At 70.9% G+C, this 113,178-nt stretch carries 93 protein-coding genes and 1 pseudogene; 39 read left to right on the forward strand and 55 right to left on the reverse strand.

The window, feature by feature from the left end; genetic code table 11:
• Positions 1 to 282 precede the first annotated feature (282 nt).
• Positions 283 to 1,428 (reverse strand): fatty acid desaturase family protein, encoded by a 1,146-nt coding sequence (locus tag ACIBBB_RS17625; RefSeq protein WP_398982835.1) that lies wholly within the window; start codon positions 1,426 to 1,428, stop codon positions 283 to 285.
• A 439-nt stretch (positions 1,429 to 1,867) separates the two neighbouring features.
• Here ACIBBB_RS17625 and ACIBBB_RS17630 point away from each other — a divergent pair, with 439 nt between their 5' ends.
• The 4 genes from ACIBBB_RS17630 to paaI all read left to right on the forward strand — a co-directional run bounded on the left by ACIBBB_RS17630 (position 1,868) and on the right by paaI (position 6,290).
• Positions 1,868 to 2,605, forward strand: a complete 738-nt coding sequence (locus tag ACIBBB_RS17630) for a TetR/AcrR family transcriptional regulator (RefSeq protein WP_398982837.1) — start codon at positions 1,868 to 1,870, stop codon at positions 2,603 to 2,605.
• Positions 2,606 to 2,654: 49 nt separating this feature from the next.
• Positions 2,655 to 4,217 carry an MDR family MFS transporter gene (locus ACIBBB_RS17635; protein WP_398983383.1) on the forward strand — a complete coding sequence of 521 codons (1,563 nt, stop codon included), beginning with the start codon at positions 2,655 to 2,657 and terminating at the stop codon, positions 4,215 to 4,217.
• 195 nt (positions 4,218 to 4,412) lie between these two features.
• Positions 4,413 to 5,789, forward strand: a complete 1,377-nt coding sequence (locus tag ACIBBB_RS17640; RefSeq protein ID WP_398982839.1) for a cytochrome P450 — start codon at positions 4,413 to 4,415, stop codon at positions 5,787 to 5,789.
• Positions 5,790 to 5,858: 69 nt separating this feature from the next.
• On the forward strand, positions 5,859 to 6,290 hold the full coding sequence (paaI, locus tag ACIBBB_RS17645; RefSeq protein WP_398982841.1) for a hydroxyphenylacetyl-CoA thioesterase PaaI: 432 nt from the start codon (positions 5,859 to 5,861) through the stop codon (positions 6,288 to 6,290).
• 97 nt (positions 6,291 to 6,387) lie between these two features.
• Here the strand turns inward: paaI and ACIBBB_RS17650 are convergent, their stop codons facing one another.
• From ACIBBB_RS17650 to ACIBBB_RS17665, 4 genes are all read right to left on the reverse strand, one after another.
• Positions 6,388 to 9,894 carry a phosphodiester glycosidase family protein gene (locus tag ACIBBB_RS17650; protein WP_398982843.1) on the reverse strand — a complete coding sequence of 1,169 codons (3,507 nt, stop codon included), beginning with the start codon at positions 9,892 to 9,894 and terminating at the stop codon, positions 6,388 to 6,390.
• A gap of 262 nt (positions 9,895 to 10,156) precedes the next feature.
• Positions 10,157 to 11,884 carry a SpoIIE family protein phosphatase gene (locus tag ACIBBB_RS17655; RefSeq protein ID WP_398982845.1) on the reverse strand — a complete coding sequence of 576 codons (1,728 nt, stop codon included), beginning with the start codon at positions 11,882 to 11,884 and terminating at the stop codon, positions 10,157 to 10,159.
• 148 nt (positions 11,885 to 12,032) lie between these two features.
• Positions 12,033 to 12,749 carry a TetR family transcriptional regulator gene (locus ACIBBB_RS17660; protein ID WP_398982847.1) on the reverse strand — a complete coding sequence of 239 codons (717 nt, stop codon included), beginning with the start codon at positions 12,747 to 12,749 and terminating at the stop codon, positions 12,033 to 12,035.
• Positions 12,746 to 14,290: an MFS transporter gene (locus tag ACIBBB_RS17665; RefSeq protein WP_398982849.1), complete on the reverse strand. Its 1,545-nt coding sequence runs from the start codon at positions 14,288 to 14,290 to the stop codon at positions 12,746 to 12,748. Before ACIBBB_RS17665 ends, ACIBBB_RS17660 begins: the two co-directional genes overlap by 4 nt.
• A gap of 221 nt (positions 14,291 to 14,511) precedes the next feature.
• Here ACIBBB_RS17665 and ACIBBB_RS17670 point away from each other — a divergent pair, with 221 nt between their 5' ends.
• On the forward strand, positions 14,512 to 14,784 hold the full coding sequence (locus ACIBBB_RS17670; protein WP_398982851.1) for a chaplin: 273 nt from the start codon (positions 14,512 to 14,514) through the stop codon (positions 14,782 to 14,784).
• Positions 14,785 to 14,943: 159 nt separating this feature from the next.
• Here the strand turns inward: ACIBBB_RS17670 and ACIBBB_RS17675 are convergent, their stop codons facing one another.
• From ACIBBB_RS17675 to ACIBBB_RS17695, 5 genes are all read right to left on the reverse strand, one after another.
• Positions 14,944 to 15,810, reverse strand: a complete 867-nt coding sequence (locus ACIBBB_RS17675) for a tyrosinase family protein (RefSeq protein WP_398982853.1) — start codon at positions 15,808 to 15,810, stop codon at positions 14,944 to 14,946.
• A 21-nt stretch (positions 15,811 to 15,831) separates the two neighbouring features.
• Entirely contained in the window at positions 15,832 to 16,389 is a 558-nt protein-coding gene (locus ACIBBB_RS17680) for a tyrosinase family oxidase copper chaperone (protein ID WP_398982855.1), read from the reverse strand.
• Between the two features lie 161 nt (positions 16,390 to 16,550).
• A complete protein-coding gene (locus ACIBBB_RS17685; RefSeq protein WP_398983385.1) occupies positions 16,551 to 17,402 on the reverse strand; it encodes a glycoside hydrolase family 19 protein in 852 nt (283 codons plus the stop codon).
• 327 nt (positions 17,403 to 17,729) lie between these two features.
• The gene (locus ACIBBB_RS17690) at positions 17,730 to 18,185 is read right to left on the reverse strand and encodes a GNAT family N-acetyltransferase (protein WP_398982857.1); all 456 of its coding nucleotides are present in this window, start codon (positions 18,183 to 18,185) and stop codon (positions 17,730 to 17,732) included.
• Between the two features lie 28 nt (positions 18,186 to 18,213).
• Positions 18,214 to 19,008 (reverse strand): SDR family NAD(P)-dependent oxidoreductase, encoded by a 795-nt coding sequence (locus ACIBBB_RS17695; RefSeq protein WP_398982859.1) that lies wholly within the window; start codon positions 19,006 to 19,008, stop codon positions 18,214 to 18,216.
• 199 nt (positions 19,009 to 19,207) lie between these two features.
• On the opposite strand from ACIBBB_RS17695, the gene ACIBBB_RS17700 reads away from it, so the two are divergent.
• The gene (locus ACIBBB_RS17700) at positions 19,208 to 20,197 is read left to right on the forward strand and encodes a fibronectin type III domain-containing protein (protein ID WP_398982861.1); all 990 of its coding nucleotides are present in this window, start codon (positions 19,208 to 19,210) and stop codon (positions 20,195 to 20,197) included.
• A 20-nt stretch (positions 20,198 to 20,217) separates the two neighbouring features.
• Here the strand turns inward: ACIBBB_RS17700 and ACIBBB_RS17705 are convergent, their stop codons facing one another.
• Together ACIBBB_RS17705 and ACIBBB_RS17710 are read right to left on the reverse strand one after the other, a co-directional pair.
• Positions 20,218 to 21,237, reverse strand: a complete 1,020-nt coding sequence (locus ACIBBB_RS17705) for a DUF6397 family protein (RefSeq protein ID WP_398982863.1) — start codon at positions 21,235 to 21,237, stop codon at positions 20,218 to 20,220.
• Between the two features lie 136 nt (positions 21,238 to 21,373).
• Complete coding sequence (locus ACIBBB_RS17710) at positions 21,374 to 21,793, reverse strand: roadblock/LC7 domain-containing protein (RefSeq protein WP_398982865.1); 420 nt, start codon at positions 21,791 to 21,793, stop codon at positions 21,374 to 21,376.
• A 574-nt stretch (positions 21,794 to 22,367) separates the two neighbouring features.
• On the opposite strand from ACIBBB_RS17710, the gene ACIBBB_RS17715 reads away from it, so the two are divergent.
• Positions 22,368 to 24,338 (forward strand): ABC transporter ATP-binding protein, encoded by a 1,971-nt coding sequence (locus ACIBBB_RS17715; protein ID WP_398982867.1) that lies wholly within the window; start codon positions 22,368 to 22,370, stop codon positions 24,336 to 24,338.
• 91 nt (positions 24,339 to 24,429) lie between these two features.
• Here the strand turns inward: ACIBBB_RS17715 and ACIBBB_RS17720 are convergent, their stop codons facing one another.
• Positions 24,430 to 25,224: a SigB/SigF/SigG family RNA polymerase sigma factor gene (locus tag ACIBBB_RS17720; protein ID WP_398982869.1), complete on the reverse strand. Its 795-nt coding sequence runs from the start codon at positions 25,222 to 25,224 to the stop codon at positions 24,430 to 24,432.
• A gap of 249 nt (positions 25,225 to 25,473) precedes the next feature.
• On the reverse strand, positions 25,474 to 26,883 hold the full coding sequence (locus tag ACIBBB_RS17725) for an NADP-dependent succinic semialdehyde dehydrogenase (protein WP_398982871.1): 1,410 nt from the start codon (positions 26,881 to 26,883) through the stop codon (positions 25,474 to 25,476).
• Between the two features lie 162 nt (positions 26,884 to 27,045).
• Between ACIBBB_RS17725 and ACIBBB_RS17730 the strand changes: the two genes are divergently transcribed.
• The 3 genes from ACIBBB_RS17730 to ACIBBB_RS17740 all read left to right on the forward strand — a co-directional run bounded on the left by ACIBBB_RS17730 (position 27,046) and on the right by ACIBBB_RS17740 (position 29,112).
• Entirely contained in the window at positions 27,046 to 27,645 is a 600-nt protein-coding gene (locus ACIBBB_RS17730; RefSeq protein WP_398982873.1) for a methyltransferase domain-containing protein, read from the forward strand.
• Positions 27,646 to 27,772: 127 nt separating this feature from the next.
• A complete protein-coding gene (locus tag ACIBBB_RS17735) occupies positions 27,773 to 28,078 on the forward strand; it encodes a hypothetical protein (RefSeq protein WP_398982875.1) in 306 nt (101 codons plus the stop codon).
• A 116-nt stretch (positions 28,079 to 28,194) separates the two neighbouring features.
• The gene (locus tag ACIBBB_RS17740) at positions 28,195 to 29,112 is read left to right on the forward strand and encodes a hypothetical protein (RefSeq protein WP_398982877.1); all 918 of its coding nucleotides are present in this window, start codon (positions 28,195 to 28,197) and stop codon (positions 29,110 to 29,112) included.
• A 93-nt stretch (positions 29,113 to 29,205) separates the two neighbouring features.
• Here the strand turns inward: ACIBBB_RS17740 and ACIBBB_RS17745 are convergent, their stop codons facing one another.
• Positions 29,206 to 29,388 carry a hypothetical protein gene (locus ACIBBB_RS17745; protein WP_189107215.1) on the reverse strand — a complete coding sequence of 61 codons (183 nt, stop codon included), beginning with the start codon at positions 29,386 to 29,388 and terminating at the stop codon, positions 29,206 to 29,208.
• Positions 29,389 to 29,513: 125 nt separating this feature from the next.
• Positions 29,514 to 30,593: a fatty acid desaturase family protein gene (locus ACIBBB_RS17750; protein WP_398982879.1), complete on the reverse strand. Its 1,080-nt coding sequence runs from the start codon at positions 30,591 to 30,593 to the stop codon at positions 29,514 to 29,516.
• Between the two features lie 212 nt (positions 30,594 to 30,805).
• Here ACIBBB_RS17750 and ACIBBB_RS17755 point away from each other — a divergent pair, with 212 nt between their 5' ends.
• The 5 genes from ACIBBB_RS17755 to ACIBBB_RS17775 all read left to right on the forward strand — a co-directional run bounded on the left by ACIBBB_RS17755 (position 30,806) and on the right by ACIBBB_RS17775 (position 40,212).
• Positions 30,806 to 33,853 carry a DEAD/DEAH box helicase gene (locus ACIBBB_RS17755; RefSeq protein WP_398982881.1) on the forward strand — a complete coding sequence of 1,016 codons (3,048 nt, stop codon included), beginning with the start codon at positions 30,806 to 30,808 and terminating at the stop codon, positions 33,851 to 33,853.
• Positions 33,850 to 35,184 carry an SWF or SNF family helicase gene (locus ACIBBB_RS17760; protein ID WP_398982883.1) on the forward strand — a complete coding sequence of 445 codons (1,335 nt, stop codon included), beginning with the start codon at positions 33,850 to 33,852 and terminating at the stop codon, positions 35,182 to 35,184. The genes ACIBBB_RS17755 and ACIBBB_RS17760 overlap by 4 nt, the downstream gene beginning before the upstream one ends.
• A 279-nt stretch (positions 35,185 to 35,463) precedes the next feature.
• Positions 35,464 to 36,933: an aldehyde dehydrogenase family protein gene (locus ACIBBB_RS17765; RefSeq protein ID WP_398982885.1), complete on the forward strand. Its 1,470-nt coding sequence runs from the start codon at positions 35,464 to 35,466 to the stop codon at positions 36,931 to 36,933.
• Positions 36,930 to 38,600, forward strand: a complete 1,671-nt coding sequence (locus ACIBBB_RS17770; RefSeq protein WP_398982887.1) for an APC family permease — start codon at positions 36,930 to 36,932, stop codon at positions 38,598 to 38,600. The genes ACIBBB_RS17765 and ACIBBB_RS17770 overlap by 4 nt, the downstream gene beginning before the upstream one ends.
• Before the next feature lie 40 nt (positions 38,601 to 38,640).
• Positions 38,641 to 40,212: a GMC family oxidoreductase gene (locus ACIBBB_RS17775; protein ID WP_398982889.1), complete on the forward strand. Its 1,572-nt coding sequence runs from the start codon at positions 38,641 to 38,643 to the stop codon at positions 40,210 to 40,212.
• 119 nt (positions 40,213 to 40,331) lie between these two features.
• Here the strand turns inward: ACIBBB_RS17775 and ACIBBB_RS17780 are convergent, their stop codons facing one another.
• The 4 genes and pseudogenes from ACIBBB_RS17780 to ACIBBB_RS17795 form a co-directional block, all read right to left on the reverse strand.
• Positions 40,332 to 41,480, reverse strand: a complete 1,149-nt coding sequence (locus ACIBBB_RS17780) for an ROK family transcriptional regulator (RefSeq protein WP_398983387.1) — start codon at positions 41,478 to 41,480, stop codon at positions 40,332 to 40,334.
• A 172-nt stretch (positions 41,481 to 41,652) separates the two neighbouring features.
• Positions 41,653 to 44,793 (reverse strand): alpha-mannosidase, encoded by a 3,141-nt coding sequence (locus tag ACIBBB_RS17785; protein WP_398982891.1) that lies wholly within the window; start codon positions 44,791 to 44,793, stop codon positions 41,653 to 41,655.
• On the reverse strand, positions 44,786 to 46,777 hold the full coding sequence (locus ACIBBB_RS17790) for a DUF2264 domain-containing protein (RefSeq protein ID WP_398982893.1): 1,992 nt from the start codon (positions 46,775 to 46,777) through the stop codon (positions 44,786 to 44,788). The genes ACIBBB_RS17785 and ACIBBB_RS17790 overlap by 8 nt, the downstream gene beginning before the upstream one ends.
• Before the next feature lie 185 nt (positions 46,778 to 46,962).
• Positions 46,963 to 47,411: pseudogene (locus ACIBBB_RS17795) on the reverse strand (alpha-mannosidase); the annotation flags it as partial.
• A gap of 827 nt (positions 47,412 to 48,238) precedes the next feature.
• Here ACIBBB_RS17795 and ACIBBB_RS17800 point away from each other — a divergent pair.
• Positions 48,239 to 50,014, forward strand: a complete 1,776-nt coding sequence (locus ACIBBB_RS17800; RefSeq protein WP_398982895.1) for a hypothetical protein — start codon at positions 48,239 to 48,241, stop codon at positions 50,012 to 50,014.
• A gap of 73 nt (positions 50,015 to 50,087) precedes the next feature.
• Here ACIBBB_RS17800 and ACIBBB_RS17805 read toward each other — a convergent pair whose 3' ends face one another.
• Entirely contained in the window at positions 50,088 to 50,573 is a 486-nt protein-coding gene (locus ACIBBB_RS17805) for a carboxymuconolactone decarboxylase family protein (RefSeq protein ID WP_398982897.1), read from the reverse strand.
• Between the two features lie 196 nt (positions 50,574 to 50,769).
• Between ACIBBB_RS17805 and ACIBBB_RS17810 the strand changes: the two genes are divergently transcribed.
• Entirely contained in the window at positions 50,770 to 51,696 is a 927-nt protein-coding gene (locus ACIBBB_RS17810; RefSeq protein WP_398982899.1) for an RNA polymerase sigma-70 factor, read from the forward strand.
• A 9-nt stretch (positions 51,697 to 51,705) separates the two neighbouring features.
• Here the strand turns inward: ACIBBB_RS17810 and ACIBBB_RS17815 are convergent, their stop codons facing one another.
• Entirely contained in the window at positions 51,706 to 52,602 is an 897-nt protein-coding gene (locus tag ACIBBB_RS17815; RefSeq protein ID WP_398982901.1) for a GNAT family N-acetyltransferase, read from the reverse strand.
• Positions 52,603 to 53,216: 614 nt separating this feature from the next.
• Between ACIBBB_RS17815 and ACIBBB_RS17820 the strand changes: the two genes are divergently transcribed.
• The 6 genes from ACIBBB_RS17820 to ACIBBB_RS17845 all read left to right on the forward strand — a co-directional run bounded on the left by ACIBBB_RS17820 (position 53,217) and on the right by ACIBBB_RS17845 (position 59,030).
• Positions 53,217 to 55,028, forward strand: a complete 1,812-nt coding sequence (locus ACIBBB_RS17820; protein WP_398982903.1) for an AMP-binding protein — start codon at positions 53,217 to 53,219, stop codon at positions 55,026 to 55,028.
• Complete coding sequence (locus ACIBBB_RS17825) at positions 55,025 to 56,164, forward strand: beta-ketoacyl-[acyl-carrier-protein] synthase family protein (RefSeq protein ID WP_398982905.1); 1,140 nt, start codon at positions 55,025 to 55,027, stop codon at positions 56,162 to 56,164. The genes ACIBBB_RS17820 and ACIBBB_RS17825 overlap by 4 nt, the downstream gene beginning before the upstream one ends.
• Positions 56,161 to 57,177: a beta-ketoacyl synthase N-terminal-like domain-containing protein gene (locus ACIBBB_RS17830; RefSeq protein WP_398982907.1), complete on the forward strand. Its 1,017-nt coding sequence runs from the start codon at positions 56,161 to 56,163 to the stop codon at positions 57,175 to 57,177. The genes ACIBBB_RS17825 and ACIBBB_RS17830 overlap by 4 nt, the downstream gene beginning before the upstream one ends.
• A gap of 14 nt (positions 57,178 to 57,191) precedes the next feature.
• Complete coding sequence (locus ACIBBB_RS17835) at positions 57,192 to 57,449, forward strand: acyl carrier protein (protein WP_398982909.1); 258 nt, start codon at positions 57,192 to 57,194, stop codon at positions 57,447 to 57,449.
• The gene (gene fabG, locus ACIBBB_RS17840) at positions 57,446 to 58,186 is read left to right on the forward strand and encodes a 3-oxoacyl-ACP reductase FabG (protein WP_398982911.1); all 741 of its coding nucleotides are present in this window, start codon (positions 57,446 to 57,448) and stop codon (positions 58,184 to 58,186) included. Before ACIBBB_RS17835 ends, fabG begins: the two co-directional genes overlap by 4 nt.
• A 118-nt stretch (positions 58,187 to 58,304) precedes the next feature.
• Positions 58,305 to 59,030: a thioesterase II family protein gene (locus tag ACIBBB_RS17845; protein WP_398982913.1), complete on the forward strand. Its 726-nt coding sequence runs from the start codon at positions 58,305 to 58,307 to the stop codon at positions 59,028 to 59,030.
• Positions 59,031 to 59,099: 69 nt separating this feature from the next.
• Here ACIBBB_RS17845 and ACIBBB_RS17850 read toward each other — a convergent pair whose 3' ends face one another.
• Positions 59,100 to 60,356, reverse strand: coding sequence for an LAETG motif-containing sortase-dependent surface protein (locus ACIBBB_RS17850; RefSeq protein WP_398982915.1), 1,257 nt, complete (start codon positions 60,354 to 60,356; stop codon positions 59,100 to 59,102).
• 163 nt (positions 60,357 to 60,519) lie between these two features.
• Positions 60,520 to 61,074 (reverse strand): EF-hand domain-containing protein, encoded by a 555-nt coding sequence (locus ACIBBB_RS17855; protein ID WP_398982917.1) that lies wholly within the window; start codon positions 61,072 to 61,074, stop codon positions 60,520 to 60,522.
• 243 nt (positions 61,075 to 61,317) lie between these two features.
• Here ACIBBB_RS17855 and ACIBBB_RS17860 point away from each other — a divergent pair, with 243 nt between their 5' ends.
• On the forward strand, positions 61,318 to 62,280 hold the full coding sequence (locus ACIBBB_RS17860; protein WP_398982919.1) for an alpha/beta hydrolase family protein: 963 nt from the start codon (positions 61,318 to 61,320) through the stop codon (positions 62,278 to 62,280).
• A 15-nt stretch (positions 62,281 to 62,295) separates the two neighbouring features.
• Here the strand turns inward: ACIBBB_RS17860 and ACIBBB_RS17865 are convergent, their stop codons facing one another.
• The 6 genes from ACIBBB_RS17865 to ACIBBB_RS17890 form a co-directional block, all read right to left on the reverse strand.
• The gene (locus ACIBBB_RS17865; protein ID WP_398982921.1) at positions 62,296 to 63,201 is read right to left on the reverse strand and encodes a geranyl diphosphate 2-C-methyltransferase; all 906 of its coding nucleotides are present in this window, start codon (positions 63,199 to 63,201) and stop codon (positions 62,296 to 62,298) included.
• 5 nt (positions 63,202 to 63,206) lie between these two features.
• On the reverse strand, positions 63,207 to 64,523 hold the full coding sequence (locus ACIBBB_RS17870; RefSeq protein WP_398982923.1) for a family 2 encapsulin nanocompartment cargo protein terpene cyclase: 1,317 nt from the start codon (positions 64,521 to 64,523) through the stop codon (positions 63,207 to 63,209).
• Between the two features lie 327 nt (positions 64,524 to 64,850).
• On the reverse strand, positions 64,851 to 66,263 hold the full coding sequence (locus tag ACIBBB_RS17875; protein WP_398982925.1) for a family 2B encapsulin nanocompartment shell protein: 1,413 nt from the start codon (positions 66,261 to 66,263) through the stop codon (positions 64,851 to 64,853).
• A gap of 235 nt (positions 66,264 to 66,498) precedes the next feature.
• The gene (locus tag ACIBBB_RS17880; RefSeq protein ID WP_398982927.1) at positions 66,499 to 67,095 is read right to left on the reverse strand and encodes an HD domain-containing protein; all 597 of its coding nucleotides are present in this window, start codon (positions 67,093 to 67,095) and stop codon (positions 66,499 to 66,501) included.
• Between the two features lie 173 nt (positions 67,096 to 67,268).
• On the reverse strand, positions 67,269 to 67,868 hold the full coding sequence (locus ACIBBB_RS17885) for a dihydrofolate reductase family protein (protein ID WP_398983389.1): 600 nt from the start codon (positions 67,866 to 67,868) through the stop codon (positions 67,269 to 67,271).
• Positions 67,869 to 67,908: 40 nt separating this feature from the next.
• Positions 67,909 to 68,724, reverse strand: a complete 816-nt coding sequence (locus ACIBBB_RS17890) for a metalloregulator ArsR/SmtB family transcription factor (RefSeq protein WP_398982929.1) — start codon at positions 68,722 to 68,724, stop codon at positions 67,909 to 67,911.
• Positions 68,725 to 68,917: 193 nt separating this feature from the next.
• Here ACIBBB_RS17890 and ACIBBB_RS17895 point away from each other — a divergent pair, with 193 nt between their 5' ends.
• Positions 68,918 to 69,238: a WhiB family transcriptional regulator gene (locus tag ACIBBB_RS17895; RefSeq protein ID WP_398982931.1), complete on the forward strand. Its 321-nt coding sequence runs from the start codon at positions 68,918 to 68,920 to the stop codon at positions 69,236 to 69,238.
• Here the strand turns inward: ACIBBB_RS17895 and ACIBBB_RS17900 are convergent.
• Positions 69,235 to 72,216: a tetratricopeptide repeat protein gene (locus ACIBBB_RS17900; RefSeq protein ID WP_398982933.1), complete on the reverse strand. Its 2,982-nt coding sequence runs from the start codon at positions 72,214 to 72,216 to the stop codon at positions 69,235 to 69,237. The two genes, ACIBBB_RS17895 and ACIBBB_RS17900, sit on opposite strands and share 4 nt — an antisense overlap.
• Complete coding sequence (locus ACIBBB_RS17905; protein WP_398982935.1) at positions 72,213 to 72,701, reverse strand: hypothetical protein; 489 nt, start codon at positions 72,699 to 72,701, stop codon at positions 72,213 to 72,215. The genes ACIBBB_RS17900 and ACIBBB_RS17905 overlap by 4 nt, the downstream gene beginning before the upstream one ends.
• A 115-nt stretch (positions 72,702 to 72,816) precedes the next feature.
• Here ACIBBB_RS17905 and ACIBBB_RS17910 point away from each other — a divergent pair, with 115 nt between their 5' ends.
• Positions 72,817 to 74,274, forward strand: a complete 1,458-nt coding sequence (locus tag ACIBBB_RS17910; RefSeq protein WP_398982937.1) for a hypothetical protein — start codon at positions 72,817 to 72,819, stop codon at positions 74,272 to 74,274.
• Positions 74,275 to 74,345: 71 nt separating this feature from the next.
• Here ACIBBB_RS17910 and ACIBBB_RS17915 read toward each other — a convergent pair whose 3' ends face one another.
• Positions 74,346 to 75,197 (reverse strand): oxidoreductase, encoded by an 852-nt coding sequence (locus ACIBBB_RS17915; RefSeq protein ID WP_398982939.1) that lies wholly within the window; start codon positions 75,195 to 75,197, stop codon positions 74,346 to 74,348.
• 100 nt (positions 75,198 to 75,297) lie between these two features.
• Between ACIBBB_RS17915 and ACIBBB_RS17920 the strand changes: the two genes are divergently transcribed.
• On the forward strand, positions 75,298 to 75,900 hold the full coding sequence (locus tag ACIBBB_RS17920; RefSeq protein WP_398982941.1) for a TetR family transcriptional regulator: 603 nt from the start codon (positions 75,298 to 75,300) through the stop codon (positions 75,898 to 75,900).
• 86 nt (positions 75,901 to 75,986) lie between these two features.
• Here ACIBBB_RS17920 and ACIBBB_RS17925 read toward each other — a convergent pair whose 3' ends face one another.
• The 5 genes from ACIBBB_RS17925 to ACIBBB_RS17945 all read right to left on the reverse strand — a co-directional run bounded on the left by ACIBBB_RS17925 (position 75,987) and on the right by ACIBBB_RS17945 (position 81,103).
• Positions 75,987 to 77,162 (reverse strand): glycerate kinase, encoded by a 1,176-nt coding sequence (locus ACIBBB_RS17925; protein WP_398982943.1) that lies wholly within the window; start codon positions 77,160 to 77,162, stop codon positions 75,987 to 75,989.
• The gene (locus ACIBBB_RS17930; RefSeq protein WP_398982945.1) at positions 77,159 to 78,595 is read right to left on the reverse strand and encodes an SLC13 family permease; all 1,437 of its coding nucleotides are present in this window, start codon (positions 78,593 to 78,595) and stop codon (positions 77,159 to 77,161) included. Before ACIBBB_RS17930 ends, ACIBBB_RS17925 begins: the two co-directional genes overlap by 4 nt.
• Before the next feature lie 126 nt (positions 78,596 to 78,721).
• Positions 78,722 to 79,381: a response regulator transcription factor gene (locus ACIBBB_RS17935; RefSeq protein ID WP_398982947.1), complete on the reverse strand. Its 660-nt coding sequence runs from the start codon at positions 79,379 to 79,381 to the stop codon at positions 78,722 to 78,724.
• On the reverse strand, positions 79,378 to 80,820 hold the full coding sequence (locus ACIBBB_RS17940) for a sensor histidine kinase (RefSeq protein ID WP_398982949.1): 1,443 nt from the start codon (positions 80,818 to 80,820) through the stop codon (positions 79,378 to 79,380). Before ACIBBB_RS17940 ends, ACIBBB_RS17935 begins: the two co-directional genes overlap by 4 nt.
• On the reverse strand, positions 80,792 to 81,103 hold the full coding sequence (locus ACIBBB_RS17945) for a small hydrophilic protein (RefSeq protein WP_398982951.1): 312 nt from the start codon (positions 81,101 to 81,103) through the stop codon (positions 80,792 to 80,794). The genes ACIBBB_RS17940 and ACIBBB_RS17945 overlap by 29 nt, the downstream gene beginning before the upstream one ends.
• Positions 81,104 to 81,304: 201 nt before the next feature.
• Here ACIBBB_RS17945 and ACIBBB_RS17950 point away from each other — a divergent pair, with 201 nt between their 5' ends.
• Positions 81,305 to 81,601, forward strand: coding sequence for a CDGSH iron-sulfur domain-containing protein (locus ACIBBB_RS17950; protein ID WP_398982953.1), 297 nt, complete (start codon positions 81,305 to 81,307; stop codon positions 81,599 to 81,601).
• Positions 81,585 to 82,607 carry an iron-containing redox enzyme family protein gene (locus tag ACIBBB_RS17955; RefSeq protein WP_398982955.1) on the forward strand — a complete coding sequence of 341 codons (1,023 nt, stop codon included), beginning with the start codon at positions 81,585 to 81,587 and terminating at the stop codon, positions 82,605 to 82,607. The genes ACIBBB_RS17950 and ACIBBB_RS17955 overlap by 17 nt, the downstream gene beginning before the upstream one ends.
• Positions 82,608 to 82,621: 14 nt before the next feature.
• On the opposite strand, the gene ACIBBB_RS17960 is transcribed toward ACIBBB_RS17955, so the two are convergent.
• Positions 82,622 to 83,698: an LLM class flavin-dependent oxidoreductase gene (locus ACIBBB_RS17960; RefSeq protein WP_398982957.1), complete on the reverse strand. Its 1,077-nt coding sequence runs from the start codon at positions 83,696 to 83,698 to the stop codon at positions 82,622 to 82,624.
• Between the two features lie 281 nt (positions 83,699 to 83,979).
• Positions 83,980 to 84,255 carry a putative leader peptide gene (locus ACIBBB_RS17965; RefSeq protein ID WP_398982959.1) on the reverse strand — a complete coding sequence of 92 codons (276 nt, stop codon included), beginning with the start codon at positions 84,253 to 84,255 and terminating at the stop codon, positions 83,980 to 83,982.
• On the opposite strand from ACIBBB_RS17965, the gene ACIBBB_RS17970 reads away from it, so the two are divergent.
• The 3 genes from ACIBBB_RS17970 to ACIBBB_RS17980 all read left to right on the forward strand — a co-directional run bounded on the left by ACIBBB_RS17970 (position 84,245) and on the right by ACIBBB_RS17980 (position 87,353).
• Positions 84,245 to 86,032 (forward strand): serine/threonine protein kinase, encoded by a 1,788-nt coding sequence (locus ACIBBB_RS17970; RefSeq protein ID WP_398982961.1) that lies wholly within the window; start codon positions 84,245 to 84,247, stop codon positions 86,030 to 86,032. The genes ACIBBB_RS17965 and ACIBBB_RS17970 overlap by 11 nt on opposite strands.
• 206 nt (positions 86,033 to 86,238) lie before the next feature.
• Positions 86,239 to 86,976 carry a YoaK family protein gene (locus tag ACIBBB_RS17975; RefSeq protein WP_398982963.1) on the forward strand — a complete coding sequence of 246 codons (738 nt, stop codon included), beginning with the start codon at positions 86,239 to 86,241 and terminating at the stop codon, positions 86,974 to 86,976.
• Positions 86,973 to 87,353: a hypothetical protein gene (locus tag ACIBBB_RS17980; RefSeq protein ID WP_398982965.1), complete on the forward strand. Its 381-nt coding sequence runs from the start codon at positions 86,973 to 86,975 to the stop codon at positions 87,351 to 87,353. Before ACIBBB_RS17975 ends, ACIBBB_RS17980 begins: the two co-directional genes overlap by 4 nt.
• 95 nt (positions 87,354 to 87,448) lie before the next feature.
• Here the strand turns inward: ACIBBB_RS17980 and ACIBBB_RS17985 are convergent, their stop codons facing one another.
• Positions 87,449 to 88,906 (reverse strand): MFS transporter, encoded by a 1,458-nt coding sequence (locus tag ACIBBB_RS17985; RefSeq protein ID WP_398982967.1) that lies wholly within the window; start codon positions 88,904 to 88,906, stop codon positions 87,449 to 87,451.
• A gap of 169 nt (positions 88,907 to 89,075) precedes the next feature.
• Between ACIBBB_RS17985 and ACIBBB_RS17990 the strand changes: the two genes are divergently transcribed.
• The 3 genes from ACIBBB_RS17990 to ACIBBB_RS18000 all read left to right on the forward strand — a co-directional run bounded on the left by ACIBBB_RS17990 (position 89,076) and on the right by ACIBBB_RS18000 (position 90,930).
• The gene (locus tag ACIBBB_RS17990; RefSeq protein ID WP_398982969.1) at positions 89,076 to 89,531 is read left to right on the forward strand and encodes a MarR family winged helix-turn-helix transcriptional regulator; all 456 of its coding nucleotides are present in this window, start codon (positions 89,076 to 89,078) and stop codon (positions 89,529 to 89,531) included.
• Positions 89,532 to 89,806: 275 nt separating this feature from the next.
• The gene (locus ACIBBB_RS17995) at positions 89,807 to 90,184 is read left to right on the forward strand and encodes a DUF2255 family protein (RefSeq protein WP_398982971.1); all 378 of its coding nucleotides are present in this window, start codon (positions 89,807 to 89,809) and stop codon (positions 90,182 to 90,184) included.
• An 80-nt stretch (positions 90,185 to 90,264) separates the two neighbouring features.
• Positions 90,265 to 90,930 (forward strand): SDR family NAD(P)-dependent oxidoreductase, encoded by a 666-nt coding sequence (locus tag ACIBBB_RS18000; protein WP_398982973.1) that lies wholly within the window; start codon positions 90,265 to 90,267, stop codon positions 90,928 to 90,930.
• 52 nt (positions 90,931 to 90,982) lie between these two features.
• Here ACIBBB_RS18000 and ACIBBB_RS18005 read toward each other — a convergent pair whose 3' ends face one another.
• Entirely contained in the window at positions 90,983 to 91,663 is a 681-nt protein-coding gene (locus ACIBBB_RS18005; RefSeq protein WP_398982975.1) for an SDR family oxidoreductase, read from the reverse strand.
• Between the two features lie 139 nt (positions 91,664 to 91,802).
• Here ACIBBB_RS18005 and ACIBBB_RS18010 point away from each other — a divergent pair, with 139 nt between their 5' ends.
• Positions 91,803 to 92,366 (forward strand): TetR family transcriptional regulator, encoded by a 564-nt coding sequence (locus ACIBBB_RS18010; protein ID WP_398982977.1) that lies wholly within the window; start codon positions 91,803 to 91,805, stop codon positions 92,364 to 92,366.
• 77 nt (positions 92,367 to 92,443) lie between these two features.
• Here ACIBBB_RS18010 and ACIBBB_RS18015 read toward each other — a convergent pair whose 3' ends face one another.
• The 10 genes from ACIBBB_RS18015 to ACIBBB_RS18060 all read right to left on the reverse strand — a co-directional run bounded on the left by ACIBBB_RS18015 (position 92,444) and on the right by ACIBBB_RS18060 (position 106,079).
• The gene (locus tag ACIBBB_RS18015) at positions 92,444 to 94,567 is read right to left on the reverse strand and encodes an exo-alpha-sialidase (RefSeq protein ID WP_398982979.1); all 2,124 of its coding nucleotides are present in this window, start codon (positions 94,565 to 94,567) and stop codon (positions 92,444 to 92,446) included.
• Positions 94,568 to 94,763: 196 nt separating this feature from the next.
• Entirely contained in the window at positions 94,764 to 95,771 is a 1,008-nt protein-coding gene (locus ACIBBB_RS18020) for a dihydrodipicolinate synthase family protein (protein ID WP_398982981.1), read from the reverse strand.
• Positions 95,771 to 97,384: an FAD-dependent oxidoreductase gene (locus tag ACIBBB_RS18025; protein WP_398982983.1), complete on the reverse strand. Its 1,614-nt coding sequence runs from the start codon at positions 97,382 to 97,384 to the stop codon at positions 95,771 to 95,773. Before ACIBBB_RS18025 ends, ACIBBB_RS18020 begins: the two co-directional genes overlap by 1 nt.
• On the reverse strand, positions 97,381 to 99,669 hold the full coding sequence (locus ACIBBB_RS18030; RefSeq protein ID WP_398982985.1) for an MGH1-like glycoside hydrolase domain-containing protein: 2,289 nt from the start codon (positions 99,667 to 99,669) through the stop codon (positions 97,381 to 97,383). Before ACIBBB_RS18030 ends, ACIBBB_RS18025 begins: the two co-directional genes overlap by 4 nt.
• Positions 99,666 to 100,544 carry an ATP-binding cassette domain-containing protein gene (locus ACIBBB_RS18035; RefSeq protein ID WP_398982987.1) on the reverse strand — a complete coding sequence of 293 codons (879 nt, stop codon included), beginning with the start codon at positions 100,542 to 100,544 and terminating at the stop codon, positions 99,666 to 99,668. The genes ACIBBB_RS18030 and ACIBBB_RS18035 overlap by 4 nt, the downstream gene beginning before the upstream one ends.
• Positions 100,541 to 101,572, reverse strand: coding sequence for an ABC transporter ATP-binding protein (locus ACIBBB_RS18040; RefSeq protein ID WP_398982990.1), 1,032 nt, complete (start codon positions 101,570 to 101,572; stop codon positions 100,541 to 100,543). The genes ACIBBB_RS18035 and ACIBBB_RS18040 overlap by 4 nt, the downstream gene beginning before the upstream one ends.
• Positions 101,569 to 103,116 (reverse strand): ABC transporter substrate-binding protein, encoded by a 1,548-nt coding sequence (locus tag ACIBBB_RS18045; RefSeq protein WP_398982992.1) that lies wholly within the window; start codon positions 103,114 to 103,116, stop codon positions 101,569 to 101,571. Before ACIBBB_RS18045 ends, ACIBBB_RS18040 begins: the two co-directional genes overlap by 4 nt.
• A 37-nt stretch (positions 103,117 to 103,153) precedes the next feature.
• A complete protein-coding gene (locus ACIBBB_RS18050) occupies positions 103,154 to 104,032 on the reverse strand; it encodes an ABC transporter permease (RefSeq protein WP_398982994.1) in 879 nt (292 codons plus the stop codon).
• Complete coding sequence (locus ACIBBB_RS18055; RefSeq protein ID WP_398982996.1) at positions 104,032 to 104,958, reverse strand: ABC transporter permease; 927 nt, start codon at positions 104,956 to 104,958, stop codon at positions 104,032 to 104,034. Before ACIBBB_RS18055 ends, ACIBBB_RS18050 begins: the two co-directional genes overlap by 1 nt.
• Positions 104,955 to 106,079, reverse strand: a complete 1,125-nt coding sequence (locus ACIBBB_RS18060) for a LacI family DNA-binding transcriptional regulator (protein ID WP_398982998.1) — start codon at positions 106,077 to 106,079, stop codon at positions 104,955 to 104,957. Before ACIBBB_RS18060 ends, ACIBBB_RS18055 begins: the two co-directional genes overlap by 4 nt.
• A 245-nt stretch (positions 106,080 to 106,324) precedes the next feature.
• Between ACIBBB_RS18060 and ACIBBB_RS18065 the strand changes: the two genes are divergently transcribed.
• From ACIBBB_RS18065 to ACIBBB_RS18075, 3 genes are all read left to right on the forward strand, one after another.
• Positions 106,325 to 107,233: a phytanoyl-CoA dioxygenase family protein gene (locus ACIBBB_RS18065; RefSeq protein ID WP_398983000.1), complete on the forward strand. Its 909-nt coding sequence runs from the start codon at positions 106,325 to 106,327 to the stop codon at positions 107,231 to 107,233.
• 4 nt (positions 107,234 to 107,237) lie between these two features.
• On the forward strand, positions 107,238 to 108,149 hold the full coding sequence (locus ACIBBB_RS18070) for an AraC family transcriptional regulator (protein ID WP_398983002.1): 912 nt from the start codon (positions 107,238 to 107,240) through the stop codon (positions 108,147 to 108,149).
• A 125-nt stretch (positions 108,150 to 108,274) separates the two neighbouring features.
• Positions 108,275 to 108,715, forward strand: coding sequence for a nuclear transport factor 2 family protein (locus tag ACIBBB_RS18075; RefSeq protein ID WP_398983004.1), 441 nt, complete (start codon positions 108,275 to 108,277; stop codon positions 108,713 to 108,715).
• A 438-nt stretch (positions 108,716 to 109,153) separates the two neighbouring features.
• On the opposite strand, the gene ACIBBB_RS18080 is transcribed toward ACIBBB_RS18075, so the two are convergent.
• From ACIBBB_RS18080 to ACIBBB_RS18090, 3 genes are all read right to left on the reverse strand, one after another.
• Entirely contained in the window at positions 109,154 to 109,933 is a 780-nt protein-coding gene (locus ACIBBB_RS18080; protein ID WP_398983006.1) for a class I SAM-dependent methyltransferase, read from the reverse strand.
• Positions 109,934 to 109,956: 23 nt separating this feature from the next.
• Positions 109,957 to 112,329, reverse strand: coding sequence for an APC family permease (locus tag ACIBBB_RS18085; protein WP_398983008.1), 2,373 nt, complete (start codon positions 112,327 to 112,329; stop codon positions 109,957 to 109,959).
• Between the two features lie 125 nt (positions 112,330 to 112,454).
• Entirely contained in the window at positions 112,455 to 112,874 is a 420-nt protein-coding gene (locus ACIBBB_RS18090; RefSeq protein ID WP_398983010.1) for a hypothetical protein, read from the reverse strand.
• Between the last annotated feature and the right edge of the window lie 304 nt (positions 112,875 to 113,178).

The raw sequence follows: 113,178 nt of genomic DNA on the forward strand, positions 1-113,178 counted from the left end.
GCCCCCCGGCCGCCCCCCCCCGGGGGGGGGGGGGCCGGGCCCCCCCCCCCCCCGGGCCGGCGGGGGCCCGGGGGGGGGGGGCCGCCCGCCCCCGCCCCCCCCCCCCCCCCCCCCCCCCACTGCTGGATCCGGACATCAATTCGTTCGGACTGATCACCCTGCCCGAGGAGAAGCGGGCCTCGTACCGCGTACGCGCCTTCGTCTACGGCGAGCAGTCCAACGTCGTTCATCTCAGGACAGGTTCGGACCCGACGGCCTGAACGTCGCGCCCGCGGAGACGCCCTAGGCGTCGACCTTGACGTCTTCCCTCGCGTCCGGCTCCCGGCCGGTCCCGCCGGTCGCCGCCGCCCTGATCGGGGCGCCCGCGTCGTGCAGGCTGCGCAGGGCCTGGCTGTACGAGGTGATCAGGCTGGTCTCCAGATAGCTGACGCCCAGTTCCTCACAGTGCTGCCGGACGATCGGCTGCGCCTGGCGCAGCTGCGGGGACGGCATGTTCGGGAACAGGTGGTGCTCGATCTGGTAGTTGAGCCCGCCGAGGGCGATGTCGGTGAACCAACCGCCGCGCACATTGCGGGAGGTGAGAACCTGGCGCCGCAGGAAGTCCGGGCGGTCGTCGCCGGACAGAGTGGGCATTCCCTTGTGGTTGGGCGCGAAGACCGAGCCCAGGTAGAGACCGAACAGGCACTGGTGGACGGCGAGGAAGGCGATCGCCTTGCCCGGCGGCAGCACCACGAACAGCGCGCCGAGGTAGACCGCGAAGTGCGTGAAGAGCAGGATGCCCTCCGAAGTCCGCTGCTTCAGCGAGCGGTTGGCCAGCGCGCGAACACCGGCGACATGCAGGTTGAAGCCCTCAAGAGTGAGGAGCGGGAAGAACAGGAAGGCCTGCGAACGGCCGATGAAGCGGGGAAGCCCCTTGGCTTCCTTGGCCTGCCCCTGGGTCCATACGAGGATGTCGGGGACCACGTCCGGGTCCAACTCCTCGTGGTTGGGGTTGGCATGGTGCCTGGAGTGCTTGTCCTGCCACCAGCCGTAACCCATGCCGATGGCCAGATTCCCGGCGATCTTGCCGGCGCGCACACTGGCCTTGCGCAGCCGGAAGACCTGACGGTGGCCCACATCGTGGGCGACGAGGGCGACTTGGCCGAAGACCACGGCGAGGAAGGCGGCGACGGCGAGCGTCCACCAGCTGTCACCGACGAGCGCGAAGGCGACCCAGCCGCCGGCGAACAGGGCGGTGACGATGCCCAGGCGCAGGGTGTAGTACCAAGGGCGGCGTCGCATCAGACCGGCCGCCATGATCTTCTTGGAGAGGCGGGCGAAATCGCTGCCCGTCTCCCTGCACGCCTGATTCGCGGCCTCACCCGCGAAATCGGCGCCTGGTTCCAATACCGCGGAATCCTCCACGGTACTGACGGTGTTGACTGACATGCGGCCACGCCTTTCGAATGTGTCACGACCGTGTGCCGGTGTATGACGGCTCGGCAGGCAGGGTGGCCGGTGAGGAACACAAGCCCAGGGGGACGTCGCTGCCGGTCGTGGACGGGTGGGCAACTGCGGCACACAGCCCGATGGCCGTATGCGGGGTCGGAAATGGACCACTCCGGCGACGCGACAACTGGGTATGGCCGCTGCGAATGCCGCTGACGTCCTCACCGAGGACCAGTGCTGCTGCCCACACTCTGGGGCAGCGGGTAGTCAGGGGCTGGGGTCTCCTCTGGGTAAGTGTAGCCTGCGCGCGAATTGTGCTTCTTACACCGCACGAACAAGTGACCGCAAACAGTTTCTGAACTGCGCGGATCCGGCTGTGCCGAATCCCCCGCGCCGGTTGGCGGGTAATAATTTTGCAGGGCCTGCACATTTGCATACCATGCAAAGTGTGACGACCAAGGGTGCCCGGACAGGTCTCCGGGAGCGCAAGAAGCAGGCCACGCGCGCGGCGCTGGCCGAGGCAGCCGTACGCCTCGCCGCCGAGCACGGGGCGGAGAACGTCACCGTCGAGGCCATCAGCGACGCCGCCGGTGTCTCCCCGCGGACGTTCTTCAACTACTTCGACAGCCACGACGACGCGTTCGTCATGGCCGACCCCGACGTCGGGGGGCGGATCCGGCGTGCGATCCGGGACGCCCCCGCCGAGCTGCCTCCCCTCGAAGCGGTACGTGAGGCCATGGCCGGCGAACTGGCCGACGTCGAGCGCCAGCACGAGGTGTGGAGCCTGCGCGCCAAGGTCCTGCGGAAGTCCCCGCATCTGCTCGCCCGGGGCCTCGGCCTGCACATGGCCGAGGAACGCGACCTGGCCCGGACGATCGCCCGCCGGCTCGGCCCTCGCGCCGGTACGGAAGCCGCTGCCGAGGCCGGCACCGAGGCCGACCCGGGCGACGGAGCCAAGCTCTGTGACGACGCCGACATCGAGCTGTACCCCCGGCTGCTCGCCGCCGTCGCCGGCACGGCCGTACGCGTCGCCATCGAGCACTGGTACGCCCACTCCCCGCCGATGACGTTCCCCGACATCTTCCGGGACGTCTTCACGCACCTGTCCTCCGGGCTGCCCCAGCCGCCCGGACAGACCGACGACCGTCCGTCCGACGGCCGTTCCACGGAATCGTAAGAAGGCCACCTTGACCGCAATCGAGGCGCCCGACCAGGCGCCCACCTCCATGACCAACCGGCAGATACTCCAGGCCATGTCGGGGTTGATGGCCGGCATGTTCGTCGCCATCCTGGCGGGCACCGTGGTGGCCAACGCGCTTCCGCGCATCATCGCCGACCTGGGCGCCAGCCAGTCCGCGTACACCTGGGTCGTCACCTCCGAACTGCTCGCGATGACCGCGACGGTGCCTCTGTGGGGCAAGCTCTCCGACCTCTACAACAAGAAGCTGCTGCTCCAGCTCTCGCTCGGCATGTTCGTCGTCGGCTCGCTGCTGGCCGGCTTCTCGCAGGGCGTCGAGCTGCTGATCTTCAGCCGGGTGATGCAGGGCATCGGCGCCGGTGGTCTGACCGCGCTCGCGCAGGTCGTGATGGCGGCCGTGATCCCGCCGCGCCGGCTGGGCAAGTACGCGGGCATGTTCGGCGCGGTGTTCGCCGTCGGCACCGTCGCGGGGCCGCTGGTCGGTGGCGTCATGGTCGACACGTCGTGGCTCGGCTGGCGCTGGTGCTTCTTCATCGGTGTGCCGTTCGCGCTGCTGGCGATCGCGCTGCTCCAGCGCACGCTCCACCTGCCCACCGTCCGCAGGGACGTGAAGATCGACTACCTGGGCGCGTTCCTGATCGTCGCCGGTGTCTCGGCGATCCTCATCTGGACCTCCCTGGCGGGCAACCAGTTCGACTGGGCGTCCTGGCAGACGGCCGCGCTGACCGGCGGTGGTCTGCTGCTGCTGGTCGCCGCGGTCTATGTGGAGGCGCGGGTGCCGGAGCCGGTCATCCCGCTCACCATCTTCCGCAACCGCACCGTCACGCTGACCACGATCGCGAGCCTGCTCGTCGGTGTCGCGATGTTCGGCGGCACCGTCTTCCTGTCGCAGTACTTCCAGATCGCGCTCGGCAAGTCGCCCACCGTGGCGGGGCTGATGGGTCTGCCGATGATCCTGGGTCTGCTCGTGTCGTCCACCGTCGCGGGCCAGATGATCAGCGCCACCGGCAAGTGGAAGGTGTATCTGATCGCGGGCGGCATCACCATGACCGCCGGGCTGGCCATGCTGTCGACCATCGACGCCAACACCGGCTTCGGGCTGCTCAGCCTCTACATGACCGTCCTCGGTGTCGGGGTCGGTCTGCTCATGCAGAATCTGGTCCTCGCGGCCCAGAATGACGTCCCCGCCTCCGAGTTGGGCGCCGCCACCTCCGTCCTGTCGTTCTTCCGCAGCATGGGCGGCACGATCGGCACCAGCGTCCTGGGCGCGATTCTCGCCAACCGGGTGGCCTCGGAACTGGCCAAGAGTCTGGGCACGGAGGGGACGGCGTCCGGCGGATCGAGCGAAGCCGTGCCGGACATGACGAAACTCCCCGAGCCGATGCGGGAGATCGTGGAGAACGCGTACGGGCTGGCGACGGCGGACCTGTTCCTGGTGGCCGCCCCGTTCGCCGCGCTCGCGCTGGTGGTCGTGGTGTTCATCAAGGAGAAGCCGCTGAAGACGACCAGCGGTATGGAACGGCTCGCCGAGGAGGCGAAGCAGGCAGTGGCGGACGGCGACAAGCCGTCGTCACCGACGCCCGTGAGCTGAGCCGACGGGACTGTCCGAGGGCAGCCGTTCCGCTCGCCGCCGTCCGGTGGTGAGCGGAACGGCTGCCCTCGCTCGCGTTCCGGCCCGGGATCGGGCGACCACGGGCCGAATGTGGTCTGGCGCCGGCCGCGCGTGGCGGCTTGGCTGGCAACCGTACGGACATCAGTACGCCTCCCCCAGCGCCAAGGACCTCAGATGAGTACCGGTACGTCTTCCCCGACCGGCCATGACACGCCCGCACCGCGTCTTCCCGCCACGCCGGTGCCCGGCCCCAGGCAGCTGCCGCTGATCGGCAACCTGCCGGCCTTCTCGCGCGACCCGCTCGGCTTCTTCGCCAGGCTGCGCGGCCACGGCGATGTCGTCTCCTGGCGGCTCGGTCCGCAGCGCGCGCTGTTCCTTTCGCAGCCCGAGCACATCGGGGAACTGCTCGCCGGGGTCGAGACGAACTACCGCCATCCCGAACTCGGCTGGGCGTTCAAGCTGGTGCTCGGCGAGGGTGTCGTCACCTCCGAGGGCGCCGCGTGGCGGCGTAAGCGCGCCCTGGTCCAGCCGGTGGTCCGGCCCCGCCAGGTGCGGGCCTACGCGGAGACCATGGTCGACTGCGCGTCCTCGCTGGCCGACACCTGGGAACCGGGTGGCCACATCGACGTACGGCGGGACATGCTGGGCCTGACACAGCGCATCGCGGTGCGGACCCTCTTCGGCACGGACACCGCGGGCCGCGAAGGCACCATCGGTCCGGCCATGGACATCGCGCAGGCGGCCATCGGCGACGAGTTCCGGGGGCTCACGCTCTTCCTGCCGCCGTGGGTACCGACGCCGGGACGGCAGCGGCTCAAGAAGGCCGTCGCGGTCATCGACAGCGAGGTGAACCGGGTGACCGAGGAGCGGCACCGGAGCGGCGCGGACCGCGACGACCTCCTGAGCAGGCTGCTCGCCGCCCGCGACGAACAGGGCGGCCGGCTGACCGACAAGGAGATCCGGGACGAGGCCGTCACGCTGTACATCGGCGGCCACGAGACGACCGGTACGACGCTGACGTGGGCCTGGTACCTGCTCTCGCGCAATCCGGAGGCGCGGCAGCGTCTCGCCGACGAGCTGGCCACCGTCCTGGACGGCCGTACGCCCGGCTACGACGACTTCAAGGAGCTGCGCTGGACGGAGCAGATCATCAGGGAAACGCTGCGGCTCTACCCGCCCGTGTGGCTGATGACGGGCATCGCGAAGGAGGGGTCGACGCTGGGCGGGCGGCCGGTCCCGGAGGGGACCGTGCTCTGGGCGAGCCAGTGGAGCGCGCAGCGCGACGCGCGGTGGTTCGCCGAGCCGGACGCGTTCCGGCCCGAGCGGTGGGACGAGGGGGCGGCGCCGGTGCCGGACCACGCGTGGTTCCCGTTCGGGGGCGGCGCCAGGGCCTGTCTCGGCGCGCGCTTCGCGACGGTCGAGGCCGTGCTGGTGCTGGCCACGCTCGCGCAGCGGTTCCGTCTGGACCTGGACCCGGGTGAGATCCCGCCCAGGACGGGCCTCACACTCCAGCCGGGGCGCCCGGTGCGCGCGACACTCCGGAGCGCCTGACTGTCCGCCGGGGCGCCCCCGTGGGCGGGCCCGGCGGAGCGACCGGGGCCCGGCACTACGATCGGGCGCATGGACATCGCAGGTGAGCGCCCCGGCCACGACGCGGCCGCCGCTTCCGGAGCCGGCCGGGAGTACTTCGCCGCCGATCCGACCGCGCGGAGTCTGGGCATCGCCCTCGTGGAGACCGGTCCCGGCCGGGCGACGCTGCGGATGAGCGTGCGCGCCGACATGGTGAACGGGCACGGCACGGCCCACGGCGGCTATCTCTTCCTCCTCGCCGACAGCGCCTTCGCGTGTGCCTGCAACAGCCATGGCCCGGTGACCGTCGCGGCGGGCGCCGACATCGACTTCGTACGCCCCGCACACGAGGGTGATGTCCTGACCGCGACCGCGCGGGAGCGGACCCGGCTCGGGCGCGGCGGCATCTACGACGTCACGGTCACGCGCGGGGACGACGTACTGGCCGAGTTCCGGGGGCGCAGCCGCGCGCTGCGCACCTGACGCGGGGCGCAGTCGCGTCCTCAGGGCCTCTCCCGGGCACGAGGAAGGGCCCGCACCCAGCGCCGGACGCGGGCCCCGCTTCGTGGGGTACTCCGTACTACGCGGCGGGTCTCTCCGCCGCGGCCCCGCCGGCCGCCGCGTTGCCGGCCGCGATCCGGATCTCGGCGCGTTCCATCACGCCATTGACCGTCACCGCGAGCGTGGCCGAGCCCCGCCGCAGCGCCGTGAGCGTCCCGGTGGCCGGGTCGAAGGCCGCCACGTCACGGCGGTCGGCCTTGTCCGGGTCACCGATGTGGACGTTCGGTGAGCCCGACCAGTCCGCGCTCATCGGGAAGCCGACCGGCACCTCCCTGGTCCCCTGCGTGACGGTCGCCTCGACCGCCGCCTCGTCTCCGGGCGCCAGCGTCCCGGGCGCGTCGAGCGCCAGCGCGTCGGTGTGCGCACGCGTCTGTACGGAGACCCAGTCGGGCCCGCCCTCCCACGGCTTGCGCCGCGCCTCGGACTGCTCGCTCCTGGAGACCTGGTCCACGCCGACGAGCGACCAGCCGGTGAAGCCGCCCTCGTCGGCCGGGGCCGCCGGATTCTTCCCGGAGTTGCCGTTGATCACATAGGGGACGCCGTCGACGCGCGAGGCGTGGAAGACGCCGACGTGGCTGCCGATGAAGCCGGCGCCCTTGCCGGTCGTACGGCGGAAGTCGGCGAGCCAGTTCTCCAGCAGCGCGGCCTCCTTGCGGTCGCCGAGCTGGCTGCCCTTCTGCACGGTCGGGTCGCGCGGCGGCACATGCTCGATGACCATCACGGAGCTGACGCGGGAGTCGTCGGCCGCCGCGTCCAACTGGGCACGCAGGGCCTTGATCTGGGCGTAGCCGCCGCCACGCAGGGAGAGACTGGAGGTGTCGAGCGTGACGAAGCGCGTTCCGCCGTGGTCGAAGACCCGTTGCGCGGGGCCGAATTCGCCGACGAAGTTGTCGATCTTCCCGCCCATCACCTCGTGGTTGCCCGGCACGTAGTACCAGGGCAGTTCGTCACCCAGCTCCTCGGTGAGCACGCGCCGCGCGAACGCGAGGTCCGCGGGCGAGCCCTCGTCGACCAGGTCGCCGTTGACGACGAGGAAGTCGGGCTCAGCCGCCTTGATCTCACGCAGTGTGCGCCGCGCCTGCCGGACGATCGCGCTGTCCGGCTCGCGGGCCACGAACTGCGCGTCGGACATCACGGCGAACTGCCAGTCCCTGCCCTCGGTCTCGGCGGCAGGGTCGATCAACGGGTCGGCGGCGGGCCGCTGTTCGGGCACCTCGACGGTGGGCGGCACCTGGGCCGTCAGCCCGTCGATCACGATCTCTCCGGTGTACTGCTTGTCCGCCGCGGTCTCCGCGAGATAGAAGCGGAACACGGACAGCGGCATCGCGGCCCCCTGCGGCACCGCGAAGGTCACCTGCCGCCAGCCGGTCCAGGTGACGTACGGCCCGCGGAGCAGCTGGTCGGACCCGGCCGCGTCCTTGAGGTGCAGCGTCGGCCAGGCACCCTTGCCGTCGCCCTTGATCCACAGCTTGAAGGACTGCGGCTGGCCGGGCACGGGGATCTGCTGGGGCGGGCTCGCGTACGCGGCGCGGGTCGCCGTCGAGAGTCCGAAGTCGTACGTCAGCGTCAGACCGGTACCGGTCTGGCCCTCGGGTGTCGCGGCGACCGAACCGGCGGCGCGGGCGTGGCTGAACTTCCAGTTCGCGGCGTCGTCGAAGGCCGAGACCTGCTGCTCCTCAAGTCCGACGCTCACCGCGAGCGCGGTGGTGACGCCGCCGACGTTCGCCGTGATGAGTCCGGCGCCGACGCCCGTCCTGGAGCTGACGGTGAAGGAGCCCTTGCCGTCGTCGGCGATGGCGAAGAGGGCATGGTCGTAGGTGAGTTTCACGTCGCGCGGCTCCACGGGCGCGGAGGCGCCGTGCTCGTCGAGGCCGACGATGCCGAAGGTGCCGGTCGCCCCGCCGTCGGCGAGGCCGACGCGCGTGGTGGTCGGCCGGATCCGCGCGAGGTCGTCGAGGACCGTCAACTCGATGGATCCGTCGGCGCGTCCGCGTTCCGCGTGGACCTCGGTGGTGCCGCTGTGGCGGGCGGTGAACAGCCCGCCGTCGTCGACCCGGCCGACCGAGGACCGTTCGGTCCGCCAGCGCGGGTCGCCCTTCGCGGGGCCGTACGTCTCGTCGTGGCCGGCCGCCGTGAGGGCGCGGGTCAGTCCGGGGAAGACTCGTTCGGGGTGGCCGCCCTTGACGGGGTCGTCACCGGGCGCGGCGCCGGCGGGCGTACGCGTCTCGACCCAGAAGCCGTCGAGGCGTCCGCTGCCGTCGGGCGCGGTGAGGGCGAGGCCGTTGGGCACGGTGCGCTCGCTGCCGTCCGAGGGGGCGTTCTCCACCTGGAGGGCGTCGCTGCCGGGTTCGCGGGCGACGAGCGTGGAGGAGCCTCCGCCGTCGAGGTTGAGCGCGTTGTACGCGCCCGCCTCCTTCATCATCACGGCGAGTTCGGTGAGGGTGACACCGCCACTGTCTGCCTGTCGGCCGTCGACGGTGATGACGCGCATCTCGCTGCCGTCCTCGGAGAATCCGACGGCGGTGCGGGGCGCGGCGGTGTTGTTGCCCTGACCCTCGTGGTTCTGCGCCACTCCGTCGACGACGAGGAGTTCACGTCCGCCGACGGCGGTGCGCGGCAGGGGCCCGCCGTTGGTGCGCGGGCTGTACTCCATGGTCACCGGGTCGCCGGGGCGCAGGGCCTTGAGCTGTACGGCGCCGGCTTCCCGCCCGACCAGGACGGTGGTGCCGGGCTCGATCGGGCCGGTGCCGGGCTTGTCGGTGACGGTGACGACCTTGCCGTCACGTACGGCGGCCTCGGCGACCGGTGTCGCCGTGTCCACGGTGAGCGCGCGGTTGGCCTGGCCCCAGGCGGCGTTGTAGGCGCCGATGCCACCGGCGGGCACGTTCGCGGCGTTGTAGGCGGTGAGGGGATGCGGTCCGCCGGGCAGCGTCAGGGTGCCGTCGAAGTACAGCTCCAGGACGCGCCCGGCGTTCTCGGGGCCGATGCCGATGGCCCGGTTGGCGCCGGCGGCGGGCGACTGGGTGAGCGCGCCGTCCTTGATGCCGGGGCCCTGCGGCGCGCCGGTCTCGTTGATGTCGAAGAAGTCGGCGTTGATCGCGGCGACGGTGCGGCGGCCCTCGCCGGAGTCGTGCCCGGCGGCTAGCTCGGAGACACTGCGGCGGTCGGCGACCTTTCCCGAGGAGAGGTAGTCGGCCCGGACGCCGCGGCCGTCGAGGTCGACCGAGAGCGAGTCGACGCGCAGCCACTTGTCGGATTCGAGACGGTCGTACGAGGTGAGACTGACGCCCGGCGCGACGGGCCGGGAGCTGCGGGCGGTCTCGATACCGTCGCCGTCGACGACGGATCTGGGTGCGCCCGCCGGTCTGCTGGCCGGTGGTGGCGCGACGGGTCGCAGTACCTCGGCGGCGTTGTGGGGACGGGGGTCGGGGGTGGAGTCGGCGACGGACGGGGCGATGGCTCCCGTCGTCAGTGCGGTGACCGCCGCGAGCAGCACGACGGATCGGCGGGCAGTGCCTGGACCCACAAGTTCTCCTGTTGTATGGGTGGTTGGCGCTGGTGGTAAGCGCTGTCAGCCGCCCAGCATCGCCGTGTGTGCCCTGGTTCGCCAGAGGTTCGCGGACACGTCGGGGCGAACAAGGGGCACCGTGGAAGTGACGTGGGACTGCCCGCGGGGTCCAGTGACGTACCCGCTCAAGCAACTGATGATGCGTCAGATGAGCGCGCGGGGTGCCCGACGCACCGCCGGACCCTCGCGTCGTCGGCCAGGAGCTGTCGTCGGCCAGGAGCTACCGGGCGCCTGTCGTGGCCGGTCCGTGGTACGCCGCGCGTTGCGGGACCCAGCGCATCAGCAGCAGGGCCACGTCGTCGCCGCCGCCGTGCTCCCCCACCATGCCGCCCAGCCGGTCGGCCAGTTCCTGGACGTCGTCCGGACCGTCCTGTACGGCTCGCGCCAGCCGGTCGAGGCCCGCGTCGAGCGAGGCTCCCGGCCGCTCGACCAGGCCGTCGGTGTAGATGAGCAGGGTCTCGCCGGGAACGAAATTCGCCCGGGTCACCGGGTAGTCGACGGCGCCGCGCCTGCCGGCACCGTCCGCGATCCCCAGGGGCAGGCCGCCCTCGGTAGTGAGGGTGACGCAACTGCCGTCGCCGCAGCGCACCATCGGTTCGAGGTGCCCCGCCCGGACGATCTGGAGCCCTCCTGTCGACAGGTCGACTTCCACATACGTACAGGTGGCGAAGCGCTCGGTGTCCAGCTCGTGGAGGAAGGTGGAGGCGCGGGCCATCGCCGTGGCGGGCGAGTGCTCCTCGGAGACGTAGGCCCACAGCACGATCCTCAGCTGTCCCATCACGGCGGCGGCGTCCGTGTCGTGACCCTGGACGTCGCCGATCATCAGACCCACCCGGTTGCCGGGCAGCGGGATCACGTCGTACCAGTCGCCGCCGACGTCACGTCCGGCCCTGGCCGCGCGGTAGCGGAACGCGATCTCCGCGCCGGGGACCTCGGGGATACGGTGCGGCAGCATCGCCTGCTGCAGGCTCTCGGCGAGATCGTGCTCCTGATCGAAGAGCATCGCGCGCTGGAGGCTCTGGGCGATGCTGCTGCTGAGCGTGATCAGGAGGTTGCGCTCCTCGCCGGTGAAGCCGCCGTGCCGGGAGTAGAGCATGCCGAGCACACCGATGGGTCTGCCCTGGGCGATCAGAGGCAGATAGGCGCCCGACGCGACCGGAAGATGTTCGATGTGTTCCCAGAGCGGAGGGAAGCAGCGCCGGAACTCGTCGCGCGAGGTGATGTAGCGGGGCCGCAGCGTGCGGACGACCTCGCTCATCGGAAATTTCCCGTCGATCCGCGTGTACTGCAGTTCCGGGACGTACAGCCCGATGCGCCCCTCGCTGACGAGATGGACGCGCCCCTTCTCGACGATCCCGAGCATCACGCTCACCGCGCCGAGATTGCTGAGCGCCTCGGTGTCCTTGAGCGCGTCGGTGACATCGTTCACGGTCGTCGCGCGGGCCAGCAGGGCGGTGACCCTGCGGACCATGCCGGTGAGCCGCCGACGGGTCTCGACCAGCTCGATGCGCTTGGCGGCGTCGTCCAGCTCCCGGGTGGCGTCACGCACTATGCCGATGACCCGGTAAGCGACGCCTTCCGCGTTGCGCAGGAGGTGGCCCTGGGTGTGGAGCCAGCGGGGCGATCCGTCGCGGCAGTGGATCTGGAAGTACGCGCCGTAGACATCCTTGCCGCCCTTGACCGACCGCCGGATCAGCGTGTTCAACCGCTCCAGCTCCTCCGGCGGCACCCGGCTGGCGACGGCCATGTCGCCCTGGAACTCGTCGGGGCGCAGGTCGAACACCTTGAGCGCGCCCGGGTCCAGATGCATCGCCTCGCTGGGGAGATCGATGTCGAAGCTGCCCATGCGGTTGTGGGCGAGCGTCACACCCGGATCGGCCGGCCAGTCCAGTTCGGACGAGTCGGTGGGCCCGGGAGGGGGAGGGCCGGGCGGCGGTTCGGCACTCACGGGCCCCTCTTCCCAGTCGCGGGCACGGCGGGTCGTTCACGGTCGGCGGCTTCTGCTGTCAATTGTGCGCGCATCACCCGTATGGACCGCAAGCGGGGAATACGGGTCGGTACGTACGGTACGAGGCACCGCGACGTTCCGCGACTGCTCAGCGGTCGGCTCCACCGGGCTCGTCGGCCTGCCGGGCACCGTCCGAGGGGCCGAGGTGCCCGGTGATCAGCAGCTGGAGGGCGGGAGCGTACAGGTCCGCCAGTTCTTCGGCGGTGGCGAGCTCGCCTGCGCCGGGGCGGTGGAGGCTGAGGGTCGCGCCGAGCCCGAGGAGCTGGCCGGTGATCAGCTCCGCCCTCAGCTCACGCCGGGGCCCGTCGATGAGACCGGCCAGCCGGGCGGTGACCTGCTCGCGGAAGCGCTCCCGAAGCAGAGTCCGCTCGTCCATGTTGCCGAGGGAGAAGACGACGCGGAGCAGGGGGTCCGAGAGGTTCTCGCGGCGCAGCCGGACGATGGTCAGTACGAGGTGCCTGCCGAGGTCCGCGGGCGGCGCGGCGAAGAGCCGGTCGGCGGCCGGGCCGAAGTCGGCGACGGTGTTGAAGAGCCGTTCCTTGGTGCCGAAGCGCTTGACGATGAGCGAGGCGCTGACGCCCGCGTCGGCGGCGATGCCGCGCATGGTCACCTCGGCGTACGGGCGCTGGGTGAAGGCGCGGCGGGCGGCCCGCAGAATCGCGAAACGACCCGTGCCGGGGTCGGCGCCGGAGTCGGCGGCGGGGTCCGGGGCCGCGCCCGGGTCGGGGCCGGAGCCCGAGCCCGCGCCGGGGTCCTCGCCCGGGTCCGTCGCCTCGTCGGGCGAGGCGGCATGTCCGGTCGTCATGCGCCCTCCTCGGCGAACCTTCGGCCTGCTGCGTGCTCCTTCTCGACCGTACCCGCCTTGGAAGCCAGGGCCTGGCCCGGCAGGCAGAGGGTGACCGCCAGGGCGAGGACGGCCGCGCCCGCGGCGATGAGGAAGACCAGCAGATAGGCGTGGAGGGTGGGTGCCGTACGTCCGGCGGCCTGGAAGGTGATGTTGGCGAGCACGGCGGCGACCACGGCGCTGCAGAAGGCCTGTCCGACGGACCGCATCAGGGTGTTGAGGCCGTTGGCGGCGCCGGTCTCCCCCGCCGGCACCGCGCGCATGACGAGGGCGGGCAGGGCCGAGTAGGCGATGGCGGTGCCCGCCGCCACGACCGTCGCGCCGCCGATGATCGGCCACAGGCTGTGGCTCGTGAAGAAGCGCACGACATACCCCGCGGCCATCACCGCGGCGGCGAGCGCCAGAGCTGTCTTCGGACCGTACTTCGCGGAGATCCGGGCCGAGACCGGCGACAGCGCCACCATCGCGAGACCACCGGGCAGCAGGCAGAGTCCGCCGACGACTATGGAGCCTCCGAGACCGTAGCCAGTACTCGTGGGTTCCTGCACCATCTGCGCGGTGACCAGGGAGTTCGCGTAGAAGGCGAATCCGATGAGCAGGGCGGCGATGTTCGTCAGCAGCACGGCGGGGCGTGCGGACACCCGCAGGTCGACCATGGGGGACGTGGTGCGCAGCTCGTACGCGCCCCAGAGCAGCCCGACGGCGAGCGCGGCCACGAGGAGGCCGACAGTGGGCAGGGAGGCCCAGCCCCAGTCCGCGCCCTGGGTGACGGCGAGCAGCAGGCTGACGAGGGTGACGGAGAGGCCGAGCGTGCCGACGGCGTCGAACCGGCCCCGGGAGCGGAGGGGCGACTCCGGGACGCAGCACAGGACCAGCACGATGTCGACCAGTCCAAGGACGGCGGAGGCCCAGAACATGGTGTGCCAGTCGAAGTTCTGGACGACGAGGGCGGCGACCGGCAGTCCGACGGCGGCGCCGATGCCGAGGGTCGAGCTCATCAGGGCGACGGAGGACAGCAGCCTGGCCGGCGGGAGTTCGTCGCGCATGATGCTGATGCCGAGCGGTACGACGGCGAGCGCCGCGCCCTGGAGGGCCCGGCCGGCGATCAGCACACCGATCTGGGAGCTGAGAGCACACAGGACCGAACCGGCGACGAGCACACCCAGCGACGCGATGAGGACTTTGCGCTTGCCGTACATGTCGCCGACGCGGCCGAGTACGGGCGTGAAGACCGCGCCGGTCAGCAGCGTGATCGTGACGAGCCAGCTCGCCGCCGCCGGTGTGCTGCCCGTGAGGGAGGGGACGTGCGGGAGCAGGGGGACGACGAGGGTCTGCATCACGGCGACCACGACGCCGCAGAAGGCCAGGACGGCGACGAGGAAGCGGCGGCGGCGCCCTTCCACGGGCTCGGGCTTCGAGTCCTTCTCCCGCCCTGATTCCGGCCCGGACCGCGCCGCTGATTCCGAATCCGGTTCCGGCCCCGGTATGGGCGCTGCGGGCATCTGCTCTCCGTAGATCTGTGGCGACGGCCTCCGTGGGGGCGCGTGACGGAGGGGGGTGCACAAGTGTTCACCCCGAGGGTAAACACTCGTGCACCCCTTTGTCACATGCCCTTCTCCCACCAATTGGATCAATTTCGTTACCGAGGGTGAGTTTGCGCGTTGAACGTGCGTGAAGGCCGCGCATCCCGCGGCTGGGCTCGAAACGTTCAAGGAGAAACTTGATGTCGCGTATCGCGAAGGCAGCTGCTGTTCTCGCCGGCACGGGCGCCGTGCTGGCCGGCGGTGCCGGTATGGCCGCTGCCGACGCCGGCGCCGAGGCCGCGGCCGTCGGTTCGCCCGGAGTCCTTTCCGGCAACCTGATCCAGGTGCCTGTGCACGTCCCGGTCAACCTCTGCGGCAACACCGTCGACGTGATCGGCCTGCTCAACCCGGCGTTCGGCAACACCTGCATCAACGTCGACGGCAAGCACCACGGCGGCGGCTACGGCCGCTGAGCCTCCGGCTCCGGGGCGTACGTCGTTGATGTACGCCCCTGACGCGGGTTCTTGACTGAGGCATGAGGCAACGGCCTCCCGCATTTCGATGCGGGAGGCCGTTGTGCGTGGGGACCGGGCTTCGGCGCGAGGCGCCGGGCGGGCGCCTCGGGACAGGGCTCAGGCTTCGTACCGGTACAGAGCCTTGTGGCTGAGCATCTCCGACGGCTTCGTCCGCCACGGCGGCATCGGCTCGTCCAGGCTGATGGCCCGGCCCGACTGAGGATCGTCGTCGTCCAGCCTCCGCCTCGGCAGATAGGTCGCCTTCGGGTGCCGCTGCTGCCAGCGGTCCCAGAGAAGGTCGACAAAGGCATGATGGAGCCAGAAGACCGGGTCGTGGGGCGCGGTCGCACCCAGCATCTGACCACCCACCCACCGGTGGACACGGTTGTGGTTGCGCCACCGTGTCTTGTCGCTGCCCGCCGTCCAGCCTTCGAGGCGGTTGCGGAAACCGCGGGTGACGGTGGAGTCCCAGGGCGCGGCGTCGTAGACCGACTCGTTCATCGCCCAGGCCAGTTCGTTCTTGGTGGGCAGCGCGATCGGGGAGGCAGGGCGGCCGAAGGCGCGCACGAGGTATTTACGCTCCAGCACCCCGTCGTCGATGGTCCAGTTGCCCGCCGCGTAGGCGAACGCCCCGGTCGTCACCTGTCCGTCGGACGAACGCCCGTCGCCGCCCAGGAAGTCCTCGGACCAGAGGGACGCGGCCGGTGTGTTGTCGGTCGTCCAGTCCCAGTACGGCACCGTCACCTTGGGGTCGATGCGCTGGAGCGCGCGCTCGAACTCCAGCAGATACTTGCGGTGCCACGGCAGGAACGACGGCGCCATGTGGCCGGTCCGGGGCCCGTCGTCGCCGTCGGCCCGGTAGTACCGGACATGCTGGCGGACGAACTCGTCGTAGCCGCCCTGGCGTTTGAGCTCCAGGAGCGTGGCGACGAAGCGCTTCTTCTCCGCGCTGGTGAGATTCCGCTGATTCTTTCTGATGTACACCGTGGAGGGTCCTCCCTGCGGTCAGTGAAAGGTCGGTCCGGCGAGCGCGAGCCGGCTGGCGCCGAGGTCGTCGACCGCCGCGCGGGCGGTCGCGAGGGCCGTCGGGAACGACTCGAAATGGTTGACCACGCTGACGTAACTGCCGTCGGCGCGACGCATCATGTGCAGGGGTCGGCCGTCGATACGGACCCCGGCGTCCGTTCCCTGGATGTGCCGGCCGCCGTACATCTCGTCGAAGAGCTCCGCGGCCGGCGGGCCCGCCGCGTCCGCGCCCGGTGACCCCGGCGTGCGGGGGTCCGCCCGGAGGATGGGCGTCAGAGCCGCTGCCGTACCGCCGATCATCCCGAGGGCGAACACCGCGCGCAGGAAGAGGCGTCGGGTGCGGCCGGGCGGTGACGCGGGCGGAGGGATATTCACTCCGGTGAACGTGACGGCGTCGGTCCGGGCGTCGGTCCCGGCGTCCGTCCGGGCGTCGGGCGGTTCATGGGGCTGGTGCGACTGAGGTGGCACGAGAACCGGCGTCTCCACGAGCCGTGTCCCGGCGCCGGGCCCCGCCTCCAGCTTGGTACCGCCTCCCATGGCGAACCTCCACTCGTCGGCCGTACCCCGCCACACGGATGCGGCGGGGTACGGACACTGATCCGGTCGGGGCAGATGGCTCTCTGCCCCGAACCAGTCAACGAGGAGGTCGCGGAAGGGTTCTCTGAACTACATCCGATTGTCGTAGTGAAGCTCGGGACTCAGCAGCTGAGGTTGCCACCGGGCGTCGTGCCGAGGATCTGGACGAAGGCCTGGTACTTGGCGATCCGGCTCTGGACCTGACCGGGGTTGCCGCCGTTGCATTCGAGACTTCCGTTGATGCTGCGGATGGTCTCGCCGAATCCGCGGCTGTTGACCATCGCGTTGTGCGGGGTCATCGTGCCGGGACCGTTCTGGGTGTTCCAGTACCAGAGACCGGTCTTCCAGGCGACGGCCGCGTCGTTCTGGACGAGCCAGGGGTTACGCAGCAGGTCGATGCCGAGGGCGTCGCCCGCTGCCTTGTAGTTGAAGTTCCAGCTGAGCTGGATCGGACCGCGGCCGTAGTACGCGGCCTGACCGGCCGGGCAGCCGTACGACTGCGACGTGTCGCAGTAGTGCGGGTAGTTGGCCGTGTTCTGCTCGACGATGTGGACGAGACCGCCGGTCTCGTGACTGACGTTGGCGAGGAAGGCCGCGGCCTCCTGGCGCTTGATGGTGTCGCTGCCGGTGTTCGCGAAGGCCGGGTAGGCGCTCAGCGCGGCTTTGAGACCGTTGTAGGTGTAGAAGGAATTCCGGCCCGGGAACATCTGGTTGAACTGAGCCTCGCTGACCACGAAGCCACCCGGGACGGGCGGGTCCGTGGGGCCACCACCACAGGCGCCGTTGTCGGCCCAGACGTCGACCGTGCCGGGTCTCTCGTTCTGAGTCCACCACTTCGCGGTGTAGTTGCGGCCGTTGTACGACGCGGTGTCGCCGCCCCAGTAGACGGTGGACGCGTTCCAGCCGGTGACGCACGCGGCGGCCGACGTGGCCGCCGCCGAGGTCGAGGCAGGCAGGAACACCGCGAGGGCCATGGCCGAGACCAGTGCGGTGAACAGTGCAAGGATTCGCTGACGCAAACGACTCACTCCTTCGCGCGGCCGTCGGTGAACGACGGCCGCCATGGGGGTGAGGGAACCAAACCGGAATCCTCATTACCTGTCAAGGTCTAGACCAACTGGCCAAATTCGGCCTGTCCGCCCGCTGTTCGACCGGCGGAGGGCGGCTTCGGTACGGATGAGCAGGCCATGTCCGGTCGCGCCCGTCGCGGGCGCCCGGGACCCGCGCCCGACAACTCACAACGGCCGCGGGCGGTGCGGGGGCTTCCGCGCCTCAGATGTGACGCGATCTCGCCCTTGGCCTCAGGGGCGCCAGCTGTAACGGATGTCCGGCTCGTTCTCCTCGTTGCCCCGGCCGTCGGTCTTCTCGACCGGGACGAAGCCGTGGCGCTCGTAGAAGCGCCGCGCCGGGCCGTTGATCTGGAACGTCCACAGGGACAGTCCGGCCGGCCGGCGGCGCTTCGCCAGGTCGAGCAGCCGGGCGCCGATACCGCAGCCCCGGTGGCCGGGATCGAGGTACAACTGGTCGACGTCCCCGCCCTCGATGACCATCATTCCGACGACCGTCTCCCCGGTGGTCGCCACCCAGGTCTCCTGGGTCGGCAGGACGATGTCCCGGATCCAGGCGTGCACCTGCTGCTCGCTGTGGGGGCGGGTGACGCTCGGGAGGGCGGCCGCGAAGGATCTCAGCCACAGTCCGGAGATGTCGGCCGCGTCGGCGGGTGTCGCGCGACGGACGACAAGCGTGTTGGTCTGCACAGCGAGCCATCCTGTCATCAATCAGAAATCAGGGAACGATCGAGTCGACGTATCCGCCGTCGACGCGCACCGCCGCCCCCGTGGTGGCCGACGCGAGAGGCGAGCTGAGATAGACGACCATGTTCGCGATCTCCTCCGGTTCGATCAGCCGCTGGATCAGCGACTGCGGCCGGTACTTCACCATGAACTCGCGCTGGGCCTCCTCCCAGGGAAGGGACTTGTCGAAGATCTCGTAGACGAAGTCCTCCACGCCGCCGGTATGGGTGGGCCCCGCGATCACGGAGTTCACGGTGACGCCGCTGCCCGCCGCCGCCTTCGCGAAGCCTCGCGAGACTCCGAGCAGCGCGGTCTTGGAGACGCCGTAGTGGATCATCTCGGCGGGAGTGACGATCGCCGAGTCGCTCGCGATGTACTGGACCCGCCCCCAGCCGCGCTCGGTCATCCCGGCGAGGCAACCGCGCGTGAGCCGGACGGCGGAGAGGACATTGACCTCGAAGTAGCGCCGCCACTCGTCGTCGCTGATCTCCAGCGCGGGCCGCACGCCGAAGACACCCAGATTGTTGATGAGGATGTCCACCTCCGGCACGGCTTCGAGGACCCGCTCCGCGCCGCCCTCGGTGGAGACATCACCGGGCGCGGCCAGGAACTCCGCGTCGGGCGACGCGGCACGCTGACCGTCGAGAGCGGCGGCGACGGATTCCTCGGAGCGCCCGTTCACCGCGACACGGGCTCCGGCACGGGCGAGCCCGGTGGCGATGGCCGCCCCGATCCCCTGGGTGGAGCCCGTTACCAGAGCGGTCTTGCCTGAGAGGTCGATCCGCACGTTCAGTTCCTTTCAGCTGTCCGGTGGGCCAAGGTCATTGTGCGCCGGGGCGGGTGTGCGGCGCGGTCGGCGCGGCCCCGGCGATTCTCCGGCTTCCGTCGATTTCGAATTCCGAGAGGTGACGCCTCTTGAAGTGAACGCGACACTGTGTCATATATGTCTAGACCATTGCCCCTTGCTTTCGACGGAGGAGACGATCGTGCGACGGACCCCCACCCAGGTCGCGCTCGTTACCGCTACCGCCCTCACTCTCGTCGCCTGCGGTGGCGGTGACGGTGACGACAAGGACTCCCAGGCCCCATCGGTCCCGACCGGCCTCAGCGTTCAGGCCGGCAGCGCGCTGTCCGCACACGTCATGTGGGAAGCAGCCAAGGACAACGTCGCGGTCAGCGGCTATGTGGTGTACCGCGGCAAGGACAAGATCAAGGACGTTCCCGCCGAGAAGCTGATGATCGACATCACCGGCCTGAAGCCGTCCACCGCCTACTCGTTCTCCGTGCGGGCCAAGGACGCCGCCGGGAACCTCTCCCCGCACAGTCAGAAGAAACCCGTCACCACGCCCGCGGTGGCTCCCGAGGACAAGAAGGCTCCGGCACAGCCCGTGAAGTTGCGCGGCAAGCACCGGGGTTCGAAGGGCGCCGAACTCACCTGGAGCGCACCGGACAAGGACCAGGGCATTACCTCGTACGACATCCTCCAGGGCGGCTCGAAGATCCACAGCGTCGGCGGCGACGCGACCAAGGCCGAGGTCGCCGGGCTGCGTCCCGGCACCGACTACTCGTTCACCCTCCAGGCCCGCGACGCGGCCGACAACACCTCCCCGGCCAGCGAGCCCCTGAAGATCAGCACCCCGAAGGGCCCGGGCGACGACCCCGACACGGCACCTATCAGCTTCAAGGTCGCACGGCACAAGAACGTCAAGGAGGGTGCGTACTACCTCGATCTGTCGTGGCTGCCGCCGAAGGTCGACGGTGAGGTGCCCTCGTACGAGATCCATCTCAACGGGAACCTGACCACCACGCTGGTCTGGGGCAACAAGGCGCCCGTGGGCAGGACCACCGAGAGTGTCTTCGCGGGCAAGAAACCCGGTGTCTCGTACAAGGTGAAGATCCGCGCGAAGCTGCCGGACGGCGAGTGGGGCAGCTTCTCCCCCGAACTCACCATGGTCACCGGCGAAGCCAAGCCCTGACCGGGCGGGACCGAGGGACCCTAGGGCCTGTTCGCGCCTCCGCCGACGGGCACGGCGGCGGAGGATGGGCCGGCCTCCCTTTCTCGGTGCCGCCCGATCCTCAGCCGGGTCAGCAGCGGACGTCCTCGCCCGCCACCGTGCGGGACCGGCTCAACTGTCCGCACCCGTACGGATGTCCGTACCGACTCAGGTGCCGGTTCCGGTGCGAGTACGTCCGCCTCCACGGGAGTCGTGCCGCTCGGGCGCGGTGCCTGACGGTCCCGACGGGCGTCGGCCAGCAGCGCGGTCAGGCTGGACCGGTGCCAGTTGATCTCGTCCGGATCGTCGGCGGTCAGCAGCCGCTGTACGGTCTCGCGCCCCGCCTCCGATCCCGGCCGGCCCGGCGCGAGGTCCGGTCGCAGCCGGTTCAGACACGCGCGCTCGTACGGATCCGGTACGAGCTCGGCGAGTTGGACCGGATCGAGCACGGAACCGACGATCGCGGCACGCTCCCACCGGTCGTCGCTCTCGTGCAGCAGCAGACCGATACGACGGCCACGCCAGTTTCGCGGACGGCAGTCCTCCACCACGCCCGCCGCCTTCCCGGCCGCCCCGTCTGCCTCGGTGGCGTCGGGAGCACCGGTCGCGGTCCGCGGCAACCGGCCGGCCAGCAGGCCCGGTTCACTGCTCGCGAACGCTCGTAGCTCCTCGGCCAGATAGAGCCAGACCACCGCTCGATAGCGATTGAGGTAGAACCGCACCGGCACCAGATACCCCGCACGCGCGAGCCGGGTGAAGCGGCCGGGGCTGATGCCCATCAGCTCCGCCCCCTCGGCCGTGCCCACCGTCCACACCCGCCGGCGCAGCGCCTCGGGGAAGCCCGGCGCCCGCCGAAGCCGCTCGACCTCGCCGCGCGCCACCCTCCGGCGGCCGCTCACGGCCCCACCGACCGTGCGGACATGTCCCAACTGTGTGGCCAGCTCGAACTCGCCCCGCCTCAGGCGCAGCTCCTGGGCCGCTCGGCCGGCGGCCAGTGTCTCCGAGATTTCCATGACGGACATCGGCGGTCTCCCCCGTGAGTGCTTGACTACTCTCGGTGACAACCGTATCTCCGGGTCAAGAATCCCGCTCGCCCTGTGGATAACTCATCCATGACTCCCGGAGGTGGCCCGCACATCACGCTTCCGGACGGGACTCTCAGGCGTCCGTGACGGTTGAGTGCGTAGGCGCCGACTGCCGCACCGCGATGCCGAGATGCTCGCCGACGCGGTTCACCATCAGAGTCATCTCATAGGCGATCTGACCGACATCCGCGTCCGCGTCGCTCAGCACACACAGACAACTTCCGTCTCCGGCGGCGGTCACGAACAGCAGTGCCTCATCGAACTCGATCATGGTCTGCCGCGCCTTGCCGGCGTTGAAATGCCGGCCGGATCCTCGCGCGAGGCTGTGCAGACCGGACGAGACCGCCGCCAGATGCTCGGCATCCTCACGCGCCAGGTCGGAACTCGCACCCGTCACCAGCCCGTCGTTGGACAGCACAAGCGCGTGCCGTATCGGCTCGACCCGACCGGTCAGATCCTCCAGAAGCCAGTCAAGTCCGTCTTCCAACGCCATTGATGTCCACTCTCCCCGTTCAGACAGGTACCGCGCCCTGTGCCCCGTATCTCCCCGTCGGTCGCCCAGCCTCGCGCACCGGATGCTCGCGGGCAAGCCGTCCAGCGGCGTGGGAGCGTCACACGGAACCGGCCGTTCCCGTCATTCGGAATGATCACCATCGCCCCGGCCGTATGCCTTCGCAACTCCTCGCGCCGTCTCCGACGGCAGATCACGGCGCCTCCACAGCGTACGGAGCCGAGCCACCCCTTCCGTCAATTCACCACCGCAACGCAATCCCTCGATCGGGCCACCCGTGAGGCCTGAGTGAAACGAACACAGGATTACGGCCACATTCCCGGACGTCGACCGTTCGCCGCCGCCAACTCCGACTCTCCCGGCGAGAATTCGCACCGCTCACCCCGTTACGACCGCTTGATCAGCAGCGTTCATCCAACGCCCGGCACCTCGGCGTCGCTCCTGGAGGACCCATGAAGCTCGTCTCCCCGCCTTCCGCCGTTCACCTCACGTTCGAGAGACCGCTGGTCTCCGCCCGGCCCCCGATGCGCCAGGTTGACGCCGGGGGTGGCGCCGCGTGAGATTGCTGAAGCGTCCCAAGCCCACCGAGAGCACGGTGTCGGACAGCGAACGCGAACTGTTCGGCGGACCGCTCCGCTACGACGCGGGCTGGTCCGGCCACGAGTGGGCCTCGCTCGAACTCAGCCTGCTGTCCGCCGTGCGCGCGATGCCGCGAATGGTCGCGGGCACCCTGCGGCTCGCCTGGCGGACGGACCGGCCGGCGCTGGTGACCGTCGGCATCGCGGAGGCCGGCCAGGGGCTGACGGCCGCGCTCGGTCTGCTGGTGGTCAACTCCGTGCTCGGCTCACTCCTGGCCGGCGGGAGCGCCGCCGACCGTGTCTCCGACGCGATACCCGCCCTGATCGCCGGCTCGCTGGTCGCGGTGGTGGGCGCGCTCCTGGCGTCGTGGTCGACCTCGGCGGCCGGCCGGCTGGAGCCGAAGGTGGAACGGGCCGCGAACGAGCAGTACTTACGCGCCGCCGCACGGGTCGAGCTGGAGGCGATCGAGGACGGCGAGTTCCGTCGCCTTGTCGACACGGCGCAGTTCGGCCCGCCTTCGGCGCGGCGGATGATCGGTGCCTGCGTCGCCACCATGAACGGGATCATCTCGCTGCTCGCTGTCGGCAGTGTGCTGACCGTGCTGCACCCGCTGCTGCTGCCGATGCTCCTGCTGATCGCGGCGCCGCGCGGCTGGGGCGCCATGCGCGTCTCCCAGCGGCGGTACGTGTCGGTGATGTCCTGGGTCGAGCATCTGCGCGCCAGCCGACTCATCGCCGGACTGCTCACCTCCCGCTCCGCGGCGCACGAGATCCGGGTGCACGCCGTGGGCCCCTTCCTCCTGCGCCACTACCGCAACATGGCCGACAGCGCGGAGACCGAAGCGACGCGGCTGGCGAAGGACAAGGCGGTCACCGAACTGCTCGCGGCCGCGCTGTCGGGAGTGGCCGCGCTCATCACGTACGGGGCGATGGCCGCGCTCATCATGTCGGGCCGGATGGATCTGGCCGTGGCGGGCACCGCGGTCGTCGCCGTCCGCTCGGGCTCGGCGAGCCTGGGCGCTCTCGTGATGACCACGAACTCGCTGCACGAGGAGTCTCTGTACGTACGCGACATGGAGAGGTTCCTCGCCGAGGCCGCCAACAGGTCCATCCCGTCCGGCGGGCTCCCGATCCCCGATCCGACGAAGGCGATCACCCTGGAGGGGGTCTCCTTCAAGTACCCGGACCGGGAGACGCCCGCGCTCACCGGGCTGTCCCTGGCGATCCCGATGGGCTCGGTGGTCGCCCTGGTCGGCGAGAACGGCTCCGGCAAGAGCACGCTCGTGAAGCTGCTCGCCGGGCTTCACCTCCCCGACAGCGGGCGGCTGGCGTGGGACGGCGTCGACATCGCCGAGGCGGACCGCGAGCAGATCTTCGACCGGGTGTCGCTGCTCACCCAGGACTTCGAGCGGTGGCCGGTGACGGCGGCGGCGAACATCGAGATCGGCCGGCCGGACGCCGGGGGCGACCTGGCGGACGCGGCGCGCTACTCGGGTGCGGACCTGATCGCCGAGACTCTGCCGAACGGCTTCCAGACCTTGCTGGCCCGCGTGTTCCGAGGGGCGTCCGAACTGTCCGGAGGGCAGTGGCAGAAGTTCGGCCTGGCCCGCGCGCACTACCGGGACGCCCAGGTGATCGTGGTGGACGAGCCCACATCGGCCCTCGACCCGGAAGCGGAGATCGCGGCCTTCGACCGGATCCGGGGGCTGGCGAACGAACGGCGGGCCGTCGTACTCGTCACGCACCGGATGTCCGGCGTGCGGTACGCGGACCTCATCTACGTACTGCACGAGGGCCGGCTCGTCGAACAGGGCAACCACGAGAGCCTGTTGGCCCTGAAGGGCAGATACGCCTCGATGTTCCACATGCAGGCGGAACAGTACGGTCACGGGGCGGGCACCGGTACCGGAATCCCGCACCAGGGCGGACCGAGGGTGACGCCGCCCTGATCCGCGGGAGCGTTCTCGGGCGCCGGACACCCTGTCCGGCGCTTCGAGGACCTCGGCGCGGGCCACCGGCCGCTCTCCATCCCGTCACCGTCTACGCGGCGTCCCTCATCACATCTCTACGGATGCGTGCGCAGGAGTCGTTGATCAGCCGTGAGACATGCATCTGCGAGATGCCCAGGTCCTCGGCGATGCTGCTCTGCGTCATCCCGCGGAAGAACCTCAGATAGAGAATCTTCTTCTCCCGGTCGGGAAGCCGGCGCAGCCGCGGCTTGACCGACTCGCGGTCGATGACCGTGTCCAACGCCTCGTCCCAGGCGCCGAGCGAGTCACCGAGGGTGGGGCCGTCCTCCAGGGAGGACAGGCTCGCGTCGAGTGACAACACGCTGAAACAGTCCATCGCCTCGACACCCGTGACCACCTCGTCCTCGGTCATTCCCGAGTGCAGGGCGATCTCCTCGACCGTCGGCGCCAGGACCCCGTGCCACTGGGCCAGTTCGTCGCGGGCATCGCGCACGCGGCCCCGCAGCTCCTGCACCCGCCGGGGCACATGGACGGACCAGAGGCGGTCGCGGAAGTGCCGCTTGAGCTCGCCGGTGATCGTGGGCACGGCGAAGCTCTCGAACGCGGTGCCACGGTACGGGTCGTACCGCTCCACGGCCTTCACCAGTCCGATCGCCGCGACCTGCCGCAGATCCTCCAGCGCTTCACCCCTGTGCCTGAACCGGCCGGCCAGCCTGTCGGCCATCGGGAGCCACGCGCACACGATCTCCCCGCGCGTCCGGTGCCTCTCGGGCCCGTCCGGCAGCCGGGCGGCCCGCTCGAAGGCCTCGGAGGTGTCAGGAACGTCCTCGTGCCGCACCCGGTAGGCCATCACCCGAGGGGTCATGATGCTCTTCAGCTCCTCGCTCGACGCGGCCGTCGTCGCCCGGGGAGCGCACGGCCGGCAGCCGGGCGACGCCCGGAGCGGTACGCCGCTCCACGGACGTGCCTCCTGTCCGAAGCACGAACTGCGTGTGCCCCTGAACACACCGGACAAACAAGGGGTGTTCAGGGGCAGAGCCCGGTGGAGGTCCGAGCGGGAGAAGCCGGCCGGGCTGATCCGGATGAACGAGCTCCTGAGGGTGCGGCCGGCCTCTCAGCCGTTGCCGTCCGGTTCGGCGCCGTGCCAGACGGTCGTGACGTTGCAGAATTCGCGGATCCCGTGTTCCGACAACTCCCGCCCATAGCCGGAGCGCTTGACGCCGCCGAAGGGGAGCGCGGGGTGGGAGGCGGTCATCCCGTTGAAGAAGACACCGCCGGCCTGGAGGTCGGCCACGAAACGTCGCACTTCCTCGTCGTCGCGCGTCCACACGTTGGAACTCAGCCCGAACGGGGTGTCGTTGGCGACGTTCACCGCCTCGTCGAGATCGGCCACGCGGTACATGGTGGCCACCGGGCCGAAGGCCTCTTCGTGGTGGATGCGCATGTCGGCGGAGACATCCGTAAGGACGGTGGGTTCGTAGTACCAGCCGCGGTTGAGCCCGTCCGGACGCCGCCCTCCGCAGCGGGCCATGGCGCCTCGGTTGACCGCGTCGTCCACCAGCTCCTCCAGGTCCGCGCGGCCCTGTTCGCTGGAGAGCGGACCCACGTCGGTTGACTCGTCCATGGGGTCACCGACGGTCAGCTTCCGCATCCCGGCGACGAAACGTTCACCGAACGCGTCGTAGACGTCGGCATGCACGATGAAGCGCTTGGCCGCGATGCAGGACTGCCCGTTGTTCTGCACCCGGGCGGTCACCGCGACCCGCGCGGCCCGGTCGATGTCCGCCGACGGCATCACGATGTACGGGTCGCTGCCGCCGAGTTCGAGTACGGTCCGCTTCACCTCGTCGCCGGCCACCGCGGCGACGGAGCGCCCGGCGGGCTCACTGCCCGTCAGGGTCGCCGCCGCCACCCGGCGGTCGCGCAGGATGCCCTCGACCGCGCGGGATCCCACGAGCAGCGTCTGGAAGCAGCCCTCGGGAAAGCCCGCCCTCCTGAAGAGGTCGCCCAGATACAGTGCGGTCTGGGGGACGTTCGACGCGTGCTTGAGCAGACCGACATTGCCCGCCATCAGGGCGGGGGCGGCGAATCGTACGACCTGCCAGAGCGGGAAGTTCCACGGCATGACCGCCAGCACGACGCCCAGCGGGCGGTAGCGCACGTACGCGCGTGCGGCGCCCGAGTCCTTCACGTCGGCGTCCGACGGGTGTTCGTCGGCGAGCAGTTCCCGCGCATGCCGCGCGTACCAGCGCATCGACTTGGCACACTTCGCCGCCTCCGCGCGTGCCGCCACGATCGGCTTGCCCATCTCGGTGGTCATGAGGCGGGCGATCTCGTCCTGATCCTCCTCAAGGAGGTCGGCCGCGCGGTTCATCATCGTGGACCGGTCGTCGAAGTCCGTGAGGCGATACCGGTCGAAGGCGGTGGCCGCCGTGGCCAGCCGCCACTCGATCTCGTCGGGCCCCATGGCGTCGAACGTCTTGAGGGTCTCACCGGTGGCGGGATCGACCGTGGCGATGGGCATGGGACAGTCCTCCTCTGACTCGGTTTCTCCGACACTCGCGCGGTACGGCCGGGCCCGCAACGCGGGCGCGGCGGCCGTCCGGGTACCCGGGGCGCGCGTGCGTACGCCTCTGTCCCAGGGCGGGCGGGGCGGGGGCGGTATGTGGCGGGGGATCATGTCCCCATGGCCCACGACCACACACACGTACAGGAATTCTTCGGCGCCCGCGCGGCGGACTGGGACGCGCGCTTCCCCGACGACGGTCCGGCCTACGCCGCCGCGGCGGCCGGGATGGGCCTACGTCCCGGTGACAGCGTCCTGGACGCGGGCTGCGGCACCGGGAGGGCGCTGACGGCCCTGCGCGACGTCGTGGGGCCGCGGGGCACGGTGCTGGGTGCCGATCTCACCCCCGAGATGCTCGCGGCGGCCGTACGGAGCGGTCGCGACGCGGTCGGCGCCCTGCTGCTCGCGGACGTGGCACGCCTGCCGCTGCGCACGCACTCCCTCGACGCGGTCTTCGCCGCGGGACTGATCGCGCATCTGCCCGAGCCGGCCACGAATCTGCGGGAGCTGGCGAGGGTCGTACGGCCTGGTGGCCGTCTGGCGCTCTTCCACCCGATCGGACGCGCCGCGCTGGCCGCCCGGCAGGGTCGGCGGATCACACCGGACGATCCGCGCGCCGAGGGCATGCTGCGTCCCCTGCTCACCGGGGCGGGCTGGCGGATGGTCCGTTACGTGGACGAGGACGCCCGCTTCCTGGCGCTCGCCGTACGTGAGGGCTGAGCCGGCGGGGACACCCGCAACGGCCGCGTACCCCGGACGGCCGCGCCGAGTGCACCGTCGCGTGAACGGGTATCCAACCTTGGTAGGAGGCGGGGGACCCGGGGGATGCGCGAAAGGTGGACGGACCATGTTCGACAAGCTGCGTCGGCTGCTCGTACCGAGCCGGACCGTCACACCGGTCGCCGAGCCCGCCGCGTCCCCCCGTACCCGGACACGGCAGCACAACCTGTTCGAGGCGGCGGCCTCCTACGTGGCGGCGACCGCCGACGACGACCAGGACCGGATGGACGAGGCGTCCGGCTGGGTCTCCCCCGAAGCCCTGTCCTTCGGCGTCAGCGAGCTGGCGTGCCGTGCGGTGATAGCGCTGGCGCGCGAGCGGGACGAGTCGCCCGAGAAGGTGGCACGCAGCCTCCTGGGGCTGCCTGCCGCGTGACGGAGGGGCGCCCCGGACGCGCGCGGGTGACCTCCCACCTCTCGACGGCCGGGCGGCCGACTGGCTAAGGTGCGCCGACGACTGATCGGACACGACCGTTCGGATGGGTAGGTGCCGTGACAGGTACGGACGAATCCGCCGATGAGGACGCGCTGTTTGTGCTGTCGGCCGTACTGCTGACACCGGCGCAGTTCCCCAGTGTGCTCGGCGACGACTTCCCCGAGGCGTGCGCGGCTCTCGGGCTGGAGCCGTACGACCGCGGATACGGTCTGGTGCTCGGCCAGGACGGCGGCGGCGCGCGCTGGACCGTGGCCGTCGACGATGTGTCGCTGGTGGCCGTCGCCATCGCCGCGTGGGACTGCGGCATGGAGTACGACCTGTCCCCCGACGAACGTACGGTGGTGGCGGCGCTTCCCGGCTGGCCGCTGGCCCTCTCTGTCGCGGCTCCGGGCATCCCCGCGCCGCACGACCCCGATCCGGAGCCGGGAGTGGACGACGACGGGGCGAGCCCGCCACTCGCGCCGCCCGACACGACGAGCTGGGGATCGGCTCAGCGCCGTCTCGGCGCGGACGAGATCGCGCTTCAGTGGGAAGCCTGGCGCGAACAGTTCGACTCCGAGGACGAGGAGCACCGGACGGGCGCGGCCGCCGGCGCCGACGCGGATTCCGTCAAGGACGGAGACGGCGACGCGGAGGAGCCCCCCGAGGAGAAGGCCGAATCGGAGGCCACGCGGGACGACGGGCAACTCGACGACACGCAAGCCCTCCACGACGGGGTACGGCGGGTCCTGAAGGAGCTGCACGGCTACCTGGAGTCGTCACCTCCGCCGGGCCGGATCCGCTCCGGCTTCGCGCCCGCCGGCGCCCGCATGCTGCGGGCCGACGGCCCCGGCTGGTCCCTCGTCGCCAGGACCGACGACATCGCCTACATCCTGCTGGACGACGAACCGAACGAAGTGCTGCCGGTCGGCCGCGGGCCGGAGCTGCCGAAGCTCCTCGAAGCGCTCGACAGGATCGCTGTTCGCCCGTCCTGACCGTCTCGGCGCCTCACGGGGCCCCCGTACGGCTGCGGGACCGCATCTGGGTCCGATGCGCGTACGGGGGCTACTCCGCAGGTCGGCGTGGGGTCAGCGGCCGATCTCCTTGCGCGTTATGCGCTTGAGCCGACGGCGCTGCGACGGGTCGAGCATCAGATAGGCCACGGCGGGCACGCCGAGCACCACCAGCAGCGACATCCAGAATCCGATGAATGGGATCAGGAGAAGACCGACGGCCACTCCCCCGACAGCGATCTTTGCCCTACTCGACATTTTCGACGCCTCCTTCGCGGCCGAAGCCGCTCACTGCAGATAGAACGCTCGCGAACGTCCGCCAGTTCCACTATGCGGTCTCCGCGTGTCCGATGCGCCGGTGAGCGGCGATCCGTACCGCGGGGTCAGGCAGCGGCGCGCAGGGGTGCGCCGACCTCGTGCAGGTGTCCGAGTGCCTGGCGGTACGAGTCGACCAGGCCCGTCTCCAGGTAGGAGACCTCCATCTCGTCGCAGTACGCGCGGACCACCGGCTGGGCGAGCCGCAGGTGCGGACGGGGCATGCTCGGGAAGAGGTGGTGCTCGACCTGGTAGTTCAGGCCGCCCAGGAACCAGTCGGTGAAGAGACCGCCCCGGATGTTGCGGGAGGTGAGAACCTGCCGGCGCAGGTGTCCCCAGCTCGCGAACTCCTCCTCGGTCGGGATCTTCATGCCCTTGTGGTTCGGCGCGAAGGCCATGCCCAGGTGGAGGCCGTAGATCATCTGGTGGATCAGGAGGAAGACGACGGCCTGTCCGACGCTGAGCGTGGTGAAGAGGAGCGCGAGGTAGGCGACGACGTGGATCACGAGCAGTGAGCCTTCGAGGAGGCGCTCACCCGGCGTCTGGCGCTTGGTGGTGCGGGAGAAGACCGACTGGAATCCGTACACCTTGAGGGCGATGCCCTCCAGGGTGGTCAGCGGGAAGAACATCACGGCCTGGTGGCGGGTGAGCCAGCGGCGGAATCCCTTGCGGCCGCCGGTCTGGTGCTGCGCGAAGACGAGGATGTCGGCGCCGACGTCCGGGTCCTTCTCCAGGTGGTTCGGGCTGGCGTGGTGCCGGTTGTGCTTGTCGTTCCACCAGTCCTGGCTCATTCCGAGCAGAAGATTGGCGTGGAAAAGCTGTACGGCGCGGTTCTTACCGCGCGTCGCGAATATCTGGGCGTGGCCCGCGTCATGCGCGATGAACGACATCTGGGCCGACACGAGAGCCAGCGCCGGGGCCAGGAGCAGCGCCCACCACGAGTCTCCGAGCAGCACCAGGCCGGTCACGATCGCCGCCAGCTCGATCAGGTTGACGGCGATGTCGCGGGCGTACCAGGCGGTCCGCCGTTCGAGGAGGCCCTGCTCCCTGACCGTCCGCAGAAGGGGCGCGAAGTCGCTGCCGCCTGTGCGGGCGGCCGCGGGGCCGGGGGTGGGGGTCTCCGCGACTTCTGCGGGGGCCTGGGACATGTCGGTCTCCGGTCTGTAGGCCGACGATCGTGTAGATCGTTTAGGTCGAAAATGGCAGGTCTGTAAGGCCGTTCGAGTGGCGCGGTTGAAGCTTGATCGCGCCGACCGGGAGAAAGCTACGCGGAGTTGGGCCTCCAAGGCCATGCGGCCAACACCCCGAGCGGATGGGGGCTATTCCCGACCGAGGGGGTGGTGCTGCCTACACCCCTGACGTGGCCCATGATTCTTGTCACCGTCCGAGGCCGTCCACGGGCGCCCGGGGCGAGGTACCCTCGGCCGCTCCACCTTCACTAGTCAAACTTGAGGAACGTGTCATCGCCGTATACAGGCCGCCTGCGGCTACGCCCTCCCAGATCGCCGAACTCGCCCGCTGCGACGCCCTGTTCCTGCCTGCCGACCCGGCCCGAGCCGGCCGGATCGCCTTCTGGCACCCGGACGGCGCCGCTCCGCCCGGCTGGTCCGTCGGGGAGCTGACCGTCGTCGGCGACGACGTGAGCCCGCGTACCGTTCCGGCGCTGTCGCTGCCCGTACGGGACGCGCTGCCGGTGCTGACCCGCGCCAGGGCCGTCGCGCACGCGTCGCCCGCGGCGGCCTTCTGGGGCGCCGCGGCTCTGCTGGCGCTGCAACTCGCCGCGCGTGGCAAGTTGTTGCCCGGCCTCTCGGCGGCCGGTCATGACGCCTGGCGGGCCGGGCCCGTCGCCGCGGACGATCTGGAGCGCATCCGTGCGCTCGCCGCCTCGATGCCGCCCGGCGCGCACGCCGTACCGCTCGACGCGACGGCGACGGGCCCGCTCCTGCTCCCCGAGCCCGAACGGCTGCTGCGACAGTTCCTCGACGCGGTCGCCGACGGTCTCGTACGCACGCCCGCCGCGCCGATCGCCGCCGGATCTCCCGCCTTCGCCGCGCCGGAGCCCCGTCGGCTGCCCGAACTGCGCGGCTGGGCCGCCGACGTGGCCGCCGGGCACGACGCGGGCGTACGGCTGTCGCTCCGGGTCGAGCTGCCCGGCCTGGCCGCCGTCCCGGACGACGACGGCGGCTCCCCGGACGGCGACGCCTTCGGATCGGCTGCGGCGTTCCGCGCCGTCCTGCAGATGCACAGCGTCAGCGATCCGACGGTCGTCGCCGACGCGGGCGACGTGTGGGCCGGTACGGGGGCCGTGGACGGCTCGGGCGACGCTTTCGGCCCCCGGGCCCGGCTGGACGCACTGTTGGCCCTCAGACGCGCCGCGCGCGCCTGGCCGCCGCTGACCCCGCTCCTGTCGGCCACGGTGCCCGACGCCATCGACCTCGCCGACGACGAGGTCACCGAACTGCTCGGTGAGGCCTCCCGCGCGCTGGCCGCCACCGGTGTCCAGGTGCACTGGCCGAAGGCGCTGGCGCGCAGGCTGACGGCGCGCGCCGTCATCGGCCCGTCCGGCGACACGCCGGGCGGAGCCACCGACGACGAGGACGACACGCCCGGGGGCGGAGCCTTCGACAAGGGCGGTTCGGACCTGCCGTCCTTCCTTTCCGCCGACGCGCTTCTCGCCTTCAACTGGCGCTTCGCGCTGGGCGACAAGGAACTCACCCGCGCCGAGCTGGACCGGCTCGCCGAGGCGACACGCCCGGTCGTGCGGCTGCGCGACCAGTGGGTCCTCATCGACCCCGAGGAGGCCAAGCGCGCCCGGGAGAGCCAGGACCGCAAGCTCACCCCCGTCGACGCGCTCGGAGCAGTCCTCACCGGGTCCACCGAGGTGGACGGGCGCCGGGTCGAGGTGCACGCCTCGGGCCGGCTCGCGGCGCTGCGCGACCGGCTCGCCGACCCGGAGGGCACGGATCAGGAGATCGGCCAGCCGGCGGCCCTCACGGCGACACTGCGCGACTACCAGCTGCGCGGCCTCAACTGGCTGCACCGGATGACCTCCCTCGGTCTCGGCGGGTGTCTCGCCGACGACATGGGTCTCGGCAAGACGATCACGGTCATCGCCCTCCATCTGCACCGCCGGAGCGACGAGTCGGCGGCGGGTCCCACCCTGGTGGTCTGCCCGACGTCGCTGATGGGCAACTGGCAGCGCGAGATCGAGCGGTTCGCACCCGGGACACCGGTGCGCCGCTTCCACGGCGCGTCGCGCAGCCTGGACGCCCTCGCGGACGGCGAGTTCGTGCTCACGACGTACGGCACGATGCGTCTGGACGCGCGGAAGCTCGCCGGCGCCGAGTGGGGCATGGTCGTCGCCGACGAGGCGCAGCACGTGAAGAATCCGTACTCGTCGACGGCCGGCCAGTTGCGCACGATCGGTGCCAAGGCCCGCGTCGCCCTCTCCGGCACTCCGGTGGAGAACAACCTCTCCGAGCTGTGGGCGATCCTCGACTGGACGACGCCGGGCCTCCTCGGCCGGCTCGCCACTTTCCGTACGCGCTACGCGCAGGCGGTCGAGGGCGGCGATCCGGGGGCGGCGGAGCGGCTGTCCGCGCTGGTACGGCCGTTCCTGCTGCGGCGCCGCAAGTCGGATCCGGGCATCGCGCCGGAGCTGCCGCCGAAGACCGAGACCGACCGGGCGGTGTCCCTCACCACGGAGCAGGCGGGACTCTACGAGGCCGTCGTACGCGAAACCCTCGCCGCGATCCAGGCGGCCGACGGCATGGAACGCCGTGGCCTCGTCATGAAGCTGCTGACGTCGCTCAAGCAGATCTGCAACCATCCCGCGCAGTTCCTCAAGGAGGACGACTCGCCGCGTGTCGCGGGGCGTTCGGGGAAGGTCGAGCTGCTCGACGAACTGCTCGACACGATCCTCGCGGAGGAGGCGAGCGTGCTCGTCTTCACGCAGTACGTACAGATGGCGCGGCTCCTCGAACAGCATCTGGCCGCGCGGGGCGTCCCGACGCAGTTCCTGCACGGCGGCACACCGGTGCAGCGGCGCGAAGCCATGGTGCGGCGGTTCCAGGAGGGTGAAGTCCCGGTGTTCCTGCTGTCGTTGAAGGCGGCGGGCACCGGTCTCAATCTGACCCGCGCGGAGCATGTCGTGCACTTCGACCGCTGGTGGAACCCGGCCGTCGAGGCGCAGGCGACGGACCGCGCGTACCGCATCGGCCAGAACCGGCCGGTGCAGGTGCACCGCATGATCGCCGAGGGCACGATCGAGGACCGGATCGCCGACATGCTGGCACGCAAGCAGCACCTGGCGGATTCCGTCCTCGGCGCCGGCGGCGAGGCGGCACTGACCGAACTGACCGACGACGAGCTCGCCGATCTGGTCGAGCTGCGAGGGAGTGCGCGATGACCGGAGCCGGCAGTGGCAGCGGCGGCGGTCGCGGTACGGACGGCGGGAACGAGCGCACTTTCGCCGCCCTGCCGCCCGCGTGGGGCCGTGCCTTCGCGGAGACCTGGTGGGGACGGGCGTGGCTGAAGGCCCTCGAAGACACGGCGCTCGACTCGCAGCAGCTCAAGAAGGGCCGCAAGCAGGCACGCGAGGGGGCGGTCGGGGCGGTTTCCGTACGACCCGGGCGAATCACGGCCGTCGTACGGGACAGGGACGGCACGGCGCAGCGCAGCGACGTGCTGTTGCAGCAGCTCAGTACGGAGGAGTGGGACCGGTTCCTGGACATGGCGGTCGAGCGCGCGGGCCACATCGCCGCGCTGCTGGACCGGGACATGCCGCCGCATCTTGTGGAGGACGCGGCGGGGGCGGGGGTCGAACTGCTGCCCGGCATCGGTGACCTGGAGCCGGAGTGCGCCTGCGACGCGTGGGATCTCTGCCCGCACACGGCGGCTCTGTGCTACCAGGTGGCGCGTCTGTTGGACGAGGATCCCTTCGTCCTCCTACTGATGCGCGGCCGGGGCGAGCGCCAGCTGCTCGACGAGTTGCAGGTGCGTTCGGCGCGGGCCGCGCGGGCGGGACAGAATCCGGCCGGGGGCGCGGACGCGGAGCCGGGTGGAGCGACTGTCGGGGAGCCCGAGGGTGTACGCGCGGACCAGGCGTTCGCGGCGCGGAACATCCTTCCGCCGCTGCCCCCTCCCCCGCCGGTCCCGGAGGAGCCCGGCCTGCCGCCGTCCCTGGACACGGAGGCGGAGCCGCCACCCGGGATCGACGCGGACGCCCTGGAGTTCCTGGCCGCCGACGCGGCGTCGCGCGCGCTGCGGCTGCTGATGGAGGCGCTGTCCCCCGGGCACGAACGGCAGCCGCTCGATGTGGAGTTGACGCCCCGTCAGGACGCCGTCCGGCTGGCGGCCTCGTCCGCCGATCCGCTGATCGCGGTGCGGCTCGCCGGGGGCACGGGCCGGCAGCGCGCCGAACTGGAACTGGCGGTGGACGCCTGGCGTCACGGCGGCGCGGCGGCTCTCGCCGTACTGGAGGACGAGTGGCACCCGGAACCCGAGGCGCTGGCGCGTGCGAAGGCGGATCTGGCGGGGGCCTGGGAGGGCGGCGAACGCCCGCGACTGCGCGCGGGGACGGCGGGCCGCTGGACGGTCGTGGGAGCGGACACACAGCTCCGCTACGGCCGCGACGGCCGCTGGTGGCCGTACCGCAAGGCCGGCTCCCGCTGGGCCCCCGCGGGCCCACCGGCCCCCGACCCGGCGTCGGCACTGGCCGGCCTCGGGGCGGAAGTCTGACCTGACGCCGCCGCGCGGCTGAGGCGGGGGGCTCCGGGCGCGGTACAGGGATGCCGCGATCCGGGGCGCCGGGCCGGACTGAGCCGCACAGCCGCCTCCCCGATACGACCACGGGTACGGCGCCCCGCCCGCCACGGATGCGGGCGCCTGCGGTTGCCGCCGCCTCCGTACCGGCCTCTCCCGGAAGGCGGACACGGCCCCGGCTCCTTACTCTCTGTTGATAGAGCACCACAGTCGACTCTCGCGGTGCCCCACTCATCCGATCCCGAGGAGGCCGCCATGCCGGAGCTGTTCATCGGTGGCAGGTGGACCGCCGCCGTCGGCGGTCAGGTCCGCGAGATCCGCTGCCCGGCGGACGGCACACTCGTCGCCACGGTGGACGAGGCGGGCCCGAAGGACGCGGCCGCCGCGATCGAGGCCGCCCGTGACGCCTTCGACCGTGGCCCCTGGCCCGGCACGCCGACCGCCGATCGGGGCAGGCTGCTGCTGCGTGTCGCCGAACTGCTGGAGCGGGACAAGGCCGCTTTCGCGCAGGCCGAGTCCCTGGACACGGGGAAGCGGCTCGTCGAGAGCGAGTACGACATGGACGACATCGCGAACTGCTTCCGCTACTTCGGCAACCTGACGGCCGCCGGCGGCACCGACCGGATCGTCCACACCGGCGACCCCGGCGTCGACAGCCGCGTCGTGCACGAACCGGTAGGCGTCTGCGCGCTGATCACCCCGTGGAACTATCCGCTGCTCCAGACCTCCTGGAAGGTGGCTCCCGCGCTCGGCGCGGGCAACACTTTCGTTCTCAAGCCGAGCGAGCTGACCCCCCACACGGCGATCATGCTGATGCGGCTGCTGACGGAGGCCGGGCTGCCCGACGGGGTGGCGAATCTCGTCCTCGGCGCCGGTGCCACGGCCGGCGCGCCGCTCACCGAGGACCCGCGTGTCGACATGGTCTCGTTCACCGGCGGGCTGGTCACGGGCCGCCGCATCATGGCGGCCGCCGCGCCCACGGTGAAGAAGGTCGCCCTGGAGCTCGGCGGCAAGAATCCCAACATCGTCTTCGCGGACGCCGACTTCGACAGCGCCGTCGACTACGCGCTGACGGCGGTGTTCCTGCACTCGGGGCAGGTCTGCTCGGCCGGCGCGCGACTGCTGATCCAGGACGGGTCGCACGACACGTTCGTGGACGAGCTGGTACGGCGGGCGAAAAGGATCCCGATGGGCGGCCCGTTCGACGAGCACGCCCGCACCGGGCCGCTGATCTCCGCGGCGCACCGCGACAAGGTCGAGGCGTACGTGGCGGCCGGGCTCGCCGAAGGCGCCGTACTGCGCTGCGGCGGAAAGCGCCCCAGCGACCCGGAGCTGCGCAACGGGTTCTTCTATCCGCCGACCGTGCTGGACGACTGCGCTCCGGGGATGTCGGTGGTGCGTGACGAGTCGTTCGGACCCGTTCTCACGGTCGAGCGGTTCAGGGACGAGGACGAGGCGGTGGCGCTCGCCAACGACACCGTCTACGGCCTGACCGGGGCTGTCTGGTCGCAGGACGTGGGGCGCGGGCAGCGCGTGGCGTCGCGGCTGCGGGCGGGCACCGTATGGATCAACGACTTCCACCCGTACGTGCCGCAGGCCGAATGGGGCGGGATGAAGCAGTCGGGCTTCGGGCGTGAGCTGGGGCCCGCCGGGCTGGCCGAGTACCAGGAGGCCAAGCACGTGTGGCGCAATCTCTCGCCGAGTCCTCAGGGGTGGTTCGAGTGAGTACGCCGGGTACGCCCACCGGTCCGGAACCGGACCCGGAACCGGCCGGGCCGGGCGGCGGGGGCCGGCCGTCTCCCGGGGGTCCGGGGGACCCCGAGCCCCCCGCTCCAGGGGCCCGGACCCAGACCCAGGACGACGACGACGCGCTCGGCGCGCTCGGCTACCGGCCCGAGCTCAAGCGGACCCTCGGCAACTTCCACACCTTCGCCGCCGGCATCAGCTACATCTCGATCCTGACCGGCACCTTCCAGCTCTTCTTCTTCGGTGTCAGCTTCGGCGGCCCGGCCTACTGGTGGTCCTGGCCGATGGTCTTCGTCGGCCAGCTGATGGTGGCCCTGTGCTTCTGCGAGCTCGCCGCCCGCTACCCGGTCGCCGGCTCGATCTACAACTGGTCCAAGAACATGGGCGGTCCGCACGTCGGCTGGCTCGGCGGCTGGATGATGATGACCGCCACCATGGTGACGCTGTCGGCCGTGGCACTGGCGTACCAGGTCACGCTGCCGCAGATCGACAGCACCTTCCAGTTCATCGGTGACGGCACCGGCAAGTACGACGACGCGGCCAACGCCGTGCTCCTCGGCTCGGTCCTCATCCTCTTCTCCACCGTCGTCAACGCCTTCGGCGTCAAACTCATGGCGCGGATCAACTCGGCCGGTGTCTTCATCGAGCTGATCGCCGCCGTCGCGCTGATCATCTTCCTGGCCGCCCACATCACCCGTGGCCCCCAGACCGTGCTGACCGACACCCAGGGACACGGCACCGGCGAGACCCTCGGGTACTTCGGCGCGTTCCTCACCGCGTCGCTGGCCTCCGCGTACGTCATGTACGGCTTCGACACGGCCTCGTCGCTCGGCGAGGAGTCGCACAACCCGCGCCGCAACGCGCCGCGCGCGATCCTGCGCGCGCTCGTCGCGTCCTTCCTCCTCGGCGGGCTGATCCTGCTCTTCGCCCTGCTGGCGGTGCCGGATCTGGGGTCCCAGCGGCTTTCGACGGACGGTCTCCAGTTCGTCGTCCTCAGCACGCTCGGGTCGACCATCGGCGAGATCTTCCTGTGGTGCGTCGTCATCGCGATCACCGTCTGCGTACTGGCGGTGCATGCCGCCGGCATCCGGCTGATGTTCGCCATGGCGCGGGACAACAACCTGCCGGCGGGATCGGTGCTCGCCCGGGTCAGTCCGCGTTTCCACACGCCGGTCATCCCCGCCGTGCTGATCGGTGTCGTGGGCGTCGTCATCCTGGTCGTCAACATCAACCAGCCGCAGATCTTCTCGGTGATCACGAGCATCGCGATCATCATGATCTATGTGGCGTATCTGATGGTCACCGTACCCATGCTGATCAAACGGCTGCGTGGTAAGTGGCAGCCGGTGGAGGGCGGTTTCTCGCTCGGGCGGTTCGGACTGCCCGTCAACATCCTCGCCGTCCTGTGGGGCGGCGCGATGTCGCTCAACCTCGCCTGGCCGCGCGCCGAGGTGTACAACGCGACCGGCCCGCAGCACTGGTATCTGCGCTGGGGCGCGTTCCTCTTCGTCGGCATCGTCGCGGGCGGCGGCTTCGCCTACTACTGGTTCGTCCAGCGGCACAAGACGGGGGTCCTCGCCGAGCACCGCTTCCAGGCCTCCGACCCGACAACACCCGCCGGGCCTCCCCCCACCCCCGCCGAGTAGCCGCCCGCACACCCCCACAACCCCTGCACCTGGAGAAGCGATGTCCGCAGCACGCCCCGTGGCCGAGTTCGACTACGTCGTCGTCGGCGGTGGTACCGCCGGGGCCGTCATCGCCGCGCGTCTGACCGAGGACCCCGACGTCACCGTCTGCGTACTGGAAGCCGGTCCTTCGGACGTGGGCGACGACAACGTCCTGAAGCTCGAACGGTGGATGGAGCTGCTGGAGTCCGGTTACGACTGGGACTACCCGATCGAACCGCAGGAGAACGGCAACGACTTCATGCGGCACGCCCGCGCCAAGGTCCTCGGCGGCTGCTCCTCGCACAACTCGTGCATCGCCTTCTGGGCGCCCGCGGAGGATCTCGACGAGTGGGGCACCCTCGGCTGCACCGGGTGGAGCGCCGCCGAGTGCTTCCCGCTCTACAAGCGGCTGGAGACCAACGACGCGCCCGGCGACCACCACGGCCGCTCGGGCCCGGTGAACATCATGACGATCCCGCCGAACGACCCTTGCGGGATCGCCCTGTTGGAGGCCTGCGCGGCGGCGGGCATTCCCACCACGCCGTTCAACACGGGCCGGACGGTGCTGCGGGGAGCCCACTGGTTTCAGATCAACTCCCACCCGGACGGGACCCGTTCGTCCGCCTCGGTGTCGTATCTGCACCCGGTCCTCGGCAGGCGGCCGAATCTGGAGGTGCGCACCGGGCTCCAGGCGAAGCGGCTGCTGTTCGACGACACCACCGATCGGCGGCGCTGCACGGGGGTGGAGTATCTGGAACCGGACACGGTGCACAGCGGCGCCGTCGCGGCGCGCCGTGAGGTCGTGGTCTCCTGCGGGTCGATCGACTCGCCGAAGCTGCTCATGCTGTCGGGCATCGGCCCGGCCCGCCATCTGCGGGAAAGCGGTGTCGACGTCCGGGTCGACTCCCCCGGAGTCGGCTCGCACCTCCAGGACCACCCGGAGGGCGTGATCATGTGGGAGGCGCGGCAGCCCATGGTCACCAGGTCCACGCAGTGGTGGGAGATCGGGATCTTCGCCGACACGGAACCGGGCCTGGACCGGCCGGACCTCATGTTCCACTACGGCTCGGTGCCCTTCGACATGAACACCTACCGGCGCGGCTACCCGACCACCGACAACGCCTTCTGTCTGACGCCGAACGTCACGCGCGCCCGGTCGCTCGGCACCGTCCGGCTGCGTACGCGCGACTTCAGGGACAAGCCGAAGATCGATCCGCGCTACTTCACCCACGAGCACGACATCCGGGTGATGACGTACGGCCTGCGGCTGGCCCGCGAGATCGCGGCGCAGGAGCCCCTGGTGGGGTGGAAGGGCCAGGAGTTGGCGCCGGGGCCGGACGCGCGGTCCGACGAGGAGCTGCTGGACTACATCCGTAAGACGCACAACACCGTCTACCACCCGGCCGGCACGGTGCGGATGGGGGCGGTGGACGACGCCGACTCGCCGCTCGACCCTCAGTTGCGGGTGAAGGGGGTGACCGGGCTGAGGGTGGCGGACGCGTCCGTGATGCCGTTCCTGCCGACGGTCAATCCGGGCATCACGACGATGATGATCGGCGAGAAGTGCGCGGACATGATCAAGGCGGGCTGAGCGGAGCCGGCACCCGAGGTCACCGTCACCAAGACGGTCACCGGCCGACGCCGGCCAGGAGCCCGCCACCCCCTGAGGGGCGGGCGGCTTCGTCGCGCGGTGCTCGGTGCCGCCCCGCTTCACCCCAGCAGCAGGGACCTGGGCTGGGCGGAGAGTGCCTGGTCGAGGACGAGGGACGCGGCTCCGATCGCCGCCACGTTCTCGCCGAGCGTGGTGGAGAGGACCGTCGTCGGGTGGGTCGCCCTGACGAACGGGGACCGCGCGACCATCGGCTCGATGGTCGCGAGAAGACGGTGCGCGAGCAGGAGCCACGTCGGGCCGCCGAAGACGATGGTGTCGACGTCCAGGAGTGTCCCCGCCGCGCAGACTCCCCGGCCGACGCGGATGGCGAGGCGCTCGATGATGCCGTCCGCCTGTGCGTCGCCCTCGGCGGCGAGCGCCGCCAGCCGCTCCAGACCGCGCTGGGCGTCGGCCGGATCCAGCACGGTGTACTCGGCGCCGAGAACGCCCAGCGCGATGGCCTCGTCGACGAGCGTCCGCGTGGAGCAGGCCGCGCCGAGACCGCCGACCTCACCCGCGTTCCCGGAGACGCCGCGCAGCACGGTGTCCTCGACCACCAGGCCCATCCCGGAGCCGGTGCCGAGGTAGAAGAAGAGCAGGTTGCGGCTTTCGGTGGCCGCCCCGGCCCAGCGCTCCGCGACGACGGCGGCCGTGACGTCCTTGTCGAGGAGGGCCGGAAGCCCGGTCGCCTCGCTGAGCCGGTCGCGCAGCGGATACCGTCCCCAGCCGGGCAGCTCCGGCGGGTCGACCACCCAGCCGGCGGACGCGTCTATCGGCCCCGGCGCGGCGATGCCCAGGCCCAGGACCCGCTCGTCGTCGATCCCCGACTCGGCCACCAGCGAGCGCACCGAGGCGGCCATGTCGGCGACGGTCCCGTCGGTGTCTCCGCCGCTCGGAGTGCGCTGGCTGCGATGTCCCACGACCGTGCCGAGGAGGTCCACGAGGACGCAGGTGATCACGGCGGGGTCGAGGTGGACTCCCACGGCGTAGCGTGATGTCGGGACGATTTCGAGGAGCGTGCGGGGTTTGCCGCTGCCGGTGTTCATCTTCCCCGACTCACGGGCCACGCCCTGGTCGAGGAGCCGGCGCGTGATGTTCGAGACCGTCTGCGCGGACAGGCCGGTGGCCTGCGCGAGTTCCACTCGGCTCAGGCCCGCCGGGTGCCGGCGAATGGCATCCAGGATCACGGACTCGTTGAAGTCCCCCATGCGCGGCAGGTTGGTGCCGCGCCGGATCGTGCGCTTCTCGGGTCTCACCGTGTTGGCGGTCAACGTTCCTCTCCCAGCCTCGGGCGGCGGCGGTGCCGCGCCGCCACCGCTCCGAAGGCAACAGATCAATGGGAAATGGTACGACGCGGGCGGTGCGCCCGACGGGTCGTGCTCAACCCCCCGACGAATCAGGCGATTTGCTCTGTTCCACGGCGGGGCGCAGACGCAGGGTGCGGATCTGGAAGGGCCGGAAGCCGAGGTCCACGGATACTTCGCCCGCCACACGCGCCCGCTCCTGATCCGGCTGGGCCGGCTCCTGATACGGCCGCTCCAGCAGGTCGCAGTCGTGCGCGGCGGCGAGGGGGAAGCCCGCGGACAGACGCGCCGAGACCGCTCCGCCGCACGCTTCGTACAGTCGTACGACGATGTCGCCGCCGCGGTCGTCCGCGAGCTTCACCGACTCCACGACCACATCCGTGGTGTCGACCTCGACCAGGGCCCGCGCCAGCGCCGGGGCCGGCCGCAGGGGCAGGTTCAGCGCGTAGCCTCCGGCGATCGCCTCCTCGATCCCGGCCCCGGCCAGCAGCGCGTAGCTGAAGCTGTGCCTGCCGCGGTCGGCCCCCGGATCGGGGCTGTGGGGGGACCGGAGCAGGGAGAGGCGCACCGTCGTGGTGGTGCCGCCGTTCGCCCGGGTGTCGCGGCGGACGTCGTGCCCGTAGGTGGAGTCGTTGAGCAGGGCGGCGCCCCAGTGCCGCTCGCCGACGTGCACCCAGCGGTGCGCCCACAGCTCGAAGCGGGCCGCGTCCCAGCTCGTGTTCTCGTGTGTGGGCCGCTGCACATGGCCGAACTGGATCTCCGCGCTCTCCCGTTCGGCGTGTACGTCCAGCGGCCATGCCGCCTTCAGTACGGTGTCCCGCTCCTGCCAGTCGATGTCGTTGCGGACGGTCACCTGCCGGCTCTCGGCGGCGATCTCGATGTGCTGGACGAACCGGGAGGATCCGTGACGGCGCTCGACCCGGACCGACGCCAGCAGTGGTCCTTCGTCCACGAGCGTCACCGACTCGGCCTCGGCCAGGTCGCGCACGGTGTCGCGGTAGTACGAGTCGATGTTCCACGCCGACCACAGGTTGGGGTCGTCGGGGTGGAGCTGAAGGAGGTTGCCCGCGGCGCCGGGAGCGATCGCCTCCCGCCCGGCGGTGTGGTCGTGGACGGAGGTGAGCAGGCCGCGCCGGTCCACGACGACGGTCAGCACACCGTTGCCGAGGACGAAACCGCCGTCCTGTGCCGTGGCGGTGACAGCTGCCCGGGGAGCGTCCGCGAGGCCGCCGGAGGCGAGGGGGGCGACCTCGGCGAGGACCGCCGTACGGCCGTCCGACAGGCGCTGCCCGCCGGTGAACCCGGCGTCGGCGACGACGGCGACCTCGCGGCGTGCGTACGGTCCTGCGTTGAGGAGCGCGGGGCCTCCGGGCAGATGGCCGGCCGCGTCGGCGATCAGGATCTCCAGTTCGGCGTGGATCTCCGCGTACTCACGCTCGGCCTGCTGGTGCACCCAGGCGATGGACGAGCCAGGCAGGATGTCGTGGAACTGGTTGAGCAGAACACGCCGCCACAGCGATTCCAGACGCTCGTACGGGTAGGACGCGCCGGCCCGGACGGCGGCGGTGGCGGCCCAGAGTTCGGCCTCACGCAGCAGCGCTTCGCCGCGCCGGTTGCCGCGCTTGGTGCGGGCCTGGCTGGTGTAGGTGCCGCGATGATTCTCCAGATACAACTCCCCCCGCCACACGGGGAGTTGGTCGCGTTCGGCGCGGGCCTTCGCGAAAAACGTGTCGGGCGCCTCGACGACGACCTTGGGCGAGCCTTCGAGGTCACGCAGACGGCGGGCCCTCTCCATCATCGAGCGCGTGGGACCGCCGCCGCCGTCGCCGTGACCGAAGGGGACGAGCGAGCGGGTGGCCAGCCCCTTCTCCGCGAAGTTGCTCTCGGCGTGGGCGAGTTCGCGTGCGGTGAGGGAGGCGTTGTAGCTGTCGACGGGCGGGAAGTGGGTGAAGATCCGCGTGCCGTCGATGCCCTCCCAGTCGAAGGTGTGGTGCGGCAGCTTGTTCGTCTCGTTCCAGGAGAGCTTCTGGGTGAGGAACCACTCGGCGCCCGCCAACTTGGCGAGTTGGGGGTACGCGGCGGTGTAGCCGAACGAGTCGGGCAGCCACACGCCCCGCTGCTCGACGCCGAACTCCTCGGCGAAGAAACGCCGTCCGTGGACGAGTTGGCGGGCCAGTGCCTCACCGCCGGGCAGATTGCCGTCGGCCTCGACCCACATGCCGCCGACCGGGGCCCAATTGCCGTCGGCCGCCGCCTTCTTCATCCGGGCGAAGATCTCCGGGCGCTGTTCCTTCATCCACGCGTACTGCTGCGCCGAGGAGCAGGCGAAGACCAGCTCGGGGTACTCCTGCGCCAGCGTGGTCATGTTGGTGAACGTACGCGCGCACTTGCGCACGGTCTCCCGGACCGGCCACAGCCAGGCCGAGTCGATATGCGCGTGGCCGACCGCGGCGACCGTGTGCGCCGAGGCGTGCGCGGGCCGGGACAGCACATCGGCGAGCCGGCTCCGGGCCTCGGCCGCGGTGTTCGCCACGTCGCCCGGGACGACCGCGTCCGCGGCGCGGCGCAGGGCGTAGAGGATCTCGTGGCGCCGCGAGGAGCCGACAGGCAGCTCGCGCATCAGTTCGTCGAGCACCTCGATGTCGTGGATGAGGTGCCATACGTCGTCCTCGCGCACCGCGATCTCGGCCTGTCCGAGCCGGTAGATGTGCTCGGTGCCCGCGGTCTCGAACGAACCGTGGTGGAGGTGCAGGCCGGCGCTGGCGACGATGGGCGGGTTGGCGGCCAGTTCGATCAGCAGGTCGACCCGGTCGCCGCCGGTGGCGGCATCGGCGAGCAGCACGGTACGGCTGTAGGGGTGCAGACCCTGGAGCGGGGCGCCCCGAGCGTCGTGGACCAGGCCCTCCGCCTGGCCGCCGGGCCCCTTCGTCAGATCGAACCCGAGGTCGAAGACGGCCTCGACGCGGCGGCCCGACCACTCCTGGGGTATGTCGGCGCTCGCCCGCATCCAGGTGGTCGCCCAGGGTCCTCCCCAGGTGGAGCCGAGCGTGAAGGGCTCGTAGTCGGCGCGCAGGGCGTCGGCCACGGGGACAGGTTCGCCGTCGACGTGCCAGGCGCTCAGGGACAGGGGGCGCGCCGCGCTGTGGAGCGCGGGGCGGATCACCCGGTCGAGGAGCTTTCGGATCCGGGTCTCGATGATCCGGCGGTCGTCATGCACGGTGCTGGTCCTTCCGAAGGCCGTACGCGTCGTGGTGCTCGGGGTCGGGAGCGGGGAGCCGGACGGTGTCGTGTGCGCCGTCCGGCCAGGTCACGTCGATGAGCAGGGTGGTGTCGTCGGCGCGGGTGGTGACCCGGGGCAGGGCGGCGGGGTCGGCGCCGCCGAGGTGGACGAGGGCGATGTGGGCGGCGCCGTGCGCGACGTGGCCTTCGGTCCGGACGACGGGGGTGGCGGAGGCGGCGCCGATGGCATTGCTGTCGGTGCCGGCCACGACGGAGGGGCGGGGCAGCAGGTGCGCGCCGACGACGACGGAGACCAGTCCCTCCGCGCCCTCGACCCGGGCGCTCTCACCTCCGACCGCACCGGGCTCGGGTGCGGACCGCGGATCCACCGCGAGGGCCCAGCCGCCGATACGCAGCACATGCCCGGCCCCGGGGTCACCGTCGACGCGCACGGCCCGTACCTCGACCGACCCCCGCAACGCGGAGCCGACGGTGATCCAGGGTCCGAGCGTGCAGCGGGTTTCGGGACCGCCGAACGGGTCCCATGTCGCGTCTTCGGGCCAGTGCGCGCGGGAACGCGAGACGGCGGTGGCACCGTCCACGGAGATCCTGGTCGACGGCCGCCGGTGGGAGGCGCGTCCCGCCGCGTCGAGCAGGACGACCGCGTTGTCGAGCGGGTCGGCGTCGGCGCAGGCACCCGGTCCCGCGGTGGGGTCGCCGGGGGTCTCGGGTGCGGTGTGCGTCGAGTAGGCGAACCGTGCGTAGCAGGGGTCGTCCGCGTGCGGCCGGGCCGGGTCCGCGTGGTCGCCGCCGTGGTTGACGACGCGTACGACACCGTCGGACGCGGTGCCGGAGACGAGCCAGCCGGGCGCGGTCAGCGTACGGGTGAAGTCGCCCCGTTCGACGCCGAGTTGCTGCTCCTTCTCGGTCCAGACCGGGTGCTGGGGCGGCAGTGCGAGGCCGATGAACCCCTTGCTCGCCCAGTACGGGGAGGCGGGCCCCGAGTAGACCTGGAGGATGCCTCGGTACGGCCGGTGCCAGCCGAGGGTGAGCAGGCCCTCGGCGTCGGTGGCGCCGTGGGCGGTGAAGTGGCCGAGCATGCGGTTGGCGAGCCCCCGGGTCTCCCCCGGCGCCAGGGGTGTGGCGTCGAACAGGGCGCCGGTCCATACCGGGGCGAGTGCGGCGTGCCGGTAGGTGAGGGAGCGCCCCTGTACGAGCGGCGAGCCGTTGGCCCCGACCAGGAGCCGCTGGTCGGCCAGGAAGCGGCGCAGCCGGTCCCGGTAGCGGTCGAGGAGCCCGCTGGGCGCGGCGTCGCCGAGGATGCGACAGAACCACAGTGGGTACAGATGCATGGCCCAGCCGTTGTAGTGGTCGAAGTTGCGGTGTTCGCCGCCGGTGAGCCCGTCGGAGTACCAGCCGTCGCCCGCGTTCCAGCCGTCGGTCAGCGCGATCACGCGGTCGAGGTCCTGTTGCCGCCACCGCCCCCCGGCGGTGCGGGCGAACGCCTCGGTGACGCCCTGGAACCAGATCCAGTTGTTGCCGGGCATCGGCTCGCCGACCATCGGGGCGAGCCAGTCGAGGACCCGGCTCCTGACCTCGTCGTCGAGGCGGTCCCAGATCCAGGGCCGCGTCTCGTGCAGCGCGAGCGCGATGGAGGCGGCTTCGACCTTGGCCTGGTCGCACTCGGCCAAGGTGGGCCAGCGTTCCGGGCTGTCCGGGTCGGTGCCGGCGGCAAGGCCCGCCGCGTACCACCCGGCGAGATCGTGCGGGTCGGCTCCGCCCGCTCCCGCCAGCCGGAAGCCGGCCAGGAGGAACGTGCGGGCGAAGCCCTCCAGGCCGTCGCTGCGTACGCCGCTGCGGCTCGGGGTGCCGGGCAGCTGGATCAGTGCGTGCTCGCCGGTGGCGTACGGCCGGACGGCGAGCAGCAGCCGGTCCGCCGTCCGCTCCCAGTGGGCGCGGTCCTCGGCGGGGGTTCGTGTCATGAGGTGCGGGTCTCCCATGCCTCTTCGTACTCGGCGCGTATCTGGTCGCCGGCCTCCTTGCGCCAGTTCTTGATGGCGTCGTCCCACTCACTGAGGGGGACGCGGCCCTGCGTGATGCCCTTGCGGGTGTCGTCGAGGGCCGTCCGGAGGAGCTTGGACATCTTGGCGTCGGTCGCGTCGAGATCGGGGTTGGACGCGGCCTCGACGCGCCAGTGGACCTGCTCCCCGCCGGTCACCGGTGAGCCGACGCGGACGTACGCGTTACGCGGGTGGAGCCCCTTGACGGGGGTGCCGTCGGGCAGGTGGACGAGGCCCTCGCACTGGAAACCCGGGGTCCGCGGGGTGAATCCGAGGTCGAGTACGGCCTCGGCGGTACGGCCCGACCACTCGGTGGGGACGGTGCCGGTGACCTTGAACCAGTTGGTGCCCCACGGCAGGCCCACGGAACGCCGGGGGCGATGGGGGCGATGGGGGCGGTCGGTGCCGCCAGCCCTTCGGCCACGGGGACGGGCCCGCCCGCGGTGGACCAGATCTCCACGGCCAGGGGTGTCGTGACGGGGTGGACGGCCGGACGGATTCGTTCCCTGAGGACGCGTTCCAGACGTGCTTCGACCAGCTTCCGGTCGTCGTGCATGAAGGGGGTCTCCTGTTGCTGCGAGCGAATGCGGGCAGCCGAGCGTGGTGCGCTGCGGCGGAGTGCCGGTCAGCGATCGGGCCCGGCCCCGGGGCGGGGGGCTCGCAGGTGCTGGTCACCGGTGGTCCGCGGCCCTGATCCGCGGCGTCCATGAGGGTGAGCGTGGTGTCGAGGACCTGAATCCCCGCTCCTTGTCGCTGCTCAAGGTGGTTGCACGCTCCCATCGGCGCCGCACGGGGAGAGTGCGGCGGTCGGCTTGGGTGAGGTCGTCCAGCAGGCCGGGGCAAGGCGGTTGCCCTCGGCGGGACGGTGTTGAACTGGCTGCCATGCGAACGTATGAAGGGGTGCGGAAGTTTGTCAATATGTTGGACGAACCCGGAGAGAAACAGCGTGGTGGGCCTCGCTTCACGGCGAAGCCGGACAAGCGGCGGTCGACGCGAGACCCGTTGCGGCCAGCCACGAGCAACTCGCCACGGAATCTGAGCGGCTGCCCAAGCGCCGTTCCCTGCGGCCCCGTTCAGGCCGTCAAACGTATTGACTAACCCAACTCGATGGATTTACATGACGGCACGCCCACGCCGTCAGCCACACCTGCCCCCACTCTCCCCACCTCCGATCAGGGTGCCCGGCGTGACCTGCGTGTCCAGACGTCCCATGACCTGGTGCGGCGGGCGACTTCGGCACCTTCGCCAGCGACGTTCGGACCGAGCGCCTTGGGCGAGCACCTGCTCGTAGCTCGTTGACCCCGCCCTGCGTTCAATCCGATCAAGAGGTGACACATGCACCGAAGAGTCCGACGAGTCTCAACGTGGCTTTCCGGCACGGCGATGCTGGCCGCCGGAGCCTTCTTCTTCCCCGGCGCCCAAGAAGGTCACGCCGAGGTGGTGACGGGGGCCGGCGCCAAGGCGGTCGCCGCGGCCGGTGCCACCACGCCCTTCATGACGGTCGAGGCCGAGTCAGGAGAACTCGACGGCGGCGCGGCAGTTCGCTCCATCAAGCCGGGAGACCCGGCGCCGACCAAGGCATCTCTGGAAAGCGAAGCCTCGGGCTACTCGTTCGTCGAACTGAACGCCGCCGGTGAGTCGGTGACGCTGCCCAACAGCACCGGCAAGAACGCCAACACCCTCGTGGTCCGCGCCGCGATTCCCGACGCGGCCAATGGCGGCGGCATCACCGCGTCGCTGAACTTGTACGTGAACGGTACGTTCCGGCAGGCGATCACGCTGAGCTCACAGCAGGCGTGGAACTATCGCAACGCGACCACGAACCCGGACGAACCCCACGCGGGCGGGCAGGCCTACCACTTCTACAACGAGTTCCCCGTCTGGGTCACGGGTGCGCCCATCGCCGCGGGCAGCACCATCACACTCAAGAAGGACACCGCCAACACGGCGGCCTTCTACGACATCGACTCCGTCGATCTGGAGAACGTCGGGGCCGCACTGGCCCAACCGGCCGACTCCCTCTCCGTCGTGAGCCAGGGCGCGGATCCGAACTTCTCGAAGGATTCGACGGTCGCCATCCAGGACACGGTGAACGCCGCCCGGCAGCAGGGAAAGTCGGTGTGGATCCCGAAGGGCAAGTATCTGACGAACAGCCTGGCCTCCAAGCCGCTCGACTTCACCGGCGTAAAGGTGCAGGGAGCCGGTATGTGGCACACGACGCTCTACCGGAAGGTTCCGCTGCCGGCCAACTCATGGCGCTCGCAGATCCTGGTGGGCTCGGGCAGCACGGTCACCGATCTCCAGATCGACACGAACGCCATCTGGCGGGGAATCGGCGGCACCGGAGGTTCGGACTACGGAGTCAACGCCAGCGGTGCCGGTGGCTGGCAGGTCGACCGGATCTGGACGCGGCACATCGACGCCAACTGGCTGTCGGGCACCGGCGGCACCATCCGTAACAGCCGGACCGCGGACACCTACGGCGACGGGTTCAACATCAACAACGGCAACACGAAGAACCCTGACAAACTCGGCCTCAACATCACCGTCCAGAACAACTTCGCCCGGGGTACCGGCGACGACTCGTTCGCGGTGTACTCCGACGCCGGACCCGCCGGGACCAACGGCCAGCTGAGCGGTGCCAAGATCCTCAACAACACCGCGATCGCGCCCTGGTGGGCCAACGGCCTCCGGATCGCCGGCGGGCGGAACATCGAGATGAAGAACAACCTGGTGAACAGCGTGTCGTCCAACAGCGCCCTGGACATCAGCGTGTTCGGCGATACCGGGCACCCCTTGGAGTCCGCGACGGTCAGCGGCAACGTCCTGCTCGGCGGCGGTGGCTGGAACGGCGTCCGTCACGGTGTGCGGATCGGCTCCCCCTCCACCACCTCGCTGTATCCGGACGCGTACACGAACGCCACCCTGACCGACAACGTCATGCGCGGTGCCCTCCGCGCGGGCCTCTTCATCGACCGGTACCGCGTCAACGCGGTCCTGAGGAACAACACGATCGACGGTCCGGCGAACCACGGGATCTGGATCAACTCGGGAGTCACCGGCACCGGGTCCTTCACGGGCAACACCGTGCAGAATCTGCGTCCGGGTCAGGTCGCGACCCGCAATGACTCGGCGTCCACGTTCAAGATCACCGGCTGACTGCCGTCCGTCCCACCGCACGGCCCGGCCCCGGACCGAATGATCCGGGGCCGGGCCGTGACGCGTACGGCGATCAGCTAGCGACGGTGGCGAGGTTTCCGGGCGCGTACGAACCGCCCTGGTTGTTGAGGATCACGCCGAGGCGGTTCGTCGCGTTGATCATGGCGATCAGCGAGACCAATGCGATGACCTGGTCTTCCTCGTAGTGCCTGACCACCTGGGCCCAGGTGTCGTCGGACACGCCCTGGAAGGCGCCGGCGATGCGGGTGCCTTCCTCGGCGAGCGCCAGCGCCGCGCGCTCGGCCTCGGTGAACACGGTGGAGTGGCGCCAGGCGGCGACCAGGTTCAGCCGGACCGGGAGCTCGCCCGCGGCAGCGGCGTCCTTGGCGTGGATGTCGACGCAGAAACCGCAGCCGTTGATCTGGCTGACGCGCAGCTGCACCAGCTCCTGGACGGCGTTCGGCAGCGTCGACTCGTGGATCACCTGGCTGACGGCGTGGATGCGCTTGCCGATCTTGGTGCCGGTCTCGCCGGCGAACAGGTTCATACGGGGTTCCATGACTGCGTCCTCACTGGTGGGGCCAGGTGCCGGGCGGCTCGTCCGCCCGGCGTCCGGCGAACACGAGATGCCGCCCTCCCGGTCCCTGTGACAGCCTGGCGATGTGACGTAGGCCACCGGTCCTGGGTGTCACAAGACGGTCGGGGGTGGCGTCTTGTGCGTGACACGGCCCAGAGCGAGCAGGCGGGAGCCGACTATGGACAAGCGCAGCGACCGGACGACCGGCACGGCCGGACACCTCACGCGTGAGGACAGCGTGGACCCGGCGACCGAGGCGTTCGTCACCCACCGCAATCTGCTGTTCACCGTCGCCTACGAGATGCTCGGCTCGGCCGCCGATGCCGAGGACGTCCTTCAGGAGACGTGGCTGCGCTGGGCGGACGTCGACTTCGACGCGGTCCGGGAGAAGCGCGCGTACCTGGTCCGGATCACCACGCGCCAGGCCCTGACCCGGCTGCGTACGCTCCGGCGGCGCAAGGAGTCGTACGTCGGCCCCTGGCTGCCCGAGCCGCTGCTGACCACGCCCGACGTGGCCGAGGACGTCGAGCTGGCCGACAGCGTCTCGATGGCGATGCTGCTGGTCCTCGAGACGCTCGCGCCGACCGAACGGGCGGTGTTCGTGCTGCGCGAGGTGTTCGACATCGACTACGACGAGATCGCCGAAGCCGTCGACAAGAGCCCGGTCGCCGTCCGTCAGATCGCGCACAGGGCGCGCGCCCACGTCGCGGCACGCCGGCCGCGCGAGACCGTCTCTCCGGCCGAGACGCGCGGCGCGCTCGCGGCCTTCCAGCAGGCGATCGAGACGGGCGATCTGCGGCGCCTGCTCGACATGATCGCGCCGGACATCGTCCTGCTGACCGACGGCGGCGGAATCGTACAAGCCGCGCTGGCGCCCGTGGTGGGCGCCGACCGGGTGGCTCACGTGCTGGGCAGGCTCGACGCCGGGGTCGTGCTCCGGCCGGCGCAGGTCAACGGCTACCCGGCGCTCATTCTGCGGCTGGGCGACGAGATCGACACCGTCCTGGCCGTGCACATCGACGAGGGCCTCATCACCGGGCTCTACGCCGTACGCAACCCCGAGAAACTGTCACGCGTCGGACGCGAGACCGCGGTGAGCCGCTGAGCCGGGCGCTCACGTCGGCGGTCCCGCGATCCGCTTCTCGAACCAGTGGTGGGCGTACGGCTCGTCGTTGAAGGCGGCGACCTCCTCGAAGCCGCAGGAGTGGTACAGGCCGATCGCCGCGCTCAGCGCCCTGTTGGTGTCGAGGCGCAGTAGATCGCGGCCGTGCTGTGCGGCCCGCGCTTCCAGTTCGGCGAGGAACCGGCGGCCGAGGCCGAGGCCCCGAGCCCCGGGCGCCACCCACATGCGCTTGATCTCGGCCGAGGCGCCCGCCGGCAGCTTCAGACCCGCGCAGCCGACGGGCTCGCCGTGCAGTCGGGCGACCAGGAACAGGCCGTGCGGCGGCCGGAGTTCACCCGCGTCGGGCAGCAGGCTCCGTGCGGGGTCGAAGCCGGACTCGAACCGCTCCCGCAGCTCGCTGAAGTAGGACCGCAGGCAGTGCTCGGCGTCGGGGTGGCCGGGGTCGACGGCCTCCAGCGTGACGGTCGCGGCGGTCAGCAACCGGTCGACCTGGGCCATGGCCTCGACCAGCCGTGCCCGCTGGGCGGTGTTGAGCGGTTCCAGCAGGGAACCGGCCAGTTCGTCGCTCCGGCCGTCGAGTACGGCGAGCTCCGCCCGCCCCGCGTCGGTGAGCCGCACGGTGCGCACCCGTCTGTCGCGTGGCTGCGGCTCCACCGTCACCAGGCCGTCGGTCTCCAGGGAGCGGAGCAGCCGGCTGACATACCCGGAGTCGAGCCCGAGGCGCTCACGCAGCCGCCGTACGTCCTGGCCCTCCTCGCCGATCTCCCAGAGCAGCCGGGCCGCGCCGATGGGCCGGTCACCGCCGAGGAAGTGGTCGTGGAGCACACCCACGCGCTCGGTGACGGTGCGGTTGAACCGCCGTACCTGTCCGATCTGTGCCGCATCCATTCTCTGACTCTAGTCCGAGTTCTCAGGTCCATCCAGCAGAATTCGCTCAATGAGTCGATGGCCGACCTCGCGTACTCCCCGCCGCCGGACAGCGGGCGCCGAGATTCCACACGACCGCACGCGAACTATATTCAGCTCACACCTTTACGAGAGGGCTGTTCGGACACCTTCCCGACGTCTTCATATTCATGTGCGAGCGCGAAACGTCACCACTCGACCCGGTAGGGGCGGCCGACGTCTGCCTTGACCGCCGTCAGGCGATTTCAGGACGCCCGGGGTGGCGCCACCGCCCGACACAGATCCGGTTCTGGAAAGCATTTTCCGCCATCTCTGTTTGATCGCCGCACACACCGGTATTTCCCTTTTTAGTGCGGTAAGAGGGCGCGGGTTTACGCGTGTCGATGCCTCGTCGAGAAGCGTCCGACGTCGACGGACCACCGGCACGAGCGACCATTTTTAGACGTTTGCGAAATCCGTGTCCAAGGGTACCGATGCACCTGGTTCGATTATGGCTTGTTAAGGCCGCCGGTCGTTCGGCGCGCCGCTTTGAAAACTGTGCTCAAGTGATGATTCGCCATCCTCGGACAGTGAAGTATTTTGAGGGAGTATCACCTGTGTCCCACATAGCGAATATCGGCACACCGCTGCAAAGGCTGCGGACGATCGTGGCCGAAGTTCTTGAAACGGACGAAGCAAGCATCGAGGACGACGCTCTCTTTTTCGAAGACCTCGGCCTCGATTCCCTGGAGAAAACCGAGGTCGTCGTCCGCGTCGAGAAAGAATTCAAAGTCAAGCTCAGTCCCGTCGACGCGGCGGGCATGCGCTGCGTGGCGGATTCCATGGCCGTCCTGCTGGGCAAAGTGGACAATCCGCCAGCGGCGCGCCCGGAGACGGGGCCCGAGCTCGTCGACCTCGTCGAGCGGCTGGTGGAATCCCACCTCGCCCAGGGGCGTGGGGAGCGGATCGCGTACACAGACCCCGATTCCGGTGACGTCTCCTACCGAGAGCTGCACGACGCGGCCGTGCGGTACGCGGGAACGCTCGCCGCGAAGGGCACTCCCGCCGGCACGCGTGGACTGATCGTCGCCGACGATTCCGTCACCACGGTCGCGGCTGTCCTCGGCATGTGGTGGCACGGATGCGTGCCCGCTGTCGTCAGTCCCCTCCTCAACGACGAGGAGATCGCCTACATCGCCGACGACTGCGGGGCGAGCGTGATCCACCTCGATGCCGCGCCCAAGCGGCAGCGAGCCCTGGAAACCCTCTTCTCGGACCGGAGCCGGATCGCCGGCCAGGACATCCGCGCGGACAGCGCGGACAGCGCCGAGAGCTCCGGCGGCGGCACGGACAGCGCCGTATCTTGGCCGTCGGACCGCGAGGCGCTGATCCAGTACACATCGGGAAGTACGGGCCTGCCCAAGGGGGTTCGGCACAGCGCGGGTGCCATCGAGGCGGCCCTGGCCGGATTCGGTTCGCTGCTGGATCTGCGCGAGGACGACACGGTGCTGTCCACGGCGCGTATGTCCTTCGGGTACGGATTCGGCGGAACGGTGCTCTTCCCGCTCGCGGCCGGTGCTCGGGCGGTGCTCATGCGCGGCAGCGTCGACCTGCACACCGTGACGGCCGCGCTCGACCAGTACCGGCCGACGGTGATGTGGTCGGTGCCGCGCATGTACGCGGCGCTGGCCGACGCCGCCGCCTCCGGCGGGGACCCCCGGACGGAATCGGTGCGGCTGTGCGTCGCCGCCGGCGAACATCTGCCGGCCGTGCTGAGCGAGCGTATCCAGGAGACCTTCTCCGCCGATCTGATCAACGGGCTCGGTGCGACGGAGGTACTGCACATCGTCGTGGCCACCCCTGCCGACCGGCCGATGCCCGGGACGATCGGACTGGCCGTACCCGACGTACGGGCCACCATCCGTGACGCCGAGGGCCTCCCGGTGGCCGACGGCGTCGAAGGCCGTCTCCACATCAGCGGACCCACGGTCGCGCTCGGCTACATAGGCAGGCCCGACGCCGCTGCCGCGACCTTCGCCGACGGCGGTGTGTACACCGGCGACATCGCGATCCGCAACGCCGACGGCACCGTGGTGCATCTGTGCCGCGCCGACGACCTGCTGAATCTGGGCGGCTACAAGGTCCCGCCCGGCGAGATCGAGGCGGTGGTACGCGGCGTCGAAGGCGTCCGGGAGTGCGTGGTGGTGGGCCAGGCCGACGCGAACGGGCTGGAGCAGGCGGTTCTGTACGCCGTCGCCGACCCCGATTCCGACACCGATCGGATCCGCCGCTCCATCACGGCCGCGATCCGGAGCCGGCTGGCGCCCTTCAAGCGGCCGGCGCGGGTGGAGTTCCTCGACAAGCTGCCGGTGACCTCCACCGGAAAGCTGGCCTCCTTCCAGCTGCGGAAGCGGGTGAGTCAGTCATGACCTGGGACATCACCGGCAATGGGGCGATCGCCAACATCGGCCGTACACCCGGGCAGATATTCGACGCGCTCTGCGCCGGGCAGGAGACGCGCAACCCGCTCAAGGCCTTCGACAGCACCAAGTACCGGACCCGCCACGCCTACGAGATCGACGACCGCACCGGTTTACGCGACGAGCCTTGGCGGGCGACCAAGTGGCTGGTCCTCGCCGTCCGGCAGGCTCTCGCCGACGCGGGCCTGTCCGAAGACCTCTCCCGGACGCCGGTGCTCGTCGGAACGACGCTGCGGGAGCAGCGAAGCACGGAACTGTGGTGGACCGAGGGCGTCCCGGTCCGCCCGTCGGACCTCCACTTCGGCGGCGCCCTGCGCGACGCGTTCGGCGCGGTCTCCACGTACACCTTCGCCAACGCCTGCTCAGCCTCGCTCTACGCACTGGGTCTGGCCACCGACATGCTCGACTGCGGCATGACCGACACGGTCGTGGTCGCGGGCACGGACTCCATCACCGAGAGTGCCTTCGGAATGCTGGACCGGGTGCAGAACGAATCGCCGCAAGAGCTGCGGCCGTTCGACGTGACGCACAAGGGCATGCTGATGGGTGAGGGAGCCGTAGCGGTCGTCCTCCAGCGCCCGGGTACGCACGAGCGGCGTCCGCTCGCCCGGCTGACGGGCGTCAGCATGAACTGCGACGCCCAGCACGCCACCGCTCCCGACCCCGAAGGCGTACGTTCGGCCGTTCTCGACGCCCATCGGCGTGCCGGCGTCAGCTCGGAGGACATCGACCTGGTGATGCTGCACGGCAGCGGTACGCCCCGAAACGACGAGACCGAAGCCGCCGTCCTGTCGGAGGTGTTCGCGGGTACGGGCCGCGCCCACGCCCCGTTGATGACGGCCATCAAATCCATGACGGGGCACACCCTGGGAGGTTCCGGACTGCTCAGTCTGGTCGTCGCCGTGCTGGCGATGGAGCGGAGCACCGTGCCGCCGGTCCTCGGCCTCGCCGATCCCATCGAGCAGGCGGCCGGACTCGCCCTGGTCCGTGGCGGGGCCACCGCGGCCGACATCACCACGGCGCAGATCAACGCGTTCGGCCTGGGCGGAATCAACGCGGTCGCGCTGGTCGAGGCGGCGGCATGACCCACACAGCGACGACCGACGCGCGCCTCGCGGATCCGGCACACGCCAAGGCGCGAGGGACCGTTGTCACCGGCGTCGGGCTCGCCGTCCCCGGTCTGCGGTCCGTGGGCGACCTGCTCGCCGACCGGCCACCCGCGGACGGCTTCGATCCCGCAACGGCCCTGAAGGGCCGGGAGATGCGGCACAAGGACCGCGCCTCGCGCCTCGCCCTGTACGCCGCCGAACAGGCGCTCGCCGACGCCGGTCTTCTCGACGAGAAGGGGCGCCTCCTGGGGACGGGCGACGCCACCGCCGTGGTGGTCAGCTCCAACCTGGGCTCGTTGCAGACGGTCTGCGACTTCACCGACACCGTCTCCCGCGAGACGGTCATCGGGCTCAGTCCGCTCGGTCTGCCGCAGACGTCGAGCAATGTCGTCGCCGGCTGGGTCGCCATCCGGTACGGGCTGCGCGGCCCCAACCTCACCGTCTGCAACGGCGCCACCAGCGGCCTGGACGCTCTGCATTGGGCCCGGAACCTCATCCTGGCGGGGCGCTGCCGCAGAGCGGTCGTGGTCGGTGTCGAACCGGCCACCGTACATGCCGACAAGCTGCTCGGCGCGGCAGCCTCCGACGTGGCGTGCGCGGTGGTGCTCGAATCGGTGGCCGAAGCCTCGGTCCGAGTTTCCGCTGATGGCTCCGTACGTCGGCCGGGCGTCTACGCGCGCCTGGCGGCGTACACCCGCGGGGCCGAACTCGCGTCCACTGTCGCGGAAACCGAGGCCCTCGCCCCCGTCCCCGTCGGACTCCGGCTCACCGGCGCTCTCGTGCGACCGCCGTCCACCGATGCGGGAGAGAGCGTGGATCTCACCGCGCGGCTGGGAGATTGCTCGGGCGCCCTGGGAGTACTGCAGGGCGCCGTCGCCGCCGTTCATATCCGGACGCACCGAACCGAAGCCGTGCTCGCATCCGCAGGAGGCGGCGACTTCGATGACGCGGCAGCCGCCCTTCTGTTGACCGGTGGAGACACCGAATGAAAGGAAAGTCCGCAATGGAATCAGCAGTGGACGTCGAGGAACTGCGCACGATCGTCGCCGAGTCCCTTGAACTGGAACCCGAAGAGGTGGGTGACAGCGACCACTTCGCCGAGGACCTCGACATGGACTCGCTGATGGTGCTGGAAATATCGTCCCGGCTGGAGCAGCGCTACGGCATTTCGGTCAAGGACTCCAGCATCGGCTCCATACAGAATCTTCCCGAACTGCGCGATCTGGTCGATTTCCTGCTGGCTGAAGGGTCGGTGGCGTGACCGACAGGCGAATCGCGCTGGTGAGCGGAGGTTCCCGGGGAATCGGCCGGGCCGTTGTCACCAGGCTGGCCCAGGACGGATTCGACGTCGCGTTCTGCTACCGGTCCCGCTCCGACGACGCCAAGGAGACCGAACGGGAGGCGGTCGACCACGGCTCCCGCGTCTTCGCCCAGCAGGTCGATGTCGCCGACGCGGACGAGAGCCGCGCCTTCCTCGCGGCGACGGAGGACGAACTCGGTCCGGTCGACGCGGTGGTGACAGCCGCCGGCATTACCCGGGACAAGCCGCTGGCCACGATGGAGGACGCCCAGTGGAATGAGGTGCTGACGACCAACCTGGACGGCAATTACCACATCTGCCGTCCCGCCATAGAGCGAATGGTCAGCCGCCGGGCGGGCAATCTGGTGACCCTGTCCTCGATCGCCGGCGTCCACGGAAGTGTCGGCCAGACCAACTACTCCGCCGCCAAGGCCGGGATCATCGGCTTCACCATGGCCATGGCGAAGGAGTACGGCAGGTTCGGCATACGGGCCAACACCGTGGCTCCGGGATTCATCGAGACGGAGATGACGGCCGAGGTGTCCGACAGGGCCAGGAAGAAGTATCTCGGCCAGATCCCGCTGTCGCGGTTCGGCACCTCGGACGAGGTGGCCGATCTGGTCTCGTTCCTCCTGTCCAAACGCGCCTCGTACATCACCGGCCAAGTCCTGGGCATAGACGGTGGGTTGGTGATGTGAAGGACATGGCCCGCCCTCGTACGCAGGGCTCGAATCTCCGAGGACGTGGAGGGTGCGAGTGAGACCCGCAGGCCCGCTGGGACCGATCACCCGGCGCCGTCCCGTCGAGGACCCCGTGGTGCGCCTTTTCTTTTTCCACCACGCGGGAGGCTCCCATCTGCTCTACCGGGGGTGGACGCGTCATTTCCCCGAGGACTGGGACATCTGTCTGCTGGACGCGCCGGGGCGCGGCAACGCGCAGGCACTGCCTCTCATCGACGACTGCGCCGAACTCGTGGCGTTCTTCGACGAGGCCCTCACGCCGCTGCTGAACCGGCCGTTCGCGTTCTTCGGCCACAGCGTCGGCGCCCGTGTCGCCTACGAGTTCGCGTGCCGCCTCGCGGAGACAGGACGCGAACTCCCTCTCTGGCTCGGGGTGTCGTCCTTCCGGGCACCACAGCCGGATTCGGTGGGGCCGCCACTGAGCCGGAGCCTGACAACGGATGCCGAGCTGCGTGACTGGCTCGGGACCACGGGCGGCATCCCGGACCGGTTGCTGACCGACGACAGCCTGTGGAGGGCGTTCGCTCCTCTCATGCGCAGCGATCTGGGCCTCGCGGACACCTGGGACCGGGACACTCTCGGGCCGACTCTGCCAGTGCCGCTGACCGTCTTCAGCGGGTCGGACGACACTGTCGTGGCCCGTCATAAGTTGGACCGCTGGCCCCAGCTGACGCACAACTTCCTCGGGACGCACACCTATTCGGGAGGGCACTTCTATCTGAACGACCACCGTGAACAGTTGGTCGCGCGCATCACCGAGACGGTACGCGCGCTGCTCGGCTCCCGGCCGGGCGGCGGATAGCCGAAGTCATGGCAGCTGAGAGGCCCCGGACCTGAGGTCCGGGGCCTCGCGCCCGCGTCGGACGGCTTGTCAGTTCTGCTCTGTCCAGCTCGGGCTCTGGGCCCGGCGGCGTACGACGAGGAGGGTGCCCGCACCCGCGACCGCCACCGCGACAGCCGCGCCCGCGATCGGCAGTGTCGCCGAGGAGGAGCCGGTGGCGGCCAGGTAGCCGCCGGTCGTGCTCGATCCGCTGTCACCGGCGGACGAACCACCGGCCGAGCCGTCGGAGCCGTCGGTCGAACTGCCCGTCGAGCCGGTCGAACCCGTGGACCCGGTGGAGCCGGTCGAGCCGGTCGAGCCGGTCGAGCCGGTGGAACCGCCACCCGTCACGTCCAGCGTGATGGCGGCCCTGTCGTTGGTCTTGTCCGGGTCGAACGGCCGGTCCTCGGTGCTCAGCGCCACCGAGCCCTTGGCGCCCGCCACCTTCTTGTCGATCTTCAGCTTGAAGGTGTAGCTCTCGCCCCCGCCCTCGTCGACCCACCTCTGGCTGGTGCCGCAGGCGTACGCCTTGCCCTTGGGCTCGCAGAATCCGTGGGGCTTGACGACCGACGTTCCGGCGGGCGGCGTGACCAGGACTTCGACGAGCGGGTCCCCCTCCCTGGTCAGCACCCAGGCGGGCCCGGTGTTGTTGAACTGCGCCTTCAGCGTCACCGTGTCGCCGACGTCGCCCGTCAGGACGGCTCCTGTCACCTTGTAGTCCGCGGTGTTGAGGGAGGTCACCGGCACGTCGACGGCCTGCTCGGTGCCCGCTCCCCCGGGCCGGCGCTCCACCAGCTTCACCGCCGGCGCGGTGCCGGCCACCGGAGTCGTCGCGGACTCGTCCAGCACCGGATCGCTGTCCCCGACGCTCACGCGCAGGTCGTCGTTGAGCGCGCGGTCCAGCGCCTTGATCACGAGAGGCTTCTCGGGCGCGTAGCTGACGCCGGGCTCCACCGCCTGGTCGAACTCGCACACCACGTTCGACTTGGCGGTCATCTCGTCGTAGGAGGGGACCTGGTGCGTTTCGCAGTTGGAGGGAACGTCCGCGAAGTCGAGTCCCCGGGTCACGGAGTAGTAGACCCAGACCTTGTCGGCGGCCGTGGTGCCCTTGTTCGCCACGGTGACCGACTGATCGAGGCTGCTGCCCGGCCGCACGCCCTCGATCGGGGCGATGTCGCCCACGACCAGCTCGGCTGCGGCCTCGTCGGCGAAGGCGGCGGGGGCCGCACCCAGCGCGATCAGGCCGGCGGCGCCCAGCGCGGCGACAACGGTACGGGAGGCGCGACGGTTCTGTGGGCGAATCGGCATGGAGAGAACCTCTGTTGGGACGTAGGCAAACGCATGGTGTCCATCAGGAGAACTGTTCTTCCCTTGCTATGACTCTTGCCGATGCGGAACGGTTGTACGGGCAGGAGGCGTTACGACGTCGGCCGACGCGGACCGCGAGGCCGGTTGACCACCGCGTCGGCGGTCAAGCACCGGCCGGGTGGTTGGGCAGCCGGCCGCAGAGCCAGTTGCCCCGTTCCGTCGGGTCGTCGCTGATCCAGAACTGGCGCCACAGCAGCGCGAACTCCTCGCGGCCGAGGTGCCCGTCGCCGTTCAGGTCGAGCAGTTCGAAGACGCCCGTCATGTCCACGGACTGCCCGTTCCACGTCTCGACGAGCCTGCGGTGTTCCTCCGGGGATATATGGCCGTCGCCGTTGGCGTCCACGGCGTCGAAGATCGTGTCGGCGGTGGCGGTGACGTCCGCCATCAAGGCGGGCAACCGGTCGACGAGCGCGAGCAGTTCACCCATGTCGACACCGCCGTCACCGTTGGCGTCCCCGGCTTCCAGGAGCGCCGTCCACCAGCCCATCAGCAGCGTCTCGACCCGAGCGCGCAGCTCAGTCCCCGCGTCCACTCCGGGCAGCCGGCCCCAGCGAGCGACGAGCGCCCTGAAGTCCTCCTCGCGCAGATAGCCGTCGCCGTCCGCGTCGAACGCGGCGAACATCCCCCTGAGCTTGAGCTCCTGAAACGCGCTGGCCATGAGCGACCCCCTCGACGCCGAACCGAATCACGAACGGTGCGGCCACCCGCCCTCCGGGATGACGGACACCTCGTCACTAGGCGTAATCATAGGTCGCGACACGCCCCAGGTCACGCGGGCACATATGTACGAAGAGTCACCCAGGAGCCCGACCCTGAATGAATTGACAAAGCGGAACGATGCTCCGTATGTTGAAACGGAACGATGCTCCGATTTATTCTCGTCGAACGGCGGATACGCGTCATGAGCGAACCGACTTACCCGGCCGGCACCTTCAGCCCGTCCTCTCCCGTCCTCTCGGTCGGTCCGGTGGTGCTGCCGGCTCCCGGCAGGGCCCTGGATCTGGAGGTACGAGTCTCCGCACCCGTGACCGGGAGCGACCTGCCGGTCATCCTCCTCTCGCACGGCCAGGGCTACTCGAACCACCTCTCCTCACTGAACGGCTACGCTCCCCTCGCCAATTTCTGGGCGGCGCACGGCTTCGTCGTGATCCAGCCCACCCATCTCAGCTCCACGACCCTGAGCCTGCCTCCCGAGACTCCCGGGGCGCCTCTCTTCTGGCGATCGAGGGCCGAGGACATGACGCGCGTCCTCGACCGGCTCGACGCGATCGAGGCAGCCGTCCCGCAGCTCCTCGGGCGTCCGGACCGGAGCAGGGTCGCCGTCGCCGGGCACTCGATGGGCGGGCACACCGCGAGCCTGCTGCTCGGCGCCAGGCTCACCGATCCGCACGACGGGACGGAGGTGAATCTGGCCGAGCCCCGGATAAAGGCGGGTGTACTGCTCGCCACGACCGGCAGCGGCGGCGACGCCCTCACCGAGTCCGTGGCCGAGAACCTTCCCTTCCTCCTGACCACGGACTTCTCCAAGATGGCGACACCCACGCTCGTGGTCGCCGGCGACAAGGACGCCTCCACCCATCTCACGGTCCGGGGCCCCGACTGGCACACCGATCCGTACGTCCTCTCCCCCGGTCCCAAGTCCCTGCTCACCCTGTTCGACGCCGAGCACGGGCTCGGCGGGGTGTCCGGATACGACGTGGCCGAGACCACCGACGAGAACCCCGAGCGGGTGTCCTCGATCCAGAAACTCACCTGGGCCTATCTCCGCACGGAGCTCTACCCCGGAGATCCCGCCTGGGAGTCGGCACGTGAGGAACTGGCCGCCGGCCCGAACCCGCTCGGACGGGTGGAGTCCAAGGCCTAGAGGGTGTCCCGGCCGCTAGACACGGTCGGCCGCGATCAGGACGTACTGGAAGGAGCCGTCCTTGTAGGAGTTGATGAACGCCTCCTCGATACCGGTGACCAGTGAGGACGTGGCTCGCAGCTCCCAGTAGGGCAGAGTGTCGGGAGTGAGGTCGATGACCGCCTGCGGTACGAGGCGGTTGTCGGCCATGGCCCGCAGATACTCCCGGCGGGAGTGGATGTTGCACTCGAAGTGCGCGTTGATCTGCGACACCCACTTGGACGGCTGGCCGTAACGGGGGTTCCAGCACCCGGTGATGGTGACGTAGCGACCACCGGCCCGAAGGACGCGGGAGTGCTCGGCGAAGAGGTCGTGCAGGTCGACGTACATGCTCGACTCGTTGTTCCACGAGGCCGCGGCCTGCCCGGACTCGAAGGGCATGTCCAGCATGTTGCGGACGCGGGCCTGGACATGCTCCTGGATGCCGAGTTCGCGGGCGCGCCGGTTGCCGAAGTCGGCCTGCTTCGCGGAGAGTGTGACGCCCTCGACCTTGCAGCCGAAGCGCTGGTGGGCCATGACCATCGAGCCGCCCCGGCCACAGCCGGCGTCCACGAGCGTGTCGTCGCGTTCGATGTGGCCGAGGTGGTCCAGGAGGAGTTCGGCCTGCGCGGACTCCAGGCGGTGCAGTTCGGCGATCAGTTGCTTCTCGTACGCGCTGTCCTCGGGCCGGCCGAGGGCGGCGTGGTCGACATCGCCGATGCCGTAGTGATGGTGGTACAGCCCGTCGACATCGCCGAGACGCAGGTTCACGGGCCTCGCCTCGTGGTCCCAGTAGCGCGCGATGTCCCCCTGGTAGGGAGTCACCGGAGAGGGAATGAACACGGAGGTTCCGGGGGAGGCGGCGACGGTCGTGCGGTCAGTGCTGGTCACAGATGAGTCCATTCCTCTTACCAGAAGTCGGGCAGGCTGTAGCGGTAGGTATTGGTCCGGTGCCAGTAGTGGTTGCCGTCGACCCAAACGGCCACCCCGCGCAGAAAGCGGTGCACGCTCGGGACGGGGCAGGCGGCGGCGAGAGCCGCTGCTTCGGCCTCGAAGTCGTGCATGAGGTCGTTGTGGACCTCGACCGCCTTCAGATAGGCGTCGCGTTCGGACAGGTCCTCACGTTCGGCGAGCACCACGGGCAGGTTCAGATGCCGGCCGGGGCCGGCGAGTTCCTTGGTGTACGAGTACAGGTCGTTCACGATGGTGGTCGCGTTCGACGCGAGCGCGATGACCCGCTGCATGGCGGGCTGGGCGTGCAGGTCCGCCGGCAGTTCGTACCCCCCGACGGTGTCGGTGATGGTGGGACAGGGGCGAAAGTTGTTGAACTGGCGCATCGCCAGGTACTCCCACACCTCCGGGACGTGGTCCAGCTGCGCCCAGGCGCCCTCGGCGAGGTAGCCCATGTGCAGACGGGCCATGTCGTGCCGGAGGCGATCGGCCTGGGAGGGGCCGGCCTCCTGGGTGAAGTACTCCATGGCGGAGCGGTAGGCGCGGCGGGGCGCGTCCGACTGAAGCGACAGGGCCCACTGCGGCTGGTACTCCTGCGTCGTGTGCAAGGCGTCGAGGGCGGTGTGCGCCAGCAGAAGACGCCCGCCGAGGCCGATGGGTGAGCCTCCGTGGTCCTCGCAGTAGCAGTCGTCCACCGCGTTCTCGGCGACCATCAGACGCGTGGCGAGCATCAGATGGTCGACGGTGGGGGCGTCCGGATGGCAGGCGACCATGTAGCGCCCCACGGAGAAGCCGTCGAACTGGTCCTCCCAGTCGTCGGGATACAGGTCGACCTCGTCCAGCGCCCAGGACTTGATCCTGCTGCTGACCTCCGCCACCCGTACGGGGTCCGGCTCCGGCACGGAGTGGTGGTAGAGACCAGGGATCGGAATCCCTTCGGCCGATGCCGATGCCGACGCGGCCGGCTCCGGCTCCGGTTCCGGTTCCCGCTCTGCGCGGCGGGCGAAGAACAGGCCGGACGTGCCCAGGCCGCTGGGGCCACGCAGGATCCGTTCGAGGCCGGCGGTGGGTGTCCGCACCTCGGGGACAGGGACGTCCACGGAGAGCGCCGCGGCCGGCGGCGAAGGCACCGGGGCCGGGGCCGGGGCCGGGCCGCCGGTGACGGCTCTGACATCACAGGCGCGCGCGGCCGCGTCGGCGAGGACGTGCGCCCCGAAGTGGGACGCGGCCGCGGGCAGGCTCGACTGCGGAGGAGAGAGCTCAGGGTCGGGCATCCATGGCTCCTTGGTGGGGGTGGGTGTGCCGTGTCCGGGCACGCACGGCCGACCCGGGACGCAAGGGCTGTCGTGACCGCCGGGTACGAGAGGCGCCAGGGGGTACGGGAGTTTCGAAACACGCCCTGGGGCGTGTGGTGAAAGTAGCGCGGTCCGCCCGCAGGGCGGGGCTCACGCCCGCCGCGGAGCGGCTGACGACTCGTTGGTGCGTGCGATCGCAAGGCGCAGGATCGGCGTGGTGGATGGACCGTGCGTACTCGGGCGACCCGACAACGCCACGAGCGCGTGCCAGCCGCCGTGAGCCGGACGGGCCTCTCACCACACGCTCTAGCCGTGCCGGCCGGCGATCTGCACGTTCTCCAGTACGCCGAGGGCGTCGGGCACGAGGACGGCGGCGGAGTAGTAGGTGGAGACGAGGTAGGAGATGATCGACTTCTCGTCGATGCCCATGAAGCGTACGGACAGGCCCGGTTCGAGCTCGTCGGGCAGTCCGGTCTGGCGCAGCCCGATGACCCCCTGGTTGTCCTCGCCGGTACGCATGACCAGGATCGAGCTGGTCTTCTCCCTGGTGATGGGGATCTTGCCGCAGGGCAGGATCGGGACGCCGCGCCAGGCGGGGACCTGCTGACCGCCGAGGTCGACATGGTCCGGGTAGAGACCGCGGCGGTTGAACTCACGGCCGATCGCCGCGATCGTCTTGGGGTGGGCGAGGAAGACCTTGGATCCGCGGCGGCGGCAGAGCAGTTCGTCGAGGTCGTCCGGGGTGGGCGGACCCGAGTGGGGCTGGACGCGCTGCTTGAAGTCGGCGTTGTGGAGCAGACCGAACTCCCGGTTGTTGATCAGCTCGTACTCCTGGCGTTCGCGCAACGCCTCGACGGTGAGCCTGAGTTGCTCCTCGGTCTGGTTCATCGGCCCGTTGTAGAGGTCGGCGACCCGGGTGTGGACCTTCAGGACGGTCTGAGCGAGGGAGAGTTCGTACTCGCGCGGTTTCAGTTCGTAGTCCACGAACGCGCCGGGCAGTTCGGCCTCGCCGGTGTGGCCGGCCGACATCGCGATCTCGGCCTCGCCGTGACGGTTCTGCCGCTGGAGAGGAAGTGAGCTGAACCGCCGGACGTGGGCCTGGAGGCCGGGCGCGGCGGAGACCACGGCGGCGAAGTCGGCGCGGTCCAAGGTGAGCAGCGTGCCCGCGGTCTCGGCGGTGGCGGTGCAGTCCCACCTGGCGTCCGCGTCCAGCAGCGCGTTCTCACCGAACTGGTCACCGTCGGCAAGTACGGCCACGGCCGTCTCGTCGCCGTACTTACCGACGGAGGTCTGGTTGATGCGGCCGTGCGCGATCAGATGGATCTGCTCGGCGGGCGTACCGCGCTCGGCCAGCGTCTCGCCGGCGCGGAAGTCGCGCTGGACGCACCGGTCGGCGAGCGCGGTCAGCACTTCCACATCGTCGAAGCCGTGCAGCACGGCCAGTTCGCCCAGTTCCCGGGGGATCACCCGGACATCGGCACCGTCCTGGACGAACTCCACCCGCCCGTCGCCGACCGTGTAGCTCAGCCGGCGGTTCACTCGGTAGACGCCGCCCTTGGTCTCCACCCAGGGGAGCGTCCGCAGCAGCCAGCGAGAGGTGATCTCCTGCATCTGCGGGGCGGACTTGCTGGTGGTGGCAAGGTTACGGGCAGCCGCCGTGCCCAGGCTGGACCGCGGAGGCGAATCCAGCTGCGCTTCGGGGCCGGTGTCAACAGTCATCGAGCGAAGTCTCCTTCGTAAGGGCGGTGGCCGGCACGCGGGCGTGACTGACACCGGGAAAGAGGATGAAGCGGGGCATACATCCGGGAATCCGTCCAGATACCGTGGAACAGTAATCGCGGTGCACCAGGTCGGCCCCGAGAAGCCTTCGCCATTAGCTCGATTCGATGATCTTGCCGCCAACAAGGTTTGCAGGGGCGGCGGTTGGTATCCGTCGGTGACTGTCGCGCGGCCTCTACGCCCGCACCGGGAAGGACGCCTGGAAGTTGAGCCGGTGGTCGGCTCCGTCGCCTATGTGCGCGAGCAGTTCGTCGAGTGCGAGGTACTCCTCCCACCGCTGTCCGCCTGTGGCTTGTGCCAGCCGCGAGATCACGAGGTCTTCGAGTTCCTGGACGCGCTTGTTCTTCCAGATCTTGTCGGCCGTACTCACCAGCAAGTCTTCGAGTGTCGTACCGGGATCCGTCCAAGAGGCGTGGGTCCCGGCGAAGCGGGCGAGATCCGGGCCGAAGCCGCGGGCCAACAGCAGCTCCCGGCCGGCCTCTTCGTGCGACGAGCCGGGCCCGGACAGTTCGGCGACATGCACGGCCTTGCCGATGTCGTGTGTCGCCGCACCGAACAGAACCGCCTCGCGGTCGACGGCGATGTCCGGGTAGCGCCGCTCCAGCCAGTCCACCAGTTGAACCGCCACGTCGTGGACGGCACGCAGATGGGCGGCCAGCCGGGGCGGGGCGTTCAGGGACCGGAGCAACTCCACCACCCGATCCGGCAGCGGCCGAAGTGGCGGATCGGCGGGTACGTGCAGGGCTTGGGCGAGGACGTCCGGTGGTGTCACCGGTTCAGATTACTGACGCCGCCCGCCGACACCGGGTCCACCGGAACGGCTGAAGAGGGTCTGAACGCGACCCTCCGGCTGCTGGGCCTGCCGCCTGCGGGCGGGCCCCCGGCACCATGCGGGGCCCCCGCCCGCAGGCGACACCACGAGCGCGCGAGCGGCTCGGGGAGCCGTCAGCGGGCGCGGTCGTAGATCAGGGCCGTCTCGCCCAGGTCGCCGGTCTCCTGGTGTGTGAGCGTCCACTTCGACGCGGGCAGGCCGTCGTCGAACAGGCGCCGCCCGCCCCCGGCGATCTCCGGGCAGATCATGAGGTACAGCCTGTCGATCAGGTCCGCCGCGAGCAGCGCCTTGATGACGCTCGCGCTGCTGTTGACGAGGATGTCGCCCTCGCCCGTGGCCTTGAGCCCGGTGACGACGTCGGCGGCGGGGGCGTTCACCACTCGGGCGCGTTCCCACGGCGCCTTGGTCAAGGTGGTCGAGAGGACCACCTTCTCCGCGTCCGTCAGCCACTTCGCGTATCCGCGGTCACGTGGATCCGCGTTCTCGTCGTCGGCGACCGGCGGCCAGAACCCCAGGAAACCCTCGGCGTTGAGCCGGCCGAGGAGCGCGGTCGTCGCGCCCTCCCAGATGCGGGTGAGATGGTCCCGCGCGACCTCCGTGACCGCGTACGGGACGATCGCGCCCAGATCACCCGGCCCCCCGGGACCGCTGTAACGTCCGTCCAGGGTCAGGTTGATGTTCGCTCTCACCCTGCGGCCGGTCGAGTTGGTCATGTCGTTCATGTCGTGCGTTCCTTCCGGTCGGTACGTCTTGTCAGGTGCCTCGGACGTGTGTCGGGCCGTGCCCGACGGTGTCGGCGAGGTTGTCGAGCACCTGGCCCCAGCCGGTCTCGATCCCGGCGATGTAGGGCATGGCGTCGACGGTCGTCTCGGTGATGCGCAGGACCAGACGGAGTCGGGTGCCTTCCGGCGCCTCGGCGAAGGTCAGGTCGTAGTGGCCGGTGAACGCGACCGCCCCCGCGCCGTCCAGCACCGACAGGTCGAACACGAGGTGTTCGTGCTCCTTGGCGGCGTGGACCGTGCCCGCGGAGCGGTAACGCCCTTCGGCATCCCGGTAGTCGAGGACGACGCGGCCGCCCGGCCTGGGCTCGATGGCGCCGTCGATGACCGTCATCGACGGCGGGGCCCACCAGGAGGCGAGCAGGTCCGAGTCGATCCAGTGCCGCCAGACGGCGTCGGGGGGCGCGGCCAGCAGGCGCTCGAACGAGAAGGTACGCCCGTCCGCCCACCGCTCCCCGTCCGCGACCGCGGATTCCGCTTCGATGGCGGCGCGATAGCGCGCGACGACGTCTCGCTCACCCTCGTGCGCGTCCGCGGTCCCGACCAACTCCAGCAGCCGCCGCGAGAGAGCCACCAGGGGCGCCGTCTCGACCGCGTACACGCGACGTTGCCCGAGGGGGAAAACCGTGACGAGGCCGACGCGGGCCAGGGTCTGGAGGTGCTTGGTGGTCTGCGGCTGCCGCAGACCGGTCAGCTCGGCCAGTTCACCGACAGACCGGGGCCGCTCCGCGAGGAGCTCGACGATGCGCCACCGCGCGGCGTCTGCGAGTGCTGATGCGATCCTGTCCATGACCAAAATATTCATCACAGGGAATATTCTTGTCAAGGAATGCTTCTGGCGGACGTGGGACGGCGAGGCCGCGTTTCCGTTGTCGCCTCGCGCTTCGTATGAGCGCTCACCCGAAGGAGTGATCGACGAACTGCCATCTGTCGCAACGGTGAAGCGTTTTGTAGCGTCTGACCTTCCAGGGGAAGGGGGCGCGATGAACGCACAGTTGGAGTGGAGCGCACGGGGTGCCTGCCGGGCGGTCGACCCGGACACCCTGTTCGTGCAGGGCCAGGAGCAGAACAGGGCGAAGTCCGTGTGCCTGGGATGTCAGGTGCGTACCGAGTGCCTGGCCCATGCCCTCGACAACCGGGAGGAGTTCGGTGTCTGGGGTGGCATGACAGAGCGGGAGCGCCGGGCGTTGCTACGGCGAAGGCCGACCGTCACGTCCTGGCGGCGTCTCCTGGAGACCGCCCGGAGCGAACACGAGGAGCCCGGGGAAGGCGAGGGCGAACACATGCCCGCCAGCGGTTTCTAGGCCCTGTCCAGGGTCGCGAGATGCCGCTTGGCCAAGCGCCGTACCTCGCGGGCCTCGCGGCGGCGGCCGACCCCCTTGAGCATCGTGGCCAGGGAGTCCGCGACCCACAGCAGCCGCTCGCCGTACTCCTCGCGATCCTCGGTGGTGAGTGCACGGGCCAGATCCAGGGCCTGTTCCATCGTCTCGACGGCCTCGGATCGCCGCCCCGCCCACCACAGTTCCCATCCGAACTGCTTCAACTCCATGAAATACGCGGGCTCGTGGGTGACGGGATCGGCGTCGGCGAGGCGGAGGCCGATCTCCAGGGCCTCCGCCAGAGTGTCCAGATCCGGCGTCGGCCCTCGCCGGGCCCGGGACCGCAGCAGTACGGCGAGTTCGGGGCCGTGGACGGTCAACTCCGCTACGCGGAGGTGCCGGTAGAGAACGATCACCGCGTCCTCCGCGACGTCGTAGGTCCCTTGGCCGTACTCCACGCGTTCCGGGGCGCCATGTGTCCGCCTGCGGGGATCGCTGCGCTCCTCGAAGACCGCCGCCTCACGGGCGGTGGTCCGCGCCTCTTCCGGCATACCAATGGCCTGCTGCACCGTGCTGAGCACCTGAAGGGCGCCGGCCAGGTCGGCGTCGAGGGCGGCCGGATTCGCGCGGGCCCGACGACGCCCGATCTCCACCGCCTCGGCGGCCGCCTCCAACGCCTCCCCGCGCCAGCCACTCGTCCTGAACAGGTCCTCCGACGGCGACAGCCCGTGATTCCTGATCAGATCCTCTTGCGGTTTTCCGACGTCCACCAGCATTTGGGCCTTGTTGGTGAGTGCCCGGGCCAGCCCTCCCTCGTGAGCGGCGGGCGCGCTCCGGGCAAGGGGACGCAGCATGAAGACCGCCCGCCGGGTCGCGGCCAGCGCGGCGTCGAGGCGTAGCGCGCTGCTCAGGGAGCTGCCGAAGTTGAGCAGGGTGATGGCCAGGTCACCGCCGTACTCGCCGGGCCGGGACGCCGCCAGCCCGGCGTACAGTTCCAGGGCTTCACCGTCGACTGTCAGCGCTTCGAGCCATCGGCCGACACGTCCCAGGTTGTTGGAGTAGTTGGACAGGGAGAGCGCCAGATCGGCGATGTCGGCGTGCTGGTCGGGCCGCAGGCGCCGGCGTCTCAGCTCCACCGCCGACTCCATGGCGCGTACCGCCTCGTCGTAACGGCGCTCCCGGCTCAGACTGCCCGCGTGGTTGTTCAGGGCGCGGGCCAAGTCGGCTTCGTAGACGGCTGGTTCGGCGCGGGCGAGGTCGCGGTAGAGCGCGACCGCGCGTTCCTCGGCGGCCAGGCTCTCGTCGTAACGGCCGGCCCCGCCGAGACTCCAGCCGAGGTTGAGATGGACGACGGCCTGTTCCGCCGGGTCGTCCGTCACCGCCAGCCAGTGCTCCGCGAGGCGCACGGCCAGCACCGCGGCGGCCGGGTCCAGGTCGGCGTCGTCGCGGCGGGGCAGGTACGCGTTGATCTGCTCCAGTAGCCCGATGTCGATGTCGTCCAGGCTCACCAGCGTGCCGAGCGCGGCGCCGCCGGCCGCGACGGCCAGCCAGGGCGCCTCACGGAGCAGCGGGTACAGATGCAGCGTCCCCAGATGCGGCCAGCGGGCGGCTCCGCTCGCCAGGACGGTCACCGCACGGGGCAGCCAGGGGGCCGGCGAGGCGCGGTCCGTGTGCGGGAGCAGTGCGTTCAGCGCGGATGGCGCCCAGTCGTACGCCGGGTAGTCGGCGACGTGGCCGGGCAGGGTGAGGGCGACGAAGTCCTCCGCCAGGCGGTCGGGCGTCAGCGGTTCGAGCACCGTGCCCGGCGCGAGGTCGGCAGGGCCCGGGGGTTCCGTGGATCCGGTTGGTGGATAGCACACCGCGTGGTCGGCGAGCACGGTCTCGGCGGGGAGCGGCAGCCCGAGCGAGGTAACCGCCACGGTGCCGGTGGGCCGTTCCACCGCGCCGGTCAGCGCGGCGGCGAAGACGGCGCGGTTCATGATGGCGGGAGGCGTGCGATGGCCCGGTGTGTCGGAGAGCCGGGCCCAGTGCCGCTGCTCACGGTCGAGCAGGTACGTCGTCAGGCCCGCCGCGTCGGTGGGCGGATGCCGTCCGTCGCGGTGGGCGTCGACGGCGGCCAGCGCCGCCATGTGCACCGTCAGGGTGAGCCCGAACTCGGGTCCCGCCAGCGGCACGGGCGGTCCGACCGTTTCGGGCGCCGGGAGTCCGTACCGGGCCGCGAAGGCATCGCGCGCCGCACGGAACATTCCCGTACGGTCGTCGCGCCCCGGCTCCCCTTCCTCCTCGCCTTCCCCTTCACCCGCCAGCGGTTCCAGCGTCTGACGCGAGGTGGCCGCCTGCACGTCCGCCAGCGTCGCGCGCACGGCGGGCCACATGGTGGTGTCGCGGGCCAGGAGCAGCACCCGGGCGGGCAGGGCGTCGTGGTGGAGCAGCGCGTTGCTGAGGAGCCAGGACAGGTCGGGCAGCGGCCAGTGGTCCGCGTAGTCCACGATCAGCAGTACCCCCGCGGCGTTCTCGGCGCGGAGGTCCTGGCTGCCCGGCGGTGGCAGTACGGTCCCCGGCCCGCGTACGGCGGCCACGACGAGCCAGCCCTCGGCGGCCGACTCGGCGGCCAGGCGTGCGGCGAGCCGGCTCTTGCCCTGGCCGCCCGGACCGTGGAGCCAGCGTGCCGAGAGCCGCCGGGGCGCGTCGCGCCAGCCGCGCAGCTCCGCGAGGTCGTGGGCGCGGCCGGTGAACGGCACCACCTCGTGCCGGGCGCTCAGCATCCTGCTGGGCAGTTCGCGCAGCCACTCGGGGTCCGACTCGGGCGCGCCCCGCCAGTTCCGCAGGACGTAGACGGGACGGCCGTCGCCGAACACATGGATGTCCGCGCCGATCACTCCGTACGCGAACCCGCCTTCCGCACGCACCACTTGGCGGGCGGAGGGCCCGGGGTTCGAGCCGTTCGGTGCCGGCCCGCTCACACCGAGGAGCCGTCCCCGGAGGCACCGTCCCCGGGCGCGCTGTCGCCCGACGCGGCCTCCTCGGGCGTGATGTGCCGGTGGATATGAACGCTGCTGCCCGGTCCCTGGGTGGCGAACGCCGTACCGCCGGAGTGCGCCGTGACGTTCTGCGTCCAGTGGTGCTCGGTACGGGGCAGCCCCGCCGCGACCTCTTCCACCACGCGCCGCAACTCCTCGGTGGCTTCCGGGTGTTCGCGCAGGAGCGCCGCCAAGCGCCGGGCCCAGGGCCGGATCAGCTCCTCGCGTACACCCTCGGTGTCCTCCTCGTCGGCCACCAGGTGCGCGTCCCCGTCCAGTTGCACCGCGATCGCGGTCGCCTCGTCCTCGCCCCGGCGCCGGAACAGCTCCGCGACACGGCCGCGCGCGCCCTCCCAGGTGCTGGTGGCCATGGCGGCCACGATCGTGGTCGCGCCGGTCATCGCCAGCACCGACATCGGATCCGTCATCGACATTCCCCCTGAAGTCCCCGTGTGTGAAAGTCAGCGTAGTGCGAGGTGGCAGGGCACGGAATCATGAATGCTCCGCCCCCCGGGCGGAGTTGACGGGAAGGCGGGGTGGGGTATGGCCGGGCGCGCCATCTGGGACGACGCCGCCGGGATCGACCGGCAGGCCGCCAGACACCTCAGGCCCAGACACCGGAACGTACTCGGGGAGCTGATCGCCTCGGTGCCGTTGGCGGACGGTGTCCGGCTGGCGAAGCGGTACGCCGATCTCTTCCCGGCGGACCACGACGACGCCCCTTTCCTCGCCCGGCTCGCAGCGGCGGACGAGGAGTTGGTGGCGCGGGTGACCGCGACGGCGGCCGACGCCTCGCGTTCCGTGCATCCGCTCGTCACCGGCGCCGCCGAGTGGCTGTCCTTCGGGGTCGACGCTCCCGTTCTCACCCTCACCGGCTACGAGGCCGACGGTCTCACCCGTGTCGCCCTGCTGTCCGACGGCTCCTGGCGGGACATCTACCTGGGTGAGCTCCACCATCACGCTGTCGCGTGCGTGGACGAGGAGAACGTCGTGGCCGTCCGTGACGAGCCCGGGGGCGGGCGGGCCCTGGTGCACTACCGGCGTGGTGCCACCCTCCACGTCTCGCACGGCAGGGCTCTGACGGGTATGCGGCCCGCGGGCACGGCCGCCGGCTTCGTCGCGGGTGCCGCGCTGCAACCGGTCGCTGCGGTGGCGGGACCCCAACTCGGCCCCGGCGTCGTGGATTTGAGTCCGTTCGGCATCGACACCGCCCACCGTCTCGCCGTCTCACCTGACGGCGGCGCGGTCGCGTTCGGCGGCAGCACGGACATCGTGCTTCTCGACGCCGGACTGGAGCGGCTGATCGGGCGTACCGTCCTGCCGGTGCCGCACGGGCCGGTACGGGAGCTGACGTTCACGGGAGCCGGCGAGCTCGTCGCCTGCGGCATGGACGGCGGGCTCAGCCGGTGGCGTACCGAACCGCACGAGGCGCTTGTCCTGGAGGCGGTGGGCAAGGCTCCCCTGCTCACCGGCCTGTTCGCCGTCCCGGCCTGGGGTGTGCTGGTCGCGCACGTGGGCAGTGAGGGGCGGCATCGGTTCTTCGACCAGGTCACACTCGGGCCTGCCGGCTGGCCTCGTCCCCTGATGGAGCTGCGGGACCGCCCGGGGGTCCTGCGTACCGTCGCGGCTTCGGCCAACGGCCGGTTCGCCGCAGTCGGGACGCTCGACGCCGGGAAGGGCTCCGCCCTCACCGTCCACGACTTCCATCACCCGCTGGCCCGGCTGCTTCGCCCGGTGGCGTCCCTGACCGAGGAGGATCACGCGGCCGTCGGACGGGCCCTCGGCGGGAGCGGCCAACTCGGCCCCGGTGAAGGGACGGTGCTGGAGTTGCTCGACGCTGCCGCAGCGCACCGGCTCAGGGCCGCGCCGCCCGAAGCGGACCGCGACCCCGACGACCGGGTGCCGCGCCACCAGGACGGGGATGGCGAGCCCGGCGCCGAGCCGGTGTCGGGCGGCCTGGTCCGGCGGACGGATCCTCCGCGTCCGGGGACCGGTGGGTGAGTCGACGGGGCCGCGCCGCGGAGGCCGGGCCCGGCAGGAGGTCGCCGGACGAACAGGGCTCCGTGATGTCGTCAGATGGCCGCCTCCGCGGTGGGGAACCCGGTGGAGCCGCTGACGTCGGCCCACAGCGCGGCCTCGGCGGCACGTTCCTTCGATGCCTTCTCGGCGAAGGTGACCGCGTCGGCGCCCAGCAGAATCCGCAGCGGGGGCTCGGGGCTGTTGACGATGTCGATCAGGACGCGGGCGGCGCGGGCGGGGTCGCCCTGTTCCTTGCCCTCGTTCTCCCGGCGGTAGGCGTGCATCCGTCCGACGGTCTGCTCGTAGTCGGGGCCGGGCTCATGGAGAGTCATGGACGAGCCACCCCAGTCGGTGCGGAAGGCGCCGGGCTCGACGATGGTGACCTTGATGCCCAGGGGGCCGACCTCGGTGTTCAGGACCTGGGAGAAACCCTCGACGGCGAACTTGGCGGTCTGATAGGCGCCCATGCCCGCGGTGCCGCCCACGCGTCCGCCGATCGAGGAGAACTGGAGGAAGTGACCGGCGCGCCGGACCCGCATGTGCGGCAGCGCCGCGCGGGTGACGTTGACGACACCGAAGAGGTTGGTCTCGATCTGGGCCCGGAAGTCCGCCGGGTCCATGTCCTCGATGGACCCGGAGTTGGCGAAGCCCGCGTTGTTGGCGACCACGTCGAGCGAGCCGAACGCCTCCACCGCGGTGGCGACGGCGCCGCGGGCGGCTTCCGGGTCGGTGACGTCAAGTGCGACGGTGCGGACGCGGTCGCCGTAGGTGCCGGCGAGCTCCGCGAGCTGTTCGGGCCGGCGCGCGGTGGCGACGACGTTGTCGCCGGCCTCCAGTGCCCCCTTGGCCAGTTCGTGCCCCATGCCCCGGGAGCTTCCCGTGATCAGCCAGGTATGGCGTGCCATGATGCGCTCCTTGATACCTACGTACTAGTTGGTCGGTACTTCCAGCGTGCCTCGTTCCGCACCAGTTGGCAACCTACTAGTTGGTAGGTAAGCTGGGGTCATGCCCCGCAATCCGGACGCCACACGAGCCCGCATCATGAAGGCGGCGACCGACGAGTTCGCCACGTACGGGATCGCGGGCGCCCGCATGGACCGCGTCGCCGAGCGCGCGGCGAGCAGCAAGGAACGCATCTACACCTACTTCGGGAACAAGGAACAGCTCTTCGACGCGGTCTTCAGCAACTACGTCAAGGAGTCCCTCGCCGAGGTCGACTTCGACGCCCACGATCTGCCCGCGTACGCGGGCCGTATGTTCGACCACTTCGCCGACGCCCCCGAACGGCTGCGGCTGTCGACGTGGTACCGCCTGGAGCGCGCCGGGGCCACGCCGCTCCAGGCCCTGATCGACACCAACGACCTCCGGGTCCGCCGCATCGCCGCCGCGCAGGACGACGGATCGGTCCCGTCCCACTTCACCGCCGTGCAGCTGCTGGCGCTGATCCAGGCGCTCTCGACGTCATGGGCGACGATGAACCCGGAGTTCTCAGCCCTGGCCGCGCCGATCAGCCGCCGCGAACGGCGCCGTACGGTGGTCGAGGCGGTGGCACGCGTCGTCGGCGTCACCGCCGACGCCCCTTCCGACGCCCCTGACGACGCCGGCTGACGGCCTCGTCCACGCCCGGTTCGAGTCCCTCACCGAGCAGACCGGGACACCGCACCGACCCGGGCCCCGCCCGACTGCCGGACACCTCAGGCCGCCCGGACGGCCAGCCTCGTACCCAGCTCCAGGATCCGCAGGGAGCGCTCCGTGGCGTCGGCGAGGATCTCGCTGCTGCCCTCGATCGCCTCGGGCAGCGACATCGGGGCCGGCAGGATCGCGCTGTACGCGTCGACGCCGATCGCCCGCACCATGTGCGCGCCGGGCCCGATCGTGCCCGCGAGGACGAACACCGGCACCCCGGCCGCATACGCCCGGCTCGCGACCTCGGCGGGGATCTTGCCCCGTACCGTCTGGTGGTCGAGCGCCCCCTCCGCCGTGATCACCAGATCGGCGCGGGCCAGCCTGGCGTCCAGGTCGAGCCGGTCGAGCAGGACTTCGAAGCGGGGCAGGAGCTGTCCGCCCAGCGCGGCGAGTCCCGCTCCCAGACCACCGGACGCCCCGGTGCCGGGGGCCGTCCGCAGATCGATCCCGGGCGGCAGATCGCGGGTGAGGACCGCCGCCCAGCGCTCCAGGGCCGTCGACAGCACCTCCACCCCGAAGGGGGTCGCGCCCTTCTGTGGTCCGAACACCCGCGCCACGCCGTGGGCACCGCACAGCACGTTGAAGGGATTGCAGGCCACGAGCAGTTCGGTGTCGGCGAGGCGGCGGTCGAGTCCGGACGCGTCGAGGCGGTCCAGTTCCACGAGCGCCGCGCCACCCGGCGGAAGTTCGCGGCCACGGTGATCGGTCAGCCGCGCGCCGAGCGCCTGGAGTGCTCCGGCACCCCCGTCCGACGTGCCGGAGTCCCCGCAGCCGACGAGCACGCGCCGCGCTCCCATGTCCAGGGCGGCCCGGATCAGCTCGCCCACGCCGTACGTGGTGGTCTCCGCCGGATCGCGCCGGTCGGCCGGTACGAGGGAGAGACCGGCGACGGCGGCCATCTCCACGACGGCGGTGACGGGTCCGGGGCCGTCCTCGCCGAGCAGGCCGAAGTGCGTGCTGACGGGCCGCCCGACCGGACCTGTCGCGGTGCGCCGCACCAGCCGGCCGCCACCGGCGAGGGCCAGTGCCTCCGCTGTCCCCTCTCCCCCGTCCACCAGCGGGATCAGATCGATGTCGGCGTCGGGGATCACCCGCAGGACGCCTTCGGCGATGGACTCGGCCACCTGGGACGCGGAGAGGCACTCCTTGAAACCGCTGGGGGCGATGACGATGCGGTAGCTCATGGCTGGGTCTCCAGATGGACGGGCACGCCGAGCAGCGGCCAGACGGCGAGGGCGAAGAGCAGCACGAGTGCCGCGGTGAGCGGCGCGAGTACGGCCGAGAGCCGCAGGAGGTCGCGCGGGGTGTACGTGGGGGTTCCGGCGGGCAGGTCGGCGAAGAGCGCGACCGGCTTGGCCGACGCGGGGAGCGTGTGGCAGAAACCGGCGGCGGCGGTCGAGGCGAACGCGGCGGCGACCGGATTGACGCCGGCGGCGAGCGCCGCGGCGATCACCAGTGGGACGAGCACGGACGACCTGGCGGAGCGGGACTGGAGCGCCAGGTGGGCCGCCGTGCTGACCACGATCACACCGGCGAGAAACATCCACGGCGGCATCGACTCACCGCCCGGCACCCACCCCACCAGCCAGTCGGCGGCCCCCGATTCGGCGAGCGCCACGCCCATCGCCATGGTCGCGGCCATGAAGAGGAGCAGCGGCCAGGGCACCGTACGCAAGCCCTCCTTGAGGCGCACCGTGCCCAGCGCCGGTGAGGAGGCGACGACGGCACCGATGAGAGCGACGACCGCGGGAGACACACCGTGCAGCGGCTCGCTGCACCACAGCAGCACCACGGTCCCCAGCAGAAGGAGACACCGGGCCTCCGACGGGGTGAGGGGTCCTTCGACCGGTGCGTCGGAGTGCTCCTGGATCTGTGCCGTGGTGATCCGTACGGGCCCCGTCCGGTCGGCCCGTCGGGTCGTCGTCACCAGCACCAGCTCGGCGGCCAGATGGGAGGAGACCACGGCGAGCGGCAGCCCGAGGATCAGCCAGGTGACGAAGCCCAGTTCTTCCCCCGTCTGCTCCCACAGCACGCTGACGGTGATCAGATGCGCGCCGGCGCCGATCAGTGTGGCGACGGCGGAGAGGAGGATCACGGTCGGGAAGAGGAGCGCGAGCATCACCACCAGCCGGGTCCGGTCGGCGAGCGCCTTCGCGAGTGCCAGGAATACCGGCAGGGCGAGCGCGGCGCGGCCCGAGGTCGCCGGCACGGCGAAGGCCGTGACGACCAGCCCGGCCGTGGTCAGATGCGCCAACTGCCGTACGGTGCCCGCCCCGCCGACCAGAAAGGCGGCGGCGCGGCCCGCGAGTCCGGTCGTGGTGACGGCGGCGGCCAGGACGAACGCGCATATCAGCAGCCACACCGTCTCGTCGCCGAGAGTCGCGAAGAGCGTCTCACTGCTGATCACCCCGGTCGCGGTGAGCGCGAGTCCGGCGCCGAGTGCGACGTAGGTGTCGTCCACCGAGGTGGCGATCCAGATGTACGTGGCGAGGGTGAAGACGACGAGCGTGAACCGCGCGTCGCCGCTGAGGCCGGGGAAGTTACCGGGCACGGCGAGCAGGGCACAGAGGCTGAGAACGGCGCAGAGGCAGATGGTCTGCCGGAGAGACAGGGGCACGACGATCAGCCTGGGGGCGGGCCGTGAGGTCCGAATGAGCCGTGGGTGAAAGCCGCTTCATGTGCGTCTCGGCGCCGTCGGCCCCGCGCCCGCGTACGTGTACGCGGCCGGGCATCGTCCTCCGGCTTACGGCATGCGGTAGCCCATGCCCCGTATCGTCTCCAGCCGCTCCGCCCCCAACTTCCGCCGCAGCGCCCGCACATAGACGTCCACGATGTTGGAGCCGGGGTCGAAGTCGTAGCCCCACACATGCGAGAGGATCTGCTCGCGCGACAGCACCTGGCCGGGGTGGCGCAGGAACATCTCCAGCAGGACGAACTCACGCGCCGTCAGATCCACGGTCCGCTCGCCGGCCCGTGCGCGCCGCGTCCTCAGGTCGAGACTGAGGCTGCCGCTGCGCAGCATGGTGACCTCCGGCGCGCGCGCCGCCGTACGCAGCCGAAGCCGGACCCTCGCCAGCAGTTCCTCGAAGCGGAAAGGCTTGGTCATCCAGTCGTCGGCGCCGCCTTCGAGTCCCGCCACGGTGTCGCGTACGGAGTCCCTTGCCGTCAGCACGATGACGGGCAGCGTGACGCGTGCCTCACGCATCTCCCGCAGGACGGTGAATCCGTCCCGCCCCGGCAGGCCGATGTCGAGCAGCACCAGGTCGAATCCGCCGGACACGGCGTGGTGCAGCGCGGAGTCGCCGTCGTCGGCGACGGTGGTGGTGAAGCCGTTGGCCCGGAGCCCCTTCTCCACGAAGGAGGCGATCCGTTCCTCGTCCTCGGCGATCAGAATGCGATTCATGAGCCCGTCTCCAGGATGAGTACGAAGGTGGCGCCGCCGCCGTCGGTACGGCGCAGTTCGACCCGGCCGTGGTGGCCTTCCGCGATCGCCTTGACGATGGCCAGTCCGAGTCCGGCGCCACTGGTGCGGGTGCCCCGGCGGGCCGTGCCGCGCCGGAATCTCTCGAAGATCACCCCGGCGTCCTGCGGCGGAATGCCGGGGCCGTTGTCGGCGACGTACAGCTCGATCCGCCCGCCGTGCGTCTGTGAGCCGATCCGTATGCGCTGGCCGGGGACGGTGTGCTGGACGGCGTTCTGCGCGAGCTGGACCATGGCCTGGGTGATCCGCTGCGGATCCAGCGGCGCCTCGCGGTCGGCGACCGAGTCGAGCAGCCACTCCCGCTCGCCGAGCGTCCGCGCCTTGACGAAGACGTCCGCGGTCAGCTCCGCGAGCTGGACCGGCTCCGGGCGGACGAAGTCGGGACGCTCGGCCCGGGCGAGCAGCAGCAGGTCCTCGACGATGCGGCTCATCCGGTCGAGCTCGTCCGTGACGAGGCGTATCGTCTCCTCCCGGTCGGCCGGATCGTCACCCATCAGTTCCAGATGCCCGCGCACGATGGTGATGGGAGTACGGAGTTCGTGCCCCGCGTCGTCCACGAAGACCCGTTGCGCGGCGAACGCCTGCTCAAGCCGGTCGAGCATTCCGTTGAACGTCTCCGCGAGCGCCGCGATGTCGTCGCGTCCCTCCACGGGGATACGGCGCGTGAGATCCCGCTCGGTCAGCTCGGCGGCGGTCTTCCGTACGACCCGGACAGGGGCGAGGATATGGCCGGCGACGACCCAGCCGATGCCGCTCACCAGGATCAGCGCCATACCCGACAGGGCCAGCAGTGTCCAGAACGTCTTGTCGGCGACGGCCCGTTCGCGGTCCGCGTGGAACGCGACCACGAAGGCTCCCGGCGGAGCGTCACCGAGCGGGCGGATGGCGACCTTGGCCCACCGCAGTTCGCCCCGTGCCCGGTGCAGTGTGCCGGAGGAGTCCTTGGACGCCAGGATCCGGGAGAGCGCGACCTCGTCCCGCCACAGGGCGATGCGTTCGGGGAAGTCACGGCGCTGCCGGATGACGTCGGGCGTGCTCACGGAGGAGTGGGGCAGACCCAGCAACTCCTCGTCCCTGTCCGCGTACTGCCGTCGCAGAAAGGTCTGGAGCAGCCTGCGGGTGTCACCGAAACTCCGGCCGGTCTCCGGGTCAACGCCCTGCTCGACGAAGTTGGCGAACTCGCCCGTCTCCTGTGACAGCAACTCGCCTATGCGGTGTTCCACGTCCCGGTGGAGGATCGAGCGCACCGTGACGGCCACCGCCCCGAGGGCCACGGCCATCACCACCAGGAGCCACAGCAGGATCCGCACGCGGGCGGAAACCCTCGGAAGGTCAACCGTCATCACCGAAGTCGTCGTCATCGTCGTCACCGTCGCCGGCGGACGGTCCGGGCACGATGTCGCCGCCGGGTGAATCGTCCGGCGAACCGGCGGGTGGCCCCGTGGGCGAGCCGGTGGGCGAAGGCTCTCCAGGTCCGGTGCTCGGCGTACCACTCGGGGTGCCGCTCGGCGTGTTGTCGAGTCGCACTCCGGGGGGCACCTTGGGCGCCTCAGGACTGTCGGTCATAGCGTAGCTGGTCGCGGCGATCCCCAGAGGGACGGCGACGACGGCCGCCAGGGCCGCCAGACGAATTGAGAAGGCCATGCCGCCCATCCTGGCGACCGGGACATTCACCAGCATGAAGCCGGGATGAGGATTTCTTCATGAGGGGTGAGGGATCGGCGCACCGCTCCTCGGGTGGTGCGTCCGCGTCCTTGGGGGGAGCTTGGAAGGTGCGGGTGCTCGTGCCGTACGACGCACGGGCCGCCCGCGACGTGGTGGACAAGGAAAAGCTGGTGGTCAATCGTGCCGAACTCGTCCGGACACCCGCCCCCGCGCCCGCGCCGTGTCTCCGTCGACCGCGACGGGCCGGTCCTCGTGGAGGGCCCCGTGGAGGCGGTCGACGCAGCCGGGAACACCTGCGTCTCGAACCGTTTCGTCGTCGCCCTGTGCGTCTGCCGCCGCAGCCGCTCCTACCCGTGGTGCGACGCCAGCCACCGCCGCCGGGTGCGCGGGGAGGCGCGCTCGGGCACGGCGGACGGTCGCGGAGCGGAGAGCGAAGCCCGGGAGGAGGGAGGACGCGGCGTTGACGACGTACCGTGAGTCGCGCGCGGCGAGCCCGCCGCTGCCGGAAGCACGGGGCGCGGTCTCGGCCTCCGTACGCACGGCACTGGGCGAAGGAACGGCCATCGCGCTCCCGCCGGGGACCGTGGCGGCCACGGACCCTTTCGGTGACGATCTGCAACTGGCGCTCTACGTCCTGTACGAGCTGCACTACCAGGGATTCGACGGGGTCGACGACCGGCGGGAGTGGGACCCGGACCTGCTGCACCTGCGCCGCCACCTGGAGGACCGGTTCCTCGGCGCCGTACGGGAGGCGGCCCCCGGCGGCGAGGGCGACACCGCGGACGAAGCCCTGGCCGGGCTGCTCGTCGAGCCCCGGGGCTACGACCCGACGAGCATGACCCACTTCCTCCAGCGCGACGGCACCCGCGAGCAGCTGCGCGAGTACGCGGCGCTGCGCTCGCCCTACCACCTCAAGGAAGCCGACCCGCACGCCTGGGTTCTGCCCCGGCTGCACGGCAGGGCGAAGGCGGGCATGGTGGCCGTCGAGTTCGACGAGTTCGGCGCCGGCCGTCCCGAGTCCATCCACGCACGGCTCTTCGCCGATCTCATGGCGGATCTGGATCTGGACATCCGCTACGGCCACTACGTGGACGCGACCCCCTCCGAGGCCCTGGCCTCCGTCAATCTGATGTCCGCGCTCGGGCTGCACCGGGCGCTGCGGGGCGCCCTCGTGGGTCATTTCGCCGTGGTGGAAGTGACGTCCTCACCCGGGTCCCGGCGGTTGGCGCGGGCCATGCGCCGGACCGGCGCGGGGCCCGCCGCCGAGCGCTTCTACGACGAGCATGTGGAGGCCGACTCCGTCCATGAACAGGTCGTCCGGCGCGAGGTCGTCGCGGGGCTGCTGGCCGACGAGCCGCACCTGGAGCCCGATGTCGCCTTCGGCGTCCGGGCCACCGTGCTCGTGGAGGACCGGCTGGCGGCCCGCCTGCTGAACGCGTGGCGCGCCGGCCGGAGCGCTCTGCGGCGCCCGCTGCCCCCCTGAGGCGAGGGTCGTCCTCACGCCACCGGGTGGCGTTCCCGCAGCCGGCTCAGCAGCTGGTCTCCGATACGGGCCACCTCCGGCCGGTACGGGGTGTCGGAGAGGACGAAGTGCGTGATGCCGAGTTCTCCGTACTTCCGCAGCGCGGCGGCCACATCGTCCGGGGAACCGACCAGCCAGGTGGTCCCGGCGCCACCGCCCCCGACCCGCCCGGGGGCGGTGTAGAGGCACGAGTCCAGCACGTCGCCGCGCTCCGCGAGGTCGTAGAGCCGCTGCTGGCCGACGGCTCGACGCCGCCCGTTGTCGATCGTCGAGTCACGGACACCGGCCAACTGGGCCACCTTTGCCTCGGCGTCGCGCCAGGCCTCCTCGGTCGTGTCTCGGACCAGCGTCGTGATGCGCAGTCCGAACTCCAGCGGCGCGTGGGTACGGCCGAGGTCGTCGCTCAGCTTCCTGAGACGGTCGATGCGCTCGGCCACACCGTCGAGCGGTTCTCCCCAGAAGAGCTGGACGTCCGCCTCGGTGGCCGAGACGGCCTCGGCCGCGGCTGAGGCGCCGCCGAAGTAGAGCCTGGGGGTCCGGCCGTGCTCGGCGCCGTACGGGCGCGGGCTCGCGGTGGAGCCCTCCACGCCGAAGAACTCGCCCCGGAAGGTGACGTTCTCCTCCGTCCAGAGCCGGCGCACGAGTTGGAGGAATTCCCGTGTGCGGTCGTAGCGGCGGGCCGGGTCGCTCTCTCCGTCGCCGTACGCCCCGGCGTTGTCGAGGCCGCTGACGATATTGACCAACAGGCGCCCCCCGCTGAGCTGGTCCAGAGTGGCCGCGGCGCTCGCGAAGTGCGCGGGCCCCCAGTAGCCGGGGCGTATCGCCACCAGCGGTTTGAAGGTGGTGGTACGGGCGGCCAGCGCGGTCGCCACCGTGAAGGTGTCAGGACGGCCCCACCCCGTACCGATGAGGGCTCCGCCCCAGCCGTGGTCCTCGGCGGCGCGGGCGATCTCGGTGGAGAAGCCGAGCGTGCCCCACCCGTCGGTGGTGTCGTCACCGCGGTGTCCGGGCTCGACCGTGTTGGGGATGTACCAGAGATATTCGTCGCTCATGTCAGTCCTCCGATTCACTGTCGAGCGGGGCGGCCTTGCTCGCCGTGTCCGCCGGACTCGCCGTGCTCGCTCAGTGGGAAATCACGCGCGCCGCCGCGCGCGGGCGGCCCACGTCAGAGGGCGACCCACGGCGAAGCACGGTGCGGTGAGAAGAAAAGGGCCACAGAAAAGGGGATACGGGCCGCGTTGTTCGGGGCCCCGCCGAGGACGGACCCGGGGCGATCGCGATGCCCGCGCGGCGTATGGACGCGAGCCGGACAGGGCCTGAGCGTCAGGTGGCACTAAAGACAGAGGGCACTGGCCGACCGCAGAAGGTCGACATGAATGCGCGTCACGAGTCTTACACCTGGATGCACAGTGCAACGGTAGGCGACGCGAAGGCTCCTGGCAATGCGCGAACGCGCGAATCCGCAGGACCGACGCGGCCGGGAAAAGCCCTGTTGTTGCAGGGTTGTTGCCGTACGTGGCGAGGACACCGATGGAAAGTCGATACGCTCCCGATTGACTTCGGGGCATCGGCAGGAGCTGAGCTGCCGTAAACAGGGGATGATCGCCATGACCAGTACACCTTCGGCCAACCTTTTCAAGCCGCTTGAGCAGAGCGACCCGACCGTCGTCGGTGGCTATCGGCTCGCGGCCGTGCTCGGCACAGGCGGTATGGGCAAGGTGTATCTCTCCTACACGCCGGGCGGCCGGCCCATCGCGATCAAGGTGATCCGGCCCGAGTTCAGCGAGGACCCCGAGTTCCGGCGGCGCTTCCAGCGGGAGGTCCAGGCCGCGCAGCGGGTTCAGGGCCTGTACACGGCGCCGGTCATCGACTCCGACACCGAAGGCTCGCAGCCCTGGCTGGCCACCGCGTATGTGCCCGGTCCCTCTCTGGCCCACGCCGTGGCGCAGCACGGCGCGCTGCCGCTGCGGAGCGTGCTGCTGCTGACCGTCGGGGTCGCCGAGGCCCTCCATGTCATCCACGGCGCGGGCATCGTCCACCGTGACCTCAAGCCCGCGAACGTGCTTCTCGCCTCCGACGGCCCTCGCGTGATCGATTTCGGTATCGCCCGCGCCGCGGAGACCACCGCGCTCACCGGCACCGGGGTCAGCGTGGGCACCCCGGCGTTCATGGCGCCGGAACAGGCGGCGGCCGGTACGGTCGGCCCCGCCACCGACATCTTCGCCCTCGGCCAGATCGCGGCCTTCGCGGCGATCGGTTCACCGGCCTACGGTGAAGGGTCCTCGCACGCGGTGCTCTACCGGATCGTGCACGAGGATCCCGACCTCAGCCGGGTGCCCGCGGAGCTGCTGCCCCTGGTGACCCGCTGTCTGACTCGCGACCCGGAAGGCCGGCCGAGCCTGACGGAGATCATCGAGTTGTGCCACGAGATCTCGCCCGAACCGCTGCGCCAGGGCGAGGACTGGCTGCCGCGGTCGGTCGCCGGATCGATCACGGAGCGGCTGCGGCTGCCCGAACCGGCGAAGACCCCGCCACCGCAGCCCACCGTGGCACCGACGCCGACGCAGTTCTCGCCGCAGGGACCGGGGCCGGTCAATCCCAACCCGTACGCGCCGACCGCGTTCTCCCCGTCCGCCGCGCCGACGCAGAACGCGCCGGGCGTTCCCGGTCCGGTGCCTCCGATGCCCGGCCACCCGATGCACCGCACGCCTGCGCCGGGCTACCACACCCCGCCGCCTGTGGTCCACGCTCCCTACGTGCCCCCGCAGCAGCCCAAGCCGAAGCGGACCGGGCTGATCGTCGCCGCGTCGGTCGTGGGCGCGATCGTCGTCCTGGCGGTCGTCGGGTCCCTGCTGCCGGACGGCTCGGGCGGGGACGACGAGTCGAAGTCGCCCGGCAGCGGCACCAGCAGCAGCGCCAGCGGCAGTGGTTCGAGCGGCGATGCCTCAGGTGGCGGGAAGAAGCGGGCGGACCCTCAGCCGGTCTCGTACAAGGGCATCGACCTGACGGAGGGTTACGAGCTCATGCTCGCCGACAGCCCGCCGCGCCCGGTCGAGAGCGAGGACGCGGCCTACGGCAACGGAGATCTCTACTTCAACGTCATCGACTACTTGGAGGAAGCCAACATCGGCACCGCCAACGGGAAGTTCGTCCTGCTGAACAACACGCAGAAGGGCTCCCTGGAGACCTGCCGCACGGAGACGCGCTTCACGGAGAAGATCGGCCTCGACCAGCTCAGCAACGGGTCGGAGATCTGCGTGCTCAGCGACGCGGGCCATATCGCGGTGGCGACGTACCGCGGCAAGTCCGGCGAGGACGACCCGGGCCAGTACGTCACGATCGACCTGGAGATCTGGCGCAACGCCGAGGACCCCTCGGAGAGCTGACGCGGCCTCCCGGCTCGGGGCCGGTCCGCACTGACCTGTCCCACTGGCCTGTCCGGACTGTGGCCGGTCCGCACTGCCCGGTCCGCGCCGTAGGTGCGCCGGACGGGTGAGCCGGTCCCTGGGAGCGGCTCGGCGTGGTGCGGGCCGGGCCCTCGCACCGTATTGGTGGCCTCTTCGGGCAGCGGACGCGGAGGCGGTGTTACGGGGTGTCGACGACCGAACCGGTGCGTCCGGGGCGCGCCCAGTGGGGTGCGCTGATCCTGTTCGCCGGGGTTTCGGGCGCCGTGGACGTGCTGGCTTTCACCGCGCTGGGACGGGTCTTCGCCGGGGTGATGACCGGGAACCTGGTGCTTCTGGGCCTGTCCCTGACGGGGACGGGCCACGAGGGCGGGCCTACCGCGCCGCTGCTGGCTCTGGGCGGGTATGTGGTGGGGGTCGCGGCCGTGGCGCCGTTCGCCCGGCGCCGGCCGGAGGAATCCGCGACGCGCTGGCCGAGTGCGGTCGTGCGGTGTCTCGCCGTCGAGGTCGTACTCCTCGCCGCCGTGGCCGCGGGCTGGGGCGCGGCCGACGGGGCGCCCGCGCAGCCGTGGCTCGATGTCGTGCTCGTCGCGGTCGCCGTCGCCATGGGGATTCAGTCCGCGGCGCTGGCCGGAGCGGGGGCGGCGGGCGGACCCGGAACGTACTTCACCGGCACCCTCACCCACGTCGTCGCGCACGCCGCCGGGCCGCCGGGCGGACGCCGCGCGGATCTCGGTTCACTGGCCCGGCTCGTCGCGCTCACGGGCGGCGCGGCCGTGGGCGCACTCGTGTTCGCGGCGTCCGCGCCCTGGGCGATGGCGGTCCCGCTGGTGCTGGCGGTGGCGGCGCTGGCGTGCGTGGCCACCGCCCCTGGCCCGGACCGGCCCATGCCCGCGGCGACAACGATGACGGGAGACACTTCATGAAGGCCGTGGTCTACGACGGCACCCGCCGGGTGTCCGTGCACGACGTCGAGGACGCGGCTCTGCTGGAGCCGACGGACGCACTCGTACGCATCACGTCGAGCGCCTTGTGCGGCACCGACCCGCACATGTACGACGGCCGAACGGGCGCGGAGCCGGGCCTCGTCCTGGGTCAGCTGTTCGACCGGGGTGTCCACGTCGGTTTCGGCCGTACCCACGACCGGCGCTACACACGTCTGTTGCGCGATCTGGTGCTGGACGGCAGGGCGCATCCCGAGAAGGTGGTCACCCATCACGGTTCGCTGACCGACGCGCCGCGGATGTACGACTCCTTCGACCGGCGCGCCGACGGCATCGTGAAGGCGGTGCTCCGGCCATGAGAGCGGCCGGGTTCCGGCGGGTCCGCGGCGCGGCACGCGCGGCGGGCGCCGGAGAGAGGTCGTTCCGGCCGCGCCCGTCGGAGCGCGGCCGGGGTTCACGCCTGGACCGCGGCCCTCTCCGGCTCGGAACTCGCGTGGGTCTTCTCCAGGCCGGTGGCGGCGGTGCGCACCGCCGGGATGACCGCCGCGATCGCGGCGGAAAGGAGAGCGACGCCGCAGCCGATCAGCAGGCCCGTGCGGAAGCCGCTCTCGGAAGTGACGCCGAAGCCGCCGACGCCGGTCGTCATCTGGGACAGGACCATGCCGATGACCGCCGCGCCGATGGACGTGCCGAGTGAGCGCATGAGGGCGTTGAAGCTGTTCGCGGCGGCCGTCTCGGAGAGCGGGACCGAACTCATGATGAGCGCGGGCATCGAGCCGTAGGCAAGGCCCACGCCGCTGTTGATCACCATGATGGCCAGCATGATTCCCCAGGCCGACCCCATCAGCGCGAGTGACAGCCCATAGCCCGCGGCGATGACCAGGACTCCGCCGAGGAGGGTGACCTTCGGGCCCCGGGCGTTGGTCAGTTTGCCGCCGAGCGGGGAGACGATCATCATCATCACGCCGCCCGGGGCCATCCACAGGCCGGCGGCCAGCATCGACTGCCCCAGTCCGTAGCCGGTGGCCTCCGGGTACTGGAGCAGCTGCGGGATCACCAGCATGCTCGCGTACATCGCGAACCCGACGAAGATCGACGCGATGTTGGTGAGCAGGACCCGGGGACGGGCCGTCGTGCGCAGGTCGACCAGCGGGTCGCTCGTACGGAGTTCCCAGGCGCCCCAGCCGACCAGGAAGACGACGGCGGCGGCGAACAGACCGAGCGTGGTGCCCGAACCCCAGCCCCAGTCGGCGCCCTTGGAGATCGCGAGCAGCAGACTGACCAGCCCTGCGCCGAGGGCGACCGCACCGACCGCGTCGAACCGCTGCCCCTTGGCGCCCGCCGGCACGGTCGGGATCAGGAACCAGATCAGCAGGGCGATGATCGTGGCGAGCACGGCGGAGCCCCAGAAGAGAACACGCCAGTTCGCGTACTGGGCGACCGCCGCGGCGATCGGCAGGCCGAGGCCGCCACCGATTCCCATGGAGGCGCTGACCAGCGCGATGGAGGAGCTCAGCTTCTCCGTGGGGACGACGTCGCGCAGCAGGGCGATGCCCAGCGGCACCATGCCCATACCCATGCCCTGGAGCCCGCGTCCGATGATCATCGGGAGGACCGAGGACGAGAGCGCGCACACCACCGAGCCCGCGATGAGCGGCACCGAGCAGACGAGAAGCATGCGGCGCTTGCCGATCAGGTCACCCAGGCGGCCGACGACCGGAACGCAGACGGCCGCCACCAGGAGGGTCGTCGTGATCACCCAAGTGGCGTTCGACGCACTGGTGTTGAGGATCTTCGGCAGGTCGGCGATGAGAGGGGTGACCAGTGTCTGCATGATCGCGGCCGTGGTGCCGGCAAGCGCCAGCGTCGCGACCACACCGCCCGAGCGGGATCTGAGCTGTGGGGCGTCCATGAAAGGTGACTCCTAGGGCTGTCGCATCCGAAAAGATCATGTGCATCATACATATCATGTGTATCGGGCACTTTACGTGCGCGCTGCACAAACATGAGAAGATGATGTCCGGGCCGTGCGGACGTGATGCGACAATGGCCCGGCGAGAGAGGCAGGAGGCGACACAGGCATGGTCGGGGCCGCGCACGAGGTCGAGTACGAGCAGATGCTGCTCAGCCGCCACACATTTCTGCACCAGAAGGGCGGGCGCCGCAAGGACGGCGTACTGGAGCGCAGCGCCTACATCCTGCTCAGCCGCATCCGCCTCCAGGGACCGATGTCGATCGGCGAACTCAGCGACGCCTTCGGACTCGACGCATCCACCCTGAACCGGCAGACGGCGGCGGCGATGCGCGCGGGACTCGTGAAGCGCATCCCGGACCCTGACGGCGGCATGGCCCGTAAATTCCGTATCACGGACGAGGGCGCGCGCGTCCTCGACGAGGAGCGGGAGGCCAACGTGCGGTCCCTGGACCGGGTCATGTCCGAGTGGCCGGAAGAGGACATCGCCGCGTTCGCCGCGTATCTGAGGCGCTTCAACACCGACATCGAACGGCTCGGCGGAAGGCCCTGGCCGCGCCTCTGAGCGGTGGCCTGCCGGGCCTGCCCGGCGGGCAGCGCCACTCGCCACTCGCCTGGGTTCATCCGTATGGAGTAGCCACGCCAGGGGCGGCGGGCACCGCCTGCCGGGCAGGCCAACGGCGCGGGGCACAGTCGGTCCGGCGGGTCCGGTGGGATCAGCCCAGCTCGTTGAGGTGCGCGTCGTGGGTCGTGGTCGCCAGTCTGGAACGGAGTACACCGTCACACCCGACCGAGTCCGCCGAGCCGGCTCGGCAGACTCCGCCGACAAGGAGACCGCCCATGGCCACCTGGACCAAGGACGAGCTGAACAAGATCGAGCACGCCGACGAACTTCTGATCGCCCCCTTCGGCAGCGACAACACACCGCGCCCGCCGACGACCATCTGGGTGGTCCGAGACGGAGACGACCTGCACGTACGCGCCTTCCGCGGTCGCGGCGGCACCTGGTTCCGCGCCGCCACCGCGCGGCACGCGGGCCACATCAGCTCCGGCGGCGTGGACAAGGACGTCACCTTCGTCGAGGAGGACGACCCGGCGCTCAACGACCGGATCGACCGGGCCTACCGCAGCAAGTACGGCGGCTACAGCGACAGCTATGTCGATCCCATGGTGGCCGACGGCCCCCGCGCCGCGACCCTCAAACTCGTCCCTCGCTGAACCCGCGGCCGTTAGGCCGTGCTCCGGCGGGCCGCCGCCGCGACTCCCCGCGCCACTCGCCCTCACGACAAGGACCCCCTATGACCACCATCGCCATCGTCGGAGCAGGCAGCGGTCTGGGCGGCGCCGTGGCGCGCCGCTTCGGGCGTGAAGGCTTCGACGTCGCCCTCGTGTCCCGTACCAGGGAGCACGTCGACGCCCTCGCCACCGAACTCGGCGGTGAAGGCGTGAACGCGCGCGGGTTCGCCGCCGACGTACGCGATCCGGCCGCCCTCTCCGCCGCCCTGGACGCGGCCGCCACCGAACTCGGCACGGTCGAGGTCCTCCAGTACAGCCCCATCCCCCACCGGGACTTCATGAAGCCGGTCCTGGAGACCGCCCCGGCCGACATCGAGGCCCCGCTGGCGTTCTCCGTCTTCGGACCGATGACAGCCGTCCGCCAGGTTCTGCCCGGGATGCGTACCCTCGGCCGAGGCACGCTGCTGTTCATCAACGGCGGCACCGCCGTCCAGCCGCATCCCGATCGCGCGGGGACCTCGATCGCGTTCGCCGGCGAGAGCGCCTACGCGCAGATGCTCCACGACGCCCTCGCGAACGAGAACATCCACGCGACGCAACTGGTCATCCCCGGCGCGATCACCCCCGGGCATCCCCGCAAGGACCCGGCCGTCCTCGCCGACACGCTCTGGGGGATGCACCGGGACCGCGGGGAGTTCCGGCACTACGCCGAACCCCTGGAGGCCTGACCCGCCCACCCGCCGGCCTCGGGTCGCGGCCCGAGGCCGGCGGGTCAGCCGGTCAGCCGGTCAGCACACCCAGTCCCTGCTTGACCTGGCGCGTCAGCTCGTCGGCCAGGATCTCCGGGGTGCCCTTCTCCAGCGCCTCCAGGACCTGGGCCGCGACGGCCGCCGGGTCGGTCTTCTGCGAGGGGTCGACGTACTCGGCCATGTCGGTGTCCATGTAGCCCACGTGCAGGGCGGACACCTGGATGCCGCGGGGCTTCAGCTCCTCGCGGACCGAGTTCGTCAGCGCCCAGGCCGCCGCCTTGCCCGCGCTGTAGGCGCCGTATCCGGCCGGGTGGACCCAGGACAGCACCGAGAGGACGTTCAGGATCGAGCCACCGCCGTTGCCCTCGATGACGGGCGCGAAGGCGCGGGTCACCTGAAGGGTTCCGTAGAAGTGGGTGTCCATCTCCAGCCGGACCCGGTCGAGATCGCCGGCCACGAGGGGCGTGCGGGTGGAGACGCCCGCGTTGTTGACCAGGAGCGTGGCGTCGGGGGCGGCAGCGGCGGCGGCACGGACGGACTCCGGATCGGTGATGTCCAGACGCAGCGGTACGGCGCCGGGCAGGTCGACCGTCTCGGGGCGGCGGGCTCCCGCGTACACCTTCGCGCCGCGCTCCAGCAACTGCTCGGCGACCCGTCGGCCCAGCCCCCGGTTGGCGCCGGTGACAACCGCTACGGCGTTGTTCAGCTCCATGGTCCTTAATCCCTTCATCAAGGCGCACGACCCTCTTCAGGTCGTGCGTCCGGATTTAGATTACATGCATCATCTAAAAAGGGAAGCGAGAGGCGCGTATGATAGATGTCATCGAACATTTATCCCAGGGAGGTGGCTGATGGGCCGCGTATCGAAGGAGCAGGCACAGGAGAACCGCCGTCGGATCGTCGACACCGCCTCCCGTCTCTTCCGGGAACAGGGCACCGACGGTGTCAGCGTCGCCGACCTGATGAAGGCGGCCGGGCTCACCCACGGCGGCTTCTACAAGCACTTCGACTCCAAGGAAGCCCTCGTGGACGAGGCCACAGCCCGCGCGTTCGACGGCGTCGAGGAGCAGCGCGGCGCCACGACGGAGGCGGACGACGGTGATCCGGAGGCCGCGCCCGGCGCGTTCGTCGACTACTACCTCTCCCCCGAGCACCGCGACGACATGGCGGGCGGCTGTCCCACGGCCGGCCTGGCCGTGGACATGGCCCGCGGCTCCGCCGGCAGCGCCGCGCGCCACACCTACAGCGAAGGGGTGCGGGCGTTCGCGCGGCAGATGGCCGCCGACGACGGGACGGCCGACGGTCTCGCCCGCCTCAGCACGATGGTCGGAGCGCTGATCCTTGCCCGCGCCGTCCGCGACGACCCGCTCTCCGACGAGCTCCTCGCGGCGGCGCGGGCCGAGGTGTCGCGGTAACCACTCCCCTCGTCATCGCCCCGGCCCCGCCACCGGCCCCACTCGCGACCGCTGGCGGGGCCGGGGCGGACCGTGGTTCAGGTGCGCGGCCCCAGCAGGCGGATCGCGTCGGCGGCCACCGTGCCGTCGGCGTCGTTGGTCAGCTCGACCGACGTGCCGAGACCGGCCCGCAGCCGGTACGTGCCGAGCGAGACCCATGAGCCGCCGCGCGGATCGGCCGCCCCCGCCACCCGCTGGTCGATCCGAACGGTGGCGGTTCCGCCCACGTGGGCAACCGTGTACGGCGCGTTGCCCGCGCGGCCCGCGCCCGGCGGGTACGACGTCTGGATCTCGTACACACCGTCCTGGGGCACGGCCGGGCGCCAGCGCACCATCCGCTCGCCTGAACCGGCGGGCGCTGTGCGGTAGTTGCCCGCCCAGAAGCCGGGGCCGGCCGTCGCCGTCGGCCAGCTGCCGGTGACCACCGCGAAGCCCAGCCGGTCGTTGTCCACGACCACCTCCGCGCGGACGTCGGCGGAGCCTGGCGCCTCGACCAGGCTGACCGAGTCGAGACCGAGCAGGGTCCCGCCGCCCCTGCCGGCGCCCGTCACCGCGCACCGCACGGTGTGCCGCCCGGCGCGCAGCCGGGTGGTGCCGATACGAGCGAGGTCGAAGCCGTCCGCCGACTGCGCGGTGGTGTCGATCACATAGGCGGGCAGCTCGGTGCCGTTCACGGTGAAGGTGGCCAGTGCGCCGTCCGCCGAGCGGTAGTGGCGCAGGAGCAGTTCGTACTCGCCGGTGCGCGGCACCCGGAAGGTGAACTCGGCCGCGCCACCCACCTGTTCGGGGGTGAGGACCAGTCGCTCCCCGCGCCGCGCGAGCGGGTCCGCGACGGTACTCACCATGCCGCCGGTGACCTTGCGGTCCGTGTCGGACAGTGCGATCACGGTCTCCCGGTGACGGGGGCCGCGGCGAAGGCTGTCGCGGCCACGGGTCAGCCAGTCGAGCGAGAATCGGCAGACGTTGACCCGGCGCGGGGCACTCGCCAGGTCACCGTCGCAGCCGTAGAGCAGCACGATGGTGCCGTCGGAGAGCCGGGCGAGATCCGAGTAGAAGGAACGATTCTCGTTGATGACCCGGCGGTACCGGTAGGAGATGCCCTCGTCGTAACTGACCGACACCGTCATGTTGTATCTGACGGGCGAGTCCGGACGGCTGAAGAGCACCCGGTCGGTGTCGCGGCTGCCGGGTCCGCCGGTGTAGCGCAACAGGCCGGCGTCCACCGCGTTGAACGAGCCGGTGCCGCCGTCGAACGCGGGCTGGGACCAGGTCGTACCGTCGTCCGAGCTGACCGAGACGATGCGCTGTCCTTCGCCGCCCGCCGCGGCGCGGCCGTTCACGAGCACGGTGCCGTCGGAGCGCTGCACCATCCGCGCCTCGTTTATGGGGTACTTGACCTGCACGGGCACCTCACCGGTCGCCTTCCAGGTGGCGCCGTGGTCGTCGCTGTAGATCGGCGCGACGCCGTAGTACCGCTCGGCCACGGTGTTGCCGACGATCACCCTGCGGTGCGAGCAATTGAGCAGCAGGCGGCCGGACTTGAGCTGGAGTCCGTGGCCGGGACCGGGGCCGTGCAGCGCCCAGTTGTAGGGAAATCCGTCGAACAGCCCCGCCAGGTTGCGCACTTCGCCCCAGGTCCGGCCGCTGTCCCGGCTGGAGATGACATAGAGGTCGCCGGAGTCGCCCGAGCAGGAGGTGTTCTGGGGGAGGCGGAGCGAGAGCATGTAGAAGAGGAAGACCTCCCGCGTCTCGCGGTCCACGACCAGCGCCGGGTTGCCCCAGGACTCGCCGTCGGCGGAGGTGACCAGTGAGCGGCTCGCCTCCCAGGTTCCGCCGCCGTCGGTACTGCGGCGCAGCAGCAGATCGCGCGGCCCGGCGTCGCACACCTCGTGGCGGCCCTCGGTGACGGCGAGGATGGTGTCGTCGGGAAGAACCGCGAGCGCGTGGACGTGGTAGTTCACGAGCGGGCCCTCGACGGAGTCCCAGAGGGTCTGCTCGTGGAAGAAGGAGCCGTGCCGGCCGGGTGCGGACGACCGGTCGGCGGCGTGTGCCGTGGATCCGAGGGCCGCGGGGCTGAACGCGGCGGTCGCCGAGACGCCGGCGACGCCCAGGGCGAAGGATCTGCGGTTCATGGCGGTGCGCTTGGGTCCGGTGTCGGACATGGTGGGCCACCCCTTTCGGGCGGTACGGAGGAGAGGGATCCGGCGCGGGGCATTACGGTCCCGATCGGGACGTACTGGACAGATCAGGGACGTGCTGTCCTGGTCAGGGGCCTGTGGCGCTGATCAGGGACGTACTGGCCCGGCGGGGGCGCGCTCGATCCGGCACGGACCGGGTCGGGCGCGCCCCCGCGCGGGGTCAGGCGCGTATGAGGTGTGCGTCGAGAGGAGCGAGCAGGTCGAGCAGCGCGCGGCGCTCCTCGTCGGAGCACGGTGTGAAGGGCGCCGCGATGTGCGGCGGGCAGAGCCCTCGTGCGGCCAGGACGGCCTTCACCGCCGGCACGCCGGGCCGCACGGTGTGGAGCGCGAGCACCTTGTCGAGCAGCTGTTGCGCGCGCCGCGCGTCGTCGTCCCGTCCCTCGCGGTGGGCCCGGAACAGTTCAACGGCCGCTCCGGGCGCCAGATTCGCCACTCCGGGGACCACACCGTCGGCTCCGAGCCGCAGCGCGTCGAGCGCCTGCCCCTCCGCGCCCTGGCTGACCCCGAAGTCGTCGCGGCGGCGGGCCGCCGCGACGGCGTGGCCGAACAGCGCGAGGTCGCCCGAGCTGTCCTTGATGCCCACGAGATGCGCGAGCTCCGTGACTTCGTCGAGCAGGGCGGGTGTCAGCGGATTGCTGTAGCGGGGGGCGTTGTAGGCGACGACGGGGACGCCGAGGCCGGCCATGGCCGCGTAGTGGGTGACGATCTCGTCGTGCCGGTGGTGGAAGTAGATCGGCGGGCTCAGCACCAGCGCGTCCGGCCCGGCGGGCAGGACGGCCTCCGCCCGCGCCAGCGCCTCGGCGGTGCCGGGGGCCGTGACATTCACCAACACGGGCCCGCCGTCGGTCAGTTCACGCCAGCGCTCGGCCACCCCGGCGGCGAAGTCGCCCAGTTGCGCCGTGGGCAGCAGGGGTCCCTCGCCGTTGCTGCCGAAGAGCATGAGGCTCCGGGCGCCCGCCGCCGCCAACGCGCCGAGCAGGGCGTCGGCGGCCGGGGCCGACGGTTGTCCCGGCCGGTCCATCGGTGTGACCAGCGGGACCATGACACCGGCCAGCAGGGCGCGGCCGCCGGCCGGTCCTCTCGCGTCGCGGACAGGTCCCGGCCGGCAACCCGTCATGTCCCGGCGGCTCAGTCTCTTCCCGACGGTACCGCCGTCCTGACTGCCCATCAGTACCCCTTGACCTCGGGCCAGGCCAGTTCGACCCCGGCGCGCGTGAGTTCGTCCTGGAAGCGGCGCAGACACTCGCCGTCCTCGTACACCTGCTCGACGTCGAGCCGGTTGTCGAGGCAGTACGCCGCGAGCGAGCCGGCCGCCTCGCCGATGTTCCACTCGACGGGGTGCAGCCGGTAACAGCCGTTGGTGATGTGGGTGGTGCCGATGTTCTTGCAGACCGGCAGCAGGTTTCGCAGCCGCACGGGGAGCAGTGCGCCCAGCGGAATCTGGAAAGGGCTGCTGGCGACGTCGATGTAGGTGTCGCCGCCGGTGGACGGATGCAGGTCGATCCGGTACATCCCGATGCCGACGGAGTCCGGGTATCGCACCGCGCCGTGGTCGCCCCTGACGGTCAGCGACAGATCCTGTTCGACGATCTGTCGCCGGGCGACGATCCGGCGTGACTCACGGATGTACGGTGCCTTGGCCAGCCCGTCGGCCGTACCGAACACATCGCCGCGCAGCCGCAGTCCGGGCCAGCCGGTGCCGCCGTCGGGGCGCGGCGCCTCGGTCTGGAGCCAGTAGAGCATGCTCATGCTCAGCTCTCGGGCCCCGGCCAGATGCCGGTCCCGCTCCTTGTCGTCCACCCCGATCAGCGGTCCCGGCAGATAGTCGATCATGGGCCAGTTGACGATGGTCACATCACTCGCGACGAAGCCGGACCGGTACAGCTTCCGGGAGACCACCCGGCGGAACTCCCACAGCTCCTTGTCGCCCGCGTCCTTGCTCTGGTCGGCGACGACCGGCCCCGAGTCGGCGTTCGGCGTGAAGCCGCGCGGCACGGTCTCCAGCGTCCTCGGGTCGGGCGCGCTCAGGCTCAACAGCCGGTTCGGCCACTGCGGGGGGTGGTAGGCGGCCCAGCCTTCGTAGCCGGCCGGCCGGTCCACGGTGTGGTCCTCGCCCGCCAGATGGTCGACGGCGAACACCCAGGAGAACGCCTGCATGTTGGCCGGCTGTGCCTCGTCGGGCGCGCTCGGCTCCCCCGTGTCCCGCCGCGACTCGAAGCCCGTGACATGCTCGGCGCCGGTCAGCGGCAGCAGGTCGCCGAGTTCCGTCGCGTCCAGGACGTACGGCGCCGACACCTCGACGCGCGTACCGTCCGGGCCTTCGACGACCACGGACCGTACCCGGTCGCCGTCCACGGAGGCGGCCACCGGCCGGTGCCCGTACAGAATCCGCAGCCGGCCCGCGGCCACGTACGGCGCGACCATGGCCCGCAGAACGGCTGCCGCGACACTCGGCTCGTGGCACAGCGCGCTCACGCGCCCCTCGCCGGGGTTGAGATACCGGCGCCGCCTGGCCTCGTCGGTGAGCGGATACCACGTCCGGTAGTGGTCGCGGATCGCCTCACGCAGCGCCCGGTAGGTGCGGGTGGCGCCGAACTGCTCGATCCACGCGTGCTCGTCGGGCGGCACGCCCTGGCTGGTGAGCTGGCCGCCGATCCAGTCGGTCTCCTCCGTGAGCAGGACCGACCGCCCCCGGTCGAGGGCGGCCAGCGCGGCGGCCACACCGCCGAGGCCCCCGCCGACGACGAGGATGTCCGTGACCGCCGACGTCTCCGCGCTCATGTGCCGCTCCCCTCGCGTGCGTCACCCGCACTGTCCGCGTCGTCGCCGATCGCACCGCCGGTCGTGGCCGGAGCCTCACGCTTGGCCGGCCCTCCGTCCGGGCCGAACGTGAAGCTCCGGGGTCCGCCCTGTACGTCCACCGGCACGGGCGGGCCACCGCCCGGCGGTGTGACGAGCAGGTCGCCGGTGCCCTCGGCGGTCCCGGTGACGCAATCGGCGGTCAGCCGGTAGCCCCGTACGACGACGCCGGGCGCCATGTCCAGCAGGACACGTCCGTCCAGAGCGACGGTGAGCCGGTCGGCCGCCCGGACGTCGAGGCGGCCCTCGCCGAGCGGCAGGTTGCACAGCTCGGCCGGCTCGCCAGGGTGGGCGAACCGCCAGCCGTCGGACCGCGCGTCGGCCAGTTCACCGAAGGCCAGATACGCCAACAGACCTCCCCAGGCCATCAGCCCGTCCGAACGCTTCTGAAAACCCGTCAGATTCTCCCCGTCGACGGCCGGATAGTTCTCCCTGACATGGCCGTACTCACGCCATTCGTCGAGAAACAGCCGCAGCAGGGCCCCCACCACCGGCCGGCTCAGCTCGGTCAACTCATAGCGCCGCAGCCCCCGCACGGCGAGATACGCCATCGGCGCCCAGATCCGGCCGCGCCAGTAGGTCGCCGCGAATCCGGGGTCGTTCCGGGCCACGCTCGGCAGTGGCCGTACGCCGCCCAGCGCTTCGGGGCGCAGCAGTTCGGCGGCCACGGCCGCCGCACGGCCGGCGTCCGGCAGCCCGCCGAGGAGCGCGTACAGCATCGTCGGCGAGACGTGCGGATCGTGCGTGCCCGCGGTGGTGAGATTGCGGTAGCCGCCCCTCTCGCCGTCCCACAGCAGCCGGTCCGCGACCTCCTTCGCCGCTTCCGCCTCGGCGCGCAGCCGGCCGGCCGTCGCGCGCTCGCCCAGGATGTCGGCGATCTCCGCGAGTGTCTCGGCGTCGGCGATGTGCAGCGCGTTCAGCCCGACGTCGGCCAGGTCCATGGTGTGGGTCGCGGGGTCGTACAGCGACTCGTCGTACATCGGCGAATCGTCCAGGCCCGACTCCCGTTTGGCCCGGTCGAGGGTCGCCGACGCGGGGTCGCCCGCGATCGGGTCGGAGCCCCAGGCCAGCAGCCCGTGCGGTCCCCGGCGGGCGCGCGGCCACCAGTCGTGCCAGGCCAGCAGCGCCGGGAAGGTGTCTTCGAGCAGCGCGGTGTCGCGGGTCCCGGGCGACAGGCCGCCCGCCAGATAGGCCTGATACACCGTCAGCGCGCCGACCGGTGGCTGCGAACGGTCACCGGTGCGGCCCCCGTCGTCCGAGATCCGGTTCGGGATCATGCCGGCCTCGTCCGCGTGGGGAAGGATCTGCCCGAACACGCCGCGCGCGTAGTCCCGGTCGACGGCGCTGGCGGCGAGGCCGGTGAAGAACGTGTCCCAGGCGTGCAGGGCCCACGTGCCGTAGAAGCCCTTCCGCTCGGCGCAGACGAAGTCCCGGGAGGTCGGGGTGAGGACGCGGTCGATGTCGGGAGCGTGGATGGTGTTCCAGGTGACGGCCCTGGTCAGGGCGGAGGCGGCATCGCCGAGCCAGCCGCCCGACCGTAGCCGGGTGCGGTCGGTGGCGGTACGGCGCGCCGCGAGTACGCCGCCGGTCTCCGCCACCGTGCCGGACGCGCGCTCCGGTGCGATCCGCAGGTCCACGGTGGCGGGGCCCGAGTCGTCGTTCGTTCCGCCGCCGGTCTCGTCCCCGGTCCGGGTGTCGAACGCCAGCACCAGCGCGTGCGCCGGGCCGTCGATCCTGCGGGCCGGCGACGAGGCGGTGACCGTCCAACGAAGGCCGCCCGCAAGGACGGTGCCGACCCGGAAGATGCCGCTCGGCGCGGCCCCGGCCGGGTCGTCCGGTCGGCCCGCACGGTCGTCGACGCCGTCCAGGCCCTCGACGGAGAGCACGACAGCGCCCGTGCTCTCGGCGCGTGCGTGCAGGACCTCGCCGGGTCCGCCCGCGAAGACCAGCCGCAGCCGGTGGCCCGCCGCGCGTACCGTCACCTCGGCGAAGGTGCCGTCCACGGTGTGGTGCCCCAGCCGCTCCAGTCCGTCGCGCCAGGTGAAGCCGTCGAGTACGGGGCCTTCGGGGCCGAGTACGCCGAACCGCGCCCGTGGTCCGGACGGCAGCAGGCTCATACCGGTGTGCGTGCGGACGTCCCAGGTGTTCCAGCCGGTCGCCGCCGGAGTCACACCGGCGCGCCTCTCATTCGTACGACTCCCGCTCATACGACCGCCTTGTCGTCGGCGGTGCCGTCGCCCGGCACCGAGTCGTCCAGGTCCAGGGCCGCGTCCAGCAGCGCCCGGGTGTACGGGTCACGCGGCGCGGTCAGCACCTCGCCGGTCGGGCCCTCCTCCACGATCACGCCCCGGTGCATCACCGCGACCCTGTCGGCGATCTGGTGGACCACCCCCAGGTCGTGGGAGATGAACAGCATCGCCAGCCGGTGCCTGGCACGCAGATCGATCAGCAGCCGCAGGATCTGGGCCTGGACCGACACGTCGAGCGCCGACACGGCCTCGTCGCACACCAGCAGCCGGGGCCGTACCGCCAGCGCTCTGGCGATGCTCACCCGCTGGCACTGACCTCCCGACAGGTCCCCCGCCCGCCGCGACGCCACTTCGGGGTCGAGCCCCATGTCGGCGAGGAGCCGGTGCAGCGCCTCGGTACGGTCGCCCGTGGGCGCGGTGACCGGATGGGTGCTCCAGACCTCGGCGATGACCGAGGCGACCGTCATACGCGGATTGAGCGACGACCGCGGATCCTGGAACACCATCTGTACCGCGCGCCGCAACTCCGGCGGCCTGCGTCCCGCGCGGCCGAGTGGCCGGCCGTCGAAGGTGAGCTTCCCGGCGCCGGGCCCGAGCAGTCCCGCCACGCACCGGGCGACGGTCGTCTTGCCGGAGCCCGACTCGCCGACCAGACCGAGTGTCTCCTCGGGTGCCACCGACAGGCTCACGCCGTCCACGGCGATCTGCCCTCTCCGGCGGCCCCACCCCCGCCCGCCGTAACTGACGCGCAGACCGCGCACATCGAGCAGTGCGCGTTCCGGTGGGACCGCGCGCTCCCCGAGGGGTTCGATGTCCCGTTCGCTCTCACTCACGATCCCAGCACCTCCTCCGCGAAGTGGCAGGCGCTCCAGCGCCCCGGCGCCACCTCCCGTACCTCCGGCACCTCACCGCCGCACCGGGCGCGGGCCAGTGGGCAGCGCGGATGGAACGCGCAGCCGGCCGGCCGGTTCGCGGGTGTCGCCGGGGCGCCCGGCAGCGGATCGGCCGGCGCGGTACGGGTTCTGACGGCGGGCACGCTGCGTACCAGGGCGGCGGTGTACGGGTGCGCGGGCCGGCGCAGTACGTCGCGGGCGGGCCCGCGCTCACAGACCCGTCCCGCGTACATCACCACGACCCGTTCGGCGACGTGCGACACGACCCGCAGGTCATGGCTGACCAGGAGCATCGCCAGGCCGTCCGCCGCCTGGATGCCGGCGAGCAGCCGCAGGATCCGGGACTGCACGGTGACATCGAGCGCCGTCGTCGGCTCGTCGGCGAGCAGCAGCGAGGGCTCTCCGGCCAACGCCAGTGCGATCATGGCGCGCTGGCGCAGGCCGCCGGAGAGTTCGTGCGGGTAGGCGCGCATCCGCCGCTTCGGCTCCGGCACGCCCGCCCGGTCGAGGAGTTCGACGACCCGGCGGCTCACCTCGGCGCGAGGCAGCCGGTCGCGGCGTGGGATCTCGCCGACCTGACGGCCGATCCGCTGGGTCGGGTTGAGGGCGGCCAGCGGGTCTTGGAAGATCATCGCGATCTCCCGGCCGCGTACCGTACGACGCCGTACCGGATCGGCGGCGATCAGATCCTCGCCGTGCCACAGCAGCCGGCCCGACAGGGTGGCGCCCTCGGGCGGCAGGCCCAGGATCGCCTCGGCCGTCATCGTCTTTCCGCTGCCCGACTCGCCGATCAGTCCGACGGTCGTGGCGCGTGGCACGTCGAAGGACACACCGTCCACCACCCGCACCCGGGTGCCGTGCGAGCCCGGCAGTTCCACCACCAGGCCGTCGATCCGCAGGGGCGGCCCGTCGGTCGCGGGCGCCGGTTTCGTGGGGCCGCGTTCGCGAGCGGTTCCGGCGGGGGTCACGACCCACCGGTCCGTACGGTGGCGAAGTCCGGCAGGCCACTGGCGTCCGGGACGAAGCCCTTGAGGTCGTTGTTCCAGGCGTACGCGATGCTCACCGACATCGGGTACATCCCTACGGCGTCCCGCCAGATGATCGCGCTCGCCCGGCCGTAGAGGTCGGTGCGCTTCTCCTCGTCGGCCGTGGCTCCCGCCGCCGCCAGCAGACCGTCCAGTTCCTTGTTGCAGTAGCCGTTCCGATTGGCCTCGCAGGTGTAGAGGCGGCCGAGGTTGCTGGCCGCGTCGTAGCTGGGGGTGGCCAGCTGCTGGAAGTTGATGTCCCATTTGAGCGCGATCAGATCCTCGGTGAAGGTGGCCTGCTCCTTCTCCAGCGGCTCGGCCAGTACGCCCACCTTCCGCAGGTCCGAGACGACGGCCTGGATGAAGGGCCGGAACTCGGCGTTGGCGAACTGGAGGCGGAGCTTCTTCGAGAAGTCGAAACCCGCGGCGGTGAGCGCCGACTTGGCGGCTGTCGCGTCGTAGGCCACGGGCGGCTGCGGTACGTGGCCGAGGACGACGCTCGTCACGGGCGCGTCGGCCGGCTTGCCGGTCTCGGGGTAGAGCTTGCCGATGATGGTCTCGAAGTCGACCGCCTGCCAGATCGCCTTGCGTACCTTCGCGTCCGCCAGCGCGGGCGTCGAGGAGTTGAACCACATGGTGAACTCGGCGCTGCTCGGGACCGTCCGCACCGTCAGCTCCTTCTCGCTCTCCAGCGAGGCCAGTTGGTCGTCCGGGATGCCCCAGACGATGTCCACCTCGCCGGTGCGCAGGGCGGTCATGCGCGCCGACAGCTCCGGGATGTTCCGTACGGTGACCCGGCTCGGCGCGGGCTTCTCGCCCCGGTACTCCTTGTTGGGCACCAGGACCAGCGACTCGCCCGGGGTGAATCCGTCGACGGTGAACGGGCCCGAGCCGACGGGGTCGTTGAAGAAGGCGGTGTCGTCCTTGCCGACGTCCGACGGGATGACGTAGAAGGTGCCGAGCTTCCCGGGGACAGACGCGTCGGGCGCCGGGCTGCTGAGCACCACTTCGGTGGCTGAGGTCTTCCTCATCGTGGAGCCCGTGAAGTTGCCCGCGTTGGGGCCGTTCAGGGTGATCATCCGCTGGAAGGAGGCGACCACGTCGTCGGCGTCGAGCGGGGAGCCGTCGGAGAACGTCACGCCGTCGCGCAGCGTGAACGTCCAGGCCGTGACATCCCCGTTGGGCTTCCAGGAAGTGGCCAGGTCTCCCTTGAGCGTGCCGTCCGGGTCCGGTTTCACGAGTCTGCTGAAGATCTCCTGCCCGGCCAACTGCGTGCCGGTGGAGGCGCCTTGGGCTCCGTGCGGGTCCAGGCTCTCGATCGGGTAGGTGCCCGCGGCCGTCACGTCGCCCGAGCCCCCGGAGCCGCCTCCGTTGTCGTCGTCGCCGCCCGATGTCGTCGAACAGGCGGCGAGGAGCGCCCCGGTCGCCGTGGCGGTGGCGGCGAGCCGGAGCAGCCGGCTCCGGCCGTACACGCGCGTCTTGGTCATGGTGGTGCTCCTGTCTGCGAACGAGGGTCGGTCGTCGTCAGTCGGTGCGGCCACGCCGGTAGCGGGCGGTGAGCTGGTCACCGAGAATCCCGACGTTGATGATCAGGAGGGACAGGGCGATGCCGGGCAGGGTGGAGATCCACCACTGCGGTTCGAGGTACTCCTTGCCGTTCGCGATGGTCTGCCCCCATGACACGGTCGAGGGGGGCAGGCCGATGCCGAGGAAGCTGAGTCCCGCCTCCGCCAGCACCACCAGGGCGAATTCGAGCGTGGCGAGGGCGACGATCGGCCCCGCGGTGAAAGGGAGTACATGCCGGGCGAGGATGGTCCGGCCCGGCACTCCCAGTACCCGCGCGGCGTCGACCCAGGGTCGTTCCCTGATGGAGAGCGCGACGCCACGGGTGACGCGGGCGAAGGTGATCCAGCCGGTCGCGGAGAGCGCGACGACGACCAGCAGGACGCTGCGCTCGAAGGCGCCCGCGATCACGATCGCCAGCAGGATCGCGGGAAACGCCAGGAGGATGTCGAATACCCGGGCCAGTACGGCGTCGACGCCGCCGCGGATGTAACCGGCGACGGCACCGAGGACGACCCCCACGAGACAGGAGATCGCGACCGTGGACACCCCGATGACTACCGATGTCCTGGCCCCGTAGACGATCTGGGCCAGCACGTCGCGGCCGAGCCCGTCCGTGCCGAACCAGGCCGTGCCTCCGGTGGACGTCTCGGAGCCGGGAGAGAGCAGCCGGTCCTCCAGGGACGTGCGCACCGGGTCGTAATCGATCAGCAGCGGTCCGATGAGGGCGACCAGCAGATAGAAGCCCACGACCAGAATGGGGATACGGGAGAGCAGCCGGCGCCTCGGCCTCGGCCGGGCCGTCGTCACCTTCTCGGGGGCGGCGGCGATGCCGGTCATCAGACGGCTCCCGTCCGGATACGCGGATCCAGCTGGGCGATGAGCAGGTCGGCCATCAGGTTGAGTACGACGACGATGCCCGCGATCAGGAGGGTGACACCCTGCACGACGGCGTAGTCGCGGTTGGCCACCGCGTCCACCACGAGCGATCCGAGGCCGGGCCAGGCGAAGACGTTCTCGACGATCACCGCGCCGCCGACCAGGGCTCCGACCTGGACGCCCACCACGGTCACGACCGGGATCAGCGAGTTGCGCAGGGCGTGGCCCAGCAGCACCTGACGCTCGGTCAGGCCCTTGGAACGGGCGGTCTGGACGTAGCCCTCGCGCATCGTCTCCGTGACGCTGGTGCGGGTCAGCCGGGCGATGATCGCGATGAAGGGGAAGGAGAGGGTGACGGCCGGCAGCACCAGATGCTGCGGAGTGCCGACGCCTGAACTGGGCAGCAGGCGCAGGCCGAGCGCGAAGACCAGCACCAGCATGATGCCGATCCAGAAGGTGGGGAACGACTGGAGGGCGATGGTGCAGGCCGAGACCACCCGGTCGAGCGGACCGCCCGGCCGTCCGCCCGCCAGCATGCCCAGCGTCAGTCCCACGGCCACCGCGATCGCGGTGGCCGTCAGCGTGAGGTCGATCGTGGCGGGCAGCCGGTCGAGGACCGCGTCCATGGCGGGCCTGCCGAGCCGGTGCGATTCGCCGAAGTCGAGCCGGGAGACATCACCGAGGTAGCTGAGGTACTGGGCGCCGAGCGACCGGTCGAGTCCGAGCGTGGCGCGCAGCTCGTCGATCCGGCTCCGGTCGGCGTCCGGGCCGAGCAGCACCGTCGCGGGGTCGCCGGGCGCGGCCCGGACGATGAGGAAGATCAGCGAGGCGGCGCCCCACATGACGAAAATCCCGATGAGCAGCCGTTGCACGATCATGCGGATCATGTCGTCGGCCTCCCGTCCGGGTCGGCGGCGACGGGGCGGGCCGGGACCGGGCCGATCGAGTCGCCCGGTACGAACTCGCAGGGCACCGTCAGCTGTCGCGGCTCATGGGTCTCCTGGTCGAGCAGTTCGATCAGTACCCGTACCGCCTCGCCGGCCATCTGGGCGCGCGGCAGCGAGAACCGCGTCCAGTTCCGCGACTCCGGTGTCCAGGAAGGCGGATCACCCAGGAGGGCCAGCGAGCAGTCCGCCGGGAATCGCACCCGCTCCGTGCCCGCCATCGTCGCCAGCGCCTCGGTGAGCCGGTTGTCCTCGGTGGGCTCGACCAGCAGGGACGTGATCCCGAGCCCGCCGATCCACTCCTCCAGATGGTCGATCGACAGGTCCGCCGGGTCGGCCAGGCGCCGGATCAGCGCCTCGTCCGGGACGATGCCGGCCTCGGCCAGCCCGCGCCGGTATCCCTCCTCGCGGTCCCTGGTGGGCTCGCTGTCCTCCAGGGCGCGCAGATACAGGATCCGCCGGTGCCCGAGTCGCGCCAGTTCGGCGACGAGTGCTCCGGTCGCCGATACGTAGTCGGCGGCCACGTACGACAGTTCACCGTCGTCCACCTCGCGGCGTCCGACGAAGACGAACGGGAAGTCCTCGCGGACCAGCGCCGACAATTCCTCGCGGCGGACGTTCCTGCCGAGCAGGACACAACCGTCCGCGATCTTGAGCCGGTTGGCCCCGCCGACATAGATCGACCGATCCGCCGACGGCGTACCGGTACCGGATTCGCCCCTGTCGGAACTGAACAGCAGCAGGTCGTAACCCTGCCGCGCCGTCTCTTCCGCGACGCCGAGCAGAAACGGGTAGTAGAAATCGCGCTGGTCGGTCGGGAAAACCGACTCGAAGGTGTAAAGCCCGAGAAGGCGGTTCCGGCCGCCTTTCAGACTGCGCGCGGCGACATTGGCCGCGTAGCCCAGTTCCTCGGCGGCCGCCAGAACGGCCCGGCGTGTCGATTCCGCGATCTGGGTACTCGCCGCGCCGCCGCTTATCACCAGCGACACCGTTGCCTGGGAGACGCCGGCGCGCCGGGCGATGTCCCGCTGGGTGGGCCGTCGACGCCGTTCGGGAGGGGCCATGAGCGCTCCCAACTAATACGTATTAGCAAGTGCCGCAAGACGCTACTCGGATGCCGCGAAACGCGTCAAGAGTCGTGAACTGCCTTTGTCACGCTTGTTTCTGACAGATGATCCGATCACGCGGCGTGACAGGATTCGCCATCCGTACGCACGGGCGAGCCATGGCACGCGGGCACGATATTCAGGAACATCGGGAACAGGACCGCATTCCGTTGATCCGGCGCCCCCGTGAGAAAGGGAATTCGATGACCGTCGACACCATTCCGGAGAACGCGACCCCCGCTTCCGCGTCTTCTGCCGCTCCCGCGGCCGACGGCCTCGCTCACCGCTTCGACCGGGACGGTTACGCCGTGCTGCCGGGCGTCCTGACGCCGGACGAGGTGGCGGAACTGCGGGCGGAGACCGTGCGGATCTGCCGTGGCGATCGGGGAGTGGTGGAGGGGGCGCTGCCGCCCGTCGCGGGCGAGAGCGACGACGACACCGTACGCAGATTCCTGTGCGTGCACTATCCGCACAAGCTGTCGGCGCTCATGCTCGACACCATGCGCCATCCCGCCGTCGTCGGCCCGCTGACCGAAGTGATCGGGCCCGACATCAAGTCGATGCAGTCGATGCTGTTCGTCAAGTCCGAGGGCAGGCCGGGCCAGGCGTGGCACCAGGACGAGATGTTCATCCCCACCCGGGACCGGTCGCTCACCGCCGCCTGGCTCGCCCTCGACGATGCCTCCGTCGACAACGGCTGCCTGTGGGTCCTGCCGGGTTCGCACGGGCCGGGCGTCATCTACCCCAACCGCGAGCACGACGACGCACGTTACGACTGCACGGTCGAGTCCTACGACTTCCCGTACGAGGAGTCCGATGCCGTACCTGTCGAGATCACCGCCGGATCGGTGCTGCTCTTCAACGGCTATCTGCTGCACAAGTCGCTGCCCAACACGGGCCGTCGAGGCTTCCGACGGGCCCTGGTCAACCACTACATGAGCGCCTCGTCCCTGCTCCCCTGGGCGCCCCCCGAGGCCGAACAGCCCATGGCCCAGGCCGACTTCCGGGACATCGTGCTGGTCGCGGGCCGGGACCCGTACGGCTACAAGGGCACCACGGACCTCCGTACGCCCCGGGTACGGCGCGACCGGTCCGGGGGCTGCGACAGGTGAGGACATGACGGAGGGACCGGAGCCCGTCCAGCCCGTGGCGCCGACACTGATGGCGCGGCTCGGTCCCGCGGTCGCCGACTATCCGCCCGGGTCGGTCTTCGGGCCCAGGGAGGCGGGTTCGTACGAGTTCGTCTGGCTGCTGCACGGCAGCGCCCGCTGGGTCTGCGGCGATCTGACCGTGCCTCTGGCGCCCAGCGCGCTGCTGCTCGTACGGCCCGGTATGCGCGACACGTTCCACTGGGACACCCACCGGCCCACCCGGCACGCCTACACGCACTTCCGGCTGCCCCCCGACGTACCGGGCGGTCAGGCACCCGACACCGACTGGCCGGTCGTCCGGGACCTGTCGGGGCGGGGCGACCCGATGGCCGCGCTCTGCCAGTACCTCCTGACACTCGGCGCGACACGCCCGCCGGCCTGGGAGCGGCACGCCGAGGAGACCCTGCGGCTGCTGCTCCTCACCTTCGTGCACGGCCCCGGCCCCGAGACCGGCCCGCATCCGCTCCCGGAACCCCTGGTCGCCATGATGGCCGCGGTCCGCGCGCACTGGTCGGACGGCGTAGCCCGGCCGCTCGCCCTGGAGCGACTGGCGCGGGCCGCCGGGGTCTCGGAGAGCACGCTCTGCCGTATCTGCCGGCGGCACATCGGCGTCAGCCCCGTGGAGGGGCTCGAACGGCTCCGGCTGGCGAGGGCCGAGCCGCTGCTGTGGCTGAGCAACCTCTCGCTGCGCGCCATAGCGGTCCAGTGCGGCTTCGCCGACGCGTACCACTTCTCGCGCCGGTTCCGCGCGGTCTACAAAATGGCTCCGAGCGCCTTCCGCGGGGTCCCGCCCGAGTCGGCACCACCGTCCCCGATCGCGAACGGCGCGCTGGCCGCGCTCCAGGCGCTGGTGCCGCCCTCGCAGCCGGGTCCCTGACCGGCGGAAGCGGCCGGAGTCGATTACCTCAGGGGTAATCGACCTGACTCCCCTCCCCCGGCAGGATCGAGGACATCGACGGGAGCCCGCGCGGGGATCCCGGCAGCAGCCACAAGGAGAACACCATGCCGGACAACTCCCCTGCCGGCACAGCGGCTTCAGTCGCCGACGCGACCCGGGCCGTCGTGCGGGAGTTCCTCACCGCCCGAGCAGCCGGAGACACCGAACGACTCGTCGCGATCTTCGCCGACGAGGTCGACTGGCTGCTCGCCGAGAACCCCGTCGTCCCGTGGATCCGCCCGCGTTCCACCGGACCCGAATGCGCGGCCCAGTTCACGGAGTTGATGGAGCACGTCGTGCCCGAGGACGCGCGCGCCACCGTCGATGCGTTCCTGGTCGACGGCGAGGACGCCGTCCTGACGGGGCACTTGGCGGGGACCGTACGCGTGACGGGTAAGTCCTTCGAGGGGCCGTTCGCGCTGCGCCTCACCGTCGAGGACGGCCGGATCGTCCGCCATCACCTCTACGAGAACAGCCTGTCGGTCGCGGAGGCCTGCACGGCGTGAGGACACCGGGCCGCACGGCATCGGGGCGCCCGAGATCCGGAGTCGGCGACGGAGACATGGATGCTGGGCCGCTGCACCACAGCCCGGCCGGAGCCGAACCGCCGGGATTCGAACCCGGGTCCCCTTTGTGAGAGAAAGAAGTATCCGTCACCTGCGCACCGGGCGCCCCGATGCCTGTGCCCCCCGAGATCAGGACGGCGTGCGGCGTATTTTCCCCGTAAGAAGTAGCCGCGGCCTGCGCACCGGGAGGTGCCGCGTGTGAAGTTGTGCGTCCAGAGACCGTCCCGTCAGGGCAACTCGCCTGCGTTCGGCTGGACTTGAGATGACAGTAGCCGACACCGGCCGATCGCCTCATCCGAATTTCCGCACGGCCCTGCGGGCGCTCGGGCGACCCTCCCGGTGCCGTAGGTCTCCGAAGCTGTTTCGCCGGGGCGCCGCCTACGACGGAATCGCGCGTATGAGAGTCAACGAACCGTGCAGCGCGGGCTGTTGGCGCAGAGACCCGTGGCGCCGGTCCCAGGCGCCGGACTCCAGGTCACCCCGTAGCGCCCCGACATACCGCTCCCGCTCCTCCGCGGCGACGAAGCTCCACGCCGAGCAGGCCTGCCGCGCCCGAGGGTCGAGCAGCCGTTCGGGGCGCGCGTAGTAAGCCTCGTTGAAACCGTCCGTGCAGTCCACGGGGATCGGCACCGGCGCCACGGACACCTCGCCGCCCAGCGTCCGGGCGATCGTCTCGATCGACGGGTAGCGCCGGGCCTCGGTGTCCAGGACCGCCGGCGCGTACGCGTACAGCCAGAACTCCCGTACCAGATCCGGGTCGCAGGTCAGGATCACCACCGGCCCGCGCGCCACGCGGCGCATCTCGCGGAGGCCCGCTTCGAGGTCGCTCCACTGATGGATGCTGAACGTGGTCATCGCGGCGTCGAAGGTGTCGTCCCCGAACGGCAGATCCTCCGCGACCGCGTCGACGGCTGCGGGCAGATGCGCCGGCCGCTGCGCCCGCATGGACGCCGACGGCTCGACCGCGGTCACGTCCAGCTCCGTCGACTCGTACGATCCGGCCCCGGCACCGACGTTGAGGACCGTCCTCGACAGTCCGAGTGCCTCGGTGATCCTTGCCGCTATCCGTTCGTCGGGGCGCCGGTGGTCGGCGTAGCCGCCACCGATCGTGCCGTAGTCCGCGTCCCCCGCGCTGCCGTCCACTCCCCTTTTGTTCATGCCAGGAACATATCAAGCCGCTCTCAGACGTGAAAAGGCACCGAGGTGACCACGATCTTGCGCAGGGGTCGCAGCGCCCGGCGCAGGCGCGGGGCGGTCCGGCCGTGCAGGGCGCTGTAGCGCCGCTGGCACATGACGACCTCCGGGAGGATCACGGTGAGGGTGAGGTCGGGCCGCTGGTGGTGCAGCGCCTCGATGTAGTTGACCAGGGGCGCGATGACGGCACGGTACGGCGAGACGAGCTCCTGGAGGGGCAGATGGTCGCCCCACAACCGCCAGTGTTCGCGGAAGGTCTCGGCCTCCCGAACGCCGGTGCTGACGTGCACGACGAGCACCGGCTGTTCGAGCGACGCGGCGTACGCGAGCGCGCGCATACCGGCGCGGTCCAGCGTCTCGATCGGTACGAGGGAGAGATGCCGGATCTCCTCGGGCATCTCCTCGGTCTCCTCCGCCCCCTCCGCCTCCCCCGACTCACGGAATGCCCGCGGGTCCCGCACCTCACGCCCGTCGGCCGAACCCGGTGAGCCAGGCCCCCCGGGCGACCCCGGCCGGTCGGACGAGTCGGGGGAGTCAGGGAGCACGTCGGGCGAGCCCTGGACACCCTCGGCCGGCGCCGCCACGCGAGGCGCGACGGTGCGGCGCGGGAGTTCGATCGCGTGCCGTTGGAGCCGCAGGGCCGCCGCGACGGTGTCGTAGTGGCGCCGGATGCGCGTCGTGACGACGAGGAAAAGCCCGACCGCCACGAGCGCGACCCAGGCACCTTGGGTGAACTTCGTGATGCCCGCCGTGATGAGGACAACCGCCGAGAGAACCCCGCCGGTCGCGTTGAACAACAGGCTCTTGCGCCAGTGACGGTCCCTCAGACGCCACCAGTGGACCACCATTCCGGCCTGCGACAGCGAGAACGCGAGGAAGACGCCGACCGCGTACAGCGGGATGAGTGACGCGGTGCGGCCGTCGAACGCCACGTACACCAGTCCCGCCGCGACCGACAGCAGGATGATGCCGTTGCTGAAGGCGAGCCGGTCACCCATCCGCGCGAAGAGGCGCGGCGCGTGGTCGTCGCGGGCCAGCAGGGACAGGACACGCGGGAAGTCGTTGAACGCGGTGTTGGCCGCGAGGAGCAGTACGGCGGCGGTGGCGGCCTGCGTGTAGACGTACATCGGGCCCGAGCCGTAACTGCTGTGGGCGAGTTGGGACAGCACCGTCTCTCCGGAGCGCGGCAGGATCCCGTCGAAGTGGACGAGGGCGATGATGCCCGCGAACAGAGTGACGAGGAGCCCGACCATCCAGGTCAGCGTCGTACGGGCGTTGCGCCACTCGACGGGCTTGAACGCGGGGACCGCGTTCGAGATCGCCTCGATGCCGGTCATCGCCGTCGCGCCGGAGGCGAACGCCCGCATCACGAGAAGGATGCCGAGCCCCTCGGTGGCGTTGACGGGCGGATCCGGCACCGGGTCGAAGCCCCGGCCGCCCGCGTCGGCGAGGCCGACGGTGATCAGCGCCACCATCGCGATCACGAAGGCGTAGGTCGGGGCGGCGAAGATGGCGCCGGCCTGCCGGATCCCGCGCAGGTTGCAGGCGAGGAGAACGGCGATGGCGGCGACGCCGATCAGTACGGAGGAGGGCGCCAGAGACGGCAGGGCGGAGGTGATCGCGGCGACGCCGGCGGCGATGGAGACCGCCACGGTCAGGATGTAGTCGGTCATCAGCCCGGCGGCGGCGACGAGTCCCGGAACACGCCCCAGGTTGTCGCTCGCCACGATGTACGAGCCGCCGCCGTGCGGATAGGCGCGGATGGTCTGGCGGTACGAGACGCCGATGGCCAGCATCAGGAAGACGATGGTGGCCGCGATGGGGATCGAGTACCCGATTCCGGCGGTCCCGGCGAGAACGAGGACGGCGAGCATCGCCTCGGGCCCGTACGCGACGGAGGAGAGCGCGTCGGCGGACAGGACGGGCAGGGCGACCAGCTTGCGCATCCGCTCGCGGGCGATGGCCGTGCTCGCCAGCGCGGGGCCCAGCAACAGGCGTCGTAGCCGGGGGAGACCTCGGGGCCGGTCGACCGGGGACGGTGGGCCCTCCTCCGGGGCGCCGGCGGGCAGCCGCGGCGGCGGGGTGCCCAGCACCGTGGGGCCGAACGGGGAGACCGGGACGACCCGGCCGAAGCGGGCGGGCGTGATCTGGGCCGGTGTGGGGAGAGCCCCCAGATCCGGGTCCACCGGCAGCGCGCGCCGCCATACGTCGCGGCCCGCCGACACCCGCCGCCATTCCCGTCCCACGCCGCGCAGCACGTCCAACTGCTGTGCGTCGAGTGCCCGGAGGGGGGTGCTGCCCGGTACCGCCGCACTCCGCGTGCTCTTTGCGTTCGAGGTATTACCGTGAGTGCCCGACATGCGGAAAGTCTCGCCGAATGCCCCACTTCGGGGTGGGAGTGACGCCGGGAGGTTCCCGGCCGAAGCCGACACAAGAACAGGGGCGGACTCACCTACAGGTCACGGCCGGTCGGGACCGGCGTGCCTCATGACCTGCCGCGGTGTATCCAGTGGGCCCGGCGCTGATGCCGAAGGGCCGGAGGAGTCGCCGAAGGCGACCGGTCCGACGGCTGTGCGGGCTGTGCGGGCGCCTCCTGCGCGGGGGTGCGCTCGGCGGGGCGCTGGAGGGTGTCGAGGGCGTAGTTCGTGGTGGCGATGCAGTTCACGAGCTGTTCCTCGGTGAAGTCCTCCGACCCGGGCACATGGGGGACGAACCCGATCAGGGCTCCCTCGTTGACGATCTCCGCGTCGAGTCCCGCCGCTCCGTCCATGTCCCAGAGCGCCTCGATCCTGTCGTCGAGGACGACCCGGATGCCGAACTCGTAAACACCCGCGTGCACCAGGTGCGCCATGACTCCGCGGTCACGAAGTTCCGCGGTCAGGCGCTCGGCGCGATCCGCGTCCATACGGAGCACCTCTTCACCTACGACGTTCCTGGGCCCGGACCACCCTCAGGGGGTCCTGAAGCCCTCGTCCTTCCAACGGTACCGCTCCCGCACGCGGCACGCCGAACCTCCATGCCCCCCTCCACGGCCGTTCCCACGCCCGTTCCCACGCCGCGGACGCCCGTATCGGTACCTTCCGCCGCCCGAGCAGGGGGCCCTTTCTCCAGTGGGCCCGGGAGTGGGCCCTGAGGCCCTGCGTCTGGGCCCGGGACACTCCTTACTCTCCAGCCCCAACAAGTGAACCGGTCAAGGCTTGGACGAGGAG

It is taken from the genome of Streptomyces sp. NPDC051217 (assembly GCF_044455465.1).
Taxonomy (GTDB): domain Bacteria; phylum Actinomycetota; class Actinomycetes; order Streptomycetales; family Streptomycetaceae; genus Streptomyces.

What these genes read in the sequence shown, in the direction of transcription:
- ACIBBB_RS17625 (WP_398982835.1), bottom strand. Translation starts at nt 1,428, where the DNA reads ATGTCAGTCAACACCGTCAGTACCGTGGAGGATTCCGCGGTATTGGAA.
- ACIBBB_RS17630 (WP_398982837.1), top strand. Translation starts at nt 1,868, where the DNA reads ATGCAAAGTGTGACGACCAAGGGTGCCCGGACAGGTCTCCGGGAGCGC.
- ACIBBB_RS17635 (WP_398983383.1), top strand. Translation starts at nt 2,655, where the DNA reads ATGACCAACCGGCAGATACTCCAGGCCATGTCGGGGTTGATGGCCGGC.
- ACIBBB_RS17640 (WP_398982839.1), top strand. Translation starts at nt 4,413, where the DNA reads ATGAGTACCGGTACGTCTTCCCCGACCGGCCATGACACGCCCGCACCG.
- paaI (WP_398982841.1), top strand. Translation starts at nt 5,859, where the DNA reads ATGGACATCGCAGGTGAGCGCCCCGGCCACGACGCGGCCGCCGCTTCC.
- ACIBBB_RS17660 (WP_398982847.1), bottom strand. Translation starts at nt 12,749, where the DNA reads ATGACGACCGGACATGCCGCCTCGCCCGACGAGGCGACGGACCCGGGC.
- ACIBBB_RS17665 (WP_398982849.1), bottom strand. Translation starts at nt 14,290, where the DNA reads ATGCCCGCAGCGCCCATACCGGGGCCGGAACCGGATTCGGAATCAGCG.
- ACIBBB_RS17670 (WP_398982851.1), top strand. Translation starts at nt 14,512, where the DNA reads ATGTCGCGTATCGCGAAGGCAGCTGCTGTTCTCGCCGGCACGGGCGCC.
- ACIBBB_RS17680 (WP_398982855.1), bottom strand. Translation starts at nt 16,389, where the DNA reads ATGGGAGGCGGTACCAAGCTGGAGGCGGGGCCCGGCGCCGGGACACGG.
- ACIBBB_RS17685 (WP_398983385.1), bottom strand. Translation starts at nt 17,402, where the DNA reads ATGGCCCTCGCGGTGTTCCTGCCTGCCTCGACCTCGGCGGCGGCCACG.
- ACIBBB_RS17705 (WP_398982863.1), bottom strand. Translation starts at nt 21,237, where the DNA reads ATGTCCGTCATGGAAATCTCGGAGACACTGGCCGCCGGCCGAGCGGCC.
- ACIBBB_RS17710 (WP_398982865.1), bottom strand. Translation starts at nt 21,793, where the DNA reads ATGGCGTTGGAAGACGGACTTGACTGGCTTCTGGAGGATCTGACCGGT.
- ACIBBB_RS17720 (WP_398982869.1), bottom strand. Translation starts at nt 25,224, where the DNA reads ATGACCCCTCGGGTGATGGCCTACCGGGTGCGGCACGAGGACGTTCCT.
- ACIBBB_RS17725 (WP_398982871.1), bottom strand. Translation starts at nt 26,883, where the DNA reads ATGCCCATCGCCACGGTCGATCCCGCCACCGGTGAGACCCTCAAGACG.
- ACIBBB_RS17730 (WP_398982873.1), top strand. Translation starts at nt 27,046, where the DNA reads ATGGCCCACGACCACACACACGTACAGGAATTCTTCGGCGCCCGCGCG.
- ACIBBB_RS17735 (WP_398982875.1), top strand. Translation starts at nt 27,773, where the DNA reads ATGTTCGACAAGCTGCGTCGGCTGCTCGTACCGAGCCGGACCGTCACA.
- ACIBBB_RS17745 (WP_189107215.1), bottom strand. Translation starts at nt 29,388, where the DNA reads ATGTCGAGTAGGGCAAAGATCGCTGTCGGGGGAGTGGCCGTCGGTCTT.
- ACIBBB_RS17750 (WP_398982879.1), bottom strand. Translation starts at nt 30,593, where the DNA reads ATGTCCCAGGCCCCCGCAGAAGTCGCGGAGACCCCCACCCCCGGCCCC.
- ACIBBB_RS17760 (WP_398982883.1), top strand. Translation starts at nt 33,850, where the DNA reads ATGACCGGAGCCGGCAGTGGCAGCGGCGGCGGTCGCGGTACGGACGGC.
- ACIBBB_RS17765 (WP_398982885.1), top strand. Translation starts at nt 35,464, where the DNA reads ATGCCGGAGCTGTTCATCGGTGGCAGGTGGACCGCCGCCGTCGGCGGT.
- ACIBBB_RS17775 (WP_398982889.1), top strand. Translation starts at nt 38,641, where the DNA reads ATGTCCGCAGCACGCCCCGTGGCCGAGTTCGACTACGTCGTCGTCGGC.
- ACIBBB_RS17780 (WP_398983387.1), bottom strand. Translation starts at nt 41,480, where the DNA reads ATGGGGGACTTCAACGAGTCCGTGATCCTGGATGCCATTCGCCGGCAC.
- ACIBBB_RS17790 (WP_398982893.1), bottom strand. Translation starts at nt 46,777, where the DNA reads ATGACACGAACCCCCGCCGAGGACCGCGCCCACTGGGAGCGGACGGCG.
- ACIBBB_RS17800 (WP_398982895.1), top strand. Translation starts at nt 48,239, where the DNA reads ATGCTGGCCGCCGGAGCCTTCTTCTTCCCCGGCGCCCAAGAAGGTCAC.
- ACIBBB_RS17805 (WP_398982897.1), bottom strand. Translation starts at nt 50,573, where the DNA reads ATGGAACCCCGTATGAACCTGTTCGCCGGCGAGACCGGCACCAAGATC.
- ACIBBB_RS17810 (WP_398982899.1), top strand. Translation starts at nt 50,770, where the DNA reads ATGGACAAGCGCAGCGACCGGACGACCGGCACGGCCGGACACCTCACG.
- ACIBBB_RS17815 (WP_398982901.1), bottom strand. Translation starts at nt 52,602, where the DNA reads ATGGATGCGGCACAGATCGGACAGGTACGGCGGTTCAACCGCACCGTC.
- ACIBBB_RS17825 (WP_398982905.1), top strand. Translation starts at nt 55,025, where the DNA reads ATGACCTGGGACATCACCGGCAATGGGGCGATCGCCAACATCGGCCGT.
- ACIBBB_RS17830 (WP_398982907.1), top strand. Translation starts at nt 56,161, where the DNA reads ATGACCCACACAGCGACGACCGACGCGCGCCTCGCGGATCCGGCACAC.
- ACIBBB_RS17835 (WP_398982909.1), top strand. Translation starts at nt 57,192, where the DNA reads ATGGAATCAGCAGTGGACGTCGAGGAACTGCGCACGATCGTCGCCGAG.
- ACIBBB_RS17850 (WP_398982915.1), bottom strand. Translation starts at nt 60,356, where the DNA reads ATGCCGATTCGCCCACAGAACCGTCGCGCCTCCCGTACCGTTGTCGCC.
- ACIBBB_RS17855 (WP_398982917.1), bottom strand. Translation starts at nt 61,074, where the DNA reads ATGGCCAGCGCGTTTCAGGAGCTCAAGCTCAGGGGGATGTTCGCCGCG.
- ACIBBB_RS17860 (WP_398982919.1), top strand. Translation starts at nt 61,318, where the DNA reads ATGAGCGAACCGACTTACCCGGCCGGCACCTTCAGCCCGTCCTCTCCC.
- ACIBBB_RS17865 (WP_398982921.1), bottom strand. Translation starts at nt 63,201, where the DNA reads ATGGACTCATCTGTGACCAGCACTGACCGCACGACCGTCGCCGCCTCC.
- ACIBBB_RS17870 (WP_398982923.1), bottom strand. Translation starts at nt 64,523, where the DNA reads ATGCCCGACCCTGAGCTCTCTCCTCCGCAGTCGAGCCTGCCCGCGGCC.
- ACIBBB_RS17875 (WP_398982925.1), bottom strand. Translation starts at nt 66,263, where the DNA reads ATGACTGTTGACACCGGCCCCGAAGCGCAGCTGGATTCGCCTCCGCGG.
- ACIBBB_RS17885 (WP_398983389.1), bottom strand. Translation starts at nt 67,868, where the DNA reads ATGACCAACTCGACCGGCCGCAGGGTGAGAGCGAACATCAACCTGACC.
- ACIBBB_RS17890 (WP_398982929.1), bottom strand. Translation starts at nt 68,724, where the DNA reads ATGGACAGGATCGCATCAGCACTCGCAGACGCCGCGCGGTGGCGCATC.
- ACIBBB_RS17895 (WP_398982931.1), top strand. Translation starts at nt 68,918, where the DNA reads ATGAACGCACAGTTGGAGTGGAGCGCACGGGGTGCCTGCCGGGCGGTC.
- ACIBBB_RS17905 (WP_398982935.1), bottom strand. Translation starts at nt 72,701, where the DNA reads ATGACGGATCCGATGTCGGTGCTGGCGATGACCGGCGCGACCACGATC.
- ACIBBB_RS17910 (WP_398982937.1), top strand. Translation starts at nt 72,817, where the DNA reads ATGGCCGGGCGCGCCATCTGGGACGACGCCGCCGGGATCGACCGGCAG.
- ACIBBB_RS17915 (WP_398982939.1), bottom strand. Translation starts at nt 75,197, where the DNA reads ATGGCACGCCATACCTGGCTGATCACGGGAAGCTCCCGGGGCATGGGG.
- ACIBBB_RS17920 (WP_398982941.1), top strand. Translation starts at nt 75,298, where the DNA reads ATGCCCCGCAATCCGGACGCCACACGAGCCCGCATCATGAAGGCGGCG.
- ACIBBB_RS17925 (WP_398982943.1), bottom strand. Translation starts at nt 77,162, where the DNA reads ATGAGCTACCGCATCGTCATCGCCCCCAGCGGTTTCAAGGAGTGCCTC.
- ACIBBB_RS17935 (WP_398982947.1), bottom strand. Translation starts at nt 79,381, where the DNA reads ATGAATCGCATTCTGATCGCCGAGGACGAGGAACGGATCGCCTCCTTC.
- ACIBBB_RS17940 (WP_398982949.1), bottom strand. Translation starts at nt 80,820, where the DNA reads ATGACGACGACTTCGGTGATGACGGTTGACCTTCCGAGGGTTTCCGCC.
- ACIBBB_RS17945 (WP_398982951.1), bottom strand. Translation starts at nt 81,103, where the DNA reads ATGGCCTTCTCAATTCGTCTGGCGGCCCTGGCGGCCGTCGTCGCCGTC.
- ACIBBB_RS17960 (WP_398982957.1), bottom strand. Translation starts at nt 83,698, where the DNA reads ATGAGCGACGAATATCTCTGGTACATCCCCAACACGGTCGAGCCCGGA.
- ACIBBB_RS17970 (WP_398982961.1), top strand. Translation starts at nt 84,245, where the DNA reads ATGATCGCCATGACCAGTACACCTTCGGCCAACCTTTTCAAGCCGCTT.
- ACIBBB_RS17965 (WP_398982959.1), bottom strand. Translation starts at nt 84,255, where the DNA reads ATGGCGATCATCCCCTGTTTACGGCAGCTCAGCTCCTGCCGATGCCCC.
- ACIBBB_RS17980 (WP_398982965.1), top strand. Translation starts at nt 86,973, where the DNA reads ATGAAGGCCGTGGTCTACGACGGCACCCGCCGGGTGTCCGTGCACGAC.
- ACIBBB_RS17985 (WP_398982967.1), bottom strand. Translation starts at nt 88,906, where the DNA reads ATGGACGCCCCACAGCTCAGATCCCGCTCGGGCGGTGTGGTCGCGACG.
- ACIBBB_RS17990 (WP_398982969.1), top strand. Translation starts at nt 89,076, where the DNA reads ATGGTCGGGGCCGCGCACGAGGTCGAGTACGAGCAGATGCTGCTCAGC.
- ACIBBB_RS17995 (WP_398982971.1), top strand. Translation starts at nt 89,807, where the DNA reads ATGGCCACCTGGACCAAGGACGAGCTGAACAAGATCGAGCACGCCGAC.
- ACIBBB_RS18000 (WP_398982973.1), top strand. Translation starts at nt 90,265, where the DNA reads ATGACCACCATCGCCATCGTCGGAGCAGGCAGCGGTCTGGGCGGCGCC.
- ACIBBB_RS18005 (WP_398982975.1), bottom strand. Translation starts at nt 91,663, where the DNA reads ATGGAGCTGAACAACGCCGTAGCGGTTGTCACCGGCGCCAACCGGGGG.
- ACIBBB_RS18010 (WP_398982977.1), top strand. Translation starts at nt 91,803, where the DNA reads ATGGGCCGCGTATCGAAGGAGCAGGCACAGGAGAACCGCCGTCGGATC.
- ACIBBB_RS18015 (WP_398982979.1), bottom strand. Translation starts at nt 94,567, where the DNA reads ATGTCCGACACCGGACCCAAGCGCACCGCCATGAACCGCAGATCCTTC.
- ACIBBB_RS18020 (WP_398982981.1), bottom strand. Translation starts at nt 95,771, where the DNA reads ATGGGCAGTCAGGACGGCGGTACCGTCGGGAAGAGACTGAGCCGCCGG.
- ACIBBB_RS18025 (WP_398982983.1), bottom strand. Translation starts at nt 97,384, where the DNA reads ATGAGCGCGGAGACGTCGGCGGTCACGGACATCCTCGTCGTCGGCGGG.
- ACIBBB_RS18030 (WP_398982985.1), bottom strand. Translation starts at nt 99,669, where the DNA reads ATGAGCGGGAGTCGTACGAATGAGAGGCGCGCCGGTGTGACTCCGGCG.
- ACIBBB_RS18045 (WP_398982992.1), bottom strand. Translation starts at nt 103,116, where the DNA reads ATGACCAAGACGCGCGTGTACGGCCGGAGCCGGCTGCTCCGGCTCGCC.
- ACIBBB_RS18050 (WP_398982994.1), bottom strand. Translation starts at nt 104,032, where the DNA reads ATGACCGGCATCGCCGCCGCCCCCGAGAAGGTGACGACGGCCCGGCCG.
- ACIBBB_RS18055 (WP_398982996.1), bottom strand. Translation starts at nt 104,958, where the DNA reads ATGATCCGCATGATCGTGCAACGGCTGCTCATCGGGATTTTCGTCATG.
- ACIBBB_RS18060 (WP_398982998.1), bottom strand. Translation starts at nt 106,079, where the DNA reads ATGGCCCCTCCCGAACGGCGTCGACGGCCCACCCAGCGGGACATCGCC.
- ACIBBB_RS18065 (WP_398983000.1), top strand. Translation starts at nt 106,325, where the DNA reads ATGACCGTCGACACCATTCCGGAGAACGCGACCCCCGCTTCCGCGTCT.
- ACIBBB_RS18070 (WP_398983002.1), top strand. Translation starts at nt 107,238, where the DNA reads ATGACGGAGGGACCGGAGCCCGTCCAGCCCGTGGCGCCGACACTGATG.
- ACIBBB_RS18075 (WP_398983004.1), top strand. Translation starts at nt 108,275, where the DNA reads ATGCCGGACAACTCCCCTGCCGGCACAGCGGCTTCAGTCGCCGACGCG.
- ACIBBB_RS18080 (WP_398983006.1), bottom strand. Translation starts at nt 109,933, where the DNA reads ATGAACAAAAGGGGAGTGGACGGCAGCGCGGGGGACGCGGACTACGGC.
- ACIBBB_RS18085 (WP_398983008.1), bottom strand. Translation starts at nt 112,329, where the DNA reads ATGTCGGGCACTCACGGTAATACCTCGAACGCAAAGAGCACGCGGAGT.
- ACIBBB_RS18090 (WP_398983010.1), bottom strand. Translation starts at nt 112,874, where the DNA reads ATGGACGCGGATCGCGCCGAGCGCCTGACCGCGGAACTTCGTGACCGC.